Source organism: Planctomicrobium mucosum (genome assembly GCF_051466335.1).
GTDB lineage: Bacteria > Planctomycetota > Planctomycetia > Planctomycetales > Planctomycetaceae > Planctomicrobium.
The window spans coordinates 749,731-865,073 of the sequence record NZ_CP195793.1; the positions used below are offsets into that span (position 1 = coordinate 749,731).

The following is a 115,343-nucleotide window of genomic DNA, read 5'->3' on the forward strand; positions in this document are numbered from 1 at the left end:
GCTTCCATCGCGACCTGCATGTTTTCAGCCCAGTTCAGGGCGTCGAAAACGCGGAAAACATCGTTTCCAGCAGCAGCAGCTTCTTTCACGAACTCGCGCACCAGGTTGTCCGGGAAGTTCGAGTAACCAACAGCACTGCTGGCTCGAAGCAACATCTGGAACAGAATGTTGGGGCACTTTTCCCGCATCTGTGTCAGGCGATCCCAAGGGGATTCCTTCAGGAATCGCATGGAGGTGTCGAAAGTGGCTCCGCCCCACATTTCCAGTGAAAACAATTCCGGCAACAGGTAAGAGTACGCTTCGACGCAACCGAGCATGTCGTATGTTCGGAAGCGGGTCGCGTGCAGCGACTGATGTGCGTCACGGAATGTGGTGTCAGTGATGAGCAGTGGCTTCTGTTCTTTGATCCACTGAGAGAATTTTTCTGCACCCAGTTCTTTGAACTTATCGCGACTTCCTTTGGGCCGTGGCTGTGTGGTGTCGTAGGCTGGAACGATCGCTGGGGAACGTCGCGTCGCAACAGGACGTCCTTTCACGAGTGGGTTGCCGTTGACGATTGTTTCTCCGATGTAGCGGAGAATACGTGTCGCACGGTCTTGTCTCTTCGGGAAGTTGAAGAGTTCTTTGGTCGTGTCGATAAACGTTGTTGTGCACTTTCCGGACAGGAAGTCGGGATGATTCAGCACGTTCAGGAGGAATGGGACGTTAGTCTTGACACCGCGGACACGGAATTCCCGCAGGCAGCGTTCCATGCGGCGGGCTGCCTCTTCGAAGCGACGCCCACGAGCAGTCACTTTCACCATCAGGGAATCGTAGAACGGATGCACGAACGCTCCGGAGAACGCTGTTCCTGCATCGAGACGAATCCCCATGCCGCTTGCAGAACGGTAGTGTGCAATGCGGCCATAGTCTGGCACGAAGTTGTTTGCTGGATCTTCAGTTGTTACGCGGCATTGCAGAGCAAAACCGGTCACCTTGACAGAATCTTGTGACGGAATGCCGATTTCGATATCGCTCAAGCGATGGCCCTGAGCGACCATGATCTGGGAACGAACCACGTCGATGCCTGTCACTTCTTCGGTGACGGTGTGTTCAACCTGAATTCGTGGATTCACTTCGATGAAGAAGTATTTTTGAGTGTCGGTATCGAGTAAGAACTCGACGGTACCCGCGTTCTGATAACCGACTTCACGACCGATTTTCAGAGCGGACTCACAGATCGAGTCCCGAATTTCGGCTGGCAGATTCACTGCAGGAGCGATTTCCACAACCTTCTGGTGGCGTCGCTGAACTGAGCAGTCACGTTCATAGAGATGAACGAGGTTTCCGTGCTGATCCCCGAGAAGTTGGACCTCGATGTGCCGCGCGTGCCGGATATACTTCTCAATGAAGATGTCCGGGCTACCGAAGGCTGTCAGTGATTCCTGACGGGCTGATTCGTAGGCTGCTGCGAGCTTGTCAGCGGATTCGACGATACGCATTCCGCGACCGCCTCCCCCGTGTGCAGCCTTCAGGATCACGGGATATCCGAGTTCTGCAGCCAGTTTCAATCCTTCTTCAGCGTCGACCAGAGGATTTTCGGTTCCTGCCAGAACGGGAACCTTCGCCTGAATTGCGATTCTTCGGGCCGCTGTCTTATCGCCGAGGTTTTCGAGCAGGTCGACTCGTGGACCGATGAAAGTGATGCCGGCTTCTTCGCAGGCTTTGGCGAATTCAGGCCTTTCGGAGAGGAATCCATAGCCAGGATGGATTGCGTCGACTCCCACTTCCTTCGCAACTGCAATGATTGATGGGATGTCGAGATAAGCTCGAATTGGTTCGCCCGGATTGCCGACCTGATAGGCCTCATCCGCTTTGAATCGGTGCAAAGCAAAGCGGTCTTCGTATGCATAAATCGCGACTGTGCGAATCTTCAGTTCTGACGCCGTGCGGAAGACTCGAATCGCAATCTCGCTTCGATTGGCGACCAGCAGTTTCTTGAAAGTTTTCATAAGTGCAGAATTCTGAAGGAGGGTCCGAGCGAAATGAGGTCGATCGTCCGGATATCACCTGAAAATTATCGCGAGCGGCGTTACGGAACAAGTCGGTCAACTACTTGCAAACGGTCGAGAATTAGACAGCCTTCATCACAGCAAGCCCGCCCAATGATCATTGCAATCGATGAACGTCAATTCGACCAGTCTGAACGGGTGGGAAATGCGTTGGTTGCTGGATCCTTCCTGTCGGTGTGCGCGTTTTAGGCGAGGAGCATCGTGAGGAAAGTTGAGATGACAATTTTGCTGAAAGTTCCAAATTTGCCGATGACGGCGTGTTGGCTCTGCTGGGATTGCAGTGCGGCAAGCAGCGGCCGGAGTTCGTGACCAATCACCTGCCCGAACACTCCCGCCACAAACCCGGTAGCGATTTTCTGATCCGGAGTCGCATGAGGGAGCATGATCCAGATGGCGACGACGCTGAGGAATGGCGTGATCAATAAAGCGATTGGAGAATGTCGGAACTGTAGATTTTTCTGGATCATTGGAACGAGAAAATACGTACTCAAAGCTGCGATCAGAATCGTGCTGGCAGCAATGCCGAATGGACGTTGTCCCATCTCCGCAAGACGTATCAATTGGTAAATCGCCATCCCGATGGGAATGATTCCGCCTCCGATATTCAGGCTGACAACTGTTTCAGCTTTGATCTGCTCGTAGGTGGACATCATGGGAGGGGCGTCACCGTCATCTCTCTGGAATCTTTGATCGACCTGTATTAATTCGTCGCGAGTATTTCGGTACACCGGAAGATGGAATGGAGTCCCGAACAAAATCGCGAGAATGAACAGTGCCCCCTGTGCGAAAGACAGCCCGAGTGGTTCGAATTTTTCGATGATTAATGCCGAAAAGAAATACAGGCTCAGGAAAAATGCAGCGGCGAGCAGGAGAACTGGAAGGCATCCCATTATTGGAGAAATGGGGAGACGACCTCCGCTCTGACCAATCCTGAATTGTACGGGCATAAAACGCACTTGAGCTGATGGGGAACGAATCTTTGGGAAGGTAACGCTTACTTCTGAGGATTTCGATGGATTTTAACTGAATCGCCTCTTGGTCCCTACGATGTGGGGAAAATTCTGGCGTGTCAGGATCTCCACTTTCAGGACCTACTTGCTAAAATTCCGACATGGCTAACAAGGACTACTATCAAATTCTCGGTGTGGATCGCGGCGCGTCACAGGACGTGATCCGGAAAGCATTTAAAAAGCTTGCCCGGGAAAATCATCCTGATGCGACAAATAACGATCCTGTTGCAGCAGAACGTTTCAAAGAAGTGGCTGAGGCGTACGACGTTCTCGGCGACGAGGAGAAACGCAAGAAATACGACCAGTTCGGGGCGAACTGGAAACATTTCAAAGATGGACAGAGCCCATTTGGCGGTGCCGGTGGAGGGGGGAATCCTTTCCGCAACGGTGGACCCGTAGATGTTGACCTGAAGGATCTCTTCGGTGGGCAAGGGGGCGTCGATCTTGAGCAGCTCTTCGGGGGAATGTTCGGAGGTGGCGGCGGTCGTCGCAGTCGTGGCACTCAGCCCCAACGCGGGGAAGATCTCACGACAAACATCACTGTTCCGTTCGATACGGCAGCGAACGGGGGACGCTACGACCTGAGTCTCCAGCGAGAGGGTTCTCGAGAAGAACTCTCAATCAAGATCCCTGCTGGTCTCGAAGATGGACAATCGATTCGCTTGGCCGGACAAGGGCAGCCAGGAGTGAATGGCGGACCCGCTGGCGACCTTCGTGTGACAGTGCAAGTCGCCCCGCATCCTTACTTCCGTCGGGAAGGCCGAAATCTTCTCGTCGATGTTCCCGTGACGATTACCGAAGCGGTACTCGGGGCGAAGATAGACGTTCCGACCCTGACGGAAGGCTTGGTGACAATGACCCTTCCCGCTGGGACTTCGTCCGGTGCAAAGTTGCGGTTGAAAGGAAAAGGGCTCGTCAATCCAAGGACTCATGAACAGGGTGATCAGTTCGTTACGATCAAGATCGCTGTTCCCAAGAATGTCGATGAGAAATCGCGAGCACTGCTGGAGGAGTTCGACAAACTCAACCCGTCAGCGCCTCGAGACAATTTCCATTGAATACAGGAATCTGAGCAGACGGCTCAGCTGCAGACATCCTCATTCAATCACCTTCTTCAGATCGCGGTTGAATGGGGGAAGAAGGCTTTACGCCGACTCAAGGAGATCCTGCGTCGGTAACGATTCGTCCAGTTCCACCCAGCTATGACATCCATCGTACCTCAGGGAATGAGGAACGGAGATCGGATGCTGCAGCCTGAATGTGGTGACATTCAGAACGTAGAGACCCGGTTTGCGATAGTGAAACCGGGTCAGCACCGATTCTGGTTTCAGGATGTGTTGTGACTCCAGGACTGGCAACTCTGACTCTTCACTCAGCCAGTTCACGGAATCGATTCTGCAATAGAACTGAATCGGAACACAATCCGGCTGGACGGGAGAAGAAAGTAGTTCTTCTGCTTGCGACCGAAATTCGTCACGAACACCATCAGCGGATTGATGAAACCCCGTCGGGTAGAGCCAAAACTCCGAATGTTCAGGCTGAAAGCCAGCAGGGCCCTCGTGGATTCCACCTTTCCGGAAGAGAATCTTCTGGGAACCCGAAGCGAGCGCTGCACAGACAACCGCCCATTCCTTCAGGGCGATGTGATTTGTCGGCTTCGCGATGTGCTGCATGGGGCTCGCTCGTTTCGGATGACTGTCTAGAGCGCCTCGCGCGACTGCGGCGTTCCGGCGTCGATAAACGTAGCGTTCGAACGAGTTTTTACCAGCATTCATCACCACACAATTCTCAGGCAGGGGCTAGCACAATCATTCCGGAAAGGAATCACAACGGACATTTCCCTGTTCGTCGATTTCAATTCGAATGATGACAGGACAGCAGCAGACGGGACAGTCTTCGACGAATTCCTGTTGATCCCCCTGACTGACATCGATCGGGATAATGATCTCTTCACCGCAACTTGGGCAGATGTACTCTGTTTCGTCCTTCATGATCTTTCTCGAAAGAGCTTCGCGAATTGATAGGCGATCTCTCTCTAGTTTCTGCGAGATCATTCAAAATGATAGAGGCAATGACCGGGATGATTTGTCGGATTTCATCTGAACATCGCTACCTGCTGTGCGGGAAATTGGATTAGGCAGCCTTCTCTGAGAGTTTGGTCAGTCCGCCGCCGAGGTAATGTTCCAGAAGTGCGTTGGGGCCGCATCGACCTGTCGGCGAACCATCCCATTGGTGACCACCGACGGATTGAAGAATCTGTTCAGCGACCCTGAGAGCGTTCAGCCCTTGAGCCCCACTCACGAGTGGAGCCCGGCCAGTTCTGACGCAGTTCACGAATGAAGCAAGTTCGGCTGTCAACGCGTCCACTTCGGAACCCGTGGTCACAGACTGATTAATAAACCGAGTGAAGATTTCGGGCTTCAATTCAGCAGGGGTATTCTTCCCTTGCATGACGAGTTCAAACGGAAGTTCACCGTTCAGAATCGCTTCACCGGGAGTCATGGCTGTGACAGTGCGCGCGGTGAAGTCTGCTGTAAAGGATCCTCGATCTGACCAGCATTGCATTGTGCGAGTGAAGCTTGGAGCCACGCGGTTCGCGGTCAAGTCGGCGATGCATCCCCCGGGGAAATGAAGGCGTGCCTGAACACAGTCTTCGTTGCCGCCAACGAGGGTCGCGCCGAATGCTTCGACCTGTGTTGGCATTTCGCCAACGAGAGCGAGGGTCAGTTCGATATCATGGATCATCAGATCGAGAACCGCGCCGACGTCCATGGATCGGAATGCATAGGGGCTGACACGCTCTCCACGAATGTATTTCGGGCTTCCGACACGTTCAGCGAGCGACTCAAACGCTGGGTTGAATCGTTCGATGTGGCCCACCTGAAGGGGGACATCATGCTCTCTGGCAAGTCGAACAAGTACGCTGCCATCTTCGACATTCGCTGTGAGTGGTTTTTCGACCATCACGGGAATGTTTCTGCAGAGGAAGACTTCTGCGATCGGGCGGTGAAGAAAGGTTGGGACAACGATGGATACAGCGTCCACTTTGTCGAGCAGCGTGCGGAAATCCGGAGTCCAGTCACACCCGCAACTGGCTGCCACGGATTGTCCCTGTTCCTGATTGGCGTCTGAAACAGCGACGAGATCAACTCCGGGCATCTGGGAGAGAATCCGCGCATGGTGGCGTCCGAGTGCACCGACTCCAACTACCGCCAGTTTCAATTGATCTGAGTGATTTTGCATAGGAGCGACTTTCATTTACGCTGCCTTCTTGGATTCCGCTTTTGGTGAATCGCGGAAAGCTTCTCGTGCTCGACCGAGCTTCCCTTTTCGCTGCGCGTCGATTGCGTCCAGCAAGGTGATGAGTTCGATCGGAAGTGTCTGATTCAGTTCGTTTTCAAAATGTGCCCGAACTGTGTCGAGCGACTGATGGTCTCGAAACAGGAAACGGTGGGCATTTCGGATGAGCGAGATCGTCGATTCAGCGATTCCCGCGCGACGCATCCCGACGAGATTGACGGTTTTCACTTCGGGATTGTCGCTTCCCGCAGCGATCATGTACGGAGGAACATCCGTTGGGACACGACAACCCCCACTGACGAAAGCCATTTTGCCGATGGTCGCAAAATGGTGAACGACGGAGTTGCCTGAAATGATTGCACGGTCGTGAACGTGAACGTGTCCACCGAGCAGGACACCGTTTACCAGCATCGCATTGTCGTACACCCGGCAATTATGGGCCACATGCGAATTCGACATGAGAAGATTTCCATTGCCGATTCGTGTGCATCCATCTTCCTTCTCTGCACCGCGATTGACTGTCACTCCTTCTCGAAACTGGTTTCCATTGCCGATGATGACCTGAGTCGGAGCACCATCGTCATAGGAGTAGTCCTGGGGCTCAGCACCAATAACGGAGTTGGGCCAGAATCGGTTTGAATCGCCGATAGTGGTCTTCCCGACAATCGTCACATGGCTTTCCAGACGGCAATTGTCCCCAAGGACGACATCATTACCGATGTAACAGAATGGACCAATCGTGACGTTCGTCCCCAGTTGAGCGCCGGGTTCGATGAGAGATAGTGGTGAGATTTGAGTCGTCATTAAGACACCGGGATAGAAACTTCGAGCTACCCTTGCGCGCTGGATGCGGACAGATTTTCATGGGTACGCAACGGAGTGAGAAAATGGGGACGATTGAGAGACGCATCTTCACTGGTGAGAGAGGCCGGTGAATGAACTTCAGTCGATTCGTGATGGTCGTTGTAGGAAAAGCGAGCCTGATGAATTTGTCGGATGATTTCGTGGTTGAGGCGATGACCGGAACGGCTGGCTGTGAATTGGCCGATCAGATCGCATCCTAGTAGTGCAAAGTCCCCCACGCAGTCCAGAATTTTGTGTCGAACACACTCATCTGGAAATCTGAGGGAATTCTCGATGACTCCAGAGTCGGAGAAAACCAGTACGTTGGCAGGAGTCGCTCTGAGTCCCATTCCTGCTGCACGGAGTTGTTCAACTTCTTTTTCAAGAACGAACGTCCGGCATTCGGAAAGTTGTGTCATGAATGCCGCAGGGGTAATGGCCAGGCTGAATGCCTGAAATGGAATTGGTCCCGGTCCGTAGTCCAGCAGAAAACCAATCTGGTACTCCGATTTGGTGCTGTTCTGCACAGAAAGGCCGACCTGTGGCGACTCCAGATACATCAAAGGAGTCTCAATTTGAACGCAATCTCGGGATTCGTCCTGAATGACGATGCCCGCCTTCAGGATCGCTTCAACAAATGCTCCGGATGAACCATCACAGCCTGGGGGTTCTGGGGCATCGATACGAACGAGGCAGTTGTCGACCCGCATTCCAGCGAGTGCGGCCATGACGTGTTCGATGACTGAAACGCTTGCTCCATGACGAGTAATTACTGTGCAGCGGTTCTGAGGGGTGACGTACTCGATCAGGCCGGGAATTCGGACAGGTTCAGGGAGATCAATTCGTTCAAAAACGATCCCATGATTTTCCGGAGCAGGGCAGAACTCAATCGTGACATCGCACCCGTTGAACAGGCCAAATCCATTGACGCGACTGCTGCGCGCCAAGGTTTGTTGCATGCGTTGAGAAATCAGTTTCATGAAAGAATCCTGATGTAGCCCGATTTGGGTTGGGAGTTCGGCCTGAGCGCCTGAGTGGTTTGAAGATTGAAGGGACGTACCAGAGTTCGTGTGAATTCGTGTGAAGAAGTACCGGCTAATTGGTGCCAGCCGGAGAACGGTCGGTTTTCTGAGAAACTGACTGCCCCGCCAGCTCCTTTTTCCATTCGCCGTTCAAGTAATTCAAAATTGGTTTCGTCATGTCATCGGTTGGTCGGAAATGGACGACTTGTCTGTTCATCGCGTTGATGACCTGTTGCGGGTTCTGAGCCTGCTCGACTTCGTTTTGGTCGAACCGAATGACGAGCGTGTATCCGTAGTGCTTGCTGTACATTTTGACAGCATTTTCGGATTCCAGGTAAATCGTCTTGTAGATCTCAGCTTCTTTTCTGATGAACCCTTGCTGGGCCTGCTGTTTGAAGGTTTCCAATTCAGCGTTCGAGCGAAACAGGTCAGCTTCCAGTTGTTCAGCTTCCGGACTTCCTGGTTGGAGAACGTTACTGGCAAGTTGTGCCTGAATATTGCGAACTTGATCAGCAAGTGTCTTCGCCTGCTCGTCAGTTGCTTCGATCTCTTTCTCGAGGGCCTGTGTGAGAGCGACGAACTTCTCGGAGTTTTTGAAGAGGTATGCCATGTCGATCAGGCCGACGCGAGCAGGAGTTGGCTCAGCGGCAGATGGAGCTTGCGCCAAGAGTTGACCGGTGAAAAGCGTGCAGATGCCAAGCAGCAGGCATGAAATTCGATTCATCGTGTGCACTCCTTTGCGGGCTTAGGGAGTCGGTCCACTGAAGCTCAGCGTGACTGCTCCCTTCTGTCAGACTTCCTGTTGACAGAGTTTCGGCCGGATTTCAAAACGGGCGTCCTATTCTGCACAAGTAGAGAAATGGGTCAAGATGAGTTGTTGAGCACGTATTTCCCGGCTGAATGCAAAAAAAGATCCCTTTCCGTGGAAACCATGGAAAGGGATCAAAGTTTTTGAATCTGAAGGATCTTCAGATGATTTCAGCTTTCGCCAAAATTAGTTAGCTGGAGTTTCAGCTGGTGGTGCTGGTGCGTCAGCTGGAGTTTCAGCTGGTGGTGCAACTGGAGCAACTGCTTCAACAGCAACTGGAGCTGCACAAGCTGGTGCAACTGGAGCTGCACAGGTTGGAGCACAAGCTGGTGCAACTGGAGCACATTCTGGTGCAACTGGAGCTGCGCAAGTTGGGGCACATGCTGGAGCTACAGGAGCTGCACAAACTGGTGCAACTGGAGCTGCACAAGTTGGAGCACATGCTGGTGCGACAGGTGCTGCGCAAACTGGAGCTGCACAGAGCTGAGCAGCAGGTGCTGCACATGTTGGCTCGCAACAATCACGTGTCTTGCGGACGCGGACTTTGCAAACGCGAACTTTCTTCACTCGCTCTGGACGGCAAGCTGGCTCGCAAGCTGGAGCACATGCAACTGGAGCTGCACAGGTTGGTGCAACTGGTGCACAAACTGGAGCAGCGCAGGTTGGTGCACAAGCTGGTGCAACTGGAGCTGCACAAGTTGGCTCACATCCGTCATGACATCCGCGATTACGGAAGAGACCAGCGTTTACATCTGTTGATGCAAATGCAACAGCGCAGGCAACAGCTGCGACGCTCAAAAAACGATTCAACATAACTCTCTGCTCCTAGGTGGAAATCCTGATCAACGTTGATCTGTACAGCTGACTCAAGTGATCAACAAAAAGTCAGCAACATGTTTTGGTGACTCATAGCCCCACAAAAATGGGTTGCTAAAGACATATAGGTATTCTGGATTGACTTGTGAGTCAAGTGGTGGCCTGTAAATGGCCATTTATGTATCGCATGTTTCCCAAATGTTCATAGATCACCATATTACAGACTCGATCAACTCGACAAGGAAGAACTTTAAAATTTCTCAAAGATTCGACAGTGGCGATTATCGCGGTTGTAGGGGCTCTTTGGGAGTGAGGGGTTGTTTTGTGTCGATTGTGCGGAAAATGTTGCGGCAAATTTGAGTTTTGAAGGCAAAGTTTCTCGAGTTTTGTGGTTTTGAACGTCCGACTGGAGTGGTTGTAGGGAATCGTGCTAATTCCTTGGTCAGTCTTATTAGACGGACTTAAGTTCATGCCCGGTCCACGCCGAAATTGAAGGTCGGGTGAGTTCATCTCAACGAATCGGGAACACGAGTCCCACTACCTGCGACATGCTGGATAGGTTGTTTTGATGTTCTCGCCCAGGGGGGGGAATCATGCTTGGAACTTCGCTGACATTGAATTGACATTTGTCGAGCCAATGTGGGGGGCCGGTTTCAGGATGACTTTGGGGCGGAAAACTGCTTACGAGTCTCGCGTTCAGGGAACTGAATGGGCGGGCTCCCCTCAACAATGGTGCTTGCGCGAGTCAGGCAAGACTGCGATCCGCGAAGATCGGGTGGCAGGTTGTCTGGTGAGTGACAAGAGGCTGTTGACGTTTTGTTGAGACGAAGACCCCGAAAGCCGACGCTGGTTTATGCCATGGACCCTCGGGCTAGGAGAGCCGGCCATGTTGTCGAAACTAGGGGTGAAGATCTGGAGCTATTCAGCTCCGACCCAGACAGATTGTGATTGGAGAGCCCGCAATGAGGACGATCTTCACTACTGGTCAAGTTGCAAAGATTTGCAAGGTCGCGCCACGTACAGTGAGTAAGTGGTTCGACTCAGGTCGACTTCGAGGATACCGGATTCCCGGTTCCCAAGATCGCCGCATTCCACGAGAGCACTTGATCCGGTTCCTGAAGGAACACGGTATGCCCCTTGGGGAGTTGGAAGATGAAGCGATGGGCAAATTATTGCTCGTCGGTGTAGACGGAGCAGTCCGAACAGGGCTGGAAAGTGTTCTGCCTATCGAAGATTTCAAGATCGAGATCGCTGCAAGCGGTTTCGAAGCTGGAATCCAGGCAGAGTCACTCCATCCAGATTGTGTCGTCATTGATTTTTCAATGGGACGCAACGAAAGCCTGATGATTGCCCAGAACTTGCGTAGAAACACAGATTACGTTGACACTGTTCTCATTGCTCTTTTGAGCGACGAAGATACTGCCAGCGGTTTCGATCGCACGATTTTCAACGAAACGTTCCGCAAGCCATTCGATGCCGCTTTGCTTGCTGAACGAATTCGGACGCTTGTCAGCCGTCGCAAGACGCTGGTCTAGTAAAAGTGGGAATTCTGCCTGGATGCTTGAAGGCCAAGTGATTTGGGGTCTCCTCATTTTGCTGGCCGAGGGTGTCCGAGCAGGATGGTGGTCCTGCAAGTGGGCTGACATTTCATTTTGCTCCGGTGCAAATTCGCCTCAAGTCCTTGTACCGGCCCGTTTGCAACGTTGCAAAATTGAATGCAGTCCATTTGAGTGGCACGCCAAGCCTTGAATTGAAGTTGAAAGCACTGCGGGGAAGTTGAACTTCACGTTCAAGTGATCTGCTTTGCCTGGACAACAATTCAGAGTGGTGACACCACTGGTCTTGCAGCAATGCAAGAGGTCACCACCGGTGAATGTCCCAGAAAATCACGGGCACCCAAACTGCCTGCGTTGTGATGAGAGGTGAGGAAGGTAGCGAAATTGAAGAACAAGAATTGAAGCGAACGTTGTCAGGAAGGTTTGAAGATTAATTCGGATGTCCACCTTCGATTGAGTTGTTGGGGAACACTCAGCCGACCGAAAAGATCGATCAAATCCGGATTGAGAGTGGGAGCCTTCAAGATTGCATTCAATTTTATACTAAATCAATAATCATCGCACGAAGTGATATTCCGGAACCGGAGACCGGATTCGCTGATGAGTGGCTCGACCACATTTCATAAAGCGGCCCCCTTAATTGGAGGGCCGCTTTATGTGTTTAGTAGGAGCCTAAATTTGTCCCTTTAAGATGGGCACTGGTCTTGGCGAGTCTTGAGTCATTGGAATACTTTTGTTGAAGGGGCTTTCGTTTAAGTAAAGATTGTATGTTTTGGAGGTGTTTGACCGACGACTACGATCTGAGTGAGTCACTCGCCGCATCTGTCGCACGTTCGATCCGCTCTTGGCATCGCACCAAAAGTTACTGACGAAACCATTCACCATTGAATTCCTCTCTCGAGGTTCCACGCGGGTGCACCACACCGCCGGACCTCTCATTGTATTCGAGAACGGATAGACGATCAGATGAAGCGTAAAGCGGTCCGCCCAGTGGTTCTCGGAGTCTGTTTGGGAATTGCTGCATTTCTTGCCGTCGTTTCATCAATTGACGTTGCCAACGAATGCAATTGGACGATGGAGGGGCCTGGACTGACCTATGATGAAAATCTTAATACAGCTGGCGGCGTTCTAATTGTCGAATCGGCGATCCAAAGTGGACTGGCCATTCTCGATCCACGAACGATGCAGGAAATATTCAATAGCCCCAACTATACGCCGGATTATCCGCCATTGGGCCGCCTGCCATTGGGGATCAGTAATGCTGTGCTGAGTCGCGTGGTTGGGCTCGGTGACCATGAGTTCTACCTGATTACCTATGCTCGGGTTGGAAGCGCAGCTTGCTTTGGATTGCTGGTGGCGCTGATTACCTGGTTCTCGGCCAAGTGCGGAGGGACGATCAGTGGTCTTGCTGCCGGTATCGCATGCGCGACTGCACCTCGTGTGTTCGGCCACGCTCATCTTGCGAACGTCGAAATCGCAATGAACTTGACCTACGTACTCTGTGTAATCGTGTGCCTCGAATGCCTGGCCCACAAAACAAAGCTGAAATGGTACGATGGTATCATTCCTGGATTAGTGGTCGGGCTTGCACTTTTGACGAAGATGCAGGGGATTTTCTTGCCGCCCGTCATTGCAGCGTGGCTGTTCTGGGGGTGGGGACGATCTGCAATTCTCCCTCTTATTGTGATCGCAATCACTTCCGCACTGGTTTTCGTGGGGGGATGGCCGTGGCTCTGGAGCGATCCAATCGGTAGGGGATTGGCCTACTTCGCTCAGACTTCAGATCGGGCTGTGCTGTATTGCGAATATTTCGGGACGAGATATGCGGACAAAAATGTTCCCTGGCACTACCCGTTTGTTATGTTCGTGGTGACGGCACCGATCGTCTGGCTGCTGTTAGGGGGATGGTATTTCACGCAGTCAGTCAGATCGCGTCGACGTCGCAGAAAACGAGTTGAGTCAGGAGACGTTGTTGCCGAGAAGTTTACTCGTCGGCACAAAATGCTGCTGCTGGGAAGCTTCCTGTTCCCGCTGATCGTGTTCGCTTTGCCTCGTGTCCCTGTATACGATGGCGAACGCCTGTTTCAGATGGTCTGGCCCATCTTCGCGATCATGGCTGGACTTGGGGCTGAAAAAGCGTTCGATCATGTCAGCCAGTCTACGCCCAAAGCGATGCTTCATGGGCTGTGTATTCTGTCGGTCATCCCTGCGATGTGGAATATTCAGTCGCTCTACCCGCTGTCGATTAACGCTTACGGCGTTCAGATCGGGCTTCTACGCGGCGCGAGCATGCTTGGGCTGGAACGGTGTTATTGGGGAGATTCACTGACAGCGAGTTTCTTGAAGCAAGCATTAAATCAAATCCCAGAGAACAGCACGGTCGCGATCGCACCTGTTCTTCATCCCTTGTATCCCAAGTTCATGAAGAATGATTCGTGGCTCAGAAATCGGCCGGATATCAATTTGGTGCCGTTTGAGGGGATTCAGTCTGGACGCTCTCAATACGTACTGGTCGTCCATCGCGATGCCGATCAGTGGAGAGATTTGGTGAATCGACCCGTCGGGACAAAGGTTCTGCAACGCATCGAACGCCAGGGAGTGGTCCTCGCTGAACTCCTCCTGCTCCCGGACGGTGCGAAGCCTCAGTTGAGCTTTTACGATCAGCAGAAACGGGATGCCGTCAAGTAACGGGAATCTCGTGTAGATGTCGAGTTGACTCAGAGAAGTTCGCGAATTCAGTCGCCGCTTTCGGATGCGTTCAGAATTTCCGCAACAGGTGAGTACTCTGAGATTCGTCTTGCGTTTGCAGACTGATATGCTCTGGACTCGGAAAGTCCGGAGAAGTTGGATTTCTTGCCATTCAATGAGGTCAAGACAGGCCTGCATTGAGTCATCTGAGTTTGAACGCAGCGATCGATTTAGAGATGTTTTATATTGCGACCCACGAGGAAGACGACGTGTACAGCGAGGCTGTCTATTCCCCGTGCCGTCAGTTTCGCTACAGCCTGGTGCGTCGTTTTGGGAAGCCGCTGGCGAAAAAGTCGGACCGAATTTCCTTCATTGGTCTGAATCCTTCCACTGCCACAGAGCGGGTGAATGACCCGACAGTGCGCCGCTGCATTGGATATGCACGTGACTGGGGCTATCGAGAGTTTGTGATGCTCAATGCGTTTGGGTATCGATCAACTGATCCGGCAGGGTTGAAAGCGATCGAAGATCCAGTTGGGGCTCCTAATCTCGACACGATCGTCGAATGGGTGAACAAGAGCGATGTCGTTGTGTGTTGCTGGGGTGTTCACGCTGTGTTGAACAATCACAATCAGCGACTGCTTGCTCTGCTGAGTCCCCTAAAAACGCGAGCGACCTGTTTTGGAAAAACTCAGGCGGGACACCCCAAGCATCCACTGTATCTGCGGAAAGATGCTCCGCTGGTTGATCTCTGGAAATAATCGGACAATGAAAGCAAAACGAGCCTGTCAGGATGTCTGGCAGGCTCGTTGGATTTTTGTGGTTACTACCTGCTCCAATTAATCGCGGCTTTGGATTTTTGCGAGCAAACGCAGGATTTCAACATAGAGCCAAACCAGGGTGACGAGCAAGCCGAAGGCGCCGTACCACTCCATGTACTTCGGTGCACCGCGTTCGACTCCAGTTTCGATGAAGTCAAAGTCCAGCACAAGATTCAACGCTGCAATGACCACAACAAATGCGCTGAAGCCAATGCTAAACAGGCCGTTGCCGCGAATGAACGGCATTGGAATATTGAAGAATGAGAGTCCAAACGAGACGAGATAGAGGATGGCGATTCCCCCGGTTGCTGCGGCGATACCGAGCTTGAAGTTTTCGGAAGGCTTAATCCAACCGGTTTGGTAAGCGAGCAGCAGGGAGAAGAGTGTGCCGAATGTTAGACAGACAGCCTGAAAGACAATCCCGGGATACGCAGCGTTGAACATTGCTGACAACCCACCCAGAAAGAGTCCTTCTGCCACTGCGTAAAGTGGTGAGGTGACTGCGGCCCAGGTCGGCTTGAAGACCGTGATGAGTGCAAAGACCAATCCCGCAATCGCACCGCCGATCATGAGAGGTTGGGCGAGTGCATTTTTCTCAAGGAGCAAGTTCCAGTTAAAGGCTGCGGCGCCAACGACCAGTGCCAGCAACCCCATGGTCTTGAACGCTGTCCCTTGCAGCGTCATTGTGCTCGATGCCTGGTAACCCATGCTATCGAATTCGGAGAACGTATTTTCGTTCAGGGCCGGGTTTGAAGTTCTCATGTTGATTCCTAGGAGATCGGTAGGCTGATTGCCCGATTTGGATCAATCTTTTTGTGTGATGGATTGAGTTGGGGGGAAACGTCTTTACTGAACTATCGTGACGGTCGCAGTGGGATCACCACGAGGTACGGAACATTACAGTGTAATTACACTCCAGCAGTATACGTCAAAAGTCTGTTGTTTCGATCAAAATGATTCATTGGATTCGTGTCGAATTCTGGAACGAGGATTGCTTGATTCGACTCATTCAACAGATTGTCGTTCAATCGCCATCTGAATTAGAAGACTCGATTTTGAATTGTAATTCAAGATGGAGTTGTCAAAACTGCAAACAGGAAAAAGGGATGCGTGAAATGAGACTAGTGTCAAATGCTCGAGCGGCGACTGGCGGGTGATCGATTGAGCGATCCGTTGAACGTGCTGGCATCGCAAAGTTCTCAAAACCGAATCCAATCGGGTTCCGGGGAGAGTCCTGTGGGGGACTCTGGAATATTGAGCAAAGCCACGATTTCCAAAGAAGATACGAACATTGTGCAGCCCTCTCATCGTGTCATATTGATCGGGGCCAGCAACATCACCATCAATTTTCCGCTGATCGTCCAAACGATTTGCCGTTCCATCCCGGCACCGGTCGAGATCTTTGCCGCCCACGGGCATGGCCGGTCGTTCTGCAAGTGGAATTATGTGATCAACCGTGGGCTTCCTTCAATCTTGAACTGCCAGCTCTGGAGCGACGTTGCAGAGCGACCGCCTGTGGAGCATCGCTGGGGACTCGTGACTGATGTCGGGAACGATCTGATTTATGGGACTGATGTTCCGACCGTGTTGAATCGAGTCACGACAGCTTTTGTTCGACTTCAGTTTCTGGGGTATCCGATCACCTATGTGCGTCCACCCGTCGAAAGGGTCCTGAAGCTCAGTGAACGGCAATACCGCGTGACCAAGAAAATTCTTTTCCCCGGTCAAACCGTTCCCTGGGAATTGATGCAACAACGACTTCTGGAAGTCGATGCCAAAATGCTCGCGATCGCTGAGCAGTTCCAAGCAAAAGTGGTGACGCCTCGACGGGAATGGTATGGAATCGACCCGATCCACATCCGGCATCGGCAGCGATTGAAGGCGTGGAAAGAGATCCTGAGCGCGTGGGCGTTTGATGAGGAAGTCGATCTCGATTACGTCAGCTACAGCTTCGCGATGAAAACTTGGTTGAGTCCTCCGGCGGAGCGAACTTACGGAAAGCGTCGTTATTTGAATTCTCAGCCGAGTTGGAAGATGCCTGATGGAAACTCGCTCTGGCAGTATTAGTTCCTGTCTCAAGGAGGCGACGAATAGTGGAAAAAGGTTCAATCGCTGCGCTTATCGCCGCCGGACCGTCACCCTCTCGTGAGGGACACTTAAGGCCAGAATTTGCCGTTCTGAGAGTGTTGAGTGCGTTGTCATTGATGAGCGTCGCCACACTTTGAAGAGTCAGGAGTTACGCAGGCATCATTTCTTCCAGAACGCGACTGAACGCGCCGTACTGGCCCGCTTGAAAGAGGACGACGAGAACGTGAAGCGGCTCTTCGGAGTCACGCAGGAATCGCATAATCGTTGAGAGCGCGACGTGCGCTGCTCGATCGATTGGGTAGCTGTAGACTCCTGTGCTGATTGCTGGGAAAGCGATTGTTTGGCAATGGTTGTTGATTGCCAGTTCGAGGCAAGACTGGTAAGCGGACTTCAGCAGATCCGCCTCTCCTTCTCGGCCTCCTTTCCACACGGGGCCGACGGCGTGGAACAGAAACTTCACTGGCATCAGAAATCCTCCTGTTGCCACTGCGCTGCCGACGGGACATCCATCTGGATAAAGCTTGTTGAGTTCTTCCTGCAGAGCGGAGCCGGCGGTTCTGTGAATTGCTCCATCGACGCCGCCACCAGCGATGAGCTGAGTGTTCGCTGCGTTGACGATCGCGTCGACTTTCATCTGGACAATATCGCCGGTGAGAAGTTCCAGAATGGATTGGTCAATTCTCCGAAACATCAGAGACCTCGACGATCGTTGTTTAAAGAAAAACCGTTGAACCACGATGGACGCGTCGTTCAACGGTTCGAAAGCAAATTCGACAGGGTGAGATCATTCCTAGTCGTTAGTGGCCACCATCGTGGTCGTGGTCATGATCATGGCCGAGCGTGGCTTTGTTCTCTTTGCCACCGATGACAAAAATGACATCCCCTTTGAGGTCGTGAACGTCGATGATTTCTGCAGGGAGAACATCGCCAGATGCTGCGAATCGACTTGTTTTTCCTTCCGTCTCGCCCTCGAGTGGAACCGCGACGAGTTCAATTTCTTTGGTTTCACCGCCGATGTTTGCGATGAACTTAGCTATGGCTTCAGCAACAGGAGACGCGGTCTTCGCATCGGCACCGAGGATGTAGAGTGTCAGGATACGCCCGTCCGCGATGACAACTTCACCGTGGACGTCGCCCAGTTCGACGATGTCTCCACCGTTTGGACCATGCGCATAGTGGTGGTCATGTGGGTCGGTGTTGGTGACGTCATCCTTGTCGCCGAGTTTTCGGTACTCACCGGAGTTCTGATCCGCTGGGCAGCCCATCATCAACGGGAGGGCGCAGACTCCCACGAGAATGGCTTTGCGTCCCTGCTGGAATGTCGATTGAAGAGAGCGAAGTGTCATATCATCCATCCTGTCACGAAAAGTGAAGATCCCTTGAGAGTGAATTTCATCGTTCTGGAAGAACCAATCGGTTCCGCCGCAATCCGCAAACGACCGATTACTGCTTACCTTCGTCGCGATTTGACCACCACGGAAGTGAAATCCCGCCATCCATTAATAGTGTACTGCCTGTCATGTAGTCGCAGGCATCGCTCATTACAAAATTAACGAGCTTTCCAATTTCGTCAGGCTGTCCCATTCGTCCCCAGGGAATTCCCTTGGAGGCTTCCTGGAGTTGTTCATCAGTGAAGAACTTCCGTTCTCCAGGTGTGTCAATCCAACCCGGGTGAATCACATTGACGCGAATTTTGTAACGGGCGAGTTCGATGGCTGCCGTCTTCGCCATATGATCGATCGCTGCTTTCGCCATGTTGTAAGCCATCGCCGTTGGGAACGGGATGACAGCGTGAGGCGAACTGACGACGGCGATTGATCCGCCGTGCCCCTGTTTGACGAGTTGCTGCGAGACGGCACGAACAGCGTAGAAGCCCCCCCACATGCTGACATCAATCGTGCGATGGAACCCTTCCATGTTGGCGTGAATCATTCGTTCGCGGTCGCTGTAGGCTGCGTTCGAGACGAGCCCATCGATCGCTCCCCATTCATCGACAACTTTTTGAACCATTCCTTCGACAGCAGCTTGATCGGAAACGTCGGCCTGAACCAATATCGCTCGTTGGCCGAGGGCGCGAACCTCGTTTGCAACCTCCTCTGCCTCATCGGGGTGAGAGCGGAAATTAATGGCGACATCAGCTCCACCACGAGCGAGTTGAACTGCGCATCCTCGACCGATCCCTCGCGAGGCTCCGGTCACCAGAATTCTCTTATTCGCCATGAGATTGCACGCTTCTTTGTACTTGCAAAATTTTGAAACAAACTCTTTACAGATAAGATACAGACTCCCACTGATGTCTCCAATCGATGGTAGTCGTGAATCACCCCGTTCGGCCGAACTTCAATGTCCAGGCTGACGATCGGGTAACGCTGATGATCTGGCTTTATCCATTGTTCAGCTCAGCAATTGCGTCGCGCACCGCCTGAACGTGACCTTTCACCTTCACCTTTTGCCAGACCGCCTTGATCTTCCCGTCCTTGCCGATCAGGAATGTTGTGCGGTTCAACCCCATGTAGGTCTTTCCGTAGTTCTTTTTCTCTCCCCAGACGCCGTACTTTTCCGAGACGAGATGTTCCGTATCTGCGAGGAGAGGAAAAGGGAGTTCAAACTTGGCAGCAAATTTCTCGTGCGATGCAACGCTGTCTGTGCTGACTCCTAGTACCACGGTTTCGTCGCTTTCAAGGGCAGCGATGTTGTCCCGGAAATCGCAAGCTTCCTGAGTACAGCCCGGGGTGTTGTCTCTTGGATAGAAGTAGAGAACGACGTTCTTCTTGCCGGCGTAGTCGCTCAGCTTCAATTTTTCGCCGGTTGATGCAGGGAGGGTGAAAGCGGGTGCTTTCTTGCCAACGGCGGGAATTTCGGTCATGTCTGCCTCGTATTGACTGTTGTTTCGCGGGTGCTGATTCTCTGGCTCCAAAACCTGAGACGACGCTGTTGAACTCTTTGGGTCAGAGTCATTTTGGAGGAGATTTTCGGGCTTGGAAGTCTGATTCAGTTGGAATACGCTACGAATATTGTTGCTATCACCCCGATCGGGGTCTGTATTGTAATCTCCATTGAAGGATTTACCGGTGTCGCAACTCGGTCTCGACAATTTTTCGAAGAAGCACGATTTCCTGATCGGCATCGACTCTGACGGCTGTGCTTTTGACTCCATGGAGATCAAGCACAAAGAATGCTTCATTCCAAACTTCATCAACTATTTTGGTCTGCAGCCCATTTCCAAATACGCTCGTGAAGCTGCTGAATTCACGAATCTGTACTCAAAAACACGCGGCGCCAATCGATTTCCTGCTTATCTGCTGGCTTTGGATCTCCTCGAAAAGCGATCTGAGGTGATTGCCCGTGGAGTGAAGTTGCCGAAGTTGCAGGGGTTACGAGACTGGGTCAAACGTGAAACCAAGCTCGGAACAAAGACGCTTGGACCTGAAGCAGAGAAGACTGGGGACGCAGACCTGAAGCAGGCATACGCCTGGTCCAAGGCTGTTGATGACACCGTCGCCGAAATCGTCCACAACGTTCCACCTTTCCCGGGTGTTCGTGAAGGACTCGAGAAAATGCGAGCCAAGGCAGACCTCATCGTCTGCTCGGCGACTCCCAATGCTGCCCTCCAAAAAGAGTGGGATGAACACAGCATCGACCAATATGTTCAGGCGATTGCAGGTCAGGAAACTGGCAGCAAAAAAGAGTCGCTCAATCGCTGCAAGAGCTTCGGTTACGAGCCGCACAAGATCCTGATGATCGGAGACGCTCCGGGGGATCAGGCAGCGGCAGAAGCTGTCGGGGCGTTGTTCTACCCCATCAATCCGGGGCATGAAGAGAAGAGCTGGGAACGTTTCAACAACGAAGCCTGCGACAAATTCTTCAATGGAACTTTCGCTGGCGAATATCAGCAGAAGTTGATTGCTGAATTCGAAAAATACCTGCCAGAAAACCCAAGCTGGTAATATTGATTGTTCGTTTCAAGCGAGTGAGGGGCAGTCGTTCCTCACTCGCTTTCTGGTTTTATGGCCGAATGGTCGCCCTCAATGTCTTCAGATTCAGACTCGCAACACAACGATTCGCTTCCGGAACGCTACCGCAAGCAAACGCTTTTTCGCGGTATCGGCGAGCAGGGCCAACAGCGGCTTCGTGAGAGTCGGGTGACGCTGGTCGGATGCGGTGCGCTCGGATCGACGATCGCTGAGTCGCTCGTTCGTGCAGGAGTCGGCTTTCTGCGAATTGCTGACCGTGATTTTGTAGAACTGTCCAACTTGCAGCGGCAGGTTCTTTTCGACGAGCAGGATGTCAAAGACCGCCTCCCGAAAGTGATTGCTGCTCAGAAAAAGCTGATGCGGATCAACAGCGATTGTGTCGTTGAACCACATGTCGCTGACGTGACTCACGCGAATGTGCTGGATTTGATTGCTGACGCTGATCTGATTCTCGATGGAACGGACAATTTTGAAACCCGGTTCCTTCTGAACGATGCTGCCGCTGAAAGAAACATTCCCTGGGTGCATGCGGGATGCGTGGGAAGTCACGGGCAGGTAATGAGTATTATTCCCGGGCAGACTCCTTGTCTGCGATGTTTGATGCCGGAGATCCCTGGGCCGGGGAGGAGCGAAACGTGTGACACAGCGGGTGTCATTGGACCCGCCATTCAAATTATGGCATCGTTGCAGGTCGTCGATGCGCTGAAGATTCTCACTGGTCAGCGTGAGTCGATTCGGCCTGTCATGACAATTGTTGATGTCTGGGAGTCAGCTTGGCGACAGATCAACCTTCAGGGATTGTTGGCTCAACAGAACTGTCCTTGCTGTCATCATGGTGAAAGACTGTGGCTCGAAGGGGCTGCAGGTTCACAGTCGACGATCCTCTGTGGACGCAATTCTGTTCAGATTTCTTCCGTCGTGCGTGAAAAACTGTTGCTTCCACAACTTGCTGCCAAGCTGGAACGCTCTGGGACGGTCAAGCAGAATCCGTTCCTGCTCGTCTTTCATCCTTCGGATTCCCCCTATGAGATCACCATCTTCGGTGACGGGCGTGCCATCATCAGCGGGACTGAGGATCTGCACGTTGCAAAAGGGCTATACTCAAGGTTTATCGGCCAGTAGAGTTCACCTGACGTGTTGTTGTTGTCGCCGGAGGAGTGGAGGCGCGCACGACGAGGAAAGAGGATTGAAAAACGATGGCGAAATCTGGCGAACAACAGAAACCAGAAGAGGAATTCTTTCCAACAACTGCTGCTCAGATACAAAGATGGCTCCCTTGGGTGCGACTCCTTCGGGGGTTTCGTATTGCGATCGATTTTCGCCGAATGGTAATTGCGCTTTTGGCGGTGTTTGCGTGGGGAGCGGTTGATTCCGCACTTCGTTTCGCCGACACGACTCGTCAGTCCATCAGTCCCGGCGTGCATTCTCCATCCTTATATTGGGCATATGTTCCCCCGCTCAGCTCTTTAAATCGTGACGAAGCTGACATGCGGGCGTTGGAAAATCTCACCGCTGTACAGCCTCCGAACCCGCTATCAGCACCCTACATGCTCTGGCCGATGACCCGGATTGTGATGGAGCCACGAGTTTCTGAGCCGCTGTACGAAGAGCCGGTACCCTGGCAGCAACGGTGCGTGTTCATCCTCGCGGGATTTGTGATCAGTGCGTTATTTGGGGGAGCAATCTGCAGGATGGCTGCCGTCGATTTCTCCGGTCACGGTGAAATTTCAATTCGGGAAGCATTGGGCTTTTCGCTGTCCCGAATCCCAGCCTATGTGGGAGCGCCATTGATCGCTGGATGTGGACTGGGAGGCCTCTGGCTCGCAAATTCGGTACTTGGATTCGTCGCGAGTGCCCCAGTTCTGGGAGAGTGGTTAGTTGCCCTATTCTGGTTCGTTGCGCTGTTTATTGGTCTGGGAATTACTCTGATTTTTATTGGAATCGTTCTTGGATGGCCGCTGATGATCGCTGGAATCAGTGCGGATGGCGGCGACGCGTTCGATGGTCTGGGGCGTTCCTATAGCTACTTGATGAATCGACCGCTCTACGCCTTTTTTCTTGTCGCATTCCTCGTTGTTTACGGATCAATTCTGCTGTTTGTTGTGGAAGGCATTTCGGATCTGACGATGGACTTCACGCAACGATCCGTCAGTACGGGCCATATTGATCTCAATTCAGACCTCCCCGCACAGAGTTCATTCCTGGATCGACTCACCGGAGGAATGTCCAAGGGGATGGATCAGGGGCGGGTTACCAATTTGATCTACACATTCTGGAGTCAGGTCTTTCACAAGATTCCAGCGGCGTTTGTGTTCTCCTACTTCTGGACGATGGTGACAATCAGCTACTTCCTGCTCCGTAAGCGAGAAGACGGAACACCGATGGACGAAGTCTGGATGCCGAAGCCTGCTGGGCCGCGAACATTACCTGTCGTGGGAATTCCAGCAGCGGAGTTGAGAGAGAAGAACGAGGCAGAGAATTCGAAATCGGTTCAGAACCCGGCATCCGAGGAGTCGACCCCGCCTCAAGGGGAGTGAACGTGAAGATGATTTGGTTGAAGCGAAGTGTTGCTTCGCTTCAACTGTTCATTGAATCAGTGCGCCGCCGCTTTGACGGTGATTGGCGTGTTCTTGAATGAGGGGCAATTGCTCAGGTTGTCCGTGCTTCCAATCGGAATCAGCACATTTGCCTCCGGGTAATACATCGCAGCACAACCGCGAGGAATGGAGTATTCCACGACAACAAAGCTGCGAGCGGTGCGGATTTCATCTGCGAAATAACTGGTGATGTCCACTTTTTGATGCGGCTTCAATCCACGTTCTGCGATGTCCTGTTTGTTCATCATGACAACGCGTCGCTCATAATGAAGCCCACGATATCGATCGTGAAGACCGTAAATCGTGGTGTTGAATTGATCGTGGCTTCGAACTGTGGTCATCGCCAACTGACCTTGGGGGAGTTCAAGGCGAGGGATCGGGTTGACGGTAAATGTCGCTTTGCCTGTCGGCGTGTTGTATTGATGTTCGCGAGTCGGATTGGGCAGGTAGAACCCACCCGGCTTTCGGAGATCGACATTGAAGTTCTCGAATCCCGGGAGAGTCCGCGCGACTCCATCTCGAATCAAGTCGTAGTCGTCTGCCCAGGCGAGCCAGTCGACTTTTGATTTGTTCCCCAACGCTGCGTGGGCGATCCGACAGAGAATCTCAACTTCACCTTTGAGTTGTGGGGAAGCAGGCGCGAATCGGCCACGTGACGACTGCACAATTCCCATACTGCTCTCCGTACTGGTGATCTGCACACGAGGGTCAGGCCCGATGATTCCGGGGCGTTCATCACGTTCTGTTCGTCCCAGGCAAGGGAGAATTAACCCCTGACGACCGATAACAAGGTCCGCTCGGTTGAGTTTGGTTCCGATGCGGACGGAAGTTCCAACTCGAGTCAGTGCTTCTGCGCTAAATCGGGTATCCGAAATTGCCATCAGGAAGTTTCCTCCCAGCGAGAGAAAGAATTTCACTTTCCCTTCATGCATTTTGAGGACTGCTTCCTGAGAATCGACCCCAAATTGACGCGGTGGGGAAAACTGGAACGCGTTCTCCAATCGATTGAGAAAAGCTTCTGTGGGACGTTCCCAGATTCCCATTGTTCTGTCCCCTTGCACGTTCGAATGACCTCGAACACAACAAGGGCCTGCACCTTTTTTACCAATCGTTCCACGCGCCATGAGGAGATTCATCATCTCCTGTACTGTTTGTGTCCCGTTGACATGTTGCGTCACCCCGAGACACCAGCAAAGAATGATTCGCTCATGAGTGCGAATCAATTCCGCTGCTTCTTCAATCTGCTCTCTGGGAATCCCCGAATTTTGAACAATGTCGTCCCAGTTCGCCTGCTCAGCATCCCGGATCACTTCCTCGAACCCCGTGGTATGGGTGTCGATGTAGCTCCAGTCAATCGCGGAACCCTTGTTCGCTTTGTCCGCTTCGACAAGATATTTCATGAATCCTTTGAAAAGGGCGAGATCGCCGTTGATTCGAACCTGCAGGAACAGGTCGGTCAGCTTGGTCGCAACCCCAAGCATTCCCAATGGTTCCTGAGGATTCATGAATGAGATCAGTCCCGCTTCTGGAAGTGGGTTGATAGTAATGATCTTTGCACCCGCCCGCTTTGACTGCTGAAGTGCAGACAATTGCCGCGGATGGTTGGTTCCAGGGTTCTGCCCGACCACCAGTACAAGCTCTGCATGTTTGAAGTCTTCGAGTTTGACGGTCCCTTTCCCGAAACCGAACGCTTTCGTCATTGCCGCCCCGCTCGATTCATGACACATGTTCGAGCAGTCAGGAAGATTGTTCGTTCCAAGTTCGCGAGCAAATAACTGCAGGGAAAATGCTGCCTCATTGACAGCCTTTCCGGATGTGTAGAAGACCGCATCATCTGGATGATCCAGATTCCGGAGTTCATCTCCAATCAGTTGAAAAGCGTCGCTCCATGAGATCGGTTGGTAATGCGTCGCGCCTTCCCGAAGGATGACGGGCTCAGTCAGTCGTCCTTGCTGTTCCAGCCAATAGTCCGACTGCCGTGACAGTTCTTCGACCGAGTATTTGGCGAAGAACTCGGAAGTAATTCGACGCAGGTCCGACTCATGGGCCGTTGCTTTGGCGCCATTTTCACAGAAATCGAACATCGACCGATGGTTATCCCCGTCGGGCCATGCACAGCCACCGCAATCAAAACCGTCTTTCTGATTGATCTGAAGCATCGGAAGCGTCCCGCGGAATAGTCCGGCTTCACCAATGCCATATGCAAAGCTGCTCATCACAGCGGGGAAGCCTGCTGCTTTGTGTTCCGGTTCCCGTTGCTTCAGCGGATGAGGATGGTCTGGCAATTCAATGTGGATACGCCCGTGCGAGGTGACAACAGGTGCTTCTACTCTCGCTGTGCTGAGACGAGGCTCGCGATGACCCTGGATTTCAGCTGTGTGGTTGTTGTGTGCAGCCATTTGGGGTAAGCAACCTGAAATGAGGGGAGAGTTGGACGGACGAATTGCCAATTGGGAATTCGAGTTACAGTTTGATGCGGTGTTCACCGCAGTACAGATTGAATCGATCGTCCCGCACGAATCCAATTAATGTCATACCACGATTTTTCGCGAGTTCGACAGCCAGGCTCGATGGAGCACCGACAGAGATCAACATCGGAATCGATGCTGCTGCTGCTTTTTGCACCAATTCAAAACTGACTCGCCCGCTGATGAGAAGAATTGAGTCTTTCATCGGAACCTTCTGCATGAGGAAGGCATTTCCGATCAGCTTGTCGAGGGCATTGTGGCGGCCAACATCCTCACGAACTGATTGCAAATCTCCGAGTGTGTTAAAGACTGCAGAAGCATGCAGCCCACCGGTTTTATCGAAGATCGCCTGTGACTTTCGGAGCTTGTTCGGAAGTTCACGTACCAAGTCGGAAGAGACAGGGGAAAATTCTTCGTACTCTGAGGGTGGAAGGCAGACGTTGACTGCGTTCAGCGATGATTTTCCACAGATGCCGCAACTGGAACTCATGAAGAAGTTTCGTTTCAGCTTCTTCGTGTCGACCTGCACAGTCTCTCGAAGGTGAACGCGAACAAGGTTTCCCTGGCGGCAGGGTTGGACAGCAAGTATGTCCCGATAGGTCTGCACAATTCCCTCGGTGAAGAGGAAACCCGCAGCAAGTTCGCGATCCGCTCCCGGCGTTCGCATCGTGACAGAGACAGATTTCTGTCGACGCACTCCCTCTTTAACGAAAGAAATTCGGATCTCCAGTGGTTCTTCAACCGCGAGAAGATCCGGTTCGGTAGACAGCTGACCGCCAGTCACACGCTGAATGACCACATCAGCGAGTGAGCGACGATCGGCTAGCAGTATTTCCGAAGGTGAGTTCATCCCGATGTCCTGCAGGCATGGCGACCGAAACGAGACATCGGATTGATCGAAGCCTCAGTAGGGGATGATATCAGCCGTGATTGCCTGAAATCGAGCAACTCATCGCATTTCTTTGAAGTCGAAGTCGGTCTTCAATTCGATTGGTTCTCTTCAATCTTCTTCTTCAACATCTCTTCCTGCGCTCGTAGTTCTGGCGTCATCATTTCCCCGAAGTCCTCCATCTCAAAGATGGGGCGAATATCGATCTCGGAATCGACCGACATCGGATTCGGGCACTTCTTGACCCATTCGACAGCTTCTTCAATCGATTTCACCTGCCAGATCCAGTACCCGGCGATCAGTTCTTTTGTTTCTGCAAATGGACCATCGGTGACGACTCGGTCTTTTCCAGAAAAAAGAATCCGTTTGGCTTTTGATGTTGGATGTAAGCCTTCGCCTGCCAGCATGATCCCTGCATTGACGAGTTCCTCGTTGTAATTGCCCATCGCTGTCAGCAGTTCTTCGCTGGGCATGCATCCTGCTTCCGACTCCGCAGTGGCTTTGACGATAACCATGACTTTCATTGAACGACCTCAGGTTTAAGGGAATCTGGTGTGTTGGATTGAGTTCGGAATGTCGCTGTACTCGCTGAGTAGTCGCAAAGTGCCTGGTGAGATCGACAGGAAAATTTGAATTTTCTTCTGCAGTTCCAGCGTGTGAAGCGATCTGCACACAGGGGGTGGGTCAGGAATGATGAAGCCTGTCATGAGGTCTGAAGGTGTTCATCGAAATGCCGCTGCAATAAGATATCAAACTAGACTATTTCCTTGTTCGATACAAAATGAAGGCTCTTAAAAATGCTACGTCGCACAGCGTTTCTTGTATTGCCATGCCTGATGCTCAACGCAACGGTATTTGCTGCGGACCCTAACGCCAAAGCCTATGCAACAGTGGAAGCAGCACAGGAAGATCCTGATTTCCTGCTTCAAGGTGAATATGTAGGCGATGGAAAAGGTGCTCAGGTCATCGCTCTCGGGAAAGGACAGTTCCGGGTTGTCGAATTCGCAGGTGGTCTCCCCGGTGCTGGGTGGGATGAATCTGAAAAGAAATCAGCAGAAGGAACCTGGGAAGATGTCTCAAAAAATCTCAGTGGATTGAAAAAGACGGAACGTCAAAGCCCAACGCTGGGACAGAAAGCCCCTGAAGGGGCTGTGGTCTTATTCGATGGAACTGAAGAATCCCTGAAAAAACACTGGCACGAAGGGGCGCGTATCACCGAAGACGGTCTCCTCATGCAGGGAGTCAACAGCAAGGACGTCTTCAATGACTTTACGCTGCACCTTGAGTTCCGCCTTCCATATATGCCCGAGTCACGAGGACAGGCTCGAGGCAACAGCGGACTCTATCTTCAGGGACGCTATGAAGTGCAGATGCTCGATTCATTTGGACTCAAAGGTGAAGACAATGAATGCGGTGGAATCTATCAGGCAGCAGCGCCTCGATTGAACATGTGCCTGCCTCCTTTGGCGTGGCAAACATACGATGTTGAATTCACAGCGGCAAAATTTGACGATGCTGGAAAGAAAATTTCTAATGCTCGCGCGACCGTGAAGCACAATGGAATTCTCATTCATGACAATCAAGAGATCCGCCAGGGAACACCAGGTGGACCACTTGGAAACGAGTCGAAAGAACATGGTCCAGTGTTCCTTCAAGACCATGGTGATCAGGTTCGTTATCGCAACATCTGGGCGGTGAGTAAGTAGTTCAATTGTCGAGTCGAGAGTGATCGTGAGTAACGATTGAAGTGAGTTCTTTCTTGCTCGTTGGTTACTTGGGATGATGAAGTGAAACCCGTTTTACCGCAGGATTTCCGCGGTGAAACGGGTTTTTGACTTGAATGGTATTCGCCGTTCCGGTTGAAGTCGGCACGATGTTGTTGCAACGTTTGGTTGATGACGTTCTTTGTTGAACAGTGCTTTGGCATCGACTCGTTGACTGAACTGAAGGCGACTTCATCGGGACGTTGATACGAGTCTGTTGCATCGTTTGTTTTGAAGTTGAAGTGAGCCTTCGATGCACTCATCGCGAATCAAAATGTGATCGATGACTGTCTCGAATCTGACAAGAAAATTAGTCCATGTCGTCGAATCGATAGAAATTTGGGTTGCATCTACTGACCTTTTTCGTACTATTTGCCGCAAGTCATTGCTGGTGCAACAACTCAACCCTTCGAATCAAATTGAATCTCGATCAGTTGAAAAAATGAGACCAGCGACGGTCCACCATGGTTGGTGGATTGGAATGGAATCGAAGTATGGAAGTCTCTGTCAGAATTGCCCGGTAGCATCGGACAGAACTCCATGGACAAGTGACTCTTGGTAAGGAGAGTTTCCCGTGGCGAAGAAAAAAGCAGCAACAGCAGCAGCTCCAAAGAAAAAAGCAGCAGCTCCTAAGAAGAAGGCAGCAGCAGCTCCAGCCGCTCCAAAGAAGAAGAAGGCAGCCGCTCCTAAGAAGAAGGCAGCCGCCGCTCCTAAGAAGAAGGCAACAAAGAAGAAGGCTTAATGCTTCTTCCCTTCTGCTCTAATGTTTCTAGCGGGCGAGTCGGATTTTCTCCGGCTCGCCCGTTTCTCTTTTGTAGAGCACAATTTCTGGTGCGTCATCATTTTGACAGGTGAGTCGAAATGAAGGCAATCACCCGCTCTGCCATCAAGTTGAAGTAGGGCCAACCGTGGCCTCCTTGAGATGTCGTGAGATCGCTTTCAAAGCGGATCCCCGATGATGACAACTTGCTGGCAAGACGTTCGCTACCGTGGTGCCAGCACGCATCGAGTGGATCGCTGACAAACAGCTGATGCTTCGGCCAATTCAATGGATGCAGATGCAATACAGCCGTTTCCTGTCGGGCAGCTTCAGCGTTCTCGAAGATCTCTTCGATTCCGAACCCAGCTCCGTAAATCGAATCGAAGTCGATCGCGGGAGAGATTGCCGCAACGACTGGAAAGCGGAGTGCGTTCCGGTAGGCGATGTTTAAGACACCTTGCCCACCCATGCTCACGCCGAGTAATCCAATCCCGGGTAGGCTGACATTCCATTGCTCTGAGATCCAGTTGACGAGATCGGTCGTTACGTAGGTGGCGGGAGCCTGTTCTTGATCGAATGCAGGTGAGATCTTGTCTAGCCACCAGCATGGTCCACCATGAGGAGCAACAACCGCCAGCTGATGTCGTTCGAATTGTTCCGTAAACGTTTCATTCATGGTCAGTGTCTCTCCTGAGTATCCATGGAGATAGATACAGGCTTTCTCTGTGCTACCCGAGCTTGGAATGTAAACATCTGCCTGACGCCCGGAGATGAGCTGAGTTGTCCACATTGATGTTCACCAGAATTTGAGGATGTCGTACAGAAAGGGAGCGAACTGACACTGAGTGTCAGTTGCACAGGCTCGGTAGGGGTTGATAACAAAAAGTAGAGTCCGCCAATCACATTAGGGGGATTCAAGACTCATTGTCACAGCCAGATCGTGAGATTGAGAATTGATCTTCGATTCGGAAAGGGAATCCGGACGACTGAATGTCAACTGGTTTGATTTTCGTTCAGCATTGGTGTGTCGTATGGATGAATTAGGGAATGCATTCTAGAATCGAGCAGAGCACAACAGCAAAATACGACATATTCAGCCTGGAGAAAGTGATGAAGGGGAGCCAACTCGTTATTGACGCACTGAATGCTGGACTCACAATAGAACTGACAGCGATCAATCAGTACTTCGTTCAAGCGAAAATGTGTCAAAACTGGGGCCTGAATCGTCTGGCGAAGCATCACTATGCTGAGTCAATCGACGAAATGAAACACGCGGAGATGCTGGTCGACCGAATTCTGTTTCTCGACGGGATTCCAGAAATCGCTCGCTACGACGTGATCCGTGTTGGCGAGACAGTCCAGGAGCAGCTTGAAAACGCACTGGCACTCGAGACCAATGCGAGCAAGGTCTACAACGAAGGTGCTGACATTGCTCGACAAGAGAAAGATGCAGCCAGCCGCGAAATCATGGAACAGATCATCCGAGAATCTGAAGACAGCATTGACTGGCTAGAAGCACAACTCGATCTGATCAACAAGATCGGAATCCAGAATTACATGCTTTCTCAGATTGGAACAGATGCAGATGCACCGAGTGGTCACGGTCACTAGACCGCCTTGTAGGTGAGATTGGCTTTTGAAGGCGGCAGACGATCGGCTCGGTCGCTCTTCTGTCAGCCCCGTCGTCGAGGCGTGGCCTTTGTTGCAAAGACTGGTCACTTTTCAGTAGAGCCATAGAAAAAGGGGAGGACGATCTGATTCGTCCTCCCCTTTTTTGATTCCCGGCAGGTGATTACTCGATGTCGGTCGTTGTCGAGACAGACTCGAATGGTGTTCGATGTGGCATTGCGCCCAGTTGTCGGCGTTCGTCAATGAAAGCCTGAATTCTCCGACGGCAACCCATGCACCCCCCACCAGCACCGCAAGCTTCACGAACTTCGCGGACGTGGGTGGCTCCGAGCAGGGTCACACAGTTTTCAACAGTCGATTCCGTGACGCGGAAGCAGCGACACAGAATTGGGTCAGCTTTGAGAAGCGGCGTGGACATAGTGCGGGGAAAATGTCGGAGGGTGTTCAGGTAGACACATGCACTTGAGACTCAATCTCACTTAGTACAAGCGTAATCGACCGGATTGGGCGATGTCAATCAGTAGATTCCGAGTATTCCTGCCTTTTGGATCAACACCTGGCGTTTTGTTGCATTTGTTTATAAGTCTCGTGAAAGAAGTTGCTTACGATGAATATGCACATATTGCGGCACCTGCCCGCTACTTGACAAATGGATACTCCGCAGATAAAAAGCTATTCCAAAGCATTGCAGCGACACGATTTAAGAATGTCACCTGTCAATCTTACGGTTCGGCAAATCGAGCCTGTTCGGGAAGTGTTGAGCTAGAGTTCATGCGCATAGTCGTCGATCCAACAGTTCAATCCGCGAAAGAAGCCGAGTAATGGCCAAGAAAAAGACCACACGTGTCGTCCGAACCGCTGCTCGTGCTGAGCGGAAGTCTGTGCCAGCGACGCCCCCTAAGGTTGTCACCCGGAAAAAGCCAGCGGCGAACCCCGTGGATAAGATCAAGTCGATCGACCGACAGTTGCTGACATTGCTCAACCAGCGAATCAAACTGACGATTGAACAGTTTCAGGCCGCTTCGAATCGGCATGATATTTGGTTCGATCCTGCGATCGAAGCAGATCTTTGGCGAGAACTCGATCAAATCAATGAGGGGCCCCTCTCTCGTGATATTATGCGAGGGATCTTTCGTGAGATGCTGAGCGCGGCTCGCATCCATGTCAAAACGATTCGTGTAGCGTATCTGGGGCCGCAGTTCAGTTTCACTCATCTGGCTGCTATGGAACGATTTGGCCAAACGGCGGATCTGGTTCCAGTCAGTTCAATCGCAGCTGTTTTCGAAGAGGTCAATAAGGGACATGCTGAGTTCGGTGTGGTCCCGATCGAGAACAGCACAGACGGCCGTATTGTTGATACGCTGGATATGTTTACTCGACTTCCTCTTCGGATTTGCGGGGAGGTGCAGATTGCCGTCCATCACAATCTGTTGTCGCGATCTCCTCGCAGCGAAATCACTGAGATTTACAGCAAGCCCCAAGCCTTGTCGCAGTGTCGTGAATGGCTTGCCCGTAACATGCCGCAGGCGAAAATCTATGACGTCACCAGTACATCTACAGCTGCGAAGCTTGCGGAGACGAAGCCTGGCGTTGGCGCCATTGCGAGTCGTGAGGCAGCTGTTCAGTACAATTTGAATATCATTGCCGAGAACATCGAAGATAACGCTCACAATATTACCCGGTTCGCGATTATCGGAGACCACGAGACGAAACCGACTGGAAGCGATCGAACCGCTCTACTTTTGCAGATTCCGCATACGCCCGGGTCGTTGTCTGATGCACTCACTGCGTTCAAGAACAACAAAGTCAATCTGACTTGGATTGAGTCCTTCCCGTTGCGAGGACCGGAAAGCGGATATCTGTTCTTCCTCGACTTTGAAGGGCACACAAATGAGGCTCGCGTGAAGAAGGCGATGCAGGTGCTCGAGAAGAAAGCCGTGCGAATGGAAATCCTCGGGTCCTATCCTCGTAGCGAACCGCTGGTTTAGTCCTGCGTTCTGAATCACGATTCACGCTGCCTTGGCCTCGCACATTGATTGGAGGCCTTCGGCGTGGTTGTGGTGCTTCCCTCGTAGGTTGTTCGCGCGTGGAAGCGATCTCGCGAGAGGCGAACTAGGTGAGACGTCCGAACAGCTCGTTTGCGAGATCGATGACCGAGCCTTTGTGGACGAAGATCAAGTACGTCAATTTACCATCCGCTGATCGCCACTGAAGAATTGGGCGTTGACGCTGCACAACGGGGAATCCGGCGTCTGGCATACCGGTAAAGTTCTGAGTCGGCTGGACTGTTACGATTCCGCCCCATTCTCTCAGGCCGAACTGAAAGACAGCTGCATCCTGAGCCCGGCCTCCGCCAAGATCGACACCACGCGCAGGGGAGAGGTTTAATAAAGCCAACTCATCCTGATAATTTCCGAGATCAAAACTGCCGTCGAACTCGTCCAGGTGCGTCCAGTCTTCCTCTCCGGACTTCAGGAAACGTTTCACCAGAATCTGGGTTGGGCCAGTGAATTCCTGCGAAACGTCGTACTCTGGCCGCATGAAGGAGAGTCCGCAAATCAGGCCGACCATCGCGACCAGACTTGAAGCCCCAATCCAAACTCGCGTTCTGCTGCGAGTGTGTTGTGCTGGCTTTTGTGGTGATGTGTCTGGGAGGGCGTCTTTAGTAGAAAATTCCGCCGCGATCGCGTCAAGAATCTTGTCTTCGAGTTGCGGAGGAACAGGCGACGACATCAGCGAAGAGAACATGCGACGGTCGAAGTGCTGCCACTCTTCGGCTTTCCTCTGGCATTCTGGGCAGCGATCAAGATGTTCGTTCAGATCTTGAAGGATCTGAATATCGCTGGGAGCGGAGGGGGTCGGAACTGCAGGCCCGTCATGCAGGCAATCGAGGTACAGACGGGCGGTCCGGCAGTCCATGCTTTCCTCGATGAGGTCAAAAAGATTTCGGTGATGTGACTGGCTGATCAGTTTCGGACAGTCGTGAACGAAGATTCTCTTTTCCGCGGGCGAGTCGACTCATGACCGTACCCAGCGGGATTTCCAGAATGTCCGCGATTTCTTTGTAACTCAAATTGTCAAAGTAATAGAGCAGAACTGGAGTTCGAAACGTTTCAGGAAGTTCCTGCAGAGCTGCCTGGAGAGCTTCCTCGTCATAATCTTCGGTCCAGCCATTCTCCGACCTGACGTGCCAATTCTCTTCGTCGAATTGGACGTCGTTCTGTTTGACTTTTTGTTTTGATTTCAGAAAGCAGTTTCGAACGATCGTGAATAGCCAAGGCAATGGTCGGCTATTGTCTCGAAGCTGATCCAGTTTCCGACAAACAAGCAGAAATGTTTGCTGCGTCAGATCTTCTGCATCAGTCCGGGATCCGGAGATTCGGTATGCGAACCGATACACGACTTCGTAGTGGTCGTGTATGAGCTTCTTAACGAATTCACGGTCGATCGTTTGATCCATCAGTTTGCTCTCAGAATATTGATCTGACCAAACTCAATTTTATTCCCAGAAAACAACTCGTTTCACCCAGAAATTCGATCGTGACTCAATAATCTTGTCTGAAATCGTGCTCTGGTTGCTGTGATTGACGAAATATTCGAACGAGGTATCCACTGGTCGTCATTTGGTCTCTGCATCCCGAACCGGGAGACAGACCCAAGTCGATTTCATAAATTCGAGTTGATTGAGCGCTTCACGAGCGGCTCGAACCGCGCCTTCTGAGGTCGGATGCGTCATAAAGACAAGCGGGACAATGGAGTAACCGCCGTCTTTTGCTGGCTCGGTCGATGCTTTTTGGATCACCGAGGCGAGGCTGATCCCGTTTCTTCCCAGGATTTCAGCAATTTGCGCGATGACGCGTGGTTTGTCTTCCACGTGAAAACGCATGTAGTACCGACGTTGAATCTCTGCTTCTTTTTGTAACGGAAACGTTTCGTTCTTGTTCCAGAGATTAAGTTGACGGAAGTTAATCGCCGCCCGGCCAACAGCAATGTCGACGAGGTCAGCCACAACTGCGGACGCGGTCGCCATTTGTCCAGCACCCATTGCGGAGAACCAAGCTTTACCGACAGCATCACCGGTCAGTTCAATCATGTTGTAAGGACCGCTCACTTGGGCGAGTGGTTCTTCGTGTCGAATCAGCGTTGGTTGCGTGTGGATTTCAAGGTGACCGGAAATCAGCTTGGCCGTTGCCAGCAATTTCACGGCGTATCCCAGTTCGTCCGCGAACTGAAGGTCCATCAGGCTCAATTCGTCGATTCCCTGAACCGGAAATTCATCTGGGGTCACACGTCGACCGAACGCGAGCTGTGTCAGAATTCCCAGCTTCTGGGCAGCATCCGTTCCTTTGACGTCCATTGTCGGATCAGCTTCAGCGAAACCGAGTCGCTGTGCTTCTGCAACCGCGTCTTCGTAGGAGGTGTTTTCGCGGAACATCTGTGTCAGGATGAAGTTACTGGTCCCGTTGACGATGGCAGCCAGAGATGTGATCTGGTTTCCGGTCATGGCCTGACCGATCGCTGCAATAATCGGGCAGCCCCCAGCGACGGCCGCTTCGAACGAGATGGATCGCCCCATTTTCTGAGCGAGAGCAAACAGTTCGTGCCCGTGTGTGCAGAGCAGAGCTTTGTTTGCAGTGACGACGTCTTTGCCAGCTTCGAGAGCAGCGACCATCAGCTCGCGAGCAGGGGAAATTCCGCCAATGAGTTCCACAACAACATCGATGTCGTCCGCTGTGGCGACGGACATCGCGTCGGCAGTCAGTTCCACTCCGGGGACTGTGATCGTACGTGTCAGGTTGGGGTTGCGAGTTGCAATCCGACGAATTTCAATCGGTCTTCCGGCGCGTTCCTGTGTGCGGGCTACATGCTCCACCAAAATCTTCGCTACGCCGCTGCCAACGGTGCCCAAGCCGATGAGACCGATTCGTAATGGTGCCTTCATACCGTGATACTGCTCTCGTTGGAGTCGTTCGGACTCACAAATTCAATCGAACTGAATGACCGCAAGGTTTGCCATCGTGTCTGAACAGGGGGCCACTCTTGTGGGGCTTCGATCTTACGAAGTCAGAGGGTCGAAGGCTTCCCCGCCACAAAAATTCTAGAGAGTTGTCAGCGATCTTACCTCATCGAAAGGGAGAGGAAACCAATTGAACGGGATTTACCTGTCGGTGATTTTCAGGAACTTTGAACCGGGAGATTCGGTTATCCAATCGCTAGTTGTGCGGTTTTAATCAAGTTGCGAGTTCGAATCCATCAGCGTTGCTGGATTTTGAGTGAGCAATGAGAGCGGCTTTTTTGCCATTCGATGACTGTTCGTAACAGTCGGTAACAGAAGAGTTTTTGTTGTCTTTCCGAGTGCAGGTGCTACGAGAAATCGCAGCATTGCGAGTGGACATTTCACCTCTATAATGGGGTGAGTAGAAACTAAAAGACAATGATCGATCGTCAACGAGCCTCGCACATGGATGTTCACAGCACAAAAATTGGTGCTGTTACCTATCTGAATAGTAAACCACTCGTCGAAGGGCTTGCTCAGTTCTGCACTGACGCAGAGATCGTGATGGATTACCCCAGTCACCTGGCAGTGGGACTGAAAGAGGGGACATTGGATGTCGCCCTGATTCCCTCGGTCGAAGCGTTCTCTGATTCCGATTACGAAATCGTTTCTGATGCCTGCGTCGCGACTCGCGGGCAGGTGTTCAGTGTCAAACTTTACTTTCGCACACCGCCGGGAGAAGTTCGGACACTTGCATTGGATGCCGGGTCACGGACAAGCGCTGCACTCTCCCGGATCATGCTGGAAGAGCGATTTGGCGTTTCACCGGAGATTCAAACTCTTCCTCTCGGCGATTCTATTGAGAACACGACCGCAGACGCTGTGCTCCTGATTGGTGATCGGGCAATGCGTCCGCAGCCAGGTCACTTTCACACTCAATGGGACCTCGGTGAAGAGTGGGTGAATTGGACCGGTTTGCCATTCGTCTTTGCGATGTGGGTCTCTCGAAAAAATGCTCATCTTGGTGAAATCCCTCATCGATTGAATGAAGCCCGTGATTTGGGCTTATACAATCTCAAGTCGGTAGCGGCCCGAGGCGCGGCAGATCTGCAGCTTCCATTGGATATGGTTGAAAACTACTTCACCAAGAATCTGCATTTTGTGCTCGGTCCCCGAGAACGGATGGGCCTCAGGCTGTTTCATGAATTGGCTGCCGCTCACGGGCTTGCGAATTCGGCTCCACTCTCATTTCGCGCAGATGATGAGCCCGCACTTCAGGGGTGCGAACTGTTCGCGAACTGCGTCGAGTCCGTCTGACGATTTGATCGAAATCGGAGAGAGCAGTTAAGAAACCGATCGCTAAAACGAAAAGCTGTTGGGCGTTGATTGCAACATCTCCCAACAGCTTTAATTTTTTGATCAGCGTGAATCAGTTACCAGTAGACGCGGAGACCAATTGTTCCGCCGTTGGCGATCAGCGATCCATCGTTCTTGATCTTGTAAGTCGAATCCCCGGTGATATTTTTGGAGATTCCTTTGACCTGATTTGGACCAAGAGCGATTCCATTCAGGAAGAGGACTTCGTACCCAATCAGCAAGTCGATGTAGTCGGTAATTCCAACTGTGGCTTTCAGTCCCAAATTCCCGGCAAAGGCGGCACTGGCATCGTTTCCACTGAAATAGCGTTGGTACACTGAGTCGTTGATTCCGGTACCCGCGACGGTTTCTCTGACTTGCGCCTTGATGTCGTTACGGTAGATCCCAGCCTTTCCAATCCCTTCCAGGTTGAACCAATCTCCATCGAAGAATCGGTAGGCGAAGAGGAATTGGGCTCCGTTTAAGCTGTTACGGGCGTTTCCGTTCAACTGGTAATTGATCGTCGAATTCGCTGTCGGATCTGTGGGAGCGAGAAATCCGCCAGAACCGGAGAGAAGTTGGGCACCTGTTGCGGTAATTGCAGCATGAGAGAGGCCGCCGTCTTCGCCGCTGACAGGATCAGCAGGATCTAAAGCAGCGTCGAAATCTCCGCTTAGACTCATGACATTTTTGTCGCTGAGTTCGATGTTTCTAAAACCAATTGCCACTCTCCAAGGGCGAGCATACTGGCTGGTTCCGACATTGAATTCGAAATCACGATAGTTCGTTCGTGTTTCAGTCGCATAGCGGGCGTTTTTGAGATATTCCCGCTCCCAGTGTTCGTTGGCTCCGGGGATGAAGCTATTCGCTGCTTCGTTCAAAAAGCTGACCTTCGTGAACTGAATTTCACTTGGGTCAAAACCGGCAGCGCCTTGGTCGAAAAACAGGTCCGATCCGAAAGAGCCAGAGGAGCTCGATTCCCACGGACTGACTTGAGTGAAAATCGCTTCGACTTGGACACGAGCGTTGACCCAGGCACCGCCGAGTCGATAGCCGGGCTCGAAGCTGAAGCTTCCATCGGAATTCTTGACTGAATCTGCACCGTTAATGACGGTCGTCGCGCCGCTGTTATTCCTCGTGAAGCCGACAGCGTCTGCCTCGATGAAAAATTGCGCCTGCGCGATTGATGCGCAGCACCATGAGGTGATGACGGCGAAAGCCAGAGCGAAATTGGATTGAAGGCGCATCCTGTTTCCTTTTCCAACCAACAGCACGTTATCCGGATCGTCTCCGGCCTTCGTCCACGAGAAATCGCAGAAAGTCCGGTTGCGTTCCATGAGCGTGACCGGATCGAAGCCTTGATTTAATCGGTTCGGGCTGTTTGAAAGTTGGGGAAATGCCGCAAATGATGATTGTCCGGTGGCAACTGTTGTGTCTGTGGTTCCGGTTGTTGAAGGTGAGGTGGATGGGGTGTTTAAGTTGGTTTTGAGTGAATGGGTGATGTTTGACGGCAATTTGATCGTGAAATCGCCCTGTTGGTGGTCCTCACGATCACCGAGATTGATCTGAATCAGTTGGCCGAAGCAGATTGAATTTTCAGGAACGCGAACTTGGATCGGTTGGTTCAGCAAGGAGATTACTGATGTACGGCTGATGGCGGTCGTGATGGTTCTGTGATAAAAAACAGCCTGAATCTTCCCTGAGAGAAACGACTAAATCGGTGAGATGAACCGATCAGGCAAGACTTGTTGGTCTTTGAGTGTAAGGAATTAGTACAAATGAGCGATGCAATTCTCGCAGTCCACGGTCGTCAAATTCTGGACAGCCGCGGAAATCCAACTGTGGAAGTCGACGTGGAACTCGAGAGCGGCGCTGTTGGCCGTGCAGCGGTTCCAAGCGGGGCAAGCACTGGTGCCCACGAAGCCTGTGAACTGCGTGACGGCGATAAGGCAAATTATCTCGGCAAGAGCGTTTTGAACGCTGTTGCTAACGTCAACGACGAAATTGATGCACTCCTGTGTGGACAGGACGCTTTCGATCAGACAGCGATCGACTACTCGATGATCGAAGCTGACGGGACACCGAACAAATCCCGTCTCGGTGCAAATGCAATTCTTGCATGCTCAATGGCTGTCGCACGCGCTGCTGCTGCATCAAGCGGCCTGCCACTCTACCGATACCTGGGTGGTGTGGGAGCATACCGCCTGCCAGCACCGATGATGAACATCATCAACGGTGGAGCTCACGCAAACAACGGCATCGACCTGCAAGAGTTCATGGTCATGCCTTTGGGCTTCGACAAGTTCTCGGAAGCTCTCCGCTGCGGAGCGGAAGTGTTTCATGCGTTGAAGAAGGTTCTCCACGACAAGGGAATGAGCACCGCTGTCGGTGACGAAGGTGGATTCGCTCCAGATATCAAGAACAGCGAAGAAGCCATCCAGATCATCCTCACCGCGATCGAAAAAGCTGGCTACACACCAGGTGAGCAAGTTCAGATCGCTTTGGACTGTGCTTCCACAGAGCTCTACGATCCAAAATCGAAGATCTACACTGTCGAAGGAAACAAATTCGACGCGGCTGGAATGGTTGATCTCCTCGCTGGCTGGTGCGAGAAGTACCCAATCTGCTCAATCGAAGACGGATTCTCTGAAGACGACTGGGATGGCTGGAAGCTGTTCACAGATCGCCTCGGTAACGACATCCAGATCGTCGGTGACGATCTGTTCGTGACCAACAGCGAGCGTCTGGCTGAAGGGATCGAGCGAGGTGTTGCGAACAGTATTCTCGTGAAGGTGAACCAGATCGGTTCTCTCACAGAAACCATTCAGGCTGTCGACCTCGCTTACAAGAACGGTTACACCGCAGTGATGAGCCATCGTTCTGGCGAAACCGAAGACACAACAATTGCCGACTTGGCGGTTGCTCTCGGAACCGGTCAGATCAAGACTGGATCAGCCAGCCGAACCGACCGTATCTGTAAGTACAACCAGCTCCTGCGTATCGAAGAGCTTCTCGGCGATGCAGCGATTTTCGGCGGTACAATCTAGTTGATGAATCAAGACGAGAGCGAATCGAAGTGGGTCCTCCGTTAGAACGACGAATTTGTTGTTTGCGGAACGACAATCTTCGGAGAGCTGCTCTCGTTTGATTGATGCGATGATTTGTGAAAAATGAGATGCGAGGTGCTGTGAAGCGCCTCGCATTTTTTGTTGCCATGAGGGGAATTGGATGAGCAGCTTTGAGTCACAGTTGTTTGAGTTGGCGAGGCATGTGGTCGGGGGACTCGAACGTCGTCAGCTTCGACTGGTGCTCACTGAGAGTTGCACCGGGGGTGTGCTGTCGATGGCAATGACAGATGTCCCTGGAATTTCGGATTTCTATTGTGGATCCGCAGTGACTTACCGCAATGAAACGAAAGCCGAGTGGCTGGGCGTCTCTCGAAGCGATCTCGCGGACCCTCTGATTGGAGCAGTCAGTGCTCAAGTCGCAGAGCAAATGTGTTTGGGAGCCTTGGCGAAGACTCCTGAAGCGGGTATCGCAGCAAGTGTGACGGGACATCTCGGCCCGAACTCCCCGGAAGGATGGGATGGGGTATTCTTTGTGGGCATCGCGTTTCGACAAGATGATCGCAGGAGAGTCGTGAAATGCCAGGTCACTGACAGTGAAGCTCCAACAGCGACTCTTCGTCGAACTCGACAGCGAGAGGCGGGAGTCAGAGTGCTCCAGCTGCTCTTGGAAGAATTGTCCGCTCCCTCGGCAGACATGTGAGCTCTAGACCCTACGGTCCTTTGCTCCGCTCGATCGTTTCCTCTGCGATTGATTCCCAGTCAACTTGATTAAGCAGCGTTTGCATCATGTCCAGCAAAACCGGCTCGTTGACTGACTGGTTGGCAATCTTCAGCATCTCCTGTTTCATTTTGTGGCCGAGCAATCGTCTTGCTGCCACGCCGATCTCCTGAGTGCCGTCCTGAACCGCCGGAAGCTTTTTCGCCTCGGCAATTTGTTCTGAAGCCTCCGCTGCCCAGACTTGATATCTGGAAGGCTCCTCAAGGAGCCATTCCGCGACCACAATCGTCGGTTCTTCGCCCTTATACGGTTCCTTCAGCATCCCGATACTTCGACCAGCAGTTCGGTGTGTCTGACCTGGAACTGATCCGTGGACTTCTGAGTAAAACAATCCACCCGATGTCTTGTGGCGGGCTGTTTCGCCAAGCACATTCACTCCGATCGGCCCTTGGAAATAGTGCGCGATCGATTCTTTGACTTTCTGGTCTTGAGAGACGAGCCACATCACCAGAAAGAACGCCATCATCGCGGTGACAAAGTCAGCGTAGGCAACCTTCCATGCTCCACCTCCTTTGCCAGCCATGTTTCATCCTTGAGAAAATGCGGGTCCACGAACGACCGAGGGCGGTCTGATTAGAAGCGAGAAAATAGCACTTGTGCCGCAATCGACCTACCCCAAAAAAAGCGGGGTGAGCGAGGAGAAGAGGGCGATGCCTCAGCGAGGCGGTGTCGTGAACACAGGCTCAATCGCGGTTCACTCAGAGGTTTGACCCTCTGTTGCCGTGTCCGGGAGAAAGATCTTTTCTGGAAGGGGAGCAACTGCTGGAGCGTTCACAGAGACCGTTTTCCGGATCGGAACCTTCTCGCCGCTGTCTCGAAACGCCCCGGATTCCAGGAACCGTACCGTGGCAGCTATGACATCTTTATTCCACATCATCGATGAATGCAGGCAGGGAATCTCGATGGAATCGCTGGCTCCTGCCAGACGACTCGATTCCAACGAGACAGTTCCATCATCTTCACCGGGGATGAGTGGGTTCCACCCGTCCGGGTTTCCACGAATCCCTGACACGGTTCCGAACTCAAAATCCGGCACCGGTAGTTTCGAGATAAAGCCAGTCGCGTCCTCAACAAGTTGTTGCCCAGCGGGCCCGAAACCGAATTGAAAGAGCCAGTTATCCTTCATCAGGTTTGCCATTTTTGCGCCGTGATTGGGAACTCCCATCATCACGAGTCGACGAAAACGCGGGTCGCGGTTTGCTCCTGCTTCCTGCAAATAAGTTCGAACAAGCAGTCCTCCCATGCTATGGACGACGAGATCAATTTGTTCGACTCCATTCAGCGACGAGATCGTTTCTTTGAAGTAGTGGGCGCACTGAGAGAGGGAAACCCGAGTGCTGGGATAGTCGAATCCCACGACCAGATGCCCTTGTGCAACGAGTTTCGTTTTGAGTGTTTCGAAGGATTTGGAAGAGCGGATGATCCCGTGGATCACGATGACGACTCGACCCGACATCGGAGCAAGTTGCTGATCGGTTTTAATCTTTTCGAGTGCCGCTTCGCATTCTGGGCGAGTTCCCCATGCCTGCCGAATATCGTTTCCATCGATCAACCGGTAGTGGTCGGTCAGGACGTTGTGCTGAATTCTGTATCCACGAAAGAAGTGGACATCGCCCCAAAATTGTCGTCCCCCCAGAGTAGGAGTTTCGATGTTGAAGTGAGGAATACTGAACGCCACGTCTGCCTGCCCTTCTTTTGCCGAGGCTGGTTGCGACGGATCTGAATATCCACGGGCGACTTGATACTGCAGGATCAGCAGCGCCATTCCAATGAGAACATGCCTGCCACGCATCGACTTCTCCCCTTTGGCTACATGAATGCGAGCTGATTCTAATCTCGCCGAAGACCACCGGGGATGTCAATTTGAAAAGTACAAAAGAGAAGCCCCCGGTCAGAACCGGGGGCTTTGTTCAATAAATTGACTCGAACACCTCAATCAGGCTGCAGCGGATTCATCCCGAGCGAACAGGCTCACCTCACCGCGAACAACTTCCGGGGTGATCAGATAATGACGACCCTTCTCCTGATCAGGGAGTTCGAACATGATGTCGAACATCACAGCTTCGATCACACTTCGTAGACCACGGGCACCTGTGTCTTTCGCACGTGCGATCTTGGCGATTTCGCGAAGGGCTTGTGGCTGGAACTCCAGACCGGCTCCTTCGACCTCGAACAGCTTGGTGTATTGCTGCACCAGAGAGTTCTTCGGTTCCGTGAGAACGTGCATCAACTCGTCTTCGTTGAGAGTCTGCAGCGTGCTCAGAACAGGAAGTCGCCCAAGCAACTCAGGAATCAAGCCGAATTCGAGAATGTCTTCCACGTTCACATGACGCAGGAGTTCTCGACGTTGCTCTTCTTCATTCCTCGCATCCTGTCCGAATCCGATCATCTTACGACCGAGTCGTTTTGCAACGATGTTCTCAAGTCCGACGAACGTTCCTCCACAGATGAAGAGGATGTTTGATGTATCGACCTGGATGTATTGCTGCTCTGGGTGCTTTCGACCACCTTGAGGGGGAACGTTCGAAACCGTTCCTTCCAGCATCTTCAGCAGCGATTGCTGAACGCCTTCACCGGAAACATCCCGAGTGATGGAGACGTTCTGGCTTGTCTTCCCGATCTTGTCGATCTCGTCGATGAAGATGATTCCGCGTTGAGCAGATTCAATTTCGAAATCGGCGGAGTGCAGCAGCTTCAGCAGCAGGTTCTCAACGTCTTCACCGACGTAACCCGCTTCTGTCAGTGTTGTCGCGTCGCCGATCGCAAATGGAACTTGCAGGAACTTGGCAATCGTACGAGCCAACAGGGTCTTTCCGGAGCCAGTCGGCCCGATGAAAAGAATGTTTGATTTCTCGATTTCGACTTCGTTGTCAGCGTCCTGCGAAAGCATCAGTCGCTTGTAATGGTTGTGGACAGCCACGGCCATTGTTTTCTTGGCGTGGTTCTGGCCAATAATGAAGTTGTTCAGATGGGCGACGATCTCGCGAGGAGTCGGAACCTTCTGGAACAGCTTTTTGCTTTCGCCACGACGGCGTCGATCCTGATCCAGAATTGATTGGCACAGGTCGATGCATTCGCCGCAGATATACACATCACTGGGACCTTCTACGAGCGGACCGACATCTCGGTAGCTTTTGCCGCAGAATGAACAGTTTGCGTTTTTCTTCCCAGTGCCTTTGCGGCCCGAGGTGAATTCTTTGGAGGTCATTTCGAACCCTTCAACGCTGACGTACGAGATCGTGCTCGAACGAGTACTGGCACCGCGGCCCCCTCCATGTTTCGGCAACGGAAAATTAACTCTGAGATCGTCATCATGAACGAATACAACAAGTCTCTACCACTTTCGTTCTTAGCCCGAAATGCCAGCTGAAGATGCCGTGTGTTTTGCTAAGACCCCACGACTTGATAAGCATCGCTGAGTAACATTCTGATCAGCGGGCTTCCGTTCATTCTTCACTCAGGAACAAGTCATTCGAACCAGCAATTTTGGCCTGTTTCGACTTACCGTCCACTTCGATCTGAAATCTGACCCTTGATGGATCGGAATTCTTGATCGGAGAGGACACCTTGGCGATTCAATTCTTCCATTTGCTGAAGGATTTCTTTGCTCCCGTCGGCACTACCATCACCATCGCGATACCAAACGCGAATCCATCGAATGATGATGAGCATGATCACGATCGCAAGTCCCAGGCCAATCAAGTAAAATGTTGTGGACCCCAGAGAATTCTCTACCGGAACGATGTTCTGTCTTGCCATTGCTTTGCTCGCTAAGTCTGGATACCGGCATTATCTGCTGGAAGTTCACTGAGAACAAGATCGGTCATTCAAAATCCGGCAATATCGGCCTCTTGCCCAGCGCTGACGCCTCGTCGAGGAATGCAGTTTTTTCAAGCAGCATTTACTAATTCACAATCAATCGATGGTCACCCGATGATCGGCCGATTCTGCTGCTCTTTACCGCAATTTACCCGTCGAAATTATTGCGGATCGCCTGTTGATAAAAACGGACTTTGATGCTCTTCCTCTTTCACGTCGCTGTTTGAAGCAGGCGCTCGCAATTGATGCAGTACAACGCCCGATTCTGCCGATGGCAATCAGACCGCATGAGCTAGGTCAGTACTTAAAGCGTCGTCGGGGCGCGATACATTGACTTGGTGCAATGTCGGCGAATTGAAATGAATCTTGAGAATTGAATTAGGAATTTAATTCCTAGATTAGGGACGTATAGTAATGTCGATGTCAGTCAGCGATGTAGCTCTCAGAACGCCGGTCACCGCAACACCGGAGCAATTAATCTGTGAAGTCGAGAGATTGTTGATCGATAGTCTGGCCAGCGAAGTCTACGTCATCGACCAAGCAGAGAATCTGCTCGGCATCGTCAGTGACGATGCCTTTCTTCAATACCATATGCTGGGCGGAGATGGACAAGGCCGAATCGCGACGCTCATGTCTCCGGTCGCTCACTCGCTTCCTTTAAATGCGAGTCTGGAAGATGCTGCAAGGCTGCTGCGGGATCCCTTGAGTTCAAGTATCCCCATCCTTCATGAGCAGCGTCTGATTGGCCAAATCTGCCGATCCAATCTCCTTCGAATTATCCTGGATCATGGTTACGAGTTGGCTGAAGCTCCATTAACCGCAGACGTGCATCACATCCCACATCCCAAACTCAATTATGGGGTTCCGCCCGCTCAACGGACAGCACGATTAATTTCTAAGCTCTCATTCCAATGAGTGAGATGAGGTTTTTCGGCGATTCTATAGAGGGGATCTGAATTTCAAACCGATAAAAACCTTGAGACCAGACTAACAGGAACAGAGAAGATCGATTCGCAACGGCGTGCTCAGGTGAATTCTCTTAGGTGATATGAATCAATCTTGAAAGCCCGGGGGGGCTTTGCAGGGAGCAAGGACGCTTCAGATGATTAAATACTCTTTATTGGTCGCTCCGTTGCTGATGATTTCTGTCAGCGGGTGTGCAACTCCCAGAATGATGGGATCGACTTCCGCCCAGGAGCAGCGTGCAGCACGCAACAATCGGTTGCTCAGCGTCGCTGAGGAATATGAAGCGCAGGGGAATCCCGAGGCTGCGATGCGAGTGTATGAGCACGTGCTCGCCCAGAACCCAAATTTTGTCGAAGCGGAACAGCGACGGGATCTGCTTGCTTCGCAGGGAGTGAAAGCCTCTCCAAAACGAGGTCATGAGCAGACGTCCCCCCAAAACGCGGCGGCCAGTCAGCAACTCTATGCGTCTAAGAGCAAGGTGAAATCACAGTCTCAGAATACAGAGCCGAGCTCGGCGACCGAGATTCATCGGAAGAATGCCGAGCTACTTGCGATGATCGCAGCCCAGAAGTCTGAAAAGACTCCTGTTGTGGTCGAACCGAATGGTGCTCGAGATCAAAACCTTGTTCCGACTCCTGTGGAGCAGGAACTCCAGATCGCTAAAAATAACGTTCGTGCGAAGCAGATCAAAGATCAGCTTCTCCGGGAAACTGAAGTCGTAGCCGATCAAGGCTGGAAGACCACTACTTCAAGCACTGGCTTCACTGTTGCCCCAACAGAAGAACAGCAACCTGTCGCTGTGATACTCGACTCGAATATTGACGAGCTGAAAAGCAATTGGAACATCGTCAACGTCGATTCTGCCAAATCGCCGAAGATTGAAGACTCTAGCCTCTGGGCCACGACTGATCACACCCGAGACTTCCCAAGTCAACCAATTGAACAAGTCTCGGCGAATAACTGGAACCAGACACGTCTGGCGGCACTCTGTGAAGATCTGCCTGGATCACTCGTTTCAGTTGTGAATCGTCTCGAAAGCAGCGACAGTGCGACACGAGTGATCGCGTTGACTGAGCTGAGCGAAATGAAAGAGGCTGCCAAGCCAGCGGCTGTTGCTGTGTATGCTCTCATGGGTGACGCAGATCCTGTCGTCGCTGTCTACGCAGCGGGTGCCCTCCGAGACATCACTGGCGATGCCTGGTCTTCAGTCCATACTTTGAACCGTTTACTGGAAAGCGATCGTCCCGGAGTTGCTCAGCTTGCATCTTACATGCTGGGGCAAATGGGACCTGAAGCGATGGATGCGGTTCCTGTTTTGACACAAATCAGAGACCAGTCCTCAGGACTTTCGGGGCTTTATGCGGCTGAAGCATTGACGCACATTACGCCTGATGATGAGCGATCAATTACCAAGCTGAAAGAAGCTCTGCATAGTACCGACCGTGAGCTCAGATGGTTCTCAGCGGTCTCTCTTGGAACAATTGAAGGAGCGGGAGAGGTTCAGGCAGCAGAAGCCTTGAAGCTGGCACTCGCCGATTCCGAAGAAGACGTTCGAGTCGCTGCCTGCCTCAGTTTGGGAGGTCTCGGGAAAAATGCTGTTCTCGCGATTCCGGAGCTTGAAAAGGCTGCTCAGTCAGATCGACCAGAGGTTCAGGTTGCAGCCCAAACTGCACTCGCCTGTCTGAAAGGTTAGAGCGATTCTCAGGAAGGATCGGCTTTCCGACGACAATTCCCTCATATTGGGATGTGTTTTACCTCCACCCACTGCGAGTCACTCAGCAGGGGTAGGGAAGTCACCAGTTGCGGGAACCAATACCTGCTCCCGTTCGATCTCGAAGATTAAGCCGCGTGTCAAATCGCGGCTTTTTTTATTGTGTGTGCAGTGCTCTCCAAGTGGTCAACGCCGCAATTCACTCGTCAGAACAATACTTGACGAGGCAGCGGTGCCAACAATTGGATTGCAAGGGCGACGACCGAACCGGCGGCGGATGTTATTCCGTAGCTACGATTTTCGTCGCTTCTGTCGGCTGATCTCGATCTTTGATGATCGCCTGATAGATCTCTTCGCGATGGATGCTCACGTGCTTTGGAGCATCAATCCCAAGTCGGACTTTGTCTCCCTGAATCGAAACGACCATCAATGTGATCGAGTCTCCGATGATGATCTTCTCGTCCTGTTTTCGGCTCAGTACCAGCATGACTTCCATTCCCCAGTTACAAGCTTTCGATCATCCTTCCTTTTTTGGTTGGATGGATCTGTAACTCTAGCTCTGTTGGCGATGTCAAGCTTCAATCAACCGAATTCAATTTGGCATCTGTGGGTAAGAGATTTGGATTCTTCTGTTTGTGGTGCGTCCTCCGGATTGGAGTGATTATATTGCCGGGCCATCTCCCGGTTGTGGTAGAGTCTACCCGGGAGGCCGATCAAGCGACGCTTCTCTAATTCCTTGTGTGGTTTAGGGCGACTATTGGAGCCCGCTTGTAGCGGCCCGTAATTACCATCGAATCGATTCTGTGAATTCGATCGATTTTGTGTCTTTTATGTCGAGGGGCACGATCAACTCTTGTTTCCCCTCGGATTCGCGGATGAATGCTTCCCCACCACCTCGGATTTCAACAACAAATCGGTCGTCTACTCGATAGCCGTTCCCGATCGGGACGATGGCATCTCCCACGGCGGCTCGGAAATAGAGGTCAGTCAGCGGTTCAGCGACCAGCACTTTCAGGTGTCGATCAAAGACCCCTTCCTGCTCGTTTACAGGAACCGGCTCAGGAAAATCTGTCACGGTCCCGAACGGGGCACGATACCGAAATATTGGCTGTCCTTTTGAGTTCAGTTGATATCCCTCGAACTGATAGCCGGGTTCCGTACGGGGATCGGTTTGAGGCCAAGGAGCGTCCCGAGAGGCTAATACGGCCAGAGGCATTGAAGAATCCAGAGCGACGACATGATCCCCGAGTGGTCGCTGATTTCCAGCCCCGCGACCCACCCAGTGCTTCGATGCATCGATGAATCGCCCGTGCCAGAGCCACCCCATTGAGAATTTACCGGCATCCCAAATCAGATGCGCTTTCTCGGGATATCCCACGGCAATTCCGCGAGGGGAGGTCCCTTCAAAGAAATTACGGTAGAGAATCGGCTCGGTTTGAGGAATCAGTTCGATTGCACCTGCTTCCAGTCCATCTGGAATTCCAGCGAGTTCTCCATCCTCAAGATACTCCCAGATCGATGCGATCTGCTTGTCGGGATCTCCGTCAAAGACATCTTTAACAACGGCATGACCATCTGGAAATCCGGTTGGCATCCGGGTTCCGGGGCGATAGTCAGTTGGTTTGAAGAGATACCTTCGGAACCAGTCTTCTCTGATCCGATCGGTCATGTTTGTCACTGAGACCGCCTGAATGCCTGTTGCGGGCTTGTCTGCGAAGTTATGGCACTTGATGCAGGCCAACCCTCCATTGCCGACCAATTGCCGCCCGAAGGCCTTCACACGTTGTGGATTCTCGGCGAACTCGACAGCAGGCGCCTGTTCAGGGCGATCCAGATTGATCAGGTTGGAAACGAATCCTCCCAGGTTCTCGCTGCGGAAGCCGGGCATCCGGGTGGTCATATAAGGACGATTGTCCGCCCCTTGGTCGATGACCTGCTTGAGATAGTCATCCTGCAATTTGTCTCCCACACCGGTCAATAGAGGAGGCAACCGACCCTCATCTCCCATCTCCATTTCGTGAGTTTTGAAAAAGTGATTTCTGGCAGACTCCGGGCCACCGATTTCGTCTCGGACATGACATGCCAGGCAGTTGAATGCGGTGAGTGTTCGGGAGACTTGAGCACGAGGGTCTGAATTCGAACCACTTTCACGGTTCTCAAGCTGCGCGGTGAGATCGCGGATTTGTTGGGGCGATAGATCGTAAACCGGACTTGTTTTCGCTCGGTCTCCTGTCTCAGCCTGATTTGCGAGGCAACCCGAATCGGTTCGCAGGTCTTTCAAGGATTTTGCAATCAATTTCGACTTGAGGACAGCCTGATTTTCCTTGAGTTCATGGCAGTTCGCACAGCCGAGAGAGAGAAACAGTTCACGCCCTTGCTCCACAAGCTCCGGGCGATGCTGGAATTGGGTGATTTTTGGGCTGGTCGGTTCACTGGAGTCTGTTTTCACCGGTTCAAGTTGGAGTAGAGGCCCGAGATCGACTGTTGGCCGACCATCGAGCTTCATCTCGACGATCAGTTCTTCTCCACCGGCCAATTCGAAATAATCGACTCGAACGTGGTGATAGGGTTGGTCTTTGAGTTTGATTCGGTTGTGTTGCATGTAGACGGGATGCACACCGTCCACTTCGACAACCAACTCACCATCGATGTACAGTTTCGATCCGTCGTCTGATCCGAGCCCGAATTCCACCTCGGAGTCTGTTTCCGGATGCGGGAGAAATCCTTCAAACCGCATGGCGAAATGGTCAGACCGTCCGGATCGGCCGATATCGAATCCGAAGCATTCTCCCACTTCACTGGGCTTCAATGCATCGAAGTTTGGCAGGCTGTCCCAGGATCCGAAATGAACCTGAAACTTGAGATTTGGAGTATAGTTCTGCAGCTTGTCTCGCAGCAGATAGCTTGCGATTTCTTCCGCTTCTTCGTTTTTGAAGCGAAACGCTGGCATCCGTCCTGAAGGACGAATCAGATGGGGCGATTTCAGAAACTCCGTCAGTGAGTTGAGTTCGTATTTCTCGTCCAGTTTCACGAGAGGAATTGATGTCGATTCTGGGGCCGCTTCACCGTTCATTGGAGCGTGACAGGCCACGCATCCAATGGAATGAAACAATCCCTCTCCTTTGGAAATCTTCTTGAGGTTGGGCGCATGATCTTTGAAATCGCCTTGTGTTCCCAAAAAACTCACAAGCGCCTCGGCAGCCTGATCTCGATCTTCAGAAGTCAAACCTGCGAGCAAATCAGGCATGGTTGTCCCGGGTTTGAACGCGTGCGGATCCTTCAGAAACTGCAGCATCCACTCAGCTTGGATTCGCTTGGAAACCCCTGTGAGAATTGGCGCCTGCTTCAACAGCAGTTGTGAGGCGAGTGCATCTTCGGCATTGTGGCACTTCGCGCATCCGAGTTCTCCAAGGAGAACAATTCCTCCTTCGGCTGGATTCTCACCAGTACTCAGGAACCGTTCCCAGCCGGGAATTCGTGGCCGCCGCGCTTCCTTGTCAGCATCGCGCTTGACCACCCAGATGTTGCGATAGGAAACAGGATTTCCATGATCTTGCAAGTAAATTGGTCCCGGTTCCGGACCTTCGTTGCGAGGGGCAGCCACCGTGACGTGTGGGACGGACTTGTCCTGCTGAACCACCACTCCGTTCAATCGCACAGTCATTCGAGCGTCAGCGGTTTTCTCTCCCTTCTCATTGAAGCGAGCCGCAGTAAAGTCGACGTCATATGTCTGCCAGGCAAGAGGAGGGAAGCAGAGATTCTGATCTGGAGCGGAGACTGAGTAGATGGCCCCAGTTTCGTTATTCTCTCCCTTCATTCCGAATGAATCGAGAACTTGGGTTTCATACCGCCCCTGATGATAGACGCCACTATTGCCGCGTCCTTGTCCACGAGCAGTCGGCACGAACGACGTTCGAAACTCAATATGGATCTGATAATCTTGAAACAGATCTGTTGAGGAGGTCCCGCCGCTGAGGAAACCGTCTGGATTGAGTTTGGCTTCGGCGTTCCAGTGTTCTCGTACTGAATTTTCCGTTCCATCAAAGAGGACAATTGCTCCCGCTGGAGGGGCTTGCCCCAGCGTGGGGCTCTTTCGATCAACTCGTTTGAAGTTGCCATTCGCGAGTATTTCCCGAACACTCTCGGTCTCTTCTTCGTCGAGAATCTGGGGGGCGACTTGATTCCAACCCGCGCCCGGAAGGCCGCCGAGGTATTGAACAACTTGAAACTGGCCATTCCCCAGAGCGACGACCTGAATCCCTTTCTTCTCGGGAGCATCATGAGCGGTGACGTATTCGCCTTGAATCAGGAAGTCGGGATTCTTGATCGCACTTTCAGGGGTTTCGAATACGCCCGGTTCATCCGCCTGAAGTTGTGTCATCGAGATCAACAGCAACGCCAGCACGGATAGCTTGATTCTGTTCGCTCTCATCCAGTAGCCCTTTTGTCAGCAATCATATCAACGCGTGTTAATCCTCGCTGAATTTAGAGAATCGAGCAGCTTTCTTCACCCTTTGTGACACTTAAAAAGCGAATTGATTTCTTGAAATTTTCAAAACGTTTGCTCGACAGATCGGCAAGTTCCAGATTTTCACTCCAAATCGATCGATTGAATGTCATCAATAGAAATTGGTGACGAGATCTCCCCGCCCGCTTGAACGACGAACAGTTCGCCGGCGATTGATTTTCTTGCGTCTGGGTAGCCTGTCACCACGCGGCCATCTCGTCTCAAAACTCGCACTGAACGCGTTTCGCTGATTGTCGTCAGCCCCGTCTCCACCAGCACCGGGAATCGCCCCCAAGCCCAGAGCCAGAGTGTCATTTCCGGTGCTGGACGGCCAGCCAGATCTGTCCATTCGGTCTCCGCTTGGAGCAGGTCTTGTCGAATCGCCTGATGGCACCACGGGATTAACACCGTTTCAATCCAATCTCTGCGAGAGGCAACAAGATCGGAAAATCGGAGGAGTGGCATTTGAAGTGCTCAGTTAAAGGAAAATTCACAATCGACGTGTCTATGTGCTGCAATCGGAAATGTGGATCGCGATTTGAGCGATTCAATTGAAAGTGATCCAGCTTCTCAGCGGAAATCTCGATCCGAATACGTTGAAAGAGACGCTGTACCATTGCCGGATGTCCTCATTTTTCATTAAATGAAACCTCATTTATTTTTGATTGCCGATTTTTCATTGTCGATAATTGCGGAGATGAGCCAGACATGGGTGGAATGTCATTGCTATTGGCCCAGGCTGCTGACGAAACGATTCGACTCCCCTACGAAGCACTTGCGATTGCTTGGCCGATCTTCATCGTGGCAATCCTGGCGATGAACTACGCGACTCAATCGGGGATCATCGCAAGGGCTACAACGAAAGAAGCGATTCGCCAGCCCGTCTTTATCCTGATGACAATCCTCGGGTTAGGGATCATTGTCATGAACGTCTGGGTTCCGTTTTTCTCGATGGGCGACGACACCAAGATGTACATCGACTGCGGTCTGGCGACAGTACTGATTTGTTCGCTGATTCACGTCGTCTGGACAGCCAGTATGAGCGTGGCTGAGGAAATCGAGGGGAAGACGGCAATGACGCTGCTCTCGAAGCCGATTAATCGCCGCCAGTTTGTGTTCGGCAAGTATCTTGGCGTTTTCCAGTCCGCCCTGATCATGATTGCCATCATCGGCGTCGTCTTTTTCTTTTTGACCTACTACAAGTTCCATTACGATCTGAAAGAAGCCTCAAAGGAACAGTCCGCTCTCTACTTTATGCGAGATGTGCCCTTCCTGCCATTTGACGTTCCAGCGTTGAACCGAACTTACTTCAATGAGGCGCGGAAGATCATTCCGGGGCTGACGTTGATTGCAATGGAAGTTGCAGTGATGACGGCGGTGAGCGTGGCGATTTCGACGCGAGTTCCAATGCTCGTCAACATGAGCACCTGCTTGGCAGTCTTTGTGATCGGACATCTCACCCCGATATTGGTTGCGTCCGATGTGCAGAATGTCTTCGTAAAGTTTATCGCTCAGCTTTTGGCGACGATCCTGCCGGGATTCGATCATTTCAACATGTCGGCAGCGATTTCGACCGGAAAGAATATTCCACCTGAGTATTTAGGGATGGCTGGGCTGTATTGCCTTGCCTATGTCACAGCCATGATCATGGTTGGATTCCTGTTGTTCGAAGATCGCGACCTAGCTTGATCGACTCGCGATTGCAGACGGAATATTTCTCAATTTGAAGCCCAGTTTCCCGCGATGTTCATTCACGGAGACTGGGTAAGAAGATTCTCCCAACCGGAAATTTCATTACCGAGAGATTTCCAACCTCGGTAGAATCGAATGAAAGTAGAGAAGTGGCCTAGCGTTACGAAATGGAATTGTTTGTGATGGAGCGGAATTGAATCGAACTACGTTCTTTCGTGGTTCTCGTCCGAATCTTCTGCCGTGATTGAATCTCATGTCTGCAACGATTCCACTAATGCGGAGGTTGGTCACCCGGCGGTCTTGGATGGATCGCTATGCTGTCCGCTTATTTATCTGGACTGCGATTGCGGCGATTTCCACATGCGCTCTTTTGGTTTTGGTCACTTTACTTGTGGATCTGATTGATTCACGAGGGTTTGGTCAGTACCGAAATGAAATTGCCGACCTCCCGGCAGTCGAAGACCGCGGGCTGCAATCTCAGGTTGATCGCTTCGGAAAATCTCCATTCTGGTTCTGGCTCGAACCGGTGTATCGTCGTCTGCCTGTGCTCGGCACGACTCCTGGAGCATTGTCGGTACTCGCAGCGGCAACGTTGCTGACATTTATCCTGATGAGCTATTCGCGGACTCACGCACGGGTTCAGTCTGCACTTTCCGCGCGAGAACTCGCAACATGGCTTCGCAATTCGATCCATCGGCAGACACTGCGACTGGGGCCAAGTGATCTGACCGGCCGCCGTTATGAGACAGCGCTCAACCTTTTTGTTGATGACGCTGAGTTATTGCGGGAGTCGCTGACCAACTGGCGATGGAGATTCGTTCGAGCATGGTTCATGCTTCCGGTGATCATCTGTGCGATTCTAATAATTGACTGGAAACTCGGAATTGAGTGTCTCGTCCCAACAGTCGCCTGCTGGTATATCTTCCGTTTTGAGCGCAGCGCTGGAGTCCGAAGACGACAGGTTGCTGAGTCTCACGCAGAAACGGAAGTTCGCTTCCTGGCTGAAGGGTTGAAACAGACACGACTCGTGCGCGGTTACAACATGGAAGAGTTCGAACAGTCTCTCTTCCAGCAACACCTGACGCGTATGACACACGAGTCGCAGACAGGTAGACGATTGGAGCGAACCGCTCTTAGTACAGCCCGATTTGTGCTTTGGATCGGTCTGACACTCGTACTCGTTTTAATCTCGCTGCGAGTCATTTCCGAACTTCAGCCACTTCCGCTTGCCAGCGCCACTGCGATGATCCTTGCTCTGCTGATCTTTGCAATTGAATTGCAAAGCTGGGACCGTCTTTCACAACACAGGCAAGACCTAGTGGCCAGCGGGGACCGAATCTACCGGTATCTGGACGAGATCCCCGAAGTCGGTCAAGCAGTCGGTGCCAAGTTCATCGAGCCCGTCTCGAAATCGATCGTCCTTGAATCGGTTCACTATCAGCATCAGGGACAACAACTCCTGCGAGGGATTGATCTCAAAATCCCTGCGAAATCACAGGTCGCGCTTGTTTCCCTTGATCCGCTTCTTCCCAAAGCGGTCGCCTATCTTCTTCCCAGATTCATTGAACCGACTCGAGGACGAGTGTTCTTTGACGGTGAAGATATTGCTTGGGGAACTCTGGAATCGATCCGGACAGAGACCGTCTATGTCGGGAGTGATGACCCAGTGTTATCGGGAACCATTCTCGAAAACATTATTTGTGGAGACAAACGCTACACCGTCCAAGACGCGATGGAGGCGGCAAAACTTGTCCATATTCATGGTCACATCTCCAGCATGCGACAGGGATATGAAACCTTGCTCGGAAACCGGGGAGAGCTGTTGGATGCGGGGACAGCATTCCGACTTGGGCTGGCGAGGGCTGCACTGCGCGATCCTGCTGTGATGATAATTGAAGAGCCGAAGGTCGCTCTTGATGACGACACCAAAGCACTGATCGATGACGCCTATCAACGATTGTCTGCACGTTGCACAATGATCTACCTTCCAAGTCGGCTCACAACGAGCCGGCGGTGTGACCAAGTGGTCATGCTGCACGATGGGTTAATCGAAGGAATTGGAACACATCAGGAACTGACGAAAGCGTCTGAGTTGTTCCGGCATTGGGACTACGTCACCTTCAGCAGCGTGAGTCGCCGGACACGCCGCTGATTCCACATGCTGCGGGCTAGAGCGCCTCTCACGAGAGTGTGGCGTTACGGCGGCGATAGACGCAGCGTTTGAACGAGTTCATGCCACCATTCGCCGCCACATCCTTTTGAGATAGGGGCTCAGGCTGTCGCTAATTTGATGTAGCATTCTCACGGTCGAGTTCACCTGAGGATGCTCTGTACCACGTGCCCGTGTACATCGGTGAGCCGGAAATCTCGGCCGGCGTGGTGATACGTGAGACGTTCGTGATCAAAGCCCAGGCAGTGAAGAATTGTCGCCTGCAGGTCATGAATGTGAACGGGATCTTCTGTGATGTGGAATCCAAAGTCGTCCGTTTGTCCCAGCTGGATGCCAGGCTTGATCCCTCCGCCGGCGAGCCACATGGTGTACGCCTGCGGGTGATGATCTCTTCCCATTGCTCGTCCTAACGCGGGGTTGTTCTCGACCATCGGTGTTCGGCCGAACTCGCCCCCCCAAATGACAAGTGTCTCATCCAGCAAACCCCGTTGCTTCAAATCGGTGACCAACGCAGCTGATCCCTGGTCAGTCGCGGCGCAGTTCCCTTTCGTGTTTCCTTCCACGTCAGCGTGGGCGTCCCAACCTTCATGGAACAGCGTAACGTAGCGAACGCCTCTCTCAATCATTCTGCGAGCCAACAGGCACGAACGGGCGAATGATGGAACATCGGGTGCGCATCCATACAGTGCCAATGTCTGCGCGGTTTCGGAGGAAAGGTCCGTCAGATCCGGAGCACTTTGTTGCAACTGGGAGGCCATCTCGAATGAAGCGATTCGAGTGGAGATTTCGGCATCACCAGTGACATCCAATCGTCGGGAGTTCAGGTTGTTAACGAGTTGGAATGTCTCTGCTTGTAGTTTGTCTGAGACACCTGCAGGATTCTGGACATTCAGAATCGGAGGTCCAGAGGCTCGAAGCGGGGTGCCGGTATAGATTGTTGGAAGGAATCCGCTGGACCATAGACTGCTTCCACCGGACAAACCAGATCCGGTGCTCATGACGATATAGGCTGGCAGGTCCTGACTTTCGGCTCCCAGTCCATAGAGCGCCCATGACCCTAATGACGGCCGACCGGGTTGAGAAAACCCCGTGTTAAAAAATATCTGTGCGGGAGCGTGATTGAATTGATCGGTCGTCACGCTGTGGATCAGACAGATGTCGTCCACAACTTTTGACAAATGCGGCAACGCGGAGGAGATCTGCGCCCCTGAATCGCCATGTTGAGAGAAGGGAAATCGCCCCCCCATGACGGCAGCGTCAGGCCGAATGAAGGCATAACGCTGATTTCCAATCACTGATGGAGGTAATGGTTTTCCTTCAAATTCCGTGAGGACTGGCTTGGGGGTGAACAACTCGATCTGACTGGGACCGCCAGCCATAAAGAGATGGATCACTGCTTTCGCCTTTCCCGGGAAATGGGGTAAACGGGGGGCCAAAGGGTTTTCTCGCACTGCGGCATTGACCACGCTCGTCGCTGAATTGGCGAGAAGGCCAGCCAGTGCCATCTTCCCAAGGCCGACACCGCACTGCTGCAAAAAGTAACGGCGGGCAATCTGGTTTGTCATCCACATGATCGGAACCCTTTTAACAAACGAAACTGATGACGATTCACGTTGGAGTGTTGTGGCACAACCGGGATCAATTTCGTGTGATTGCTTCGTCCAGACTCAGAATTGCTCTGCTCAAGGCGACCCATGCCGCCAGTTCTGTCGCTTCATCTCCCTGAACACCCGCGAGTGATTCAGCCAGATTCCCGTTCTCTGCGAAGTATGTTTTCTGGGCCTGAACAAAGGTTGTCAATTGATCCAACTCGTCCGTCTCAACGGGACGCGTGACGACCAATCGGAAGATTCGCTCCGCTTTCGCCCGATCGTCACCCGGTGTCGCGACCGCTCTTTGGGCCAAACCGCGAGCAGCCTCAACGAACATCGGATCGTTCAGCAGCGTGAGCCCTTGGATCGCGGTGTTCGAGACATCGCGTTTCGCGAGACACGCTTCGCCACTGGGAGCATCGAAAGTGGAATACATAGCGAAGGGAGCGGTTCGCTTGATGAATGTGTATACACTTCGTCGATAGCGGTCATTCCCGGCACTCGCGTGCCATTTGGGATTTCCATAGGCAGCTTCCGTCACCCCTTCTGGCTGGGGAGGGTAAACGGGTGGGCCGCCCAGTTGGTGTGTCATCAGCCCACTCGCGACGAGAGCGGAATCGCGAATGACTTCCGCTTCCATTCGCATGCGTGGCCCGCGTGTGAGGAAATGATTGGAAGGATCTTTTTCAAGAAGTTCCGGGGTGACAACGGAGGACTGGCGATAGGTTCGGCTCGTGACAATCAGCCGATGAAGAGCTTTCATGTCCCAACCTGATTCCATGAACTCAACCGCAAGCCAGTCTAGCAAGTCAGGATGAGACGGCGTGGCACCCTGGAAGCCGAAGTCTTGAACTGTCGCAACCAGACCGGTGCCAAAAAAAGCACCCCATTGCCGATTCACAAATACGCGTGCTGTGAGCGGATGATCGCGAGCAACCAACCACTGAGCGAAGGTGAGTCGATTCAGCGGCACCCCTTCGGGAATCGGGTTGAGAAAGCTCAACGTCAACGGAGGAATCTGTTCCTTCGGTTGCAGGAATTCTCCGCGGTGACGAAGAAATGTCGGGCGAGGATTCTGCTCGGGACGCTCCTGAAAGACCAGAGTTGTGAGAGACGGAGCAGGGGACATCAACTTTCGGATCTCGGATGCGTGTTTGGCGAGTTCCGGAGCCTGCAAGTAAAAGCCCTGGCGAATTTTCTCCTGCTCATCCTCTGTCACGGCATCCTGACACAATAGCTGATCGACTTCCTCTGACACGTCCAAGGCGACGGGGTCGGCTGCGGAGGTCGCCGAGATGCGGAATTTCCCAAGCGAAGAGGCAAAGTGCCTTCCGAAAATGAGTTTCAATTCAACGTGAGTGAGATCCACCGGTGTCGCTAGTTTGAAGACTGCGGTCAGCCGTTCACCCTGTCTTCCGACGACACTCCATCCGGTTTGGCGGTCACCATCGATGGCCATCATTGCGGTCGCGGGATTGGCCCCAAAGCCGTTCTTTGCATAACTCTCCGAGGCACCCTGAAACGCAACCGGAATCCCTGCGTTCTGGAGACTGATCTCCGTTAAAAAGAAATCACCTTTGGTTCCTTCGTAGTAAGTCATTCCGGGGCCACCACCCGGTAGGCGATTGTCTGGGAGAGCTTCGATCCGAATCGCTGTGACCTGTTTCAGATCTGATCGGGCTTGAATGACGTATTGATCTTCTTTCGTCGTGTCACCAGTGACGAAAATGACCCCGTCCTCTTCCAATGTCAGCAATGGAAGGTTGGACGACATTTTTGTCGGCTCAATGATGGTCCATTTCGCTGCCCGCTGACGCTCACGTTGATACCATTGTTGAAAGGCTGCTTCTGCCAATTCTGCAGCAACAGGAGCAGGTTCACCAGCTTGTTCCGGAGTCGGCCATTGACTTGGGAGTTGTCGGATGAGTTCATTCAGCCGCGCCGCTTTTGCCTGCTCCGCTGCTTCGTCGGGGGCTGACTGAAGTGGGAGTTCCACCTCGTCAGCGTTGTCCAGGCATGCCATCATCCCAAAGTATTCGCGGTGAGAGATGGGGTCGTACTTGTGGTCATGGCACTGGGCGCAACCTGTGGTCAGTCCCAGCCAGGTTGTCCCTGTCGTCGCAACTCGGTCTGTCATAGCATAAAAGCGGAACTCCAAAGGGTCGATTCCCCCTTCTTCGTTCAACATCGTGTTGCGGTGAAAGCCTGTCGCGATCCGGTCAGATTCCGTTGCATTTGGAAGGAGGTCCCCTGCGATTTGCTTGACGGTGAATTCGTCGAACGGCATGTTCTGATTGAGTGCGTTGATGACCCAATCTCGGTACGGCCAGATGGTTCGATTGCGGTCTTTTTCGTACCCATTGGTGTCGGCATAGCGCGCCAGATCTAACCATCTTCGGGCCCAACGCTCCCCATATGCATCGCTCGCAAGTAGTTGATCGACTCTCTTTTCGTATGCATCGGGGCTGGTGTCACGCGCAAACTCGTCCGCCTCTTCCGGGGTTGGTGGAAGACCGGTCAGATCGAGCGAAACTCGGCGAAGCAATGTGTACCGGTCAGCTTCTGCGGAAGGGGAGAACCCGATGGATGTCAGTTTCCTTTCGATGAATCGGTCAATGACATGGTCCGACCATTTCGTCACCGGTGGGACTTCAGAACGCTGCGGCGGGATGAACGCCCAATGTGGCTGCCAGTCGGCTCCCTGTTCCACCCACTTCTGCAGAATCGTCTTTTCCTGCTCGGTCAGGTCTTTCTTGGCGAACGGAGGAGGCATGCGCACGTCGTCATCGTGCGAGAGGATGCGTGCGAGAACTTCGCTGTTGTTCGGATCACCAGGAGTGATCGGGAGCAGCCCGTTGTGCTCTGAGAACAATCCCTCACGCGTGTCTAACCGCAGGCCAGCTTCACGGGTTTCTGGATCGAAACCGTGGCACTTGAAACAGCGGTTAGAAAGAATCGGTCGTACATCTCGACTGAAACTGACGCGGGCTTCTGGAGGCTCAGCCTGGAGCAATTCCGTTGAGACAAAAATTACCGCAAATGCGAACACGAAAACTGAGGCACGTCTCACGAAAACCCTCACTCCTCATTCAGATGAATGAGCCGATGAACATCCCCTCAGGATTTCTCTGAGAGAACCCCCGTTACGTGTTGAGTTCAAACACGTTTTCAACCAGGGAAATTATAGGGGGCGACGGGTGGGAATGCCACGATTCCATGAGTAAACATGGCATTCCCTGTGTGTCACAGGTCCTGCTTAGAACGAGACCACTTCACCACCATTTGGGGTTCCCATGTTTCCCCAGGTCCCGAATGGACTCGGTCCTGACGAAACAGCTCGGGCGTTCTGATTCCCTGTATCGATGTTGGAACTAATGAACCGAACCGAACCATCCATCATCCCGACGTTGACTCCGCCGGTATGACGGCTGTTTGGTGGAAAGACTCCCCAGTCGTTGTCTGGATTTCCACCGTAGGCACACATTGGAGAATTGGGGGGCGTCATTGTTGTAAAACCGTTCACCCCACTCCATCCGGATGTAAATAACAATCCTCGCCACGAATTCGAGGCATAAGCTGGATCAAACCGATTGGCGTCGACCCGCGGCAACAGTGTCATGCAGTTGAAGGGAACGCCGTGAGGGGTCCCATCCCAAAGAGCATCCAACCTCGCGACATTCGCACGAATGTCATTGCCGCCTTTTGTGTCAGGGGACAGACATTCGCTGACGGCAACCGTGTTACTTGTGCCGTCGACAACATCCCTCATTTTCTTTCTGACCCGGTAGAACATGCCTCTCGCAATGGTCTTGCGATGCGAATCGCTCCCCGGCATGTGTCCTTGGGTCCAAAGTCCATCTCCCAAGGAAAAGACGTAGCTGTTGAGTGGAGCCGTTCTCCCGTTGAATGTTGGGTCTGTCTGCCGAGTTCCCGAGTTGGAAGGACATTTCACATTACTCAAATCTGTGGCGTAAACCTGATCCACATTCCAGGGGGCCCCGAGCGCAAGAGGAGTGACCGAGTCGATTGCGTTGTAAAGCGGGGCTTGTTCGATATACGGCAGCAGATAGACCATCGTTCCAACGCGACCACCATTTCCTCCATCGGGGTTATCGAACTTCCCGTACATCCCATCGCCTCCTGCGGGAAATTCATTGTAGGTGTCGTGGAAGTTGTGAAGTGCGAGGACCACTTGCTTGATGTTGTTTAAGCATTGGGATCGGCGAGCTGCTTCACGAGCTTGCTGGACAGCAGGCAACAATAGCGACACAAGAACGGCGATAATGGCGATGACAACCAGGAGTTCGATGAGCGTAAAGCCGCTCCGTGGTCGTGGAATCTTCCTCATATGAGTGGAAGATCTGCGGTTGTGTGACAGCATGATAGAACAGCTCCGATGCCCGAGAATGAAGAAGAAATCAAAGACGTCGTTATTTCGGAAACGTTTGCAAGACTCGTACTGCTGCTCCAACGTCGAAAGACTGTTTCGATCGCCCTTTCTCAACCGTCAGCTCAAGGGGCGTGGACGCAGGGCTCGAAAACTTCAGATCGACGAGGTTTGCGGTCCCCGTCGAATTCGCTGCGGGTTTTGAATTCAAGTTTGAGAGGTCAGTTCCGGAAGTCGGTGGGATTTCGAGCTTGGAAATGAGAACCTTGTATTTTCCGGCGGGAACTCCGTGGAATTCGCCAATCGTTTTGAGAACCGCGACCCCGTTCTCGTCTGTCGCTCCTCCGCAACTCCACTTTAAGTCGTTCGAGTCAGATACGAGCCTCACCAACGCTCCTGCGAGCGGCTTCCCGTCTTGGATCACTGTGACTTCCGCGGGGTGAAGTTCAGGGAGCCCGTCTGGCCGCTTTTCCTGCCGGCAGCCAACGAGATTCAACAATGTTGGGATCAAGAGACAGCAGATAAAGCGGAATCGCATGAGGAGAACCCAATCGATCGTTTAATGTAAGTGAGCATCCAAGTATCAACGCGGTGTGAGCGGCTCGGCGAACTTTGTTATTTCTATTTGTTCATGTTCTTAAATAAGTGTAAGTTTTGATTGAAGTCGCATCAATGCCTTTTGAGTTGTTGGGTCTCGCGACTCCGGCACTCTGAACCGACAGACAATCGATTCACCTCAGAATGCGATCTTGGAAGCCCTAGGAATCAGTTCTCGCTGACTGCGAATGGACGTCGCGACTCAATTTCTTGAGAACAATTGCGCGATTGGTGAGCATGGCATGAGAGTGGGGTGCTTAATTGGAGGGCATTTTCGTGGGGTTGTTTTCTCGTTGGCCCGTCAGTTTTCCATTTTAACGGCGAGGATTTGCGGACTTCCTGCAGAACCGCCTGTTTGATTAGCAATTCGGTTAGTCTCAGCGAATTGGTATCAAAACTGCGAGTGACGAGGTTCCCGGAGGCCAGGAATACGCGAAAATCGATCAGAAACAGGCTTCCGTTAAGACGTGAAGCGGCGACGTGAAGAATTTCGTGGTCCAGATAGCTCCGACCGAATTTCATCTCATCTCAAATTTTCAAAACAAGACAATGACATCTAGACAGGATCATGCAGTGCAAAGAAACTCAGCCCTCGATGGATGAGTCTGTACTGCTGATTTCGCCCAATACCAAGTCGCCCGATCCATGAGCACATCACATCACTTCCATAGCTACCAAACAGATCAGTTCTACGATGAACTCTTTGAATCGAATGGAAAGCCGAGGCCTGGAAGTCGGCTGCTCATCGACAAAATCAATTCACTTGAAGACGGAGATCTGAAATCGCGTCAGGAAGCGATCGAACGTGCACTGCTTCGCATGGGGATCACGTTTGCAGTCTATGGTGACAACGAAGGGACAGAGAAAATCTTCCCGTTTGACATTGTTCCCCGCATCGTCGAAGCATTCGAATGGGCACACATTGAAGCGGGACTCAAGCAGCGCATCAAAGCGCTGAACATCTTCATCAACGATATTTATCACGATCAGGACATTATTAATGAAGGGCTGATCCCGCGGCCGATTTTTGAAAAGGCGAAGTCCTATAGAAAGGTCTGCCACGGGCTGAACCCACCTCGCGGAATCTGGTGCCATATCACTGGAACCGATCTTGTCCGCCATGGGGATGGCGCGATTTACGTCCTTGAGGACAATCTCCGCTGCCCTTCAGGTGTCTCGTACGTTCTTCAGAATCGCCAATTGATGCAGCGGACCTTTCCGAACATCTTCGCTGCGTCACAGATTCGCCCGGTCAACGACTACGCAAGCCATCTCTACGAAACTCTTGTTCATCTTGCTCCAGATCACACGAATGAGCCAACCGTCGTTGTGCTGACGCCGGGTATTTACAACTCAGCGTACTATGAGCATTCATTCCTTGCTCAGCAGATGGGAGTGGAACTCGTCGAAGGTCGTGATCTGGTCGTGAAAGACGGTTTTGTCTACATGCGAACGACCGATGGCTTCCAGCGAGTCGACGTCATCTATCGCCGAATTGACGACGACTTCATCGATCCCCAGGCTTTCCGTGCAGACTCCATGCTCGGCGTGCCGGGACTGATGGAAGTTTATCGAAATGGTCGTGTGGCACTGGCCAATGCCCCCGGGACAGGGATTGCCGATGACAAAGTGATTTACGCCTACGTTCCGGACATGATTCGCTTTTATCTGAACGAGGAGCCAATCCTCCCGAATGTTCCAACATATATCTGCGATCGGGAAGACGATCGAAAATACGTCTTGGAACATCTTCATGAGTTAGTCGTCAAAGCGGCAAACGAAGCGGGTGGATATGGCATGTTGATTGGTCCACATTCCACGAAAGAGCAGCAAGCGGAGTTCGCTCACAAAATTCAGGAAGACCCAAGAAATTACATCGCTCAGCCGACATTGTCACTCTCTCGAGTTCCGACGATGATCGATGATCATTTTGAAGGACGGCATGTCGATCTGCGACCTTACATTCTTTACGGAAAATCGATCTGGGTGCTTCCGGGAGGGTTGACGAGAGTTGCATTGAAGAAAGGGTCGCTGGTCGTCAATTCTTCACAAGGAGGAGGGAGTAAGGACACCTGGGTCATCGCCCGGCATGGGGAGCAGACGCAAGATCAGACCGTGAGTCTTTGATGTGTCTGTGCGTCATCAATAACGCCCCGTTCGCTTTGATTAATTCGTTGAAAATAGATACCGAAATATCATGCTGAGCCGAGTTGCTGAATCAGTTTATTGGATGGCTCGATACATTGAACGAGCAGAGAATCTGGCGAGATTTATCGATGTTTCGATGAACCTGATCCTAGATCAACCCGACAGCGCCCGACAACAATGGGAACCGCTGATTTTTGCAACTGGGGATGAGGAAGTCTTCAAGGAACGGTACGGAGAAGCGACTTCCGAGAGCGTGATCCAGTTTCTGGTTTACGATCGCGAGAATCTGAACTCCATCATCAGTTCACTGATTATGGCGCGGGAAAACGCCCGCAGCGTCCGTGAAGTCATTTCGTCGGAGTCATGGGAAAAGATCAACGAGTTCTACCATTTCGTGCGAGACTCTTCCAAAGGGAATCGCTCGATGGAGGAACTTGCCGATTTCTTCGCAGCGATCAAGGATCGCAGTCATCTCTTTAATGGCACTCTGGACGCGACGTTGTCACACGCGAGAGCGTGGCACTTTGTGAATCTCGGTCGTCTGCTCGAACGTGGCGACAAAACCAGCCGAATTCTTGACGTGAAGTATTTTACTCTCCTACCGCATCTACAGGATGTTGGAACGACCGTCGATGACCTCCAGTGGTCCTCCGTACTCCGTTCGGTGAGTGCGTTCGAGATGTACCGAAAGCGTTACCACAGCATCACCATCCATCGGGTTGTTGAATTCCTGATTCTCGATAACAACTTTCCGAGAGCAATCCGGTTTTGTCTGGATCGGGCTGACATTTCGCTGCACGAAATCAGCTCGACGCCATTGGGAACCTATCGTAACGGCGCTGAACAGTTGCTGGGCCGCCTCAAGGCCGAACTGGCCTACACGGATGTCGACACGATCATTAATCAGGGACTCCACGAGTTCATTGACTCGCTGCAGATCAAACTCAATGCGATTGGTGAAGCGATTCACGAAACCTTCTTCACACTCCGTTCAATTGAATCGATTCAACGTCAATCACAGTCTCAGTGAGAACTGCAATACAGTGAAAACTGTAATTCTGACAGTTGCGAACTCATTGCGAAGACAGCCAACACTTAAGACCGGGAATGGCGATTCAGTCCTCCGTCATTCCCCAACACAACAGGTTGAGACACCTACATGGCCATTCGGGTTGCGCTGCACCATCGAACCTCGTATCAATACGACAAGCATATCGGGATTGGCCCGCAAATCATCAGATTGCGGCCCGCGCCACATTGTCGAACTCCGATCTTGAGCTACTCGCTGAAGGTTTCTCCTAAAGATCACTTCATCAATTGGCAGCAAGACCCGCATGGGAATTTCCTCGCCCGTTATGTTTTCCCGGAGAAAGCGGATCATCTTTCGATCGAGGTCGATCTCATCGCGGATATGACGGTGATCAATCCGTTCGACTTCTTTATTGATGAAGCTGCGAACACTGTCCCGTTCAAGTATGAAGACTGGTTGGTGCGAGAGCTTCGTCCGTTCCTTGAGACCGAAGAGCCCGGGCCGCACTTCCAGAAATTTTTGGATTCTCTCGACCGATCACCCAAAGAAACGACAGCGTTTCTCGTCGCGTTGAACAGCCAGTTGAACCAGAAGATCAGCTATCTGATCCGGATGGAACCGGGCGTTCAAACTCCTGAAGAAACACTCTCCACAGGATCTGGATCGTGCCGCGATACAGGATGGTTGCTCGTTCAGACGCTGCGGCATCTAGGATTGGCAGCCCGCTTTGTCTCTGGCTACCTCATTCAGTTGACTCCGGATGTGAAGTCTCTCGACGGTCCAACCGGAACGGATGTTGACTTCACCGACTTGCACGCGTGGGCAGAGGTCTACATTCCTGGAGCAGGGTGGATTGGACTGGATCCCACTTCGGGCCTCTTCGCTGGGGAAGGTCACATTCCACTCGCCTGTACTCCTGACCCGCAATCGGCAGCACCGATTACGGGGGGAATCGAACCCTGCGAGTCAGAATTCGATTTTTCGATGACAGTCACTCGCATCCACGAAGATGCTCGTGTGACCAAACCGTATTCCGAAGAGCAGTGGAGTGCGATTGATGAACTCGGTCGCAAGATCGATGAACGACTTACCGAACAAGATGTCCGCCTGACAATTGGTGGAGAACCAACATTCGTATCCATTGACGACATGGAAGGGGCGGAGTGGAACTCTGCCGCCGTCGGACTGACGAAACGCCGACTCTCTGAAGAGTTGATCAAACGCTGCCAAAAATCATTTGCCCCCGGCGGACTACTGCATTACGGGCAAGGAAAATGGTATCCCGGTGAATCGCTCCCACGCTGGTCGCTTGATTGCTACTGGCGAAAAGATGGCGTTCCCATTTGGACTCACCCGGAATACATCGCGGACAGCGACAAGAAGTCCCATTACGGGGCGTCGGACGCCAAACGATTTCTGCTAACGATGGCAAAGATTCTCGGCGTCACGCAGAAATTCATCGTCCCGGCATACGAAGATGCTGCGTATTACCTGATGAAGGAACAGAAACTCCCCATCAATGTCGATCCTCGAGATCCCAAGTTAAGTGATCCGGAGGAACGGGCCAGAATTGCGAGAGTTTTTCAGAAAGGGCTCAGTGAACCGACGGGTTATATCATGCCGATCAAACGGCAATGGTGGCAGGCGCGTTCACGCTGGGTCAGCGGGCATTGGCCGTTCCGCGGAGAACATCTTTCATTGTTGCCGGGGGATTCTCCTATCGGATTGAGATTGCCAATAGAATCACTTTACTGGGTTCCCACTTCCGAGCGTGACCCGTTCGTCGTAGCAGACCCATCGATCCCAAAGCAGCCGTTGCCTGCGTCCTACCAGTACAATCTCGGATCGCAAGCAGAAGCGACTGAGAATCGGAAGTACGCTCCGGCTCAAATCGAGCAAGCAGAACTCCGAGAAGAGATCGAATTCGATGTCGGACAGAATATTGAATCAGCCGCCGCTCACAATGTCGTTCGAACGGCACTCTGCGTGGAACCTCGTGATGGTCGGTTGCATTTTTTCATGCCGCCTGTTGAGTCGTTGAACGATTATCTCGATTTGGCTGCAGCGGTTGAGGCAACGTGCGTTGAACTCAATATTCCAGTGGTCATTGAAGGTTATCATCCACCGGATGACCCACGCATCAACAAAATTAAGGTGACTCCAGACCCGGGTGTCATCGAAGTCAATATTCATCCTGCGCAAAGCTGGGATGAACTTGTTTCGACGACAACGATGCTTTACGAAGAAGCGAGACTCACTCGTCTGGGCACTGAAAAGTTCGATCTGGATGGTAAGCATACCGGGACAGGAGGAGGCAATCACGTCGTTCTGGGAAGCAATACCCCACTTGAAAGCCCGTTTTTACGGCGACCTGATTTGTTGAAAAGTCTTCTCGGCTTCTGGATCAATCATCCTTCGCTTTCCTATCTCTTTAGTGGAAGGTTTATTGGTCCCACCAGCCAGGCCCCGCGTGTGGATGAGGGGCGTCGAGACTCATTGTACGAATTGGCTCTGGCATTCTCGTTAGTCCCGAAACGGGGTGAGCACTCACCACCTTGGCTTGTCGACCGTCTGTTCCGCAATTTGCTGACGGATCTGACCGGAAACACGCATCGATCAGAGTTCTGTATCGATAAGCTCTTCTCCCCGGACAGCAGTACCGGGAGACTCGGCCTTGTCGAACTTCGTGGTTTCGAAATGCCTCCTCACGCTCAGATGAGTCTCACCCAGCAGCTTCTGGTGAGAGCACTTGTCGCGGCATTTTGGGAACAACCTTACGAACAGCCGATCAGCAACTGGGGAACGTCGTTGCACGATCGGTTTATGCTTCCCCATTTCATCTGGAGTGATTTTGGAGACGTACTCGATGATCTGAGTCGACGCGGAATCACGTTTGATCGTCGCTGGTTTGCGCCTCACTTCGAATTCCGCTTCCAGAAAATTGGAGAGACTTCCAAGAGCGGCATTCACTTGGAGCTCCGGAACGCGATTGAGCCTTGGTACGTGCTGGGAGAAGAACCAGCAGGGGGCAGCACCGCGCGTTTTGTCGACTCCTCAGTCGAACGACTCGAAGTCAAGGTTCAAGGGTTGGCAGAGGCCCGACATGTCATTACATGTAACGGGCGACGTCTCCCGATGACTTCCACTGGTGTTCAGGAAGAATTCGTCGCTGGATTGCGATACAGGGCTTGGGCACCGGCCAGCTGCCTGCATCCCACAATTCCCGTTCATACACCATTGGTCTTTGATATACTCGATACATGGTCGAATCGCTCGTTGGGCGGCTGCATGTACCATGTCTCCCATCCAGCGGGGAGAAATTACGCGACATTTCCTGTAAATGGTTACGAAGCTGAAGCAAGACGGGCTGCAAGATTCTTCGAAACCGGGCATACTCCGGGAACATTCGCTGTTCCTCCAAAAGAACTGAATCCGGAATTTCCACTGACTCTCGATTTACGGCGAGCGGTGGTTTCCGCGTAAATTCCGTCTGCGCCAGACTTAAACGCATTCATGTCATTCGACCCGTTTCAATCATATTCGCCCCGTCACCGATCCTACGATGAAGCTGTCTCGGCAGATGGAGAGCTTCGCGCCATCTGGAAATCTCTCTCAAGGGATCTGCAATCTCTTGGATCAGCTGAGTTGCAGAGACGGTGGGAACAGGCACAGCAACAAGTGACCCGGGATGGATTCACATTCAATCCGTATGACGCCGATGGGACGGTCTCGAGACCTTGGGTGCTGGATGCGATTCCCCTCCTGCTCAAGGAGGCTGAATGGAAGGAAGTCGAAGAGGGACTGGCTCAACGAGCGACGCTCTTTGATCTGATCCTGAAAGATCTGTTCGGGGCTCAGGATCTGATTCGGGAGAAGCATCTTCCTCCGGAAACGTTCTTCGCGCATCCCTGTTACTATCCTGCCTATCACAAACTCGAACAGAGATCGAAGTGCTTTCTGCACTTGTATGCCGCCGATCTCGCCCGCTCTCCAGATGGAGCCTGGTGGGTCGTCTCGGATCGGACACGCGCTCCATTCGGTCTTGGATACGTTCTCGAAAATCGCATTCTGACATCACGATTGCTTCCCAAAGCTTTTCGGGAAATGAACGTTCAGCGACTCGCATCGTTCTTTATCACTTTCAAAGAATCACTACGAGTTCTGGCAACCCGTTCGCAAGAGAATCCGCGGGTCGCGATCTGGTCAAAAGGACCGCAGAGTAAGGCGTACTTCGAAGATGCCTACCTCGCGAGATATTTGGGCTATCAACTCGTTGAAGGGGGCGATCTGGCGGTCCGCGAGAACCGCGTGATGCTGAAAACTCTCGGCGGACTGGTTCCTATCGAAGTGATCTATCGTCGTCAAGAAGATGATGACTGTGACCCCGTCGAACTGAATTCATCATCGATGTCGGGGGTCGCTGGGCTTCTCGAAGTGATTCGATCAAACAATGTGGCACTGGCGAACCCGTTGGGAAGTCGCCTCGTTGAGTCGCCGTTATTCATGGCGTTTCTTCCCTCACTGTGCGAACAGTTGCTGGGAGAACAACTCAAGATTCCGAGCATCGCGACCTGGTGGTGTGGAGAAGAAAAAGAGAAGAAGTACGTTCTCGATCATCTGACCGAACTCATTATTCGTCCCGCTTATCGCACGGTCGACTCAAAGCCGCTGCAGCCTTCCAAGATGACGAAGCAGGAATTGAACGATTTAAAGGCAAAAATTCGTGCAAATCCATCGTACTACGTCGGGCAGGAGACTGTTGAACGATCGACGACTCCCGTGTGGAACGACCAAAAGCTCGTTTCGTGGTCACTGGCACTTCGTAGCTTCCTGGTTCGCAATGGGGATTCCTATTCCGCTTTGCCAGGGGGACTGGCTCGCGTTGCCAAAGACGGGGAACTCCTCGACCAGAACACAACAACGGGAGAACGAAGCCAGGACGTCTGGATCGTGTCAGACGATCCGATTCACGAAGTGACTTTGCTCGCTCCGAAAGATCAGGTGATCAAACTTCGGCGAGGTCGAGCAGATCTCCCAAGTCGAGTCGCTGACAATCTCTTCTGGCTGGGGAGAAGCATTGAACAGGCAGAGTCGACAAGTCGTCTCCTGAGGACCCTTTTACTCTCCGTTACCGGTGAAGAAGGATTTCTCGCGGAACAACAGGCGCTGTTACGCACGTTGGTGGAACTTGGCCAGATTGCACCGGACTATGTGATTCCTGAGCTGAATACGGGACTTCCGGGTCTCGACAAGATGCTTCCCGAGGCGATCTTCGATACGAAGCTTCCCAAGAGTCTTCGCTCAGCGATTCGAGAATCCTTTCGCCTGGTTTCAGCAGTCCGGGACCGCGTCTCCGTTGATGCCTGGCGAATTCTCCATCGGGTTGAGCTTTCCAGTAAGACGCCCATTAAAGACCTCGCTGATGTCGTTGAGTTTCTGGATCGCGTCATCCTCGATCTCATGGCATTCTCCGGATTGGCTGCCGAGAGTATGACGAGAACTCAAGGATGGCGGTTCCTTGAACTCGGTCGCCGGGTGGAGCGGGCCTGGCAGACGTCGATGCTGTTAAAATCCTGTTTGACTGGTGAACTGGGAGAAGAACATTCCGTTCTCGAAACCGTTCTGGAAGTCGCTGACAGCATCATGACCTATCGGTCTCGCTATCTGGCAACGGTACAGATTGTACCGGTGATCGACCTGCTGCTCATGGATGACACTAACCCACGTTCTGTGATCTTCCAGCTTCAGGAGATCTGTAAGCACGTCGACAACCTTCCTCGCGACGAAGATCAGGCTCATATGAATGTTGAACAGCGAATGGCACTGTCGATCTACAATGCTGTCCGACTGAACGAGATTCACGAACTCTGTATCACGAGTAGCGATGGGCATCGTGACGCGCTCGACAAACTCCTGAAGCGTATCACTGATCAATTACCGAAACTTGCGGACACGATGTCTAGTCGATTCCTTATCCATGCCGGACTTCCACGGCACTTTGGCGCCAAGTTTCCCAACCCTTCTAGCATCATGGATGGTGCGCCGTGAAGTACCGGATAAAACACAAAACTGTTTATTCATACAGCAGTCCCGTACGTGTCTGCCACAACTACGTGATGTTGACTCCGCGGAATGAGTTTCCTGTCAAAACTCATGCATCCACGATTACGATCAAGCCGTTCCCGCAAGTTTCTCAGGAACGTCAGGATGCCTTTGGAAACACAATTCGTACGTTTTCCATTGAAGAGAACCACAAACAACTCTCAGTCCTCGCTGAGAGCGTTGTCACGATCTCGAAGCGTTCACTGCCGAGTCCGGAATCGACTGTTCCCTGGGAAGAAGTCGAAGCTGGTATCCGACTTCAGGAAGATCCGAATTGGCTCCCAGTCTGCCAATTTGTCTACAACTCACAACGCATTCGGCGTTCAAACTTATTTCGTGATTTCGCATTGAAATCCTTTCAGCCCAATCGTCCCATTCTCAAGGCAGCCATCGATTTCAACTCGCGGATTCACAAGTATTTCAAGTACGACACCGAATCCACAAATGTGATGACAACTCCGGAAGAGGCGTTCAAATCAGCAGCGGGAGTTTGTCAGGATTTTGCCCATGTGCAGCTTGCCTGTCTGCGGTCGATCGGCCTTCCTGCAAGGTACATGAGTGGATATCTCCGTACGATTCCTGCACCGGGAAAAGAGCGATTAATTGGTCAGGATCAATCACATGCCTGGATATCACTGTACTGTGGAGAAGAGATCGGTTGGGTCGACTTCGATGCGACCAACAACTGCCTGCCAGAAACGGACCATATTCCGATTGCATGGGGGCGGGATTATTCTGATGTCGCTCCCTTCAAAGGAGTCTTTCTCGGCGGTGGAGATCATCACCTGAGTGTTTCAGTCGATGTCGTTCCGTTCAACAAACTCGCTGAGAAATCGGATGAAAATCGAGATCCGGGTGAGACGTCGAGTTGAGAGGTTTTCAACGTTCAGAACGGTGAATCCAGTCGGTAATCTGATCGTCCAACCAGTGCTGCCCACGCAAGGTGCAGAAGCCCAGATGGCCTCCATGGCGTGGCATCACAACACGGCAGGTTGAGGAATACGCCGCTTTCTGAAACTGTGCAATCGGAATGAGCGGATCGTCTTGAGCGGCGATGATCAGTGTCGGAACTGAAATCCCCTCGAGATACTGCTGAGAGTTAGATTTGGCGTAGTAGTCAGCTGCGGAAGCGAAGCCACTGACGGGGGCTGTAAAGGTTTCGTCAAATTCGTAGAGCGTTCGGGGAGGTTTCGCAAACCATCCATCTGGAACCACGGTGTCCGCACGTCGCTTCACTCGTTCGTGGATATCGCGAGTGCAAGATCGGCAGAAGTATTGGTCATAGACCTTTGCTAGTCCTCGCTGCATCGCGACAACACTGAAATGGAGATCGATGGGGGGACAGACGGCCACCGCACGCTGGACCATGTCGAGCGACTTCCGATCACGATGCTGTTCTCCGAGGAACTTGAGGGCAACGTTCCCGCCCAGCGAGAAGCCGATCAATGTCACAGGTGTTCCCGGCATCTGCCGATCGAGTTCGTTGAGGAGCGACGCCACATCGTCCGATCGTCCACTGTGATAGGGGTATCGAGCCAACCCAGCCCCGGCGCCGCACCCTCGCCAGTCGAGGCGAATCGTTCGGATCTTTTCCTTGTTCAGTCGCGAAGCAACCCGAACCATGTATGGACTTGAATGGCTTCCTCCCAGTCCATGCAGAAGAACCGCGACCGGCCCGCCGGGCTGCCAGTCGTCAGGGCAATCATCCTGATAGACCAGTTGATCTCCGTCCGCGAGTGCCACTTGTCCAGCAACTCTTCTTGTTTTTGAGAGACCCTTCTTTCCATCAACGTTACGGAATAGATACAGCCCAGCCAACGTTTGAACGTGCCCGTTACGAAACAACCAAGGGGGTGAAAACTGAGATTGCGTGTCCAAGGAAAATTTCTGTTTCAGCTGCGAGATCGCAATTTACATGTTGACTAGGAAATTTCTTACGAGAATCTGAAGGAAGAGTGTGAACAAATGACAGTCGTCCCGCCAGAGACCGGAATCCGAATCAGGACGGTCGCATTTCAATTGGGGTTCGGAAAGAGATCTTTCGAGAGGCTGCTGAACTGACTGAGGGGATTACTTTTCCTTTAGAAATAAAGGTCGCTGGCTTCAGCCTGCTATTCTTTGCTCTATCAACAGAGATTCACCCCATGAAGCTTTGCAGGCCCACACAGAAATCGAGCCATTCGATACTTGAGTAGAGACCGTTTCTGCTTCCCCCGAATGAGCTGTTCCACGCCTCGAAGTCTGAGGTTCATAAAGGTCAAATGAACATCCCCTCCCGCATCCTTCTATTCCTCTTATTAGCGCTCCTGTCGTTCTCAGGTTGCATTGCACAAGCGGAGTCTCACGAAGATCCTCGTTCTGTCGCCCAGAAACACGATGACGACGACGACGAGCAGGACGACGACGAGCAGGACGACGATGATGATGACGACGATGATGATGACGACGACCATGATGACGACGACCATGATCGGGAAGTGCATCGTCAGCCGCACGGAGCAATGCATGCAGCCTCGCCACCGACTCCGGTAAGTAAGAACGATCCGCACGCAATGGCCGCGAAATTAGGGAAGAAGGGGCACCACCCCGAACACCCCGAACACAAGATCGTCGTGACGAGCGTTGTGAGACAGGATGCGGTCAACACTCGGGCTTACGTTTGCCAGATTCGATCCTGCCAACACATTGAAGTCCGCGCACTTGAAGGGGGCTACTTAGAGAAAATCGGAGTAAATGAAGGGCAGGAAGTGAAGAAGGGAGAACTGATGTTCAAGATTCTCCCGACCCTCTATCAGGCTCGTTTGGACTCTGAAGTCGCTGAAGCGAACCGGATTCAAATTGAGTTCGATAACTCAACCAATCTGAATAAGAAGGGGATCGTGTCTCCTCAAGAGTTGGCAATCAAAAGTGCCGAACTCGCCAAGGCGAAAGCAAATGTTGCTCGCGCACAGGCTGAGCTGAACTTCTGTGAGATCAAAGCACCATTTGACGGCATCGTCGACCGTCAGCGCCAGCAGCTTGGAAGTCTCGTCGAAGAAAATGGAGTTCTGACAACACTTTCCGATAACCATGTCATGTGGGTCTATTTCAACGTGCCCGAGGCTCGCTACTTCGAGTACCAGATGAAAAATGATCCAAACATGAAAATCGAATTGAAGCTCGCGAACGGAAGCATCTTTCCGGAGCCCGGAAAAATCGGTGCGATCGAGGCTGACTTTAACAACACCACGGGGAACATTGCCTTTCGTGCCGACTTTGAAAACCCACAACGGCTTCTTCGCAACGGGCAGACTGGCACAATTCTGATTCATACAAAACTCAAAAATGCACTCATCATTCCTCAGCGAGCGACGTTTGAGATCCTCGCACGGCGATATGCATATGTCGTCGATAAAGACAACGTCGTGCATCAGCGAGACATCTCGGTCCTCAGCGAGCAGGATGATGTCTTTGTGATCCAGGATGGTCTGGAAGAAGGTGAGAAAATTGTCTTTGAAGGGATTCGACAAGTTCGTGACGGTGAAAAAATTGAATTTGAGTTTCGTGATCCACAACGGGTTCTCGAAGATTTGAAGAACCACGCAGAATAAGCAGGCCTTGTCGATGTTCACGAAATTCCTTCATCGCCCAGCGTTGGCGATCGTTATCTCCCTGTTGATTCTGTTCATGGGCGGCCTGTCGATTCTCGGCCTCCCCATCTCGCAGTTTCCAGATGTCGCCCCCCCCAGCGTGATTGTTTCTCTCTCCTTTCCGGGAGCGAGCGCAAAGATTCTCGTTGAATCGACACTGGTGATTCTTGAACGCGCCATCAACGGTGTCGCGGACATGCGGTATATGACTTCAGCTGCCACGAGTGCAGGCGAAGCATCGATCATGATCACCTTCGAGCCGGGAACCGATCCCAACGTCGCGGTCTTGAATGTGAATAACCGCATTCAGATGGTTAGAAACCAGCTTCCACCGATTGTGGAACGGGAAGGGATTATTGTTCTGCAGAACATGACCAGCATGCTGATGTATGTGAACGTGTTCAGCAAAGACCCGAAGATCGACCAGAATTTTCTCTACAACTACGTCTCGTCTGACCTGCTGCCGGAAATTCAACGTGTTCGCGGGGTCGGTCAGGCGAAGATTCTGGGGAACCGTGCTTACGCCATGCGTGTCGAGTTGGATCTCGATCGAATGCGGGCATACAACGTCTCTGCCGAAGACATCATGAAGGCCATCGAGAAGCAGAGCACCATCGGATCGCCTGGACGATTAGGGCAGGCGACCGGAAAGACTTCGCAGACAATCGAATACGTTCTGACATGGATCGGGCGTTACAACAAGCCGGAGCAATACGAACAAATCATCCTTCGAGCCAGCGAAGAAGGCGAAATTCTTCGCCTGAAAGATGTCGCGGAAGTCTCCTTGGGATCTTCTTTCTATGACCTGTATTCAGATATTGATGGATTTCCCTCAGCCTCCATCGTGTTGAAGCAGATCCCGGGTTCCAATGCCGCGGAGGTCATCAAAGAAGTGAAGGCCATGTTGAAGGAAATGAAGACAGACATGTTTCCTCCAAAGATGGACTACGCGATCAGCTACGACGTCTCGAACTTCTTGGATGCCTCGATCGAGAAAGTTCTACATACGCTCTTTGAAGCGTTCATCCTGGTGTCAGTGGTGGTGTTTCTGTTTCTGGGGGATTTCCGCAGTACGCTCATTCCAACGCTGGCAGTGCCGGTTTCGTTGATCGGAACGTTCTTCTTTATGAGCGTGTTCGGGATGTCTATTAACCTGATCACACTTTTCGCGCTGGTGCTGGCAATCGGGGTCGTTGTCGACGACGCAATCGTCGTTGTCGAAGCTGTCCACGAAAAAATGCATATGAAACATCTCTCTCCGTACGCTGCCACGAAGGAAGTGGTCGGAGAAATTAGCGGCGCCATCATCGCGATCACTCTCGTGATGACCGCGGTCTTCATTCCGGTAACGTTCGTTCCTGGGGCAGTGGGGGTCTTCTATCGCCAGTTCGCGCTCACGATGGCGATGTCCATTGTCCTGTCCGGCGTGGTCGCTCTGACGCTGACTCCGGTGCTGTGCGCAATGATTCTGAAGCCGCATGGCGATGAGCAGCAACATGGAATCGTGGGGTTTATCAACAATGTACTCAATCGTTCGCTCGGGCGTTTCTCGTTCATTCCTCGGACGCTGCTGGTTCTGATTCTCGGTGCCGCACTCGGAGTCGCTGCTTATGCTTCCTTGCATGTTCATTTGATTCATGAGGTCTTGAACGAGCAGCTTGAGCTGACTCCTGAGCGAATGATGATCATCGGGAGTGTCGTGGGTGTCTTGATGACCTTGTCATTCCGCGCCACATTTTCTGGCAGTGAGCCCGGCCGGAAGAAGGTGCGTGGTCCGATTGGTGTTTTTCTGCGTGGATTCAATTGGTGCGTCGACAAGGTGACAGCAATCTTCGTGGCCATCGTGCGTCGCATTATTTCCTGGAGAATCGTGACGCTAGGTGTGATTGCAGCCTTCGGCTATGCAATTTTCATGATCAACCAGTATCTCCCCTCTGGTTTCATTCCTCTGGAAGATCAGGGAGTCATCTATGGAATTATTCAGACGCCTCCCGGATCGACCCTCGAATACACCAATGCCAAAGCACACGAACTGCAGAAGATCTGCGAAGAGATGGAGGACGTCACCTCGGTAACCTCTCTGGCGGGGTATGAAATTCTGACGGAAGGACGCGGTTCCAACGCAGGGACCTGTTTGATCAATCTGAAGCCGTGGGCGGATCGAGAGAAAACCTCAAAGGAGATCATTGAAGAACTGGAGGCGGAAGGAAAGAACATTTCCAACGTGAAGCTGGAATTCTTCGAGCCACCAGCAGTTCCTGGATTCGGAGCAGCGGGGGGATTCTCGCTGTGTCTGCTCGATAAGACCAACAGCGGTGACTACGACAATTTTGGCAAGGTCACAGAGGCCTTTTTGGCGGACCTCAACAAGCGAAAGGAATTGAAAGGGATCTTTACGTTCTTTGCCAATAACTACCCTCAGTACGAAATCCTCATCGACAACGATGTCGCGATGCAAAAAGGAGTGTCCATTGCAGACGCTCTTGAAAACCTCTCTATCGTGGTCGGAAGCACATGGGAACAGGGATTCATCCGCTTCGGGCAGTTCTACAAAGTCTACGTCCAGGCGCAGCCTCAGTTCCGCAGATATCCTGAAGACCTCACGAGTATGTTCGTCAAGAACGAAAGTGGCGAAATGGTCCCATACTCATCGTTCATGCAGATCGTCAAAAGCCAGGGGATGAACGAAATCAACCGCTACAACTTGTATACGACCGCCATCATTCAGGGAGCCCCTGCAAGTGGCTACAGTAGCGGACAGGCAATGGCAGCGATCGAAGAAGTCGCTCGTGACACTCTTCCAAAGGGCTATGGAATCGGCTGGCAGGGTCTGTCGTACGATGAAGCGAATAAGGGAAACACAGCTGTTTACATCTTCCTGGTCGTGGTGCTGTTCGTTTATCTGGTATTGGTTGGCCAGTACGAGAGCTTCCTGCTTCCGCTGGGAGTCTTGATTTCGCTCCCAATCGGTTTGTTTGGCTCGTTCCTGATGCTGAAAGCAATGGGGCTGGCGAATGACGTCTACTGCCAGATTGGACTTGTGATGCTGGTGGGGCTTTTAGGAAAGAACGCGATTCTGATTTTCGAATTCGCGATTCAGCGTCGCCATGAAGGACTGTCGATCAAGGATGCTGGCATCGAAGGGGCTAAACTTCGGTTCCGCCCAATTGTGATGACTTCTTTTGCGTTTATCGTCGGTTTGATCCCGCTGGTGAAGGCGACCGGACCCGGTGCCATCGGAAATCGTACGATCGGAACGACCGCTGTCGGGGGAATGTTGATGGGAACGCTCGTGGGCGTGTTCGTGATTCCGGGGCTTTACTACCTATTCGCGAAACTCTCGGATGGGCGAAAGTTAATCAACGATGAACATGATTTACCTCTCGCTGAAATCTTCGAGCGGGATAGCTCAGTGGCTGGTCATGCTCCCACAGACCACTAATTGACTCAACGATTCGTCTACAAAGGCGATCGTCTCGCTGCAGTTGTCGGACCCGTTTAAAAAACTAGAACGGAGGAGACTGTCTCCTCCGTTCTAGTTTTTTCAGATCCGGAATTTCCCGTCACCGATGCCCCGGGAATCTGAAGAGTTTGTAATCTCCCTCCCGGAACCGACTACTAGGTCGCCCTGCTTAACCCGGTGATCTAGTGGGGTCGCTACAATCGTTAAACTTCTTGGCTGCTGATTCGCTGGGAATTCATTACATCCGGTGTAATAGCAATTTTCGTTGCCGATAGAGATCTCGACATGGGACACCGGCGAGCGCGGATTGCAGATCTGTCAGCGGATCTGAATCGGCACGCGTTGGGTTCGACTCGATTGGGAAGACTTCATCAGGAGGATGAGGAATTCGCCAGCGATTAGGTTCTCTAGGTAATTGGGTGGTCAAGGATGACACACAACTCCCAAGTTCGGCAGAGATTACGACGCCTCATTTCATGTGGGAGCATCGCTCGGATCTCGTTGAGCGGATTGGTATTGAGTCTGACCGGATGCAACATTCCAAATTTGCGTTGCCCCGACCGTACAGCGCCAATCGACAGCACCTATCAAGGGCAGACCAGTGCCGAGAATTCGGGTTACTTGGGGATTCAGGAATTCTTCAACGATCCGGTGCTCGTGTCGCTGATTACCGAAGGACTTTCCAACAATCTCGAACTGAAAATCCGGAATGAAGAAGTTCAGATTGCCAGCAACGAGATTCTCGCCCGCCGTGGTGCGTATCTTCCGTTCCTGACAGGAGGATTCGGTGGTGGTGTCAATCGAACCAGCCGCTACACCCCTATTGGCGCGGCGGAAGATCAACTGACATATCCCGGGTCTGGAGGAAGGAATTTTCCAAGCCCCATCCCGAGCACAGCCCTGACCGCGAATCTGAACTGGCAGATTGATATCTGGCGCGAACTCCGTAACGCCCGCGATGCCGCCATTCAGCGTTATTGCGAAGCAGTCGAAGCTCGGAATTACTTCGTCACCAAACTCGTTGCTGAGATCGCAGACAGTTATTACGAACTGTCATCTCTGGATAAGGAACTCGTCTTCCTGCAACAGACAATTGAACTACAGAAACAAAGCCTTGAAGTGGCTCAGGCTCAGAAGGACGCTGCTCGCGGAACTGAACTCGCTGTCCAGCGATTTCTGGCAGAAGTCCGCAAAAACGAGAGTCAACAGCTGATTATCACCCAGCAGATCATCGAGGTTCAGAATAAGATCAACTTCCTGGCAGGTCGCTTCCCTCAACCGGTCGACCGTCAGTCATGGGACTTCATTCAGCTTGACTCGCAACTTCTCAGTGTCGGTGTTCCTGCTCAGTTGTTGCAGAATCGCCGCGATATTCGCGCAGCAGAAAGAGAAGTCGCCGCATCAGGTCTCGATGTTCTCGTCGCCAAAGCGAGATTTTATCCACGGCTCGATCTGACTGCGACAATTGGGTTCGAAGCATTCAACCCGCGTTATCTCTTTGATCCGGGAGCGTTTATCGCTGGAGCAGCAGGGAATCTGGTTGCACCGTTGATCAACAAGAAGGCGATTCAGGCGGACTACAAGAATGCGAATGCTCGCCAGCTTCAGGCCATCTACAACTATCAAATGACGGTTCTGAACGCCTTTACCGAAGTCGTGAACCGGATTTCCAAAGTGGAAAATTATCGTCAAAGCGTCGAGATCAAGCTCACACAGGTGCGTGCTCTCGAGGAGTCCGTCAGTGTGGCGAGCAATCTCTTTCAGAATGCCCGTGCAGAGTACATGGATGTTCTCTTCGCTCAACGTGATTTACTCGATGCACGAACGGATCTCATCGAGACCAAACAGCAACAGCTTTCCGCGATTGTCAATGCTTACCAGGCATTAGGGGGCGGATACCTGATGACGAATGGTGGGATTGGCTTCGCAGACATCTACGGTCCACCAATCGAACTGAAACCGGAAGACGTCAAACTCCCCGGTGAAGAAGAAGGGAAGTTGGCGCCGCCGATTCCAGCAGAGCCAACTCCAGCTACTGAACCTGCTGGAAACCCAATTCCGGATGAGCCGACAAACGTCACACCGCTGCTCCCCCCATCACCGCAAGCGAAGAGCAGTCCCGGTTCGAAATCTCCCAGTAAAGTCACAGCGGAGATCTATACGGTTGACCGGGTGTTCAAAGATGAATGAAGGCACTACTGAACGTTGAATTTGGCTCGATACTCGTTGATTCGGGCAACCATCCACGAGCCGATCTGCTCAACTACGGAACGCCATTCCGGTTCGTTGTGCGGCTCGTGAACCAACCCTTCGAAAATGAGAAGATCCCCGTGCGGGACTTTCATCGTGAACTGACGAGTCCCTTCTGGATTCGTCACACTGTCATCGGTTCCATGCAAAGCGAGCAGGGGGACAGGGAACTCCCGAGCATGATCCAGTGCCCAGAGTCCTGCGTAGTATGAATCACTGATCAACCTCACCGAGGCGAGTCTGTGAATCAATGGGTCAGCATTGTAGGCGTCGATCTGCTCCTGATTGCGAGTGAGTTTTTTCGGGCGGAAACTCGCTGGGACCAGTAAATTAGGCCAATATTTGGACAGCGTGCGAATCGCCCAGACCTTGAAATCAGACTGCTTTTGAGTCAGCGTAAACCACGGGGATGACAGCACAACTCCTGCGACGCGGTCGAGTTCACCAGACCGACGGAGTACCCAGTTCGCGGCGATATTCCCTCCCAGGCTGTGACCATAAATGATGAGAGGAGCTTTCTCATCCAGTCCTTTGGCGAACTGAACAATCGCTGAAAGGTCATCCAGAAAGGCGTCGTATCTGGGAACGCATCCTCTACGCCCTTCGGATCGGCCATGCCCACGCAGGTCGTACCGGACGACAGCGATTCCTCGATTCAGAAAGCTTTCAGCGACATGGTGATATCGCCCGCTGTGCTCCCCCAATCCGTGGGTCATTACAACGATTCCCAATGGGGAATCAACGCGTTGAACTCGCGTCAACAGATTGATTGAATCCGGAGTATTGACGAAAAGTTCTTCCACTGCGTGCTGTTGCCCGCTCAACGAAGGACTGGTGTCCGGACTTGTGGTCTCAGGAATGAGTTCTTCCCTGTGCATGGTATGAGTTCCGACGCGGGGCTCTGAGTGACCTTTGACCTGAACGTCAGGATGGAGTCCACATTCTGAAACGTACGTCAACTGAGTACGACATGGAAGTGCAAACGAGCAACTGCCTGGAACGAAGCGACACTTCACGGAGTGGAATTCCGGTTGAACCAGAGAACTCCACGAACCCGAAAGCCTTACCGGCACGACATTTCAACGGGCTAATTTGAGACGGCGTTGTGTTGCAGCCAAGTCGCCAGCGGAAGCACTTTCCAAAGAAGGAGTGCAACAGGACCCGCGTAAAGCACACTGTCTAAAATGTCCAGCAATCCGCCGAATCCCGGAAAAAGAGCAGCGGAATCTTTGCGGTCCATGTCACGCTTCAAGAGCGATTCACAAACATCACCGACCATCCCGGCGATTCCGATGACCGCCCCATAAAGCAGACTGAAATACCACGCGGGAGCAGGCGCATCTGGAAAGAAAAACGGAGGGACAAAGTAAAACCAGAGCCATCCACACAGCGATGCTCCGAGAAGAGACCCGACAGCCCCCTCCCATGTCTTTTTCGGACTCAGGATCGGAGCCATCTTCGTGCGTCCGAATCGCTTGCCAACAAAGTACGCACCGATGTCGCCACCTTTCGCGCAGATGATGAGTGAGCCAATGGCGAGATATCCTGCCGCCGACCCAGCGACCCAGCGTAGCTGTGCGGTCATCGCGAGCAATAATCCCACATAGCTGACGATCAGCATTTCAGTCGCAAGCGTTTCCGTGGTCTTGCCGGACTTCTTAAATCTCCATGATTCGACAGCAAGCAGGAACATCAGCGAGAAGCAGCAGGCGAGCGCCAACGGCGTGAGTTCGAGATGATTCAGCGGAGGTGGCTGCAAATGCGGAAACCATCCGCCCAGAATAATCATGAGGACGCACACGGAAACCGCGGGGACACTGATGTCTGGAACTCGCGCGCGAAACAGTTCAGCGAGTTCCCAGACTCCGCGAAGTGCAAGCAGTCCTACAAACCCCAACAAGAGCAATGCGGACTCTCCTCCCTTTGCATCGAAGTAAAATACAGCGACGAGCAAAGGAATCAGGATTGCCGAAATGAGAACTCGCCATGCGAGCATGCAAAGACTCAATTAATTGAAAGGAGTAACGAAAAGCGATCAAAAATCGAATCGAGCATGAACATTCCCATTCGATCTCAAGCAGTATGCTGAGTTTCGGAAGTCAACTGAAGAGACCGGGGGAAATTTTCATCAGTTTTGATGGCGATCTGACTCAGAATGGAGGATAAAGTCCAACAAAAATCGATCTACTCGGGCTCTGGTACTGAGTTAGGACCAATGACTTCCTTGTCGAGGCGAATTCTCTGCCGCTATGAAAGCGGAAACACGAATATCTCAAAGGCTCGTCCATGCGCGTCTGCCTGATTTCTCTGAATGGTTATCCAGCCATTGATGCACGTATCAACGGGCCAATCGGAGGTGTCGAAACCCGTTCGTGGACGCTCGCCCGGGCTTTGGCCACTCTACCGGACACGGATGTCTCGTTGATGGTTCGTCACCACGACCCGTTGCTCCAGTCCCGGTACTCTGGAGTCGAAATTCAGTTGCTGCATGACCGCATGTATCGCCTGAAAGAATCATTGGCTACACGTTTGCGACGTCGGTCAGGTTTCCCTTTTATTTCACTCGATCAACCGCGGCTATCAGATCTCTGGGTGCTCCCGACGGCACTCACTCATCGAGCCTTTAAGGGAAGGCGAAACGCACTCCTTCCATCAAAGCATTACGAGAATGTTCCTGCGGATGTGTTTGTGACATTCGGGGTTCAATCTTCCTCCGCGACAGTCATCTCATCAGCGCACGCGACTGGTCGAAAAGCGGTTCTCATGATTGCTCACGATGATGACGTCTCTTCCAGATATTTTGAGTCCTCAAATTCCTCTGATCAGTATGGGACCACGTCGAGTGTCGCCCGATGGATGCTCGAGCACGCGGACATGATTGTCTGTCAGACAGAGTTCCAGCAGGACCAACTCAGCAAGCATGGAATGGCATCTGAAATCCTTCGGAATCCAATCGATACTGAGGAATGGCTTCCGCTTGGGGACGGGGCAATAGAAAATGATCGCTACGCATTGTGGATTGGCCGATCAGAGAATCTTCTGAAGCAGCCGATGCTTTTGATTGAGCTGGCAAAGCTTTGCCCAGAAGTTCAGTTCAGAATGATCATGAATTTCCGGATCCCCGAGGTCGATCGACAGGTCAGGGCTGCAGCACCGGAGAACGTTACCATTATCGAACGGGTTCCTTTTCAGGAATTGCCAGGAGTGATGCAACGGTCTGTCGTGTTCATCAACACATCATCCAGAGAAGGCTTTCCGAACACATTTCTTCAGGCAGCAGCCAGCGGAGTGCCGATTGCGTCGCTGAATGTCGAAGGAAAGTTTTTGAACCGGTCGCGAACTGGATTCGAAGCAGGAGGGGATCTGGCTGAATTGGCGTCCTATGTCCGATGCTGTTGGACGGGGCACAACGACACGTACGATCCAGCACAGGCTCGGGAATATGTCGCCAACTTTCACTCCGCAACGAAACAGGCCCAGCAGTTTCGAGAACTGCTGGGCCGAATCATCAATGTTCAACGTGGGTAACGACCAGATCGACTCTCACAAGAGAATGGCCTTCCGGAGGCAATAAACGGAGCGTTTGAACGAGTTCTTGCCACTGTTCGCGGCCACACACACCTGCGACAGGGGCTAGCGGGTCGCTGTCGCGGATGCTGGCTGGACTCCAACTTTGTCGATAGGAGATGCTGCCAGACCACTTGCTTGCTGCACGTTTCGTCCACCTGTCGATGTGTTTGTCAGGAAGTTGTCGACGCGTGCTCGACTCTTGATGTCCTCGTAGACTTTTGCGACGGATGTCTGAATCTTTTCTTCGGTCAGCTGAGCATACAGATCGCTCCAGACTTCTTTGATGTCTGTCACCACGGGTTCTGTGAACCCTTCGCACTTCAGAATGACATAGCGATTTTCGACGTTTGGCAGCTGAATGACGGGTGAAATCTCGCCAATATGCATCTTAAACGCCTGATCTTCGATCTGCTTGTCTCCGCCGTGACGACGAATCGGAGGAATTGTTCCCCCCAGTGGTCGACTGTTTGGATCAGCTGAGTATTCACGAGCCAGTCGATCGAAATCATCCGGGTTTGCTTTGCACTGCTCCCAGATTGAATTTGCATTGCGAATGTTGCCGCTGACCATGATCATGCGAGCCTTCACTCGCGGACCATAGTTGCTCTCGAAGCCCTTCTGCATGTCGGCTTCGGTGATTTCGATATTCTGGCCAGCCAGCTTCTTGAGCGCGAGCATTGGCCAAATCACATCCTGCTGGTACTGATCACGATTCAGCTTGCGCTCTGCTTCGAGCATTTTGTACCAGGTATCGACAGGCAGATTGAATTTCTTGGCGGTTTTGGAGATCTCGTCGTCAATCTCAGCGACGGTCACAACAATGCCGCGGGCTTCGCACTCCTGTTGAATGATCAACCGGCTGATCAATGAATCAAGGATTTCGTTTCCGTATCGGGCTACGCACTCTCGTGCAACAACATCATAATTGATGGCTTGGCCGTTCACCTTTGCCAATGGGCGGGCGCTAGTCGCGGCTGGAGCGGTTTCCAACGCTGCCTTACCTGGCTGATTGGAGTTGGTCTGAGAGATTCCCGGTTGTGCCCGGAAGAATTGCAGCCAGATCCCAGCTACTGCAAGTAGCACCACAGTTCCTGTGACGGCTGGCCAGTACGCTCTGCGATTCTTCTGCGTCGCTGCAGGCTGTGAGGAGTGAATCCGTTCACTCATGATCTAGGCTCCGAATAGTTCAATTGAAGAGCTTGCGAAAAGGCAAAAGCAATCCCGCAGCCCGTTTCAGGTCCGTGACAGATGGCGATTTACAGAAAATCTTAAATTCAGGTCAAGATCAGTTCTGAAAAAGCCGAGGGTCGCTACTTCGATTTTGCCGTCACGGGGGATGGAGTCTTTCCTTGCTTCCAGTCGATTGACTCTGCGCTCTCGGCGGGAACCGACCGGACAAAAACCCGAAAAGTGTCGGCGCGGCCCCCTTCAGCCCCGGGGACGGGCTTCACGGCCAGTTGCCGGGGGAGTGTTTTGGACTGGTTGGGGTTCAGATCTGGAATCAGCCAGTCCGCGTAGAGACCATTTCCCGTTTCGACGGTGACATAGAACGACATTGCTCGCACCGGGGAAATGTTCTTCAACTTCCCTTCCACCTGTACGTTCCCTCTGGTTCCGGGAGTAATCGCAGCGGTGACCTGATATTGGCCCAGCCCCTGCTGATCGTTTGTTTTTCCGGGCGGTGGATCGGACAGACTGATTCGCTGCCGTTTGGCAACGTCTTTGACCTCGGCGAGAAACTCTTCTCGCATTTGCTCCATCGGCTTTCCGAAGTGTTTGAGGAAGCACTCATCCTCTTCCTGTCGGGTGAGAGTCGCGAGCGTTTCGCGAGTTGCTAGCTCGCTGACGTAGTTCCGGTACTCTTCCCGATGCTGGGTGGAAACGGTCCAGTGCAGTGCCCAAGCCAACGAATACGCATGGCCAGCGACGTCGTCGCTCATAAACGATCTGTCGTCACCAGCCACCTTGCCCCACTCTGCGTGTTCTGGGAGATCGATCGAAATCCGCGCGTACTTTGCGTTGACCTTAGAAGGGCTGGAGTCAACTTTCTCTCCTTTCCCTTCAAAACTGATGGCGATCCCCTCATCAAACCATTTTGGTATTTGTGCGATGCGATGAAAAACCCGGTTATACATTTGCTGATGAATCGCTTCATGCAACGGGGTTTCAAATGTGTCGCACGAGCTTAACCGGACCGCGAGCCAGTTTGTGAGTCCTGAATAAAATCCGAGTATTGAGCTGGAAGAGAGAGACCGTCCCCCAGTTGCAGCGGTTGCGTAATTATCGAAATCGACATCGCTTTCAAAGACGACCAGCACTGTGGGGAATCGCAATGGGCGGAGGGGAAACTTCGAGAACTTGGCGTATCTCAGGAACACGTTCTCCACGTTGTTCATGAATGTCGCCCCTTTTTTCAAGAACGATGTGACGCGGTTCTCATTGACCTTCTCGATTGGACTCGCGAGGACCAGAGCGACAACGCATTGCCCCTGAATATGTACCTTTGTCAGGTCTTGCCCGAACAGTGTGGTGAGTCTCTCGGCCATTTCTTCAGGCGTGAATGGCTCCGGGTCGCCAGTATTTTTTCGGTCGGTAATTTGAGACGCCTGTACCAGAGCGATCTGACCATCACGACGTTCAAGAGCCTGAAAACCTTGGCCGGAACCGATGAGCCTCGCCTCGATCGTGATTGGTTTTCCATCTTCAACGTAAGTGAATTCATCAGCACAGAGAGGCGAAAAGACTCCTAAGATCAGAATCAAAAAACAGGAGAGTGCTGCTTGCTGAAACATTCAAACTCCGGAAAGGAAGCCCCTGAAATTTGTTGACGGTTTGCCTGGCGTGCTCAGGCGACCACGTTCATGTGCGGCGATCTTGAAAAGTATACCCCGATTTTTCCGAAAGAATTGCCTTGGTTTCAATCTCGACATTTGCCCAAAAATAAACAGCCCCACCCGGTTGAGTGGAGCTGTTTGAATTCATCGAATTTAGCCACCTAAAGAGGACGCTATTCGGCCGTCTTTTTCTTCTTCGCGGCCTTCTTCTTCGCAGCCTTTTTCTTGGGCGCGGGTGCGTCGTCGGAGGCGGCTACAGCCTTCTTCGCGGCCTTTTTCTTCGTCGCCTTCTTTGTCCCCTTGCCGGTTTTCCCTGCGCGGGCTTCAATCAACTCCAACGCCTGTTCCATCGTCAGTGAGAGCGGATCGGTATCCTTCGGCACGGTTGCGTTAGTTTTTCCGTGCTTCACATAGGCGCCGTATCGCCCCTCGAAAATGGCGACGGGCTTCTCGTCTTCTGGATGCGGCCCCAGTTCCTTCAGCGGTGGGACTGCGGCTCGACCTTTGACCTCTTTGAGGAGTTCAACCGCGCGGTCCAGCCCGATGGTCAGCACATCGTCTTCTTTGCCAAGAGACTTGTACTTTCCTGCATGTTGAACGTACGGGCCGAAGCGACCGACGCCAGCATTCACCACTTTGTTATCTTCAGGATGATGCCCCAGGCGACGCGGCAACTCGAGCAGTTTCATCGCGATGTCGAAGTCGACTTCCGAAGGATTGAAATTCTTCGGGATGGAGACTCGCTTCGGTTTCGGCTCCCCTTCGACGACTTCTCCCAACTGGAGATATGGACCAAACGGTCCGGACATGATGAAGATCGGATGACCATTTTCAGGATCGACTCCCAGCGAGAGTGGACCCTGCTTTTTCAGATGGATCAGACGTTCTGCAAGTTCATCATTCAGGTCAGCGGGAGCGACGTCATCTGGAAGAGACGCATTGACGCTTTCGCCATTTTCCTGAGCTTCCAGATAGGGACCATATCGCCCCACTCGCACACTCGGGCTGAGCCCGTCGAGCTTGATTGTGCAGGCGTCACGTGGATCGATCGATTCACGTTTGCTCTCTACCTGTTGGTTCAGACCTTCCTCGCCGGAATAGAACTTCTCCAGATAAGGAAGCCGTTTGGCTTCCCCGTTGGAGATGTCGTCCAGCGACTGTTCCATTTGAGCGGTGAACTGCATATCGACCAGATTGGGAAAATAGGTCTCCAGAAGCCGTGTGACTGCCAATGCCGTGAACGTGGGGATGAGTTGGTTGTTCGCTTTGCGAACATACCCGCGATCCTGAACGGTACTGATAATGCTTGCGTACGTACTGGGGCGGCCGATCCCTTCCGCTTCCAGTTTTCTTACAAGTGTCGCTTCTGTGTACCGTGCGGGCGGTTTGGTTTCGTGAGCCAGCGATTCAACGCCGTCGCATTTCACGGATTCGCCTTCAGAGAGTTCTGGGAGGACTGAATCCTGATCTTCCAATGCGGCTTCAGGATCATCGGTTCCTTCGACGTAAGCACGGAAGTAACCCGGAAACTCCACTTTTCGACCGGTTGAACGGAACTCGGCATCCTCGACTTCGATTGTCACCGTGTCAAAACGAAGCTGGGCTTCTGCCATCTGGCTGGAGATGGTTCTCTTCCAGATCATGTCGTACAAACGAGATTCGCGACCGGACAAACCCAGTTCATCAGCGGTCTTCATTTCTCCGCCAGCAGGACGAATCGCTTCGTGGGCCTCTTGTGCGTTCTTGGTCTTGTTCGAGTACTGGCGCGGACCGTCGCTGAGGTACTCTTTTCCGTAGTTCGATTCAATGCGAGTCCTTGCTGCATCGATCGCCTCTTGAGAGAGGGTGACGCTGTCGGTTCGCATGTAGGTGATATTACCGTCTTCATACAGACGCTGAGCGGTCTGCATCGTTTCGCGGGCGCTCATTCCCAATTTGCGGTTGGCTTCCTGCTGCAACGTACTTGTTGTAAACGGAGCAGGGGGTTTGCGTGTCGCCTGGCGGTGCTCAATGGAAGTAATTTTCCATGGAGACGACTTGATTTTCGCCTGTAAGTCTCGTGCTGGAACTTCCTCCAGCAACAGCACATTGGAACCTTGGGCGATCTGACCGGTCGACTCATCGAAGTCTTTTCCGGTCGCGATTCGTTTGCCACCGACAGAGACGAGTTGAGCGCTGAACGAAACTCCCCCTTTGTTGGCCAGGTTCGCTTTCAGGTCCCAGTAAGTTCCGCTGCGGAATGCGAGTCGTTCCAGTTCACGCTGCACCATAATTCGGACAGCAACACTTTGAACTCGTCCCGCGGAAAGGCCACGGCGAATCTTCGTCCACAGGAGTGGTGAAAGTGTGTAACCGTATAGCCTGTCAAGGATTCGGCGAGTTTCCTGAGCCTCGACGAGATTCATGTCGAGATCTCGAGGATTGTTCAGCGCGTCGAGAATTGCCTTTTTGGTGATTTCGGAAAAGGTCATCCGCTTTACGGGGACTTTAGGCTGCAGCACATCAACCAGATGCCAGCCAATACTTTCCCCTTCGCGGTCTTCGTCGGTCGCGACGATGAGTTCTTCAGCACCCTTGAGAAGATCCCTTAACTCTTTAACGGTCTTCACCTTTTCCGGCGAGACGATATAGAGTGGTTCAAAGTTCTGATCGACATTAACTCCAAGGCGGGTCCAAGCTTCTGACTTCATTGCCTCAGGGATGTCGGCTGCCTTTTCGGGGAGATCGCGTACGTGACCCATGCTGGCGCGCACTTCGTAATCTCCGCCGAGAAACCCGGCGATTTTTTTGGCCTTGGCTGGGGATTCAACAATCACCAAGCCCTTTTTCTTCTTCGCGGAACTGACCATCCGACCTGTCGATTCAAATAGTATATGATGATGCCTGCGGAGAGCTCACTGCCAGTAAAGCCACCGCGAGTGCAATGTGTGAATTGGTTTCGTTTTTGTAAAGCGGAGCGTTTTTTTAGACTTCGACACACGAAAGTGTAGTCCTGTACCGCACTTTCGTTGACGCCACAACCTTGCCTCAAAGCGGTCTGGGCTTGCCTCCAGACACACTCTAGCTAAGATGCGGGCTCCCCGATGGGGTGATTTCAGTCGGTTTCGGTCGCTCGTGCGCAGATTTTATTCTCCGCTTTGAGAGGTCTTAGCCAAACGCGAAATCACAATCTCGTGAATGTCATTAAGTGATTATTTACAAGATTGTCAAGAGTCGACACCGGGCGGGTTAACTTTCGAGCAACTGATATTTCACAGAATTGTCTGTCCGGGGACGCATCCTCTGCAGGCAAAATTTCTATTGATTCAGAGGGACAGGGATGAGCTCGCCATTTTCGATTTTCCGGCGTCACCAACGCACCTTAATGGTGGTGGTCACTGGCCTGTCAATGATTTCCTTCGTGCTGCTCGGGGCAGTGACGGATCCAACTCAGGTTCCGAAACCGCTGATCGTTGCGTTTCTCGCTGCGATGGCTGGAGGACTGGCATGGCTCGCAGGTCTGACCCGAGGAAAAGCTGCAGAATGGGGGCTCACCGGTGCACTGGTCGGGGCAGCCATTGGTGCGGCAGGAGCATTTTACGCTCGTGAAGCGAGTGCGGTTTCCATCGGCAGTGGAAGTCTCTCACGCAATCAGGTTTCTCAGCTGATGCAGAATCGCAATGCCGCCAACCAGTTTGTCGTCACTGCGTTTCAGGAAACGTTCCAGATTCCTCTGCAGTACATGCCGCAAGCGCTACAGCAGAATCTTCTGTTCGGAAATCCAAACGCATCAGAAATTACAGTTGACGATGTTGTCACTTCGGAATTGCTTCGTCGTGAAGCAGACCGGATGGGAATCGTCATTTCTGACAAAGCAGTCACCGATTTCATTAACGGATTCACGACGAAGAAGGGGCTCCTCGACAGTCTTTCCCAACTGAGCGGACAGATGAGCGAGCAGGAACTGACTTTCGCCAAAGGAATCGTTCAGCAGATGCAGGAGAAGAAATTCTCTGCAAATTCATTCACTCGGCTGCGTCAGCGACTGCAGCTTTCTGAGCGAGGAATGTTGGACGCGATTCGTGATGAATTGAAAGCACAGCGAGCACAACAGCTTCTGACTGGGAACAATTTCTTCCCACCAGAGTTGTACTGGGAATACTACCGCATGATGAACGTGACGCAGGGGAATGAACTCGCTTCTGTCCCAGTGAGCGACTTCATCGATCCGACTGTTGAGCCATCTGAAGCGGACCTCGCGAAGCTCTTTAACGAATATAAGTCCAACTTTGCCGGATTCACTTTCGAAGGACGACCAGAACCAGGACGTCCCGGGTTCGCTCAGCCACGTCGCATTCAGATCGGATACTTCGAAGCAGATTACGACGCTGTTCAGGCAACTGTTGGAGAAGTGAGCGATGAAGAGATTCAGAAGCTCTATGACGATCGCTACCTGAAGGCGGTTCCGGAGATCACTCCGCTCGATGGACCGGAACTCCCCGCGGCCCCAATGACCGAGCCTGCACCGGAAGCCCCAGCGGCAGAGTCAGCGACAACAGAGTTACCCACAACAGAAGAAGCTCCTGCAGCGGCAGAACCAGCATCGGAAACTCCTGCTGAAGCGCCAGTTTCACCTGCTCCTGAAGCGACTCCGGAAGCCACCCCAGAGGAAGCTCCGGCACCAGCTCCGACTGAGGAAGGAAGCACTTCATCAGTTGAGCTGATGTCGGCAACCATTCCTGTCGCATTCCTTCAGGACGAACCAGCGACAGAGACTCCAGCGACAGAGACTCCAGCGACAGAGACTCCAGCGACAGAGACTCCAGCAACAGAGACTCCAGCAACAGAGACTCCAGCAACAGAGACTCCAGCAACAGAGACTCCAGCAACAGAGGCTCCAGCAGCAGAGGCTCCAGCAGTTCCGGAAGCGGGAACTGAAGGTGCAATGCCCGCAACGGGTGAGGAGACAATTCCGCCCCCTCCAAGTGATGAAGTTCCAGCTGCTCCAACTTCTGAAATTCCTGTTCTGGACGACGCCCTGAAGGCGGAACTTCGCGACGAAATTCTCGCGACACGCACTGCAGCTGCCATCAGCGCGAGAATCGAAGCTGCTCAACAAGAACTGTCGGACGTCAGTATCCGAGTCGGGATGCAGGAGACTGAAAAGAATTACCTCACCCACAGCGACGCAGCTGGACATCTGAAGTTCTACGCGAGCCAGCATCAGTTGAAGTACATCGTCTCAACTCCTCTTTCCTACGAAGAGATGAGAGATACCGAAGATTACCCGGTTGTCCGTTCACAACTGACCAGCCAACGCGTCATGGTGGCCGACTACCTGTTCCAGTCGCGCCCAACAGACTTGTATGGAGTGAATGTTTCTTCGGACTTCGGTGCTGCGAGCTCTTACGCACTCTGGAAACTCTCAGACAAGTTGCAGTACCAGCCAGAGAAAATTGATGATGAGCCAGGCATCCGAGCCCAGGTCATTAAAGCATGGCAATTGGCACAGGCACGGCCGAAAGCTCAGGCTCGTGCTGATGCTCTTGTCAAGAAAGTGAAGGAAAGCGATCTGCCAATGACTGAGGCGCTCGCTGAGGAAACCGTGACTGGAACGCCAGAAAGCCTGTTTATTCCTGTCCGTGTCACGGGCGACATTTCCTGGATGACGAAGCCAATCGTTCCTATGGTTTCAATGCAGCAGCAGATTCCTGTTCAGGCAACCGCGATCCCTGGCGCTGCGGACGTTGGCGAAGAATTTTACAAGAAAGTCTTCGGCCAGATGAACGCAGGTGACGTCTCAACAGTCTTCAATGATGACCATTCAGTGATTTACATCGTGAAGGTGAATTCACGTGAGCCATCGACACCTGAAGGCGTTGAAGAGTTGAGGAAGAAGTTTCTGGCTGAGGGGATCAACTCAAGCTACAGCACACTTCTGCGACAATCCATGATCGACAACTTTGTCGATTGGCGAGAGCAACTCTACGTCATCCACGGTGTGGAACGCAGCTCGGCACGGTAATTACTCGGCTCAATCTGAATGACGTCAAGCCGCAGGGGAAACTCTGCGGCTTGTCTTTTTAGTGGAACATCAACCTGAGTGCTCTGCCACGATCCAAAGTGAGAAGCCGATTCCGATCAGGAAGACCGACGCAGCAGCCCCCATCACCAATGCGATGAATCGCAATCCTTCCGGAATCCACTTTTCGCCATGGCCCACGATGTTTAACGATGTGCCGAGAATGGTCAGCGCACCGATTGCCAGGCACAGTTTTCCACAGCCTTTGATTCGACTGAGGCTTTGGGAAGAGCGTGAGTTGTCTGATTGATCCATAAGGTGTCCCGCACTCAAGATGCGCCGACTTCACCGAAGCTGTCGGCGTAGAAAAGAAGACGCCCGTTCGACAAGCAGTCGAAACGGGCGAGTAAGAGATCTGTGGAGAAGTACACGAGAAGAGCACACTCCTTTCATCTTTCATCGAATTCAGGAAAGGGAGTCACCGTACTCAAGCGAGTTGTGGTTCATCCAGTGCTTCCTTCAAGCGATGACGAGCAGTGTGGAGTCGTCTCTTGATCGTTCCAACCGGGCTGCTGAATCGATCGCTCATCTCCTTTAGGGACTGACCTTCGAAGTAAAACGCCAGCAGAGTTTCACGATCGAGGGATCGCAACTGCTTGAGTCCTGTTCGAACCTGATCGGCCCGTTCTCGCTGCAGAATTCGATCGACTGGGGATGGTCTGTTGGCGACGGCAGTGATGGTTTCCGGAGCATGATACGTCTCCCGCGGGCGTCGAACGGCCCGGTTGATCGACATCCGCTCAGCGATTCGCTTCAACCAACCGACGAACCGCTCCGGCTCTCTCAGCTGATCAAGTTTTCGCATCGCACGCAGGAAAACCTCCTGTGTCACTTCCACAGACTCTGCCTGATTTCGCAATCGACGAAAGCAGATTGCGGCAATGTCGGGCTCAAATTCCGTCACCAGACGGCCGTATGCTTCTCTGTTGCCACGTTGTGCTTCGAGCACGAGATCTAAAACTTCAGTATTGTCTAGCATGATTTCCTCCCCCGATGCGGGGGCTTCATGATGAGTTCGAAAGTCGAAAGAGGTCACGCGGACTGATGCAACTGGGCATCAGCAGGGACACCTGCGGCAATGCAACACGTCAAGCCGCAGGAGGCATCTGAGGGGAACCGGAAAACGGCAAAGCCGAAATACGGCGCCACAGACGTCAGTACTGCTGCACAGACGAGTGAGCGAACTCCAAATTTCGAAATCAGACCTGAGAGTGAAAGATCAACGAGATCCATGTCGCAAATTGCGAGCATGGCGTCGACTCTTCCATTCTTGGGGAATTGATCCCGATGACCGCATGAGCGATCAGATGGAGGACGTCCTGTTAAGGACGAGAGTCGCCCACGCGACGGCTGGCAGGTCATTCGCTGCAGCGCGCCACATCTGCGGTTGCCACTTCGTCGATTGCATTTCCATCGTCAGACATCGTGAATGCTGTCGCTCGCAAAGCGACTCGCGTACGACGACCGGATATTCCGGGGTCACCGGTTTACTGACTTGATGGAAGTCGACTTTCGATAGCCGTTTCGAGGAAGGAGCAGTGTGCGCTGATGCGGCACCAGCAGCGACCATGGCGCGTGCGGAGCGGATGCTCGCAGAATTGCCGATGATGTTGCCGTTGGTGTTGATCGCACTACGCATGATTGCACTTACTCCCTGCGAATTACTCGCAGTCCAGGAAACACAAAACTGAATTTCGTGCCGCAGCGAACGAGACATTCGCAGCTGCGTCTCACTTTGCTCCGGGGCGGTCACCTTTCCTTAAGTGGACCACTCGACCTTTGCTCGGTGACATTTTAGGCAGAAGGGAGATGTTGACCGGTAACTTCCTGTGACTTTCTCAGTCCTGGTCAAATCCCGCTGACATCTGCCAACAAGCTCTGTACGGTTATTCGACCCTTCGAAGATCAAAAAGGTTCGAGGAAATCAGAAGTTTTCTGGTAAATACATCTGTAATCTCTCAGAGAGATTTTGATCGATTCCCCCGAAAATGCGTCTGGAGCACCATGTACTCTCGCCGAAATTTCTTGCTGACGCTTGTGTTAAGCGTTTTCTGTCTCGCTCCGAATTTGAGTTTCGGCGAGTCCCCAAATTCATTTTTCGAAATTCAGATTTCTCCCGAGATCCACCATCAGCCTTTTACCGGTCGTGTGTATATATTCACACAACTGGCAGGTGATCGATCAGTTGCTGAGCCTCGCACAGGGCCGAATTGGTTCCGTCCGCAGCCGTTTCTGTCTTTGGATGTGGAAGATTTGCCTCCCGGTGAATCGATCGTCATCTCGCTGGAGAATCCAAAAGTGCAGCGATTTCCCAAAGATTTCTCATTCGAGAAGACACCTGTTCAGGCTGTGCAGGGGGTCGTTCGAGCAAACCCCAACGTTCGCCAGATTGGTGAAGGAGCGGGGAACTGGTACAGCAACGTGGTCCCGGTGAAACGGGGGAGAGCGACTCAAGTTGTCGTTTCTCAAGTCGTTGCGGAGCCTGCGTTCCCTGAAAGTGAAACCGTCAAACTTCTCCAGGTTCCTTCTCGACTTCTGAGTCAGTTTCATGGAAGAGAAGTCAGCGTCAGAGGTTCTGTCCGTCTTCCTGCCAGTTATTTCACGCAACCCAAACGTCGGTTTCCCGTGATCTTTGAAATTCCCGGGTTCGGCGGCAACCACATGTACGGGCTGAATCGGGGCGAACACAAAGAATTAAATGATCTCGGAGTTGAATTTATTCGTGTCATGCTCGATCCGGATTGTGGTTATGGGCACCATGTCTTTGCGAACTCCGCGAACAATGGACCGGTATTGGATGCCTTGGTGGAGGAGTTCATCCCCGCACTCGATGCAGCGTATCGCACTGATGCGAGGTCAGCAGGGCGATTTCTTACCGGTCATTCCTCCGGGGGGTGGTCGAGCCTTTGGATTCAAGTCAACGCTCCTGAGCACTTTGCGGGAACTTGGAGTACCGCGCCGGATCCCGTGACGTTCAGTGATTTCCAGCAGATCGATCTGTATCAGCAACGCAACAACATGTTCCGCGCCGAAGACGGGACGTCACGTCCGCTTGCAAGGATGAATGGAAAGCCGATTGTCTTCTACGAGGCATTCTCGCAGATGGAGGATGTGCTCGGTCACGGCGGTCAGTTGCAGAGTTTCGAGGCGGTCTTTGGTCCCCGGGGTGCAGATGGGCATCCTGTACCTCTCTGGAATCGTGAAACAGGTGGGATCGATCCAGTCGTGATGCAACACTGGGAACAGTATGACATTGTTCGGCTCTTGGTATCGAACAGGGAGTCGCTCATGCCCAAGCTGGAAGGCAAATTGCATGTTTATATGGGAACGGAAGATACATTCTATCTGGAAGGGGCGACGGCACTCCTGAAGGACGTGCTCGCCGAGTTGAAAAGCGACGCTGAAATTGAATTAATGACAGGGAGAGATCATTTCAACCTGTTCGAAGGTGGTCTTAAGCAGCGTATCGAGCAGGAAATGGCTGCGAAATATCTTTCTACCCCCATCAAAAACTTGCAGAACGCACCGGGATCAACGAATGTTCAATAACTCGCCAATGAGCAATTGCTGATTGGTCGAATCATTGAATTTTGTCGAAAGCAATGAAAATGACACCTCTAGAATCTCTTGTTGCATCTGGTACCAAAGTCTGGCTTGATTCCATTGATCCAGACCTGGTTCAGGAGAACTATCGGTTGGGAGCAACCGGAGCGACTTCCAATCCAATTATCATTTCCGATCTCATTCAGACCGGTCGGTTTGATGATGAGATTTCGAAGCTAATCGCTGAAGGACTCGATGACTCGACACTGGCCTGGAAACTGACCGACAAGCTTGTTCAGGATGCCCAGAACGTCTTTCTTCCAGTCTGGGAAAAGACGAACGGAAATGATGGGTACGTCAGTTTCGAACTCGATCCACTCCTCGAAGATGTTGACAACCCGATTGCGGTTGAAGAGCGCGCCGCCCGTTACATTGAGCTCGGAAAGAAATGGGCCGCTGGTCACAAGAATCGCATGATCAAGGTGCCAGCGACCGAAGGTGGATTGCTGGCACTTGAGGAACTGACAGCCGCCGGTGTGACATTGAACGTCACACTGATCTTCAGCGATCGTCAATACAAAGAGGCTCGCGAAGCAGTCTGGCGAGGAGCACAACGTCGCACAGCTGGGAAACCTCTCAAGTCTGTCTACAGTATTTTCGTCAGTCGCATTGATGTGTACACCGCAAAGCATGCTCCTGACCTCTCTCCGGAAGCACAGGGGCAAGTCGGGATTCTGAACGTCAAACGGATCTGGCAAGAGAATGCATCCTATTGGGAAGAGAAGTCCCTGCCGCTGAAGCAGGAGATCATTTTTGCGAGCACGGGCACGAAGAAGCCCGAAGATCCGAAAGACAAGTACGTGGCGGCTCTGGCTGGCTCAGATATTCAGACCAATCCACCTGATACGAACGCGGCTGTTCAGGCACTGGGGCACAGCTACACGCGACAGGTCGATCAAATGCTTCCTGCCGCTGTGATCGCAGAGATTGATCAGAAGGTCGACTTCGTGAAGATGGAAGAAGACCTGATGCGGGAAGGGCTCGAGAAATTTGCCAAGCCTCAAAAAGCTTTGCTCGACCTGATCGCCCAAAAGCGATCACTCTTGCAAGCCAAGTAGGACCCATGTGAGAATCTGAATTGTAGTGAACCGGACGTGTGCTTTGCTGGGCACGCGTCCGGTTTTACGTTCCCTCTGAAAATGGAACGCATGACCTTTTCAGCGAACAACAGACTGGCGCATCAACAAGCCACCAGAAGAAGAAAGAGTGACTCTTGTCACAAGACCCAGATCCCACGCGTGAACCACTGAGGCTCGACCAGTTTTTGAAGATGAGCGGGCTGACCAATACTGGTGGACAAGCAAAGGTGATGATTCAGGCCGGCGATGTCATGGTGAACGGAGAAATCGAACTCCGCCGCCGCAGAAAATTGGCCCTTGGAGACATCGTCGAAATCGATGGTCACCAGGTTTCTGTTGATGAGTATCTGATCGATGACGAGCCTGGGCTCTTTGAAGACTAACCCGGCTACTCAATGACTACGGCGGCGATAACAATCGTGATTATCGCCGCCGTAGTCTAAGTCGAGAGAGTCGCTCTAGGATCGAACGTACTCTTTGAACCGGGTGCGAAGTTGGGTCGTAATTGGACCGGGAAGACCGCTTCCGATAACGCGACCATCGAGCTTGGTCACAGCAATGACCTCGGCAGCAGTTCCGGTCAGGAAACACTCATCTGCCACGTAAATGTCATGTCGCAACAACGTCATTTCGCGAACTTCGATTCCCGCTTCCTTGGCGAGTTCGATGACGACGTTTCGTGTCACTCCTTCGAGAATTCCAGAGTCTGTCGATGGAGTTTTCAGCACCCCATTCTTCACGATGAAAATATTGTCGCCGGTGCACTCAGCCACTTCACCAACATGGTTCAGCATCAGTGCCTCTTCAAATCCAGCATCGGTCCCTTCGACCTTCGCCATGATATTGTTGAGGTAGTTCAAAGACTTGATGCGTGGGCTCAATGCGTTGGGATGATTGCGAATCGTGCTTGCAGTGATGATCTCCATCCCCTTGTCGTACATCTCCTGCGGATACATCTTGATGGTGTCTGCGATGATGATCACTTGCGGATGACTGGTGCGACGAATGTCGAGTCCCAGTGTTCCTGATCCGCGAGTCACAACCAGTCGGACGTAACCATCCTGGATGCCGTTGGCTGCGACGGTTTCTTCGACCGCCTTCAGCATTTGTTCCGGTGAAATCGGAATGATCAAGCGGATCGCCAAGGCGCTCTCGTAAAGGCGATCGATGTGATCCTGATGTCGGAAGACTTTTCCGGAGTAAACGCGGATTCCTTCGAAGACTCCGTCCCCATACAGCAGGCCGTGGTCGTACACGCTGATCACAGCGTGCTCTTTCTCCACCAGTTTTCCGTCGAGATAGATCTTTTGTGACATGGTGGGAAATCCCGTGCTTTCATCAAAACTTGAACGTCTGAAACGCAACATCCGAAACGAACACTCGAGTCTGATTCCCAACTGTCTTCGGGGATCGATCTCGGCAGACGTTTCGGATGACGAACTTCCAGAACTGAAACAGCTGTTAGGCTGCAATTTCTTCCAGCGATTGAATGCGTCCTTCGCAAAGACGTACAATTCGTCCCGCCTGCCCAGCAATCGCGTCATCATGGGTCACCATGATAATAGTCAGGGCTTCGGTCTCATTCAACTTGTGCAGGACGTTCATGATTTCCTGACCGGTCCGCGAATCGAGATTGCCGGTCGGTTCATCGGCCAGAAGAACCGAAGGTCGGCCAGCCAGTGAACGTGCGATCGCTGCCCGCTGCATCTCTCCCCCGGAAAGTTCCGAGGGGCGATGGCGGATTCTGTGGGAGAGTCCCACTTTTTCAATTATTTCCAAGCCCTGCTCACGCAGTTCTTTTCTTTTTCTCCAGTACTCGAACATGGAGTAACGGATCATCAGCGGAGAAAGGACATTCTCCAAAAGAGTCAGTTCGGGCAAAAGATGGTAAAACTGAAAAACAAATCCAAAAACGTTGTTTCGCAGTTCATCCCGTGTTGCCACCGGAAGTTGGTCGATCCGCGCTCCATCCAACCAGATTTCACCCTGATCAGGTTCGTCCAGAAGACCTAACAGGTGCATGAGCGTGCTTTTTCCGGAACCGGACTGACCGACAATCGACAAAAACTCGCCGCGATGGACGGAGATATCAACTCCCCGTAACACCGGAACCTTGTGCTCTCCTTTTCTGTAGGCTTTGTCTACAGCCTTGGCACAAAGATGAGGAAGTCGATTCTGCATGGAAATTGTCCGCTGGATGGTCAACATGGATGGCTCAATCTCGTCTACAGAAACTTCGAATTCAGTACGGAGACTCAGGTCTCACACCAGAACATGAGAGTAGAGCCACTCTCTGGAACAACAGTATTCAGGGTCAGTCCTGACGCAGGGCACGGACTGGATGCAATGCTGCCGCCCGTCGAGCGGGGAGTACGCTGGCGAGTACTGCAATGATCATTGCCCCAGCAGCAACCCATGCCACCATCGATGGATGAACTGCCGTTGGAATCTCATGGAAGTAGTAAATCGATTCGTCGAAAACTTTATGCCCTGTCACCATTGAGAGAACTTCTTCAATCTCGTTGATGTAGTGCACAAACAATAATCCAAGCACGACTCCGGCCCCGCTTCCAACGACTCCCAACGAGAGTCCGTAAGAGAGGAAGATCATCATAATCCCGCGGGAACTCGCTCCGAGCGCTTTGAGAATTCCAATGTCGCGGGTCTTCTCGACGACGATCATGAAGAAGATCGCCAGAATACCGAATCCAGCAACGGTGATGATGAGGAACAGGAGCACGTTGAGAATGGCAGACTCGACCGCCACCGCTTCGAGAAGTGGACCTTGCTTCTGCTCCCAGGTTCGAACCTGAAAATATCCGCTCAGACCCTGACTCAGGCGGCGAACCACTTCTTGAGCGTCCCGGTAGTCTTTGAGTTTGATCTGTAACGTAGTGACTGCCCCCTTCTTCCAGTCGAGGTTCTCTCGAGGGCGACTTGGATCGGGACCTGACAGCATGCCGCGAACGTACTGCAATTCATCGAGGTTGCAGAAAACAAGGTTGGAATCGTATTCACTCATTCCGCTCTTGAAGACGTCAACGATTGTGGCCTTGAACGCTGCGGGTTCTGGCTGACCCGCTTTAATTGTGGTCAACACCACGTCCTGACCGGGCTTGGCCATATGCATGGTGCGAGTTTTGTCAGTCCCCGTTTCTTTGTAAGGGAAACTGATCAGGCCACTGCCGACATAGATTCTTGCTGGCAAGGGATCTTCAGGATTTTTGGTCTCAACGGCCAATGGATTCGTCCCTTGGAACGGATCATCAAAGATGCTGTTGGCGTCGTCTTCGACCGAATTTCCTGTCGCCAACTGAACTCCGTCCTCAACGGCGAGTTCTTCGAGTTGGAATCCGTTTTTGTTGACGATTGATGGCTGAACGCCGTCTGCTGAATACGGTTTGGCTGCAGACTGATAGCTGCGGCCATATTCTTCGAATTGCTGTGCTCGCACCCATTCTGAACGGTAGGTCAATGCTTCCTTGGTCAGCGACCAATCGAGTGGGGAGTCCATTGCACGCAGTGGATTCCGGACAACGACATCGTCCTCAGTCATGGTTTGACGACTTTGGAGGTATTGCGCCAGTGGACTCACTGCGTTTTTGGATTCAGGGTCGATCCCTACGAGTGTGACCAGCCGGTAGACGTCTCGTCCCATCCAGCGGAAACTCATCATGCCGTAGATTTCGACAGTCGGAGTCAATGCCTGAATGTAGTCGCCAGCGAGAGCATCGACTTCTTTCAGAAGGCTCTCGGTGTCAGTCGTGCCATCCATGCTGGTCGTTTCGACCATCACGTCGCCCAGTGTCGCATGAATTCTCTCGCGCATCTGGCTGCTGAAACCAGACATCACGCTATTGACGACAATCATCGTCGCCACACCCAACGTCACGCTGATCACGCTTGCGAGCGCAATAAACCGGGTTCGTAGGTAGCGATTCGCGATCAAAAATTTGTACATGCGCATTCCTTTGCATTTGGCGTCCTTGCCATCGGCCGGGAGTTTAGGTCGATTCCGGAAATGCGTCGAGGCGAATTCTGCCGGTTCTATCGCTTTTTTTGCTGGACGCGATTACTTCGAAATACCTCGCAATAAGAAATCCGTTCTCTTTTTAGGAAAAGAACTTGTGGAGAGACCGTCTATTCAGAGAAGAGGACTTGCGCTGGAATGATGAATGCGAACGCAAGAGCAATTCCCGCCCAGAAAATGAACAGGGAGTACTGGAATGCTGTAAAACAGAGGCTCGCTTTGGCGTCAGAAGATTGAAGCTGTTCACGGAGTGGCTGAGGATGTTCAGGCAAATGCAGGTCTCCACTTCCGAGTTGCCTGAACAATCTGAGTAGTCCAGCTACTGCGAGGAGATTGGAAATCAGGACGACCCATCGCAGCGCTGCTCCTCCACTGGTCCCGATTCCTTCCAACGAAATCATTGCGCTCCAGGCTTGAGCAAAGCCTGTCACTCCCGGTGTCAGCGTGAGAGTCAGGCAACACAGGAGGAGCGTGGGCGGCAGCCAAGGTGCGATCGCATTCAAGCCTTGATAGCGGACTAATTCGGTACTTCGGAATCGCTCTGTGATTGTCGAGACTGTGACACTGAGCAGAATGAGCGAAGCAATCTCCCCGATGACTAACCCTGACAGAAGTGCTCCGATCGCATCCGGAATCGCGATCACAGAAATCAACGTGATCTGCTGTGTCCAGATCACGGTATTGCTGAGAATCTCTGGCAGTTGAGCATGGGAGAACATCATCAGTGCGACGAAGGACGCACCCGAAACCGTGATGTAAAGAGCCCAGTTTCCGAAGTTCTTCACGGCTTCCGGATCCAGCTCCATCAGTGTGCTGACCCCTACGAACAGCAGCACTTTGCTCCATACGAGAATCCAGATTCGATCTTGGAGATGCGATGAAGCATTGACTTCGGAGAACCACAAATGAAATGGAAAGCAACCCGAGGCGATTGCGAGGCCGAGTATCCAGATGAGCGATGGCAGCTCGCGATACTCACCCCAAAGTTCGGTCGCAGCTGGATGCAATTGAAATGCAGTCTGAATTCGACTGGCCAGCTCAAAAATAGTTGCTTTCGTCTCTCCCGGTGCCGCGACAGGGACGGATTGAATCATTGATGCGCTCGATGAGAACATCGCAAGACTGGCCCCCATGAGTATCAGGCCGATCACCTGCATTACAAGAAATACATTGGCAGATCGTCGACGGTGCTGAATCCCGGACGTAGCCACCGAGAGTGAGATCAGAATCGCGGTGAAGAAACCGCTCGAGAGCAGTGTTCCGAAATCGTCACCAACAATGAACAGGCTGACGAGCGAGGCAATCAGGAGATTCAATGACGTCCGTTGTGACGTGTTCACCGGGGAACGTGAGAATAGCTGAGTAGTGACGCCGACCCACGGAAGGACTGCAATCAGCAACGCAGAGTCGCTTGTTAACCTCCACGAAATTCGATCCGCCCACTGATGTCCGGGTTGCGGAGAACGCAGCTGCCACTCAATCGTAATTGCGTTATCGAAATCTTCCAAAGCAGGCAGTAGTTGTGCTTCCCTGAGCAGCACCAGCCCGGTCAATGCCAGAAGGCCATAGACAACAACTGAAAGACGTGCGGCGACTTTTGGGCACCGCTGGAGCAGTAGAAAGACTATTGCCGCAGCCAGAGCAGGGAAGAGCAATTGGAACAGCAACAAGTATGGTACAAGGTGCTGTGTCAGTTGCATGATCGATCGACGCTACCGGGAATTGTGTTGATCTGGATCATCTCAAAATAATCGTCCGGGCGACAGAACACAATTCGCGACCGCTGAGACTTATTCCGGCGGGGGATGGATTTCCATGGTGGTCGGAATGGACTCGATCATGGTCTCGCCTGCGTTCACTGATCGTGTCGCAGGAATCTGACCTCATGGAGGCAGTTCTTAAACTGCAAAAAAGGAAGCCCGAGAAAAGTTCTCGGGCTTCCGGTGCATTGGCAGGTCAATTTCAAATCACATTCACAGGGAAGTGAAATGAACTTTCACTGACTACTTCTTGGCTCGCTCAGCCTTTTCTTTGCGGCGACGCTCAACGACTTCTTCCTGAATGTTCTTCGGAACCTGCTTGTAGGAACCGAATTCCATGCTGAAGCCACCCTTACCTTGAGTCATCGAACGAAGTTCGTTTGCATAGTCGAACATCGCTGCCAGTGGGATTTCTGCGTTAATCACGCATGAACCTTCACGGGCGTCGGTCGAAGTGATCAGACCACGCTTCGAGGAAAGGTGACCGGTCACGGAACCCTGATACTCTTCAGGAGCTTCCACTTCCAATCGCATGATTGGCTCGAGGAGAACCATTCCGGCCTTCTCAAGTGATTCTCGCATACATCCCCAACCAGCGGTTTCGAATGCTTTTTCGGATGAGTCGACGTCGTGGTAACTTCCGTCGTCCAGATCCGCAGCAACACGAACCACTTCGCACTCGATCAACGGTCCCTTGACAAGTGCTCGCTCGAAGCCGTCTTTCACCGCTGGGATGAACTGACCAGGAATACGACCCTGGCTGATGTTGTTGTTGAACTGGAAGCCCTGTTCCCCTTCTTCTGGAAGTGGGAAAATCTTACCGACGATATGGGCGTATTGTCCCGAACCCCCGGTCTGCTTCTTGTGCTTGTAGTTGTACTCGACGGTCTTGGTCGGCATTTCCTTGTAAGCCACTTTCGGCTCACCGACAACCACTTCACATCGATATTCGCGTTTGATTCGCTCGATGTAAATTTCGAGGTGCAACTGTCCCATACCAGCGATAATCGTTTCGTTGGTTTCAGGATCGCTGCTGACGTGGAAGGTTGGGTCTTCGCGGCGGAAACGCTCAAGAGCCTTGCCGAGGCGGTCTGCACCGTCACGTTGTGCCGGCTCGATTGACAGACGAATCACAGGCTCTGGAACGAAGATGTTTTCGAGCGAGTAGTTCACACTCTCTGCACAGAATGTGTCTCCGGACGCACAGTCAATACCGACGACAGCGATGATGTCACCAGCTTCAGCAATTTCGATATCTTCACGCTCGTCCGCATGCATGCGGACGAGACGGCCGAAGCGAATCTTCTTGCCGGTACGGGTGTTGATGTAGCTTTCACCCTTTTTGATCGTTCCCTGGTAGAGTCGGGTGTAAGTCAACTGCCCGAACTGCTCCATGACGGTCTTGAACGCCATGCAAACGAGAGGATCGTTTGCATCGTCGCTCAGAGTGATACGCTTGGTCTCGTGTTCACCGAGTTCGCCCGACTTCTGCAGCTTAGCTGTCGTGTCGATGTCGATAGCGGTCACGATACGATCGTTTGGACGTGGCAGGTACGAGACGACGCCGTCAAGCAACTCCTGAACACCTTTGTCCTTGAACGCCGAACCACACATCACTGGGGTGATGGACTGAGTTAATGTGGCACCGCGAATAATCTTGCGAATTTCGTCAGCGGGAATTTCCTGCTCTTCGAGCATTGCCACCATCAGCTCGTCACTGAACATGGACAGGCCTTCGAGCATTTCGTGGCGGTAAGTTTGAGCTTCTTCCAGGAGTTCTGCTGGAATTGCTTCGCGACGAATGGTTTCTCCACGAGGCTCGTCAAAGTAAACGGCCTGCATGTCGATGAGGTCGATCACACCGTTAAAGGTTGGACCGGCGCCGATTGGAATCTGGATCGGAACTGGAGTTGCGCCCAGCTTGTCACGAATCTGCTTCACAACGTTGTAGAAGTTCGCACCAGTTCGGTCCATCTTGTTGACGAAGGCGATGCGTGGAACCTTGTATCGCTTCATCTGGCGGTCGACGGTCAACGACTGACTTTGAACTCCACCGACAGAGCACAGAACCAGAACGGCGCCGTCGAGAACGCGGAGACTACGCTCCACTTCAACGGTGAAGTCCACGTGTCCCGGGGTGTCGATGACGTTGATTGTGTTGTCATTCCAGCGAACTTGGGTTGCAGCGGAAGCGATGGTAATTCCGCGTTCACGTTCGAGGTCCATGCTGTCCATGGTTGCCCCGTCGCCATCACCCTTCACTTCATTGATCTTGTGAATACGACCGGTGTAGTAAAGAATTCGCTCAGTCAGTGTCGTCTTACCTGAGTCGATGTGGGCGGAAATCCCGATATTACGAACTTTATTCAGATCCATGTCGCTACCAGTTGGGAAAAGAAAGTAGAGAATTTCATTATGCGGATTACTGCTTTACAGAAATCCCATTAACCGCTTACTCGCGGTACAAAGCGATGCCAGCAAACTGCCTCCTTCCCCTCACTGTACGTGAAGGAAAGCGGCTAACCCCGAACAGCTCGAATAGGGTTCTGCATGCTGACTAGTCCTGTTCTTAAAGCTCCGGCTGCTTTTCGGTGATTTGAAACCACATCAAGAAAGTAGCGGAATCCCTGTGTCGGTCAAAAGACTGAGCACTTCTCGTTTATCACGCGAGATCACTTCGACCGGCACAACGTTGAGATGCGTCTTACGAAGAGTCAACCAACGGATTTTAGCAGTTCTCATGCCACACCGTCAGCGATGACAATGCAAATTTATCGCAGTATCCCACTTTTTGACCCCTCGATCATAGGAGACTCGACGGGACAGGAAAAGAGCGATTCAATAAAAACTTAGTTTGCCTATGCTGACGTATCAGCCACAACTCCCGACCCGTTCATCGCTGGAAATGTATAGGGGCTGTAACTGCAGTCCGTAAAACGATTTAATTGCAGCTCGCGAGTTCTGTGGTGTGCAGTGCTTCAGTTTCTCAAATTTGCTAACTGAACTCCACTCCATTCGCACGCCATAGCGGTCAGGCGACTCGCAATTTCCCGCGAGACTTGGAAGGAAGGTCCACGATATCGTGAATGGAACCTGTGACAATGCGGGATTCAAAGTGCCCGTTATGCTCGGCGAGTTGAACCGGAACAGGGGTCACCGGAAATAACATGGTCGACAGAATGCTCGCGTTGACGTCTGCATCCTGTTGAAGGGTCATTTTGAACTGGTTGAGAATCATCGGAAGTGAAATTTTCAGCTGCATCATTCCGAGGGCCGCTCCAACACACATTCGGGGACCAGCGCCGAACGGGAAATAGGCGTACGGAGAAGGGCTGATCGTTTCCCAACGCTCAGGGATGAATCGCTTCGCCTGAGGATAAAGATTCTCCATGTGATGGGTGATGAACTGGCTGAAGATGACTGTCGACCCGCGCTGCAGGTTGAACGGGCCAAGCTGGAGTGGTTCTGCAGCAACTCGCAGGGAATACGCGCTCGCTGGGAGAATTCGCATGCTTTCCCGGAGGACCGAATCGAGGTAAGTCATCGATTCGAGATCTTCCTGACGAGGTGCTCCGCCGGCCAGGGTCTCATTTAACTCACGATGGAGTTTGGCCATGATTTCTGGGTGCTGTGCCAAAAGGAACAGCGTCCAGGTCAATGTATGAGCGGACGTCAGATGGGCTGCGCCGAACAAGAGGACGATGTGTCCGATCAACTGGTCATCAGTCACACCTGCTTCTTGCTCATGAGCGCGAATCAGAAGTGACAAAACGTCGAATCCGAGTTTCCCGCTTCGACGGATCGCGATCATTTCCTGGACCGCTTCTTCCAGCTCTTCCGCTGCCCTCAGAAGTTCATCGTAGAGTGCGCCGGTCTGGTCATCTGAGAAGAATGCAGAAGGACCGACCTTGTGATTGAGGGCAACCCATCGCTCTGTCAGTTCACCGACCCGGAATGCCAATTCGGGAATATCGATTCCAAACAGAATCGAACTAGTGAGCTGGAGCATGTAATGGGTCATGTCTGCTGCGAGATCACGAACCTGACCTGGCCTCCAGTCTGCCATTGCCTGCTGACTGATGCTTACAACGGTGTCGTGGTATGCTGATACGGCGCGCTTCTGGAACGGACCCATCACTATGCGACGGTGTTGTTTATGGCTTTCGCCATTCATCGTGAGGAGGCCACTTGTGACGCGTCTTTGGGCGGATTTTCTCGGTCCTCGAATCGCAAAAAACTGCGAGTGAAAATGCTGAGAATCCGATAGCACCTGCTTCGTATAATTTGGACCGAATACGAAGTGCAATCGTTGCGAGTTTTCTTCGATGGCAGCAATTTCACCAAATTCAGCGTGAAGCTGCGTCATGCAGCGCGCCGGATCGTCGGCGAAATCGGCGATTCGACCACTTTTGACAGGCAATGGTGGGTTCATTGAGGAGATCGAGAGGTTTGTCATGTCTGGCATCCATGCCGTCGATGTAATATTGGGAGGTCTAGGTAAACAATAGCTTATATTGATACCTTCCAAATGCCCTGATGCAACACCTGAGATTCCCGAAATGAAAACATAAAGTACATCTTTGGGGAGGATAGAACGTTTCCGTCTATCGTAGAAGTCGAATTTTAGGGATTCTGAGGCTTGTGGAACGCCGTTGAATAACGCAGGCTTCCTATCTTCTGCGGATTCTGTCGGAAAAGTTACAAAAATTCTCGATGATGAGTGAAGGCGCCGCTCGATCCTCCCCACCCTCCAGAGATCTACTACCATCTCTCACTTCCGACTTCTATTATTGTGAAGCCGTCGGGCCGCCCCTTTCTCCAGAAACGATGAATCGAGGATCACGCAGTGGAATTAGCCCGGGAAATATCAGGTCCGGTTGCTGTAATCGGCGATGTTCATGGGCAAGTGCACCAGTTGGAATGTGTTCTTCAACAACTCAAGGCACTTCCGGATTACGAACGACGCTGGATCGTTTTTATTGGAGATCTGGTCGATCGTGGACCGAATCCGCAAGGTTCGATGGAACTCGTGTTGGAAACTCTCCGTGACCATGAACGAACCACTGTCGTTTGTGGAAACCACGAGTACGCGATGGCCGCGGCTTTGAAGTTCGTTGATACGCCTGAGTACTGCGACTGGGCCAATCGCTGGCTGGACCACTACGGTTGCCAAACGACATTTCGCTCATATGGTGTCCAGAATTATACGAATCTTGCGGAACTGAGAGACGCTGTGCCTGATGCACACCGGGATCTTCTCTCAGATCTCCCTTGGTGCGTCGAACATCCTGAGTACTTCTTTGTTCACGCCGGACTCGATCCATCCACGCCTTTTGCGCTTCAGAGAGACATTCTCAGGGATCGCGACCTGACACTCACTCGTCCACAATGGCTTTGTTCGAAAAGCCTGACGTTTCAGAACCCTCCGCGCGATTGCACCAGCGTTGTGGTTTCAGGGCATGTCAGAGTCCCCAAAGTGACTTTCGGCCCAAAACGACTCTTGATCGACACCACTGGTGGAGAGTCCGGTCCTTTGAGCTGCGTCCTGCTCCCTGAAAACCAAATCATTCATTCCGATCTCGACCGTGCTCCAGAGTTTACTGTCTGGCCTACCAACGATGGCGCAGCCCCAAAGAAAAAGCGGGGCTGGTTCTGGTAACGGGACAGGGGACGCTGTCATATCGACGAAATTGATTCCGTTCGGGAATCTCATCACAATGAGTTTCCGAGTTCGTGAGTGACCCCTTTCCAAATGTCCCCACCATCGAGGATGAGACATGTCGACGACCCGTCGCAATTTTCTGACGACTTCATTTGTTACAGGAACATCAGCCCTCGCCGCCGGTCTCGCTGTAACGCAGCCATCGTTGGCTGCTGAATCCCATTACGGGCTGATCCAGCCAGGAAGCACCATCCTTTTTCAGGGAGACTCAATTACCGATGCGGGGCGGAGCAGAGAGACTGCAGGGACTCCGAACATCGCTTCCACGATGGGTGGAGGATACGCGAGTATGGCAGCGGCTCACCTGCTGGTGGACCACGCAGATTCAGAACTCAAAATCTTCAATCGTGGGATCAGTGGTAACAAGGTTCCAGACCTTGCTGCGCGGTGGGATGCCGACTGCTTGGCTCTGAAGCCGGACGTACTGAGCATCCTGATCGGAGTGAACGATATCTGGCACAAGCGGAACGGAAATTACCAGGGAACACTCGAATCTTACGAGACAGGTTACCGCGAACTGCTGAAACGCACTTTCGATCAGCTTCCGGATCTTAAGCTGGTCATCTGCGAACCCTTTGTACTGAAATCCGGAGCGGTCGACGACTCGTGGTTCCCAGAATTCGATGGTTACCGCGAAGTGGCTAAAAAGATTGCAGAAGAATTCAAAGCTGTGTTCGTTCCGTTCCAGTCGCATTTCGACAATGCCATCTCCTTTGCCGAAGCAAAACACTGGGCAGGGGACGGAGTTCACCCGAGTCCGTTTGGCTCTGCTCTGATGGCCCATGAATGGGTTCGAGCAGTCGCTCATGCGAAGAAGTAGAAATTGATCTGAGTCCGCAGCGATTTCAGAGATTCGCCTGTAAGTTGCTGCGGACTTCTGATGCAATTCGATCCAGATGTTCGCTCAGATTTTTTGTCAGCTGGCCGCACAATTCCCAGTTTGAGTCCAGTGTGGCCAGCTCTAGTTCATGCGCCAGTTTTTCAGCGGGAGCCCCCAGCGTCCGCAAGCCCCCCTTGATTGTGTGGGCATGCAGTCGGCTGGTTGCTGAATCCTGCTCCGCAATGGCTTTCGTCATCTTTTGCCACAGAACAGGAATCTCTTCGAGGTACGCCATGGCGACGTCTCTCGCAAGGTCTTCGTCGTGCTGGGCATGTTCTAAAAGAACGGACCAGATGAATTCTGGTTCCTGTCGAGGCGTGAGCTGTTTGTCGGCTTCCGCGATGTTCACACTTTCGGGCAGAGCTTCTTCTTCCGCTTTAGAATTTTTCACCGGGGAAATGGAAGCGAGGACCGTTGCCAGATCAAACGGGCGAATCGGCTTGGAGAGATACTGATCCATTCCAGATGCCAGACAGAGTTCCCGATCTCCCTTCATCGCGTGCGCGGTCATTGCAACGATCGGAGTCGGAGGCTGCTGGTATTCGGACTGATATTCCCGAATCGTCCGCGTCGCTTCAATTCCATCCATCTCCGGCATTTGAACATCCATGAGGATCACGTCAAACCGCTGCTCCTTCGCCGCCTGAACCGCCTCCAGTCCGTTTGTCGCAACGCTGATGGAATGTCCCCATCGATTTAACAATCCGATGGCCAGTTTGCGATTGGCAAGGCTGTCCTCAGCGAGAAGAATGTTCAGCGGAGGGCTTTCCGGAATCTTCGGAGTCTGATTCTTTTGCTGATCATCGTGTTTCACAGACAGGTCGAGTGCCGAAGCAATCGCATCAGATAGGTCAGACTGCTTGATCGGCTTCACAAGATAGGACCGGACTCCATGCTGTTCGCATTTCTCTAGCTCAGAGGCTCTTTCGTACGCACTCAGCATCATGATCACGAGCGGTGATTCGTAATCGGAATTCTGAATTCTTCGAGCAAGCACAAAACCATCGGCATCGGGCATTGAACTGTCGATGATGACAATTTGATAGGGCGTCCCCGTCTGATGTGCTTGTTCCAACTCGGCGGTCGCTTCAGCGACTGATGAGGCAACCGTCGGAATCATTCCCCAATTCGAACACATTTCATCCAGTATTCTCCGGTTCGTGGCAAAGTCATCCACGAGGAGTACACGCATCCCGGCAAAAGGAGTTTCATTGGAGTCCCGTTGTCCCGATTCATCTCCGGTGACTCTTGGGAAGGTCACTTCAATATGAAATGTACTTCCACGGCCGATTTCACTGGCGACCCATAATCTGCCGTTCATGAGCGAAACGAGGCGGGTCGAGATTGCCAGTCCGAGACCTGTCCCTCCATAATCGCGTGTCGTCGACATATCCGCTTGTTCGAAGGCTTCGAAGATTCTCCCCTGTTGTTCCGGAGTAATTCCGATTCCGGTGTCCGAGACCTGAATGTGCAATGTCACCTCTTTTTCGGTGATGGCATCACATTGAACATCAACAACGATCTCACCAACTTTGGTGAACTTGATTGCGTTGCCAATCAGATTCACCACGATCTGCCGCAAGCGAAGAGCGTCGGCAAAAATGGACCGCGGGACGTTTGGTGCAATGTGGCATGCCAGTTCCAGATGCTTCGCCTGAGCCCGGAGTGCCAATGGTTTGATGGAATCTTCTAGCCAATCGCGGATGTCGAACTTCGTCGGATCCAGTTCCAGTCGGCCGGACTCAATTTTCGAGAAGTCGAGAATGTCATTGATGATCCCCATCAACGACTCTGCTGAAGTCAGAACTGTCTCGATGTAATCCCGCTGTAGAGCAGTCAGCATGGTGTCCAGAATCAGTTCAGACATCCCGATGATGGCGTTCATCGGTGTCCGAATTTCGTGACTCATGTTTGCCAGAAATTCGCTCTTGGCACGGTTGGCGACTTCTGCAGCTTCCTTGGCAGCTTTGAGATCCTGTTCAGCTTGCTTGCGTTTGGTGATGTCACGGGCAATTCCAACCAATCCGATGATGTCGCCGTTCGGACCACGCACTGGCACCTTCGTCGTCAATCCCCAATGAATTTCGTTGGTGGGAGTGATAATGTGCTCTTCCCGATTAATCATCGGGCGGCCGTGCAGAATGACCTCCAGGTCGTCTTTCCGATAGGCGTCCGCCAGTTCATCCGAGACGAAGTCGTAATCAGACTTCCCGATGATCTCGTCTTCCGACGTGCAACCGTACATGTCAAGTTGGGCGCGGTTCACCGTCACGAAGCAGCAGTTCGTGTCTTTGATGAACACGTAATCTGGAAGGTGGTCGATCAACGTTCGTAAGCGGTCCCGCTCAATGTGCAGAGCCTGAGACATTTCATGCTGAATGGTAATGTCGCGAGAGATTCCCAACGTTCCGATCACATTGCCATCGGCGCGTTGCAGGCGAACTTTCGTCGCAGAGAATCTCGAAATGCGCCCGTCTGGCCAGATGAGCGTCTCGATATGCTCGATCAGGGACTTTCCGGTTCGGATAATCTCCTCTTCCTGCTGCAGAGCAGCCATCGCATGTTCTGGCTGGAAATAGTCGAAATCCGTTGTACCGATCGCTTCGTCGGGAGAATTCAATCCAGACGAAATCGCTTTGGCCTTGTTAATGCGAATGTATTGTCCTTGAGGGTTTTTGAAGTAGATGTTGTCTGGAACAGCATCCATCAGACCATCGAGCAGCATGTTTTGAAATTCGAGATCCGTCTGTGCGCGTTCTCGTCGAGATACTTCGAGTTGAAGCTCCTCGACGACCTGTCGAAGTTCACTGGTGCTGCTGCGAACTCGTTCATCGAGCGAAGCGTTCAGAGCCATCGCATCGGCGTTTTTCAAATTCGCTTGCGCGCCGAAGAAAGCCATGAACCAAATTGTCATCAATGCTAATACGAAGTTGCTCAGTTCCGTATTGAACGCCTCACCCAGCGTGGGGAGTCTCCAGAGAAAACTGGCAATCAGCATAAGTGTTATAGCTGATGTAATCCATTTAAGCAGTGAGTGGGAGCGGGTCTCTACTGCGAGAACGAGAACTGCGATATACAGCAGTCCACAGGATGTTCCGTTTGGAAGAATAAAACTTGCCGCAAAAACACAAATTGCCAGCCCTACAGTAAACGCGACAGGAGAAACTGTATTAGATTTGCAAGGTTGGTACATGATGTTCGAGGCAATCCCTAGGAAGTTCGGTAAATTCGACACCACCGTTACCAGCCGGAGCCTAACATTACCAAGATATAAGGGATTCGTCTTGATGATCTTGGGGGTGATGGTTCATAAGTCGGAAATCGCCGGCCCATAAGAGACAGTTCTGCAACTCCACTTGTTGGAACTCAAATGTTTGAAGCGTTTTTCATCAGCGGGTTCATCGCCTGTCTGACGTTAATCATTATGAATCTTTGCGTGTTTTGGACAGGACGCCAGAGTATTCATCGTCGACTGCTGGAATTAGAACAAATCCGGTCAGTGGAACTTGCGCGCCAACAGCGGATCGTAGAGCTGTCTCGTCGCAACGCAGCCCACCAGTTCGAACTCAGGTGGATTTCGAGCCTTTCAGATGAATCGGGGACGCCACGGCATGTGATGCTGCTCCTTGATGGAGCCGTCCCTGCCGGATCGAAGTATTATGCATGGATTCTGAATCCGGCAGGTGAGGTCGTTGCTCAAAACTCGCAGGCCCATCAATCTCGGATCACTCTTGAAATCACGAAGGCCGGAAAATCCCGGTTGGAACAGCAAACGACGCCTCGACTCTCTACTCGTCGGCAGGAATTCATTCTGGCTCCAGGAGCCCCATCAAGCTCCATTCGAGAAATCCACGTCTTTCCTTGCGGAACGAAACGGTCTGACGGCTACCTGTTGTGCATGTCGCACGTTCCGGATCTGTCTGGCGACGCAGTCGCGGATCGAGTCCTCCTTGCGAACCTGAGCAGAACTCTGAAATTTGAATCCGCTGACCATTCTGCGGGGGCCAATGCTATTTCGGAACAGGAAATCGATCTCATTCGCGATATGTTGACGTTGCGAACGTTGACGGACAGCGAGTTTGATTCGCCTCATGCAATGCTGCAGGAGTTTCTTTGTCGCCTCGCCAGCTTGTGTGACTTTGAACGTGCCACCATTTTTCAAGTCGAATCTCCTGAAAAGGGGACGTTGATGCGACTGGCGAGTGGCGGGATCTCAGTGACTTATGAAGACGATTTACTCTGGAAAGAGGCTGAACGTCAGCAGCTTGCTCATCGAGGAAATTCACAGTCCGAACTCTACTGGACGGACCACTCTGGTACGTGTCAAACGGGATCGCTGAGATTACAAACCTGTCTGATTGCCGACCGCTGCGAGAGCCGGGAAAGCGGTGCAGGGGACATCGTTGTGATTCTTAGCAATCGATCGAAAGTCACACATAGTTCTCTCAAAGAAGACTTGG

At 52.3% G+C, this 115,343-nt stretch carries 85 protein-coding genes (2 of these 85 only partly in view); 36 read left to right on the forward strand and 49 right to left on the reverse strand.

The genetic code is table 11. The features are described 5' to 3' along the window. Positions 1-1,991, reverse strand: partial view of a pyruvate carboxylase gene (locus SH668x_RS03130; RefSeq protein ID WP_437187237.1) — the 5' portion only. It extends 1,453 nt beyond the left edge of the window; 1,991 of the gene's 3,444 nt are visible here — the first part of the coding sequence; it begins with the start codon at positions 1,989-1,991; its stop codon lies beyond the left edge, outside the window. Positions 1,992-2,236: 245 nt separating this feature from the next. After that, a complete protein-coding gene (locus SH668x_RS03135) occupies positions 2,237-2,998 on the reverse strand; it encodes a DUF1614 domain-containing protein (protein WP_437187238.1) in 762 nt (253 codons plus the stop codon). Between the two features lie 164 nt (positions 2,999-3,162). On the opposite strand from SH668x_RS03135, the gene SH668x_RS03140 reads away from it, so the two are divergent. Further along, positions 3,163-4,119 carry a DnaJ C-terminal domain-containing protein gene (locus tag SH668x_RS03140; RefSeq protein WP_437187239.1) on the forward strand — a complete coding sequence of 319 codons (957 nt, stop codon included), beginning with the start codon at positions 3,163-3,165 and terminating at the stop codon, positions 4,117-4,119. 87 nt (positions 4,120-4,206) lie between these two features. Here SH668x_RS03140 and SH668x_RS03145 read toward each other — a convergent pair whose 3' ends face one another. The 6 genes from SH668x_RS03145 to SH668x_RS03170 form a co-directional block, all read right to left on the reverse strand. Further along, a complete protein-coding gene (locus SH668x_RS03145; RefSeq protein WP_437187240.1) occupies positions 4,207-4,734 on the reverse strand; it encodes a DUF1802 family protein in 528 nt (175 codons plus the stop codon). A 135-nt stretch (positions 4,735-4,869) separates the two neighbouring features. Then, positions 4,870-5,052, reverse strand: a complete 183-nt coding sequence (locus SH668x_RS03150; RefSeq protein ID WP_437187241.1) for a CPXCG motif-containing cysteine-rich protein — start codon at positions 5,050-5,052, stop codon at positions 4,870-4,872. Between the two features lie 142 nt (positions 5,053-5,194). After that, positions 5,195-6,304: a Gfo/Idh/MocA family oxidoreductase gene (locus SH668x_RS03155; RefSeq protein ID WP_437187242.1), complete on the reverse strand. Its 1,110-nt coding sequence runs from the start codon at positions 6,302-6,304 to the stop codon at positions 5,195-5,197. Positions 6,305-6,319: 15 nt separating this feature from the next. Continuing rightward, a complete protein-coding gene (lpxA, locus tag SH668x_RS03160; RefSeq protein WP_437187243.1) occupies positions 6,320-7,165 on the reverse strand; it encodes an acyl-ACP--UDP-N-acetylglucosamine O-acyltransferase in 846 nt (281 codons plus the stop codon). 26 nt (positions 7,166-7,191) lie between these two features. Continuing rightward, entirely contained in the window at positions 7,192-8,184 is a 993-nt protein-coding gene (gene lpxC / locus SH668x_RS03165) for a UDP-3-O-acyl-N-acetylglucosamine deacetylase (protein ID WP_437187244.1), read from the reverse strand. Between the two features lie 115 nt (positions 8,185-8,299). Then, positions 8,300-8,950 (reverse strand): OmpH family outer membrane protein, encoded by a 651-nt coding sequence (locus SH668x_RS03170; RefSeq protein WP_437187245.1) that lies wholly within the window; start codon positions 8,948-8,950, stop codon positions 8,300-8,302. Positions 8,951-9,243: 293 nt separating this feature from the next. Between SH668x_RS03170 and SH668x_RS03175 the strand changes: the two genes are divergently transcribed. The 4 genes from SH668x_RS03175 to SH668x_RS03190 all read left to right on the forward strand — a co-directional run bounded on the left by SH668x_RS03175 (position 9,244) and on the right by SH668x_RS03190 (position 14,855). Beyond that, entirely contained in the window at positions 9,244-9,849 is a 606-nt protein-coding gene (locus tag SH668x_RS03175) for a hypothetical protein (protein ID WP_437187246.1), read from the forward strand. 963 nt (positions 9,850-10,812) lie between these two features. After that, on the forward strand, positions 10,813-11,385 hold the full coding sequence (locus tag SH668x_RS03180) for a helix-turn-helix domain-containing protein (RefSeq protein ID WP_437187247.1): 573 nt from the start codon (positions 10,813-10,815) through the stop codon (positions 11,383-11,385). Positions 11,386-12,372: 987 nt separating this feature from the next. Continuing rightward, positions 12,373-14,094 (forward strand): ArnT family glycosyltransferase, encoded by a 1,722-nt coding sequence (locus SH668x_RS03185; protein WP_437187248.1) that lies wholly within the window; start codon positions 12,373-12,375, stop codon positions 14,092-14,094. A 236-nt stretch (positions 14,095-14,330) separates the two neighbouring features. Further along, a complete protein-coding gene (locus SH668x_RS03190) occupies positions 14,331-14,855 on the forward strand; it encodes a DUF1643 domain-containing protein (RefSeq protein WP_437187249.1) in 525 nt (174 codons plus the stop codon). A gap of 78 nt (positions 14,856-14,933) precedes the next feature. Here SH668x_RS03190 and SH668x_RS03195 read toward each other — a convergent pair whose 3' ends face one another. After that, positions 14,934-15,677: a Bax inhibitor-1/YccA family protein gene (locus SH668x_RS03195; protein ID WP_437187250.1), complete on the reverse strand. Its 744-nt coding sequence runs from the start codon at positions 15,675-15,677 to the stop codon at positions 14,934-14,936. A gap of 369 nt (positions 15,678-16,046) precedes the next feature. On the opposite strand from SH668x_RS03195, the gene SH668x_RS03200 reads away from it, so the two are divergent. Beyond that, positions 16,047-16,982: a hypothetical protein gene (locus SH668x_RS03200; RefSeq protein WP_437187251.1), complete on the forward strand. Its 936-nt coding sequence runs from the start codon at positions 16,047-16,049 to the stop codon at positions 16,980-16,982. A gap of 169 nt (positions 16,983-17,151) precedes the next feature. On the opposite strand, the gene SH668x_RS03205 is transcribed toward SH668x_RS03200, so the two are convergent. From SH668x_RS03205 to bcp, 4 genes are all read right to left on the reverse strand, one after another. Then, on the reverse strand, positions 17,152-17,694 hold the full coding sequence (locus SH668x_RS03205; protein ID WP_437187252.1) for a macro domain-containing protein: 543 nt from the start codon (positions 17,692-17,694) through the stop codon (positions 17,152-17,154). Positions 17,695-17,800: 106 nt separating this feature from the next. Continuing rightward, positions 17,801-18,349, reverse strand: coding sequence for a hypothetical protein (locus SH668x_RS03210; RefSeq protein WP_437187253.1), 549 nt, complete (start codon positions 18,347-18,349; stop codon positions 17,801-17,803). 97 nt (positions 18,350-18,446) lie between these two features. Further along, entirely contained in the window at positions 18,447-19,223 is a 777-nt protein-coding gene (locus SH668x_RS03215; protein WP_437187254.1) for an SDR family NAD(P)-dependent oxidoreductase, read from the reverse strand. A 163-nt stretch (positions 19,224-19,386) separates the two neighbouring features. After that, positions 19,387-19,869, reverse strand: coding sequence for a thioredoxin-dependent thiol peroxidase (gene bcp / locus SH668x_RS03220; protein ID WP_437187255.1), 483 nt, complete (start codon positions 19,867-19,869; stop codon positions 19,387-19,389). 205 nt (positions 19,870-20,074) lie between these two features. Between bcp and SH668x_RS03225 the strand changes: the two genes are divergently transcribed. The 3 genes from SH668x_RS03225 (at position 20,075) to SH668x_RS03235 (ending at position 23,514) form a co-directional block, all read left to right on the forward strand. After that, positions 20,075-20,950, forward strand: a complete 876-nt coding sequence (locus tag SH668x_RS03225; RefSeq protein WP_437187256.1) for an HAD family hydrolase — start codon at positions 20,075-20,077, stop codon at positions 20,948-20,950. 81 nt (positions 20,951-21,031) lie between these two features. Further along, the gene (locus SH668x_RS03230) at positions 21,032-22,099 is read left to right on the forward strand and encodes a ThiF family adenylyltransferase (protein WP_437187257.1); all 1,068 of its coding nucleotides are present in this window, start codon (positions 21,032-21,034) and stop codon (positions 22,097-22,099) included. Between the two features lie 74 nt (positions 22,100-22,173). Then, the gene (locus tag SH668x_RS03235; protein WP_437187258.1) at positions 22,174-23,514 is read left to right on the forward strand and encodes a hypothetical protein; all 1,341 of its coding nucleotides are present in this window, start codon (positions 22,174-22,176) and stop codon (positions 23,512-23,514) included. A 56-nt stretch (positions 23,515-23,570) separates the two neighbouring features. Here the strand turns inward: SH668x_RS03235 and SH668x_RS03240 are convergent, their stop codons facing one another. The 3 genes from SH668x_RS03240 to SH668x_RS03250 all read right to left on the reverse strand — a co-directional run bounded on the left by SH668x_RS03240 (position 23,571) and on the right by SH668x_RS03250 (position 27,455). Next, the gene (locus SH668x_RS03240; RefSeq protein WP_437187259.1) at positions 23,571-25,973 is read right to left on the reverse strand and encodes an FdhF/YdeP family oxidoreductase; all 2,403 of its coding nucleotides are present in this window, start codon (positions 25,971-25,973) and stop codon (positions 23,571-23,573) included. A gap of 64 nt (positions 25,974-26,037) precedes the next feature. Continuing rightward, on the reverse strand, positions 26,038-26,892 hold the full coding sequence (gene fdhD / locus SH668x_RS03245) for a formate dehydrogenase accessory sulfurtransferase FdhD (protein ID WP_437187260.1): 855 nt from the start codon (positions 26,890-26,892) through the stop codon (positions 26,038-26,040). A gap of 131 nt (positions 26,893-27,023) precedes the next feature. Further along, complete coding sequence (locus SH668x_RS03250; protein WP_437187261.1) at positions 27,024-27,455, reverse strand: YciI family protein; 432 nt, start codon at positions 27,453-27,455, stop codon at positions 27,024-27,026. 273 nt (positions 27,456-27,728) lie between these two features. Here SH668x_RS03250 and SH668x_RS03255 point away from each other — a divergent pair, with 273 nt between their 5' ends. Continuing rightward, on the forward strand, positions 27,729-28,637 hold the full coding sequence (locus SH668x_RS03255) for a 3-keto-disaccharide hydrolase (protein WP_437187262.1): 909 nt from the start codon (positions 27,729-27,731) through the stop codon (positions 28,635-28,637). Between the two features lie 631 nt (positions 28,638-29,268). Next, a complete protein-coding gene (locus SH668x_RS03260) occupies positions 29,269-29,436 on the forward strand; it encodes a hypothetical protein (RefSeq protein WP_437187263.1) in 168 nt (55 codons plus the stop codon). A 97-nt stretch (positions 29,437-29,533) separates the two neighbouring features. Here SH668x_RS03260 and SH668x_RS03265 read toward each other — a convergent pair whose 3' ends face one another. Then, positions 29,534-30,244: an alpha/beta hydrolase-fold protein gene (locus SH668x_RS03265; RefSeq protein WP_437187264.1), complete on the reverse strand. Its 711-nt coding sequence runs from the start codon at positions 30,242-30,244 to the stop codon at positions 29,534-29,536. Between the two features lie 320 nt (positions 30,245-30,564). On the opposite strand from SH668x_RS03265, the gene bfr reads away from it, so the two are divergent. Further along, positions 30,565-31,065, forward strand: coding sequence for a bacterioferritin (gene bfr / locus SH668x_RS03270; protein ID WP_437188510.1), 501 nt, complete (start codon positions 30,565-30,567; stop codon positions 31,063-31,065). 181 nt (positions 31,066-31,246) lie between these two features. On the opposite strand, the gene SH668x_RS03275 is transcribed toward bfr, so the two are convergent. Continuing rightward, on the reverse strand, positions 31,247-31,501 hold the full coding sequence (locus tag SH668x_RS03275) for a (2Fe-2S)-binding protein (protein WP_437187265.1): 255 nt from the start codon (positions 31,499-31,501) through the stop codon (positions 31,247-31,249). Between the two features lie 403 nt (positions 31,502-31,904). Here SH668x_RS03275 and pheA point away from each other — a divergent pair, with 403 nt between their 5' ends. After that, positions 31,905-33,071, forward strand: coding sequence for a prephenate dehydratase (pheA, locus tag SH668x_RS03280; protein WP_437187266.1), 1,167 nt, complete (start codon positions 31,905-31,907; stop codon positions 33,069-33,071). Between the two features lie 124 nt (positions 33,072-33,195). Here the strand turns inward: pheA and SH668x_RS03285 are convergent, their stop codons facing one another. The 3 genes from SH668x_RS03285 to SH668x_RS03295 all read right to left on the reverse strand — a co-directional run bounded on the left by SH668x_RS03285 (position 33,196) and on the right by SH668x_RS03295 (position 36,025). After that, positions 33,196-34,002 (reverse strand): hypothetical protein, encoded by an 807-nt coding sequence (locus SH668x_RS03285; RefSeq protein WP_437187267.1) that lies wholly within the window; start codon positions 34,000-34,002, stop codon positions 33,196-33,198. A 16-nt stretch (positions 34,003-34,018) separates the two neighbouring features. After that, positions 34,019-34,543: an RNA polymerase sigma factor gene (locus SH668x_RS03290; RefSeq protein WP_437187268.1), complete on the reverse strand. Its 525-nt coding sequence runs from the start codon at positions 34,541-34,543 to the stop codon at positions 34,019-34,021. A gap of 159 nt (positions 34,544-34,702) precedes the next feature. Continuing rightward, positions 34,703-36,025 (reverse strand): homoserine dehydrogenase, encoded by a 1,323-nt coding sequence (locus SH668x_RS03295; protein WP_437187269.1) that lies wholly within the window; start codon positions 36,023-36,025, stop codon positions 34,703-34,705. Positions 36,026-36,544: 519 nt separating this feature from the next. Here SH668x_RS03295 and SH668x_RS03300 point away from each other — a divergent pair. Beyond that, positions 36,545-37,396, forward strand: a complete 852-nt coding sequence (locus SH668x_RS03300) for a menaquinone biosynthetic enzyme MqnA/MqnD family protein (RefSeq protein ID WP_437187270.1) — start codon at positions 36,545-36,547, stop codon at positions 37,394-37,396. A gap of 116 nt (positions 37,397-37,512) precedes the next feature. Here SH668x_RS03300 and SH668x_RS03305 read toward each other — a convergent pair whose 3' ends face one another. Then, positions 37,513-38,682 (reverse strand): hypothetical protein, encoded by a 1,170-nt coding sequence (locus SH668x_RS03305; protein WP_437187271.1) that lies wholly within the window; start codon positions 38,680-38,682, stop codon positions 37,513-37,515. Between the two features lie 531 nt (positions 38,683-39,213). Here SH668x_RS03305 and eno point away from each other — a divergent pair. Then, a complete protein-coding gene (eno, locus tag SH668x_RS03310) occupies positions 39,214-40,482 on the forward strand; it encodes a phosphopyruvate hydratase (RefSeq protein WP_437187272.1) in 1,269 nt (422 codons plus the stop codon). 181 nt (positions 40,483-40,663) lie between these two features. Then, a complete protein-coding gene (locus tag SH668x_RS03315) occupies positions 40,664-41,203 on the forward strand; it encodes a CinA family protein (RefSeq protein WP_437187273.1) in 540 nt (179 codons plus the stop codon). 10 nt (positions 41,204-41,213) lie between these two features. Here the strand turns inward: SH668x_RS03315 and SH668x_RS03320 are convergent, their stop codons facing one another. The 4 genes from SH668x_RS03320 to SH668x_RS03335 form a co-directional block, all read right to left on the reverse strand. Continuing rightward, positions 41,214-41,804 (reverse strand): flagellar motor protein MotB, encoded by a 591-nt coding sequence (locus SH668x_RS03320; RefSeq protein ID WP_437187274.1) that lies wholly within the window; start codon positions 41,802-41,804, stop codon positions 41,214-41,216. Between the two features lie 171 nt (positions 41,805-41,975). Continuing rightward, positions 41,976-43,073 (reverse strand): esterase/lipase family protein, encoded by a 1,098-nt coding sequence (locus SH668x_RS03325; protein WP_437187275.1) that lies wholly within the window; start codon positions 43,071-43,073, stop codon positions 41,976-41,978. Between the two features lie 144 nt (positions 43,074-43,217). Further along, positions 43,218-44,489 carry an ATP-dependent Clp protease ATP-binding subunit ClpX gene (gene clpX, locus SH668x_RS03330; protein ID WP_437187276.1) on the reverse strand — a complete coding sequence of 424 codons (1,272 nt, stop codon included), beginning with the start codon at positions 44,487-44,489 and terminating at the stop codon, positions 43,218-43,220. A gap of 293 nt (positions 44,490-44,782) precedes the next feature. After that, entirely contained in the window at positions 44,783-45,040 is a 258-nt protein-coding gene (locus tag SH668x_RS03335) for a hypothetical protein (RefSeq protein WP_437187277.1), read from the reverse strand. Positions 45,041-45,514: 474 nt separating this feature from the next. Here SH668x_RS03335 and SH668x_RS03340 point away from each other — a divergent pair, with 474 nt between their 5' ends. Together SH668x_RS03340 and SH668x_RS03345 are read left to right on the forward strand one after the other, a co-directional pair. Then, positions 45,515-46,015, forward strand: coding sequence for a CBS domain-containing protein (locus tag SH668x_RS03340; protein ID WP_437187278.1), 501 nt, complete (start codon positions 45,515-45,517; stop codon positions 46,013-46,015). A 187-nt stretch (positions 46,016-46,202) separates the two neighbouring features. Continuing rightward, on the forward strand, positions 46,203-47,759 hold the full coding sequence (locus SH668x_RS03345; RefSeq protein ID WP_437187279.1) for a HEAT repeat domain-containing protein: 1,557 nt from the start codon (positions 46,203-46,205) through the stop codon (positions 47,757-47,759). 298 nt (positions 47,760-48,057) lie between these two features. Here SH668x_RS03345 and csrA read toward each other — a convergent pair whose 3' ends face one another. From csrA to SH668x_RS03360, 3 genes are all read right to left on the reverse strand, one after another. Then, complete coding sequence (gene csrA / locus SH668x_RS03350) at positions 48,058-48,264, reverse strand: carbon storage regulator CsrA (protein WP_437187280.1); 207 nt, start codon at positions 48,262-48,264, stop codon at positions 48,058-48,060. 297 nt (positions 48,265-48,561) lie between these two features. Next, positions 48,562-52,209 (reverse strand): family 16 glycoside hydrolase, encoded by a 3,648-nt coding sequence (locus tag SH668x_RS03355; RefSeq protein WP_437187281.1) that lies wholly within the window; start codon positions 52,207-52,209, stop codon positions 48,562-48,564. 159 nt (positions 52,210-52,368) lie between these two features. Further along, positions 52,369-52,749: a hypothetical protein gene (locus tag SH668x_RS03360; RefSeq protein WP_437187282.1), complete on the reverse strand. Its 381-nt coding sequence runs from the start codon at positions 52,747-52,749 to the stop codon at positions 52,369-52,371. Between the two features lie 243 nt (positions 52,750-52,992). Between SH668x_RS03360 and SH668x_RS03365 the strand changes: the two genes are divergently transcribed. After that, positions 52,993-53,973: an ABC transporter permease gene (locus tag SH668x_RS03365; RefSeq protein WP_437187283.1), complete on the forward strand. Its 981-nt coding sequence runs from the start codon at positions 52,993-52,995 to the stop codon at positions 53,971-53,973. A 256-nt stretch (positions 53,974-54,229) separates the two neighbouring features. Beyond that, on the forward strand, positions 54,230-56,128 hold the full coding sequence (locus SH668x_RS03370) for an ABC transporter transmembrane domain-containing protein (protein ID WP_437187284.1): 1,899 nt from the start codon (positions 54,230-54,232) through the stop codon (positions 56,126-56,128). Positions 56,129-56,289: 161 nt separating this feature from the next. On the opposite strand, the gene SH668x_RS03375 is transcribed toward SH668x_RS03370, so the two are convergent. From SH668x_RS03375 to SH668x_RS03390, 4 genes are all read right to left on the reverse strand, one after another. After that, a complete protein-coding gene (locus tag SH668x_RS03375) occupies positions 56,290-57,717 on the reverse strand; it encodes a DUF1501 domain-containing protein (protein ID WP_437187285.1) in 1,428 nt (475 codons plus the stop codon). 67 nt (positions 57,718-57,784) lie between these two features. Then, positions 57,785-60,808 carry a PSD1 and planctomycete cytochrome C domain-containing protein gene (locus SH668x_RS03380; RefSeq protein WP_437187286.1) on the reverse strand — a complete coding sequence of 1,008 codons (3,024 nt, stop codon included), beginning with the start codon at positions 60,806-60,808 and terminating at the stop codon, positions 57,785-57,787. A 186-nt stretch (positions 60,809-60,994) separates the two neighbouring features. Next, on the reverse strand, positions 60,995-62,119 hold the full coding sequence (locus SH668x_RS03385) for a DUF1559 family PulG-like putative transporter (protein WP_437187287.1): 1,125 nt from the start codon (positions 62,117-62,119) through the stop codon (positions 60,995-60,997). Between the two features lie 49 nt (positions 62,120-62,168). Then, on the reverse strand, positions 62,169-62,663 hold the full coding sequence (locus SH668x_RS03390; protein ID WP_437187288.1) for a carboxypeptidase regulatory-like domain-containing protein: 495 nt from the start codon (positions 62,661-62,663) through the stop codon (positions 62,169-62,171). A 704-nt stretch (positions 62,664-63,367) separates the two neighbouring features. On the opposite strand from SH668x_RS03390, the gene SH668x_RS03395 reads away from it, so the two are divergent. From SH668x_RS03395 to SH668x_RS03415, 5 genes are all read left to right on the forward strand, one after another. After that, positions 63,368-64,849 carry a circularly permuted type 2 ATP-grasp protein gene (locus tag SH668x_RS03395; protein WP_437187289.1) on the forward strand — a complete coding sequence of 494 codons (1,482 nt, stop codon included), beginning with the start codon at positions 63,368-63,370 and terminating at the stop codon, positions 64,847-64,849. Between the two features lie 70 nt (positions 64,850-64,919). Further along, complete coding sequence (locus SH668x_RS03400; protein WP_437187290.1) at positions 64,920-65,900, forward strand: alpha-E domain-containing protein; 981 nt, start codon at positions 64,920-64,922, stop codon at positions 65,898-65,900. Positions 65,901-66,029: 129 nt separating this feature from the next. Beyond that, a complete protein-coding gene (locus SH668x_RS03405; RefSeq protein ID WP_437187291.1) occupies positions 66,030-69,383 on the forward strand; it encodes a DUF2126 domain-containing protein in 3,354 nt (1,117 codons plus the stop codon). 30 nt (positions 69,384-69,413) lie between these two features. Then, a complete protein-coding gene (locus SH668x_RS03410; RefSeq protein WP_437187292.1) occupies positions 69,414-71,948 on the forward strand; it encodes a circularly permuted type 2 ATP-grasp protein in 2,535 nt (844 codons plus the stop codon). Continuing rightward, positions 71,945-72,874, forward strand: a complete 930-nt coding sequence (locus SH668x_RS03415; RefSeq protein WP_437187293.1) for a transglutaminase family protein — start codon at positions 71,945-71,947, stop codon at positions 72,872-72,874. The genes SH668x_RS03410 and SH668x_RS03415 overlap by 4 nt, the downstream gene beginning before the upstream one ends. Before the next feature lie 7 nt (positions 72,875-72,881). On the opposite strand, the gene SH668x_RS03420 is transcribed toward SH668x_RS03415, so the two are convergent. Then, the gene (locus SH668x_RS03420; RefSeq protein ID WP_437187294.1) at positions 72,882-73,880 is read right to left on the reverse strand and encodes a YheT family hydrolase; all 999 of its coding nucleotides are present in this window, start codon (positions 73,878-73,880) and stop codon (positions 72,882-72,884) included. 383 nt (positions 73,881-74,263) lie between these two features. On the opposite strand from SH668x_RS03420, the gene SH668x_RS03425 reads away from it, so the two are divergent. The 3 genes from SH668x_RS03425 to SH668x_RS03435 all read left to right on the forward strand — a co-directional run bounded on the left by SH668x_RS03425 (position 74,264) and on the right by SH668x_RS03435 (position 81,284). After that, positions 74,264-75,592, forward strand: a complete 1,329-nt coding sequence (locus SH668x_RS03425; protein ID WP_437187295.1) for an efflux RND transporter periplasmic adaptor subunit — start codon at positions 74,264-74,266, stop codon at positions 75,590-75,592. Between the two features lie 13 nt (positions 75,593-75,605). After that, entirely contained in the window at positions 75,606-79,073 is a 3,468-nt protein-coding gene (locus SH668x_RS03430; RefSeq protein ID WP_437187296.1) for an efflux RND transporter permease subunit, read from the forward strand. A gap of 450 nt (positions 79,074-79,523) precedes the next feature. Next, positions 79,524-81,284 (forward strand): TolC family protein, encoded by a 1,761-nt coding sequence (locus SH668x_RS03435; protein ID WP_437187297.1) that lies wholly within the window; start codon positions 79,524-79,526, stop codon positions 81,282-81,284. A 5-nt stretch (positions 81,285-81,289) separates the two neighbouring features. Here the strand turns inward: SH668x_RS03435 and SH668x_RS03440 are convergent, their stop codons facing one another. Both SH668x_RS03440 and SH668x_RS03445 read right to left on the reverse strand, forming a co-directional pair. Then, positions 81,290-82,222, reverse strand: coding sequence for a lysophospholipase (locus SH668x_RS03440; RefSeq protein ID WP_437187298.1), 933 nt, complete (start codon positions 82,220-82,222; stop codon positions 81,290-81,292). 209 nt (positions 82,223-82,431) lie between these two features. Further along, on the reverse strand, positions 82,432-83,340 hold the full coding sequence (locus tag SH668x_RS03445) for a phosphatidate cytidylyltransferase (RefSeq protein ID WP_437187299.1): 909 nt from the start codon (positions 83,338-83,340) through the stop codon (positions 82,432-82,434). 290 nt (positions 83,341-83,630) lie between these two features. Here SH668x_RS03445 and SH668x_RS03450 point away from each other — a divergent pair, with 290 nt between their 5' ends. Next, entirely contained in the window at positions 83,631-84,872 is a 1,242-nt protein-coding gene (locus SH668x_RS03450; protein ID WP_437187300.1) for a glycosyltransferase family 4 protein, read from the forward strand. 105 nt (positions 84,873-84,977) lie between these two features. On the opposite strand, the gene SH668x_RS03455 is transcribed toward SH668x_RS03450, so the two are convergent. From SH668x_RS03455 to topA, 3 genes are all read right to left on the reverse strand, one after another. Next, positions 84,978-86,081 (reverse strand): peptidylprolyl isomerase, encoded by a 1,104-nt coding sequence (locus SH668x_RS03455; protein WP_437187301.1) that lies wholly within the window; start codon positions 86,079-86,081, stop codon positions 84,978-84,980. Between the two features lie 143 nt (positions 86,082-86,224). Continuing rightward, positions 86,225-87,706, reverse strand: coding sequence for a DUF1570 domain-containing protein (locus SH668x_RS03460; protein ID WP_437187302.1), 1,482 nt, complete (start codon positions 87,704-87,706; stop codon positions 86,225-86,227). 215 nt (positions 87,707-87,921) lie between these two features. After that, positions 87,922-90,597 (reverse strand): type I DNA topoisomerase, encoded by a 2,676-nt coding sequence (gene topA, locus SH668x_RS03465; RefSeq protein WP_437187303.1) that lies wholly within the window; start codon positions 90,595-90,597, stop codon positions 87,922-87,924. Between the two features lie 470 nt (positions 90,598-91,067). Between topA and SH668x_RS03470 the strand changes: the two genes are divergently transcribed. After that, on the forward strand, positions 91,068-93,752 hold the full coding sequence (locus tag SH668x_RS03470; protein ID WP_437187304.1) for a hypothetical protein: 2,685 nt from the start codon (positions 91,068-91,070) through the stop codon (positions 93,750-93,752). Positions 93,753-93,821: 69 nt separating this feature from the next. Here the strand turns inward: SH668x_RS03470 and SH668x_RS03475 are convergent, their stop codons facing one another. The 3 genes from SH668x_RS03475 to SH668x_RS03485 form a co-directional block, all read right to left on the reverse strand. Beyond that, positions 93,822-94,064 carry a hypothetical protein gene (locus SH668x_RS03475; protein ID WP_437187305.1) on the reverse strand — a complete coding sequence of 81 codons (243 nt, stop codon included), beginning with the start codon at positions 94,062-94,064 and terminating at the stop codon, positions 93,822-93,824. Between the two features lie 172 nt (positions 94,065-94,236). Further along, positions 94,237-94,788, reverse strand: coding sequence for an RNA polymerase sigma factor (locus SH668x_RS03480; RefSeq protein ID WP_437187306.1), 552 nt, complete (start codon positions 94,786-94,788; stop codon positions 94,237-94,239). 324 nt (positions 94,789-95,112) lie between these two features. Beyond that, positions 95,113-95,448, reverse strand: a complete 336-nt coding sequence (locus SH668x_RS03485; protein WP_437187307.1) for a hypothetical protein — start codon at positions 95,446-95,448, stop codon at positions 95,113-95,115. A 365-nt stretch (positions 95,449-95,813) separates the two neighbouring features. Between SH668x_RS03485 and SH668x_RS03490 the strand changes: the two genes are divergently transcribed. The 3 genes from SH668x_RS03490 (at position 95,814) to SH668x_RS03500 (ending at position 98,874) form a co-directional block, all read left to right on the forward strand. Then, the gene (locus tag SH668x_RS03490) at positions 95,814-97,358 is read left to right on the forward strand and encodes an alpha/beta hydrolase-fold protein (protein ID WP_437187308.1); all 1,545 of its coding nucleotides are present in this window, start codon (positions 95,814-95,816) and stop codon (positions 97,356-97,358) included. Positions 97,359-97,417: 59 nt separating this feature from the next. After that, positions 97,418-98,470: a transaldolase family protein gene (locus SH668x_RS03495; RefSeq protein ID WP_437187309.1), complete on the forward strand. Its 1,053-nt coding sequence runs from the start codon at positions 97,418-97,420 to the stop codon at positions 98,468-98,470. Between the two features lie 155 nt (positions 98,471-98,625). Further along, complete coding sequence (locus SH668x_RS03500; RefSeq protein WP_437187310.1) at positions 98,626-98,874, forward strand: RNA-binding S4 domain-containing protein; 249 nt, start codon at positions 98,626-98,628, stop codon at positions 98,872-98,874. Positions 98,875-98,949: 75 nt separating this feature from the next. Here SH668x_RS03500 and ilvE read toward each other — a convergent pair whose 3' ends face one another. The 6 genes from ilvE to SH668x_RS03530 form a co-directional block, all read right to left on the reverse strand. Then, complete coding sequence (ilvE, locus tag SH668x_RS03505) at positions 98,950-99,807, reverse strand: branched-chain-amino-acid transaminase (RefSeq protein WP_437187311.1); 858 nt, start codon at positions 99,805-99,807, stop codon at positions 98,950-98,952. A gap of 145 nt (positions 99,808-99,952) precedes the next feature. After that, a complete protein-coding gene (locus tag SH668x_RS03510) occupies positions 99,953-100,699 on the reverse strand; it encodes an ABC transporter ATP-binding protein (RefSeq protein ID WP_437187312.1) in 747 nt (248 codons plus the stop codon). 106 nt (positions 100,700-100,805) lie between these two features. Beyond that, positions 100,806-102,452: an ABC transporter permease gene (locus SH668x_RS03515; protein ID WP_437187313.1), complete on the reverse strand. Its 1,647-nt coding sequence runs from the start codon at positions 102,450-102,452 to the stop codon at positions 100,806-100,808. A 179-nt stretch (positions 102,453-102,631) separates the two neighbouring features. Continuing rightward, on the reverse strand, positions 102,632-104,221 hold the full coding sequence (locus SH668x_RS03520; protein WP_437187314.1) for a hypothetical protein: 1,590 nt from the start codon (positions 104,219-104,221) through the stop codon (positions 102,632-102,634). A 303-nt stretch (positions 104,222-104,524) separates the two neighbouring features. Further along, positions 104,525-106,657: an elongation factor G gene (gene fusA, locus SH668x_RS03525; protein WP_437187315.1), complete on the reverse strand. Its 2,133-nt coding sequence runs from the start codon at positions 106,655-106,657 to the stop codon at positions 104,525-104,527. A 655-nt stretch (positions 106,658-107,312) separates the two neighbouring features. Then, positions 107,313-108,737: a cytochrome P450 gene (locus tag SH668x_RS03530; RefSeq protein ID WP_437187316.1), complete on the reverse strand. Its 1,425-nt coding sequence runs from the start codon at positions 108,735-108,737 to the stop codon at positions 107,313-107,315. Positions 108,738-109,127: 390 nt separating this feature from the next. Here SH668x_RS03530 and SH668x_RS03535 point away from each other — a divergent pair, with 390 nt between their 5' ends. Continuing rightward, complete coding sequence (locus tag SH668x_RS03535; protein WP_437187317.1) at positions 109,128-109,940, forward strand: metallophosphoesterase; 813 nt, start codon at positions 109,128-109,130, stop codon at positions 109,938-109,940. 118 nt (positions 109,941-110,058) lie between these two features. Beyond that, a complete protein-coding gene (locus SH668x_RS03540) occupies positions 110,059-110,823 on the forward strand; it encodes an SGNH/GDSL hydrolase family protein (protein WP_437187318.1) in 765 nt (254 codons plus the stop codon). Between the two features lie 25 nt (positions 110,824-110,848). Here SH668x_RS03540 and SH668x_RS03545 read toward each other — a convergent pair whose 3' ends face one another. Beyond that, entirely contained in the window at positions 110,849-113,881 is a 3,033-nt protein-coding gene (locus tag SH668x_RS03545) for a response regulator (protein WP_437187319.1), read from the reverse strand. Positions 113,882-114,253: 372 nt separating this feature from the next. Here SH668x_RS03545 and SH668x_RS03550 point away from each other — a divergent pair, with 372 nt between their 5' ends. Then, on the forward strand, positions 114,254-115,343 hold the 5' portion of the coding sequence (locus SH668x_RS03550) for a GGDEF domain-containing protein (RefSeq protein WP_437187320.1). It continues 641 nt past the right edge of the window; 1,090 of the gene's 1,731 nt are visible here — the first part of the coding sequence; its start codon is at positions 114,254-114,256; its stop codon lies off the right edge, out of view.

Coding starts and splice junctions, on each gene's coding strand:
- SH668x_RS03135 (WP_437187238.1), bottom strand. CDS start 2,998: ATGCCCGTACAATTCAGGATTGGTCAGAGCGGAGGTCGTCTCCCCATT.
- SH668x_RS03140 (WP_437187239.1), top strand. CDS start 3,163: ATGGCTAACAAGGACTACTATCAAATTCTCGGTGTGGATCGCGGCGCG.
- SH668x_RS03145 (WP_437187240.1), bottom strand. CDS start 4,734: ATGCAGCACATCGCGAAGCCGACAAATCACATCGCCCTGAAGGAATGG.
- SH668x_RS03150 (WP_437187241.1), bottom strand. CDS start 5,052: ATGAAGGACGAAACAGAGTACATCTGCCCAAGTTGCGGTGAAGAGATC.
- SH668x_RS03155 (WP_437187242.1), bottom strand. CDS start 6,304: ATGCAAAATCACTCAGATCAATTGAAACTGGCGGTAGTTGGAGTCGGT.
- lpxA (WP_437187243.1), bottom strand. CDS start 7,165: ATGACGACTCAAATCTCACCACTATCTCTCATCGAACCCGGCGCTCAA.
- lpxC (WP_437187244.1), bottom strand. CDS start 8,184: ATGAAACTGATTTCTCAACGCATGCAACAAACCTTGGCGCGCAGCAGT.
- SH668x_RS03170 (WP_437187245.1), bottom strand. CDS start 8,950: ATGAATCGAATTTCATGCCTGCTGCTTGGCATCTGCACGCTTTTCACC.
- SH668x_RS03180 (WP_437187247.1), top strand. CDS start 10,813: ATGAGGACGATCTTCACTACTGGTCAAGTTGCAAAGATTTGCAAGGTC.
- SH668x_RS03185 (WP_437187248.1), top strand. CDS start 12,373: ATGAAGCGTAAAGCGGTCCGCCCAGTGGTTCTCGGAGTCTGTTTGGGA.
- SH668x_RS03190 (WP_437187249.1), top strand. CDS start 14,331: ATGTTTTATATTGCGACCCACGAGGAAGACGACGTGTACAGCGAGGCT.
- SH668x_RS03195 (WP_437187250.1), bottom strand. CDS start 15,677: ATGAGAACTTCAAACCCGGCCCTGAACGAAAATACGTTCTCCGAATTC.
- SH668x_RS03200 (WP_437187251.1), top strand. CDS start 16,047: ATGCTCGAGCGGCGACTGGCGGGTGATCGATTGAGCGATCCGTTGAAC.
- SH668x_RS03205 (WP_437187252.1), bottom strand. CDS start 17,694: ATGTTTCGGAGAATTGACCAATCCATTCTGGAACTTCTCACCGGCGAT.
- SH668x_RS03210 (WP_437187253.1), bottom strand. CDS start 18,349: ATGACACTTCGCTCTCTTCAATCGACATTCCAGCAGGGACGCAAAGCC.
- SH668x_RS03215 (WP_437187254.1), bottom strand. CDS start 19,223: ATGGCGAATAAGAGAATTCTGGTGACCGGAGCCTCGCGAGGGATCGGT.
- bcp (WP_437187255.1), bottom strand. CDS start 19,869: ATGACCGAAATTCCCGCCGTTGGCAAGAAAGCACCCGCTTTCACCCTC.
- SH668x_RS03230 (WP_437187257.1), top strand. CDS start 21,032: ATGTCTTCAGATTCAGACTCGCAACACAACGATTCGCTTCCGGAACGC.
- SH668x_RS03235 (WP_437187258.1), top strand. CDS start 22,174: ATGGCGAAATCTGGCGAACAACAGAAACCAGAAGAGGAATTCTTTCCA.
- SH668x_RS03240 (WP_437187259.1), bottom strand. CDS start 25,973: ATGGCTGCACACAACAACCACACAGCTGAAATCCAGGGTCATCGCGAG.
- fdhD (WP_437187260.1), bottom strand. CDS start 26,892: ATGAACTCACCTTCGGAAATACTGCTAGCCGATCGTCGCTCACTCGCT.
- SH668x_RS03250 (WP_437187261.1), bottom strand. CDS start 27,455: ATGAAAGTCATGGTTATCGTCAAAGCCACTGCGGAGTCGGAAGCAGGA.
- SH668x_RS03255 (WP_437187262.1), top strand. CDS start 27,729: ATGCTACGTCGCACAGCGTTTCTTGTATTGCCATGCCTGATGCTCAAC.
- SH668x_RS03265 (WP_437187264.1), bottom strand. CDS start 30,244: ATGTGGACAACTCAGCTCATCTCCGGGCGTCAGGCAGATGTTTACATT.
- bfr (WP_437188510.1), top strand. CDS start 30,565: ATGAAGGGGAGCCAACTCGTTATTGACGCACTGAATGCTGGACTCACA.
- SH668x_RS03275 (WP_437187265.1), bottom strand. CDS start 31,501: ATGTCCACGCCGCTTCTCAAAGCTGACCCAATTCTGTGTCGCTGCTTC.
- pheA (WP_437187266.1), top strand. CDS start 31,905: ATGGCCAAGAAAAAGACCACACGTGTCGTCCGAACCGCTGCTCGTGCT.
- SH668x_RS03285 (WP_437187267.1), bottom strand. CDS start 34,002: ATGGACTGCCGGACCGCCCGTCTGTACCTCGATTGCCTGCATGACGGG.
- SH668x_RS03290 (WP_437187268.1), bottom strand. CDS start 34,543: ATGGATCAAACGATCGACCGTGAATTCGTTAAGAAGCTCATACACGAC.
- SH668x_RS03295 (WP_437187269.1), bottom strand. CDS start 36,025: ATGAAGGCACCATTACGAATCGGTCTCATCGGCTTGGGCACCGTTGGC.
- SH668x_RS03300 (WP_437187270.1), top strand. CDS start 36,545: ATGGATGTTCACAGCACAAAAATTGGTGCTGTTACCTATCTGAATAGT.
- SH668x_RS03305 (WP_437187271.1), bottom strand. CDS start 38,682: ATGCGCCTTCAATCCAATTTCGCTCTGGCTTTCGCCGTCATCACCTCA.
- eno (WP_437187272.1), top strand. CDS start 39,214: ATGAGCGATGCAATTCTCGCAGTCCACGGTCGTCAAATTCTGGACAGC.
- SH668x_RS03315 (WP_437187273.1), top strand. CDS start 40,664: ATGAGCAGCTTTGAGTCACAGTTGTTTGAGTTGGCGAGGCATGTGGTC.
- SH668x_RS03320 (WP_437187274.1), bottom strand. CDS start 41,804: ATGGCTGGCAAAGGAGGTGGAGCATGGAAGGTTGCCTACGCTGACTTT.
- SH668x_RS03325 (WP_437187275.1), bottom strand. CDS start 43,073: ATGCGTGGCAGGCATGTTCTCATTGGAATGGCGCTGCTGATCCTGCAG.
- clpX (WP_437187276.1), bottom strand. CDS start 44,489: ATGACCTCCAAAGAATTCACCTCGGGCCGCAAAGGCACTGGGAAGAAA.
- SH668x_RS03335 (WP_437187277.1), bottom strand. CDS start 45,040: ATGGCAAGACAGAACATCGTTCCGGTAGAGAATTCTCTGGGGTCCACA.
- SH668x_RS03340 (WP_437187278.1), top strand. CDS start 45,515: ATGTCGATGTCAGTCAGCGATGTAGCTCTCAGAACGCCGGTCACCGCA.
- SH668x_RS03345 (WP_437187279.1), top strand. CDS start 46,203: ATGATTAAATACTCTTTATTGGTCGCTCCGTTGCTGATGATTTCTGTC.
- csrA (WP_437187280.1), bottom strand. CDS start 48,264: ATGCTGGTACTGAGCCGAAAACAGGACGAGAAGATCATCATCGGAGAC.
- SH668x_RS03355 (WP_437187281.1), bottom strand. CDS start 52,209: ATGAGAGCGAACAGAATCAAGCTATCCGTGCTGGCGTTGCTGTTGATC.
- SH668x_RS03360 (WP_437187282.1), bottom strand. CDS start 52,749: ATGCCACTCCTCCGATTTTCCGATCTTGTTGCCTCTCGCAGAGATTGG.
- SH668x_RS03365 (WP_437187283.1), top strand. CDS start 52,993: ATGGGTGGAATGTCATTGCTATTGGCCCAGGCTGCTGACGAAACGATT.
- SH668x_RS03370 (WP_437187284.1), top strand. CDS start 54,230: ATGTCTGCAACGATTCCACTAATGCGGAGGTTGGTCACCCGGCGGTCT.
- SH668x_RS03375 (WP_437187285.1), bottom strand. CDS start 57,717: ATGTGGATGACAAACCAGATTGCCCGCCGTTACTTTTTGCAGCAGTGC.
- SH668x_RS03385 (WP_437187287.1), bottom strand. CDS start 62,119: ATGCTGTCACACAACCGCAGATCTTCCACTCATATGAGGAAGATTCCA.
- SH668x_RS03390 (WP_437187288.1), bottom strand. CDS start 62,663: ATGCGATTCCGCTTTATCTGCTGTCTCTTGATCCCAACATTGTTGAAT.
- SH668x_RS03395 (WP_437187289.1), top strand. CDS start 63,368: ATGAGCACATCACATCACTTCCATAGCTACCAAACAGATCAGTTCTAC.
- SH668x_RS03400 (WP_437187290.1), top strand. CDS start 64,920: ATGCTGAGCCGAGTTGCTGAATCAGTTTATTGGATGGCTCGATACATT.
- SH668x_RS03405 (WP_437187291.1), top strand. CDS start 66,030: ATGGCCATTCGGGTTGCGCTGCACCATCGAACCTCGTATCAATACGAC.
- SH668x_RS03410 (WP_437187292.1), top strand. CDS start 69,414: ATGTCATTCGACCCGTTTCAATCATATTCGCCCCGTCACCGATCCTAC.
- SH668x_RS03425 (WP_437187295.1), top strand. CDS start 74,264: ATGAACATCCCCTCCCGCATCCTTCTATTCCTCTTATTAGCGCTCCTG.
- SH668x_RS03430 (WP_437187296.1), top strand. CDS start 75,606: ATGTTCACGAAATTCCTTCATCGCCCAGCGTTGGCGATCGTTATCTCC.
- SH668x_RS03435 (WP_437187297.1), top strand. CDS start 79,524: ATGACACACAACTCCCAAGTTCGGCAGAGATTACGACGCCTCATTTCA.
- SH668x_RS03440 (WP_437187298.1), bottom strand. CDS start 82,222: ATGCACAGGGAAGAACTCATTCCTGAGACCACAAGTCCGGACACCAGT.
- SH668x_RS03445 (WP_437187299.1), bottom strand. CDS start 83,340: ATGCTCGCATGGCGAGTTCTCATTTCGGCAATCCTGATTCCTTTGCTC.
- SH668x_RS03450 (WP_437187300.1), top strand. CDS start 83,631: ATGCGCGTCTGCCTGATTTCTCTGAATGGTTATCCAGCCATTGATGCA.
- SH668x_RS03455 (WP_437187301.1), bottom strand. CDS start 86,081: ATGAGTGAACGGATTCACTCCTCACAGCCTGCAGCGACGCAGAAGAAT.
- SH668x_RS03460 (WP_437187302.1), bottom strand. CDS start 87,706: ATGTTTCAGCAAGCAGCACTCTCCTGTTTTTTGATTCTGATCTTAGGA.
- topA (WP_437187303.1), bottom strand. CDS start 90,597: ATGGTCAGTTCCGCGAAGAAGAAAAAGGGCTTGGTGATTGTTGAATCC.
- SH668x_RS03470 (WP_437187304.1), top strand. CDS start 91,068: ATGAGCTCGCCATTTTCGATTTTCCGGCGTCACCAACGCACCTTAATG.
- SH668x_RS03475 (WP_437187305.1), bottom strand. CDS start 94,064: ATGGATCAATCAGACAACTCACGCTCTTCCCAAAGCCTCAGTCGAATC.
- SH668x_RS03480 (WP_437187306.1), bottom strand. CDS start 94,788: ATGCTAGACAATACTGAAGTTTTAGATCTCGTGCTCGAAGCACAACGT.
- SH668x_RS03485 (WP_437187307.1), bottom strand. CDS start 95,448: ATGCGTAGTGCGATCAACACCAACGGCAACATCATCGGCAATTCTGCG.
- SH668x_RS03490 (WP_437187308.1), top strand. CDS start 95,814: ATGTACTCTCGCCGAAATTTCTTGCTGACGCTTGTGTTAAGCGTTTTC.
- SH668x_RS03495 (WP_437187309.1), top strand. CDS start 97,418: ATGACACCTCTAGAATCTCTTGTTGCATCTGGTACCAAAGTCTGGCTT.
- ilvE (WP_437187311.1), bottom strand. CDS start 99,807: ATGTCACAAAAGATCTATCTCGACGGAAAACTGGTGGAGAAAGAGCAC.
- SH668x_RS03510 (WP_437187312.1), bottom strand. CDS start 100,699: ATGTTGACCATCCAGCGGACAATTTCCATGCAGAATCGACTTCCTCAT.
- SH668x_RS03515 (WP_437187313.1), bottom strand. CDS start 102,452: ATGTACAAATTTTTGATCGCGAATCGCTACCTACGAACCCGGTTTATT.
- SH668x_RS03520 (WP_437187314.1), bottom strand. CDS start 104,221: ATGCAACTGACACAGCACCTTGTACCATACTTGTTGCTGTTCCAATTG.
- fusA (WP_437187315.1), bottom strand. CDS start 106,657: ATGGATCTGAATAAAGTTCGTAATATCGGGATTTCCGCCCACATCGAC.
- SH668x_RS03530 (WP_437187316.1), bottom strand. CDS start 108,737: ATGACAAACCTCTCGATCTCCTCAATGAACCCACCATTGCCTGTCAAA.
- SH668x_RS03540 (WP_437187318.1), top strand. CDS start 110,059: ATGTCGACGACCCGTCGCAATTTTCTGACGACTTCATTTGTTACAGGA.
- SH668x_RS03545 (WP_437187319.1), bottom strand. CDS start 113,881: ATGCTGATTGCCAGTTTTCTCTGGAGACTCCCCACGCTGGGTGAGGCG.